Below are 115,343 nucleotides of genomic sequence, written 5' to 3' on the forward strand. Positions count from 1 at the left end.
CAGCGGCAGCGGCTCGCTGCTGGTGACCAGCTCCCGCAGCGGATGCCGGGCCAGCACCGCGTCGACCTCCGGCGTCAACGCCGCCGCCAGCCGGGACGCCGCCGGACGGCTCTCGTCGCGCAGGGCGTCCACGGCGGAGAGGAGGACGCCTCTGGGCCCGGAGTCGGGCACCCCGGCCGCCGCCCGCTCGTGCAGCCGGGCGCCCTCCTCCAGGACGACCCCGGTGTCCATGCCCGCCGGGATCTTGATCTGCGCGTGGTGCCGCCAGGTGGTGACCGGGTCGCCCCACGCCTCCACGGTGTACGTCCACAGCCCCGGCTCCCCGGCGGTGACGGTCGCCCCCCACCTGTCCGTGCCGGGCGCGAGCTCCCGCATCGGCGTGAACGGCCCCGGACGTCCCTCGGGGTCCTTCAGCACCACATCGGCGGCCACCGCGTCGTGGCCCTCACGGAACACGGTCGCCGAGATCTCGAACGTCTCACCGGTCACGGCCTTCGCCGGGCGGCGCCCCTGCCGGACCATCGGCCGGACGTCGAGGACGGGAATGCGTCCCACGGCGGTCGCGGGGGCCGGTGTCACAGGGGCGGGCGGCGGGGGGCCGGTCTCGGCCGGGCGGACCGGAGACGATCCGGCGCCGCGCTTCACGGGTGTCCGGGCGGTGCCTGGTGTCGGAGGGGATGACGAGTGGTGCTTGGCGGGCATGACCGCTCCTGTCCGCGTCAACGTGGGTGGGCGGATGACTGTGGGGAGGTGGGTCCTGCGTGATGCTGCTGAGGGGGTACCCGCAGGAGCCTTCCCACACTGTTCGGGTGGACAACCCGGCACTTTGTTAACTACTCGCGCGTATGTCGACACACAAGACCGGCCTCGTCCGCGCAGGGCGGGCCCGGCCCGTGCTGGGCCCGCTCCCACGGCCGGAGGCGCCCCCCGGCCGGGTTGCCGCCACGGTCCCGGAACCCGGAGCGCCCGATGCGGCGAACCGGCTCCGCGCCCGCTCACCTTTCCGCTCGTCGCCCCCTTGACCAGCGCGTTCGCCCTCCGTACCGGGTCCACCCGCCGGTGCTGGGCGGGTACGGCGCCGCCGCGCCCGCCGCGTGCGGGGACGCCGTCGGCGCACCCGGGGAGGTGACCCGCGCGGTGCCGCCCGCGGCGGAGGGCGGGGTGACCGGGGCCCCCGGGGCGAACGGACCGAGGGCGGAAAAGGCCGGTTTCTTGTCCTGCCGGCCGGCCGCGCCGGCCCGTCTCACGCCCGGCGGAGTGTGGTGCGGGCCGCCGGCATGCCGGAGGGGAGGCGTCCGGCGCGAGGCGAAGTGCGGACAGGAACGCCCACGGGGGGCGGAATCGGCCATGTCCGCCATGAGGTGAATCGTTTGGACGGGGGTACGGAGGTACCCGTGTCCCCCAGCCTCCCGCGCGGACCGTGTCCGCGCCGGTACTGTCGGCAACGATGCCCGGACGCACACCGCGTCTCTCACGAACGCGCCGAGGTGACTTGTGAAGGCGATCCGTCGATTCACCGTCCGACCCGTGCTCCCCGAACCCCTGCGCCCCCTGAGCGACCTGGCCCGCAATCTGCGCTGGTCCTGGCACACCGGGACCCGTGACCTGTTCCGCTCCGTCGACCCCGAACGCTGGGCCGCCGCCGGCTGCGACCCCGTACGGCTGCTCGGCAGCGTGGCGACCGAGCGGCTCGCCGAGCTGGCCGGTGACCGCGCCTTCCTGGACCGCCTCGACACGGTCGCCGCCGATCTGGACGCCTATATGACCGGCGACCGCTGGTACCAGGCACAGACCGACCGGCTGCCCGCCGCCGTCGCCTACTTCTCCCCGGAGTTCGGCATCACGGCCGCCCTGCCGCAGTATTCCGGAGGACTCGGCATCCTCGCCGGCGACCATCTCAAGGCCGCCAGCGACCTGGGCGTCCCCCTCATCGGCGTCGGCCTGCTCTACCGGCACGGCTACTTCCGCCAGTCCCTGTCCCGGGACGGCTGGCAGCAGGAGCACTACCCCGTGCTCGACCCCAACGAGCTGCCCCTGGACCAGCTCGAGGAGCCCGACGGCACCCCCGCCCAGGTCACCCTCGCCCTGCCCGGCGACCGATCGCTACGGGCGCGGATCTGGCTGGCCCAGGTGGGCAGGATCCCGCTGCTCCTGCTGGACTCCGACGTCGAGGAGAACGACCTCGGCGGACGCGGGGTGACCGACCGGCTCTACGGCGGCGGCAGTGAACACCGGCTGCTCCAGGAGATGCTGCTCGGCATAGGAGGGGTCCGGGCGGTACGTACGTACTGCGAGCTGACCGGGCACGCCGCGCCCGAGGTGTTCCACACCAACGAGGGCCACGCCGGCTTCCTCGGCCTGGAGCGCATCGCCGAACTGCGCGCGGACGGGCTGGACTTCGACGCGGCGTTGGAGGCGGTCCGCGCGGGGACCGTGTTCACCACCCACACGCCCGTCCCGGCCGGCATCGACCGCTTCGACCGCGAACTGGTCGCCCGGCACTTCGGCCCGCACGCCGAACTGCCGAACATGGAGGTCGACCGCATCCTCCGGCTCGGCACGGAGAGCTACCCCGGCGGTGAGCCCAACCTGTTCAACATGGCCGTGATGGGCCTGCGCCTGGCCCAGCGCGCCAACGGCGTCTCCCTGCTGCACGGCGACGTCAGCCGCGAGATGTTCGCCGGACTCTGGCCGGGCTTCGACCCCGAGGAGGTGCCCATCACCTCCGTGACGAACGGGGTGCACGCGCCCACCTGGGTCGCCCCCGAGGTGTTCCGGCTCGGCGCCCGGCAGATCGGCGCCCAGCGCACCGAGGAGGCGCTGAGCGTCGGCGACTCCGACCGCTGGGACTCCGTCGCGGACATCGCCGACCAGGACATCTGGGACCTGCGCCGGTCCCTGCGCGAACTGCTGGTCCTTGAGGTGCGCGAGCGGCTGCGCGCCTCCTGGCGGCAGCGCGGTGCCGGCACGGCCGAGCTGGGCTGGATCGACGGGGTGCTCGACCCGGACGTGCTGACCATCGGCTTCGCCCGGCGCGTCCCGTCGTACAAGCGGCTGACGCTGATGCTGCGCGACCGGGACCGGCTGACGGACCTGCTGCTGCACCCCGAGCGGCCGGTGCAGATCGTGGTCGCGGGCAAGGCGCACCCGGCGGACGACGGCGGCAAGCGGCTCGTCCAGGAACTGGTCCGCTTCGCCGACGACCCGCGCGTACGGCACCGGATCGTGTTCCTGCCCGACTACGGCATGGCGATGGCGCAGAAGCTCTACCCCGGCTGCGACATCTGGCTGAACAATCCGCTGCGGCCGCTGGAGGCGTGCGGAACCAGCGGGATGAAGGCCGCGCTCAACGGCTGCCTCAACCTGTCCGTGCTCGACGGCTGGTGGGACGAGTGGTTCCAGCCCGACTTCGGCTGGGCGATCCCCACGGCGGACGGGGCCGGGACCGACCCGGAACGGCGCGACGCCATAGAGGCCGCGGCGCTGTACGACCTGCTGGAGCAGCGGATCACCCCGTGCTTCTACGACCGGGGCAGGGGCGGTCTGCCGGACCGGTGGATCGAGATGGTGCGGCGGACGCTGAGCCTGCTCGGGCCGAAGGTGCTGGCCGGGCGGATGGTCCGGGAGTACGTGGAGCGGCTGTACGCGCCCGCCGCGCACGCCCATCGTGCGATGGACGCGGAGTCCGCGCGTGCGCTCGCCGGGTGGAAGGCGCGGGTGCGGGCCGCTTGGCACGGGGTGACCGTCGACCATGTCGAGACGTCCGTGACGGCGGCCACCGCGGAGCTCGGCAGCACGCTCGCGCTGCGGGTGCGGGTGGGGCTGGGGGGTCTGAAGCCGGAGGACGTCGAGGTGCAGGCGGTGTCCGGGCGGGTGGACGGGGAGGACCGGATCACCGATGCGACGGCTGTGCCGCTGAAGCCGGTGGGTACGCCGGACGCGGAGGGGCGGTGGGTGTACGAGGGGCCGCTGGCCCTGGACCGGACGGGGCCCTTCGGGTACACGGTGCGCATCCTGCCCAGCCATCGCCTGCTGGCGTCGGGTGCCGAGCTGGGGCTGGTCGCGGTGCCCTCGGAGGACGTGGTGGAGGCTGCGGGGCTGCTGATGCGGTGAGGTCTCCCCGGGCGGGCGACGGCGCGGTGCCGAGGGGCACCGCGCCGAGGTGTGGGGGCGCGGGGGGAGCGGGACGTCGGATCAACCCGCGCCGCAGCTGCCGACCGACGGCGCCGGGCTGGAGGGCCCGTTGACGGTGAAGCCGAACGATGTCGACTGTCCCGCGCTCAGGGTGCGGTTGTGGCCGGCCGGGGTCACGGTCACCACGTTCCCGCTCCTGCTGGCGGTGCCGTTCCAGAGCGAGGCGATCGTCTGGTTGCCGGCCAGCGTCACCGGCACGCTCCAGTTGGAGACGCCACCGCTGCCCGCGGTGACGGTCACCTCACCGTTGAAGCCGTTGTTCCACGCGTTGGTGGTGCGGTAGGTGGCGCTGCAGGCGCCCGGCGGCGGTGTCGTGGGGGTTCCCCCGTCGCCGCCGCCACCGAGGGTGACGTTGGAGCTGCCGGTGCTCTGGTAGCCCTCGGTGGCCATGATCATGTAGTAGTTGAAGGCCCCCATCGGCATCCCGGCCGCTTCCCAGGCGTCGAAGTGCGTGCCGGTGTTGATGGTGCCGCTGGAGCGCTTGCTGTTCCGGACGCTCCAGTACTGCTGGAAGGTCTTGGTGCCCTCCACCGACGGCGCGTTGGTCCGCGTGGACTCGTAGATCGTGTACGTGCCGCCGTCGGCGTTGACCGTGCCGCGCTGCTGGCCGGCCGACCCGGGGTTGTACGGGCCGTGGTTCTCGACGATGTAGTACTCCACCAGCGGGTTGGCGGTCCACCCGTACAGCGCCAGGTAGCCGTTGCTGCCCGGGTTGAACGTGCCGGAGTAGGTGACGTTGCGGCGGCTGCCGTTGCTCCAGCCGAGGCCGCCGACCCAGTTGTTGGTGTTGCTCCACTGGCTGCTGTACTGCCCGGCGGCTCCCAGCGTCATGGTGACGGAGCCCGGGTCGTCGGTCCAGAAGGAGTAGTAGTACCCGTTGTACGTACCGGTCGAGTTGCTGGTGAGGACCTGGTCGGCCCGTGCCGTGCCGGGCAGCAGCAGTCCGGACCCCGCCGCTGCCGCCAGTGCCCCGGCACCGCCGAGGACGAACCTTCTGCGGCTGACCGGACGTGGGCCGGAGCTGTGGGGGGATTCGCTCATGGAACTGTTCCTCCTCGTGAAGGGCACGTCAGTGACGGGGAGACACGCCGAGCACACCTCGGCGCTCACCGACGAGGCGACAGGGGACCGGTCCTACGTCTGTGACGTATGACCGGGGAGCGCCACAACGGTCTTCCGCGGCGGAGGAGTTGTCAATGGTTTCGTAATGCCTCCGAAAGTATTCGGTGCTATGGACCGTTGCCGTAGCTGGGGCGAGGCGGGTGCGTCGGACGCCGGGGGAGGGGGTGTCGAGGGGTTCGCCGATGCGAGGGTTCGAAACTTTCGAACCCTTCCCGACGTCGCCGTCCGGATGTCAGTACTCCTCGAGGCCCTGCGTGGCCAGGCGGCGCAGCACCTTGCCGCAGCGGCGGGCGTACGCGTGCTGCATCGCGCGGGTGGCCGGGCCGCCCGCGCGGGAGTACCAGCGGGCCGGCCGGCTGAACGCCTCCACCGTCAGCCACACCGTTCCGTCGCCGGTGCGGTCCACGACGAAGGACTCCTCGCCGCACTCGGGGTGCCCGGCCAGGGTGCCGTACGCCCAGCCGGCCCTGCGGTGCTCCTCCACCGTCCACACCACGCGGCAGGGCGCCTTCACGACCCCGGCGAGGATGATGGTGACGTCGACGTCCGGGGCCGCGCGGTCGGCGGCGGCCTCGACACCGACCCCCAGCTCCCGGTGCAGCTCCCAGGTGAGCAGCGCCTGAGCCGCCTGCCGGAAGACGGCCTCGCCCTCGCCGAGGCGGGTGCGGACGCGCATCGGGTGGAAGCCGGGAGGGCAGAAACCGGGTTCCCGGGTCGCGCCGACGTGGTCGTAGGTGAAGTCCGCCGAAGACATGGGACCCAAGAGTAGGGCGGCGCCCACGCCTTGGAGAAAGGCGGGGCGCCGCTCATGGCACTCGCTCCCGGTTTACGGGAAGGTGAGCTTCCAGCCGTTGATGTAGCCGGTGTCGTACCGCGCCCGGTCCTGTACGCGCAGCTGCCAGGTGCCGTTGGCGGCCTCGGAGGAGGCGTTGACCGTGAAGGTCTGGTTGATGTCGTCCGCGGAGCCGCCGGTGCGGTTGCGCAGGTTGTACACCGTGCCGTCCGGGGCCAGCAGGTCGACGACCAGGTCACCGCTGTAGGTGTGCACGATGTCGACCGAGACCTGGAGGTTGGACGGCGCGTTGCCCGTCCGTCCGGAGACGGTGATCGGGGACGTCACCGCGGAGCCGTAGTCCGGGACGGTCACGTCGGTGTCGCTCTCGAAGGACGTACCGCCACCGCCGCCGCCGTCACCGGAGCGCGAGCCGACGTTGATGCCCGCCCACGCGTCCTGCACCGCCTTGTACTCGGCGCTGTCCGTGCCGTACAGCTCACCGGTCGCCGCCAGGGTGCCGGTGCGGGCGCCCGCGTAGTTGGTGGTGGAGGTGAACTTGGTGGTCAGCGCGCGGAACCAGATCTTCTCCGCCTTGGCGCGGCCGATGCCGGTGACCGGGAGGCCGTCCGAGGTGGGCGAGTCGTAGGTGACACCGTTGATGGTCTTGGTGCCGCTGCCCTCGCTCAGCAGGTAGAAGAAGTGGTTCGCGGGGCCGGACGAGTAGTGGACGTCGATGCTGCCGATGCCCGAGTACCAGGAGTCCTTGGACGCGCCGTCCTTGCTCGGCTTGTCCATGTAGCGCAGCGGGGTGCCGTCGCCGTTGATGTCGATCTCCTCGCCGATGAGGTAGTCACCGACGTCGGAGGAGTTGTTGGCGTAGAACTCGACGGTCGAGCCGAAGATGTCGCTGGTCGCCTCGTTGAGGCCGCCGGACTCGCCGCTGTAGTTGAGGCCCGCGGTGTTCGAGGTGAGACCGTGGGTCATCTCGTGCGCGGCCACGTCGATCGAGGTGAGCGGGTTGGCGTTGCCGGAGCCGTCGCCGTAGGTCATGCAGAAGCAGCTGTCGGACCAGAAGGCGTTGACGTAGTTGTTGCCGTAGTGGACCCGGGAGTAGGCGCCCACGCCGTCGCCGCGGATGCCGCTGCGGCCGTGCACGTTCTTGTAGTAGTCCCAGGTCAGCGCGGCCCCGTAGTGGGCGTCGGCGGCGGCCGACTCCAGGTTGGACGGGCTGCCGTTGCCCCAGACGTCGTCGGAGCCGGAGAAGAGCGTGCCGGTGCCGGAGGTGCCCCGGTTGAGGTTGTACGTCTTGTGTCCGCCGCGCGCCCCGTCGGTGAGGTTGTACGACGACCCGGACTGGGTGGTGGTCAGGTCGACGGTGCCGCTGTAGACGGTGTGGCCGGTTCCGTTCTGGACGGCCTCCCACTCGTACAGCTTCTCGCCCGTGGTGGCGTCGGTGACGACGTGCAGCTCCTGTGGGGTGCCGTCGTGCTGGAGGCCGCCGACGACCGTCTCGTACGCCACGACCGGCGTGCCCTCGGCGGCCCAGATCACCTTGCGCGGGGCCCGGTCGACGTCGGCGCCCTCGGCCTTCTCGGCCTTCGCGGCGGACAGGGCCTGCTGCTCGGCCTCGGCGGCCGGCACCTTGGCGGTGGTGGTCGCGGGCTTCACCGCGGTCCGGGTGGCCTTGACGACGGAGTCGGCCGCGCCGGGCGTCCCGCCCTGGACGACCAGGTCGCCGCCGAGTACGGGCAGACCGTCGTAGGTGCGCTCGTAGCGGACGTGCACGGTGCCGTCGCGGTCCTTGAGGACGTCACGGACGACGAGCTTCTCCTTCGCACCCAGACCGAGGTCCTCGGCGGTCTCCGCCTTGGTGGCGTTCGCCTCGCGGATCAGCGCGGCCCGCTGGGCGGGGGTGAGCCTGACCGACTCGGAACCGGGCTTGGCCTCGCTCGCCGCCGCGGGTGTCCGCTCGGGGGCGGCGGTGGCGCTGCCGGACTGCACGGCCGTGGCGATCAGCGCGGCCACCCCGGCGAGGGCGACGGCGGCGGCACGGCGGTGCGTGGCGTGGGGGGTGCGTCTGTGGGACGACCTGCTTCTCAACGCGGACTCCTTCTGCGTGGCCGCGGGTCGCGCGGCCTGGGGAGAACCGGACGGCGGGTGGGCCGGCCGGGCAGAACGGAAGTGCTCTTCGCTGTGGCCGCCGCGTGCAGCGATGGGTGTCGCTGTGGGGTTGCTGCGGAGCGGCCGTGGGAAGAGTGGCAGGTGATCGCGGTTTCTGTCAGGGGCGCGTCAGGAATTTGGCCGGAAACCGTTCGTTGTCCGGGAGTTCGGGTTCGGTATACGAACAGTTGGGAGGGCTGTCGTGGCTGTGACGGATCGAGGGGGCGGGTCTTTGGATTTCGCCCCCGCCGCCCCTTCCCGTCCCGTCCCCGGGGGCTGTGCCCCCGGACCCCCCTTCGGCCCCGGACCCCCCTTCGGCCCTGGACGGGCCTCGTCCTCAAACGCCGGACGGGCTAGTTGGTGCCGGACGGGCTGGTTGTGGCGGACGGGTGGTCGCCGTGCCAGGAGTGCCACAGGGCCGCGTACGCTCCGTCGGCCGTCACCAGGGCGTCGTGCGTGCCGAGTTCGGTCAGGCGGCCGTCCTCCATGACGGCCACGCGGTCGGCGTCGTGCGCGGTGTGCAGCCGGTGCGCGACGGCGATGACCGTACGGCCCTCCAGGACGGCCGCCAGCGCGCGCTCGGTGTGCCGGGCGGTGGCCGGGTCGAGCAGGGCGGTGGCCTCGTCGAGGATCAGCGTGTGCGGATCGGCCAGCACCACCCGCGCCAGGGCCAGTTGCTGCGCCTGCGAACCGTCGGTGGCGTGGCCGCCCTCGCCCAGCTCCGTGTCCAGCCCCTCCGGCAGCTCCCGCACCCACGCCTCGGCGCCGACCACGGCCAGCGCCGCCCACAACTCACCCTCACCGGCTCCCGGTTCGGCGATGCGCAGATTGTCGCGGACCGATCCCAGGAACACATGGTGCTCCTGGGTGACCAGCACCACCTGCCGCCGCAGCCGCTCCGGGTCCAGACCCGCCACCGGCACCCCGCCCACCGTCACGCTCCCCGAGGTCGGCGCGTCCACGCCCGCGAGCAGCCGGCTCAGCGTGGTCTTGCCCGCCCCGGACGGCCCCACCACCGCGAGCCGCTCGCCCGGCGTCACCGTCAGATCGACCCCGCGCAGCACCTCGACGCCCCCGTCGTAGGCGTAGCGCACCCCGGTCACGTCGATGCGGTCACCGGCCGGATCCGGACTGTCGCCCCGCTCCGCCGCGCGCGGCGCCCGGGCCAGCCCCTCCACCCGGGCGAACGACGCCCCGCCGCTCTGCAACTGCTCGACCCGCATCAGCACCTCGTCCAGCGGCCCGCTCAACTGCAGCAGATACAGGGACGCGCTCACCACCGCCCCGAGGCTCACCGCGCCCCGTTCGTGCAGCACCCCGCCGATCAGCAGCACCCCGGCCACCGGCACGGCGTACGACACCTCGACCACCGGGAAGAACACCGTGCGCAGGAACAGCGTGTGGAACCGGGCGCGGCGGGAGGCCTCCAGCGCGTCCCGGCCGGCCCGGACCCGCCGCTCCTGAAGCCGGAACGCCTCCACCGTGCGGGCCCCCGCCGCCGTCGCCGCGACGATCTCCGCCACGTCCGAGTTGGCCGCGCCCTCGGCGAGGTAGGCGTCGCGCGCACGGCGCAGATACCAGCGCACCGCGAGCCAGATCGGTGTGAGACACAGCAGCCCGAGGGCGCCGAGCAGCGGATCCACCACCACGACCGCCGCCATCACGAACAGCGACTGCACCCCGTTGACCAGCAGGGAGGGCCCGGCGTCACGCAGGGTCGTACCGACGGCGGTCACGTCCGCCGTCCCCCGCGCGGTCAGATCACCGGTGCCCGCCCGCTCCACCACCGACGACGGCAGCCCCAGCGCCCGGTCCACGAACCGCTCCCGCACCCGCGCCAGCGTCCGCTCCCCGAAGCGGTGCCCCACGTACCGGGCCCAGCGGGACAGCAGCAACTGGGTGACCGCGCACGCCACGATGACCGGCGCCAGCCGGTCCACCACCGCCACCCCGCCCCCGTCGCGCACCTCGTCGACGATCCGCCCCAGCAGCCAGGGCCCGGCCAGCCCCGCCACGGCCGCCAGCGCGTTCAGGACCAGTACGCCGGCGAAGGCCCGCCCGTCCGCCCGCACCAGCCCCGCGGCGGCCCGGCGCACATCGGCGGGCCCGGCCAGGGGAAGTCGTTCCCCGCTCATCGGGCGACCTCCTCGGCGGCGCTCTCGCCGGCGTCCCTGGCCACCAGCGCCCGGTATCCGGGCTCGCTGCCGAGCAGTTCACGGTGGCTGCCGCTCGCCACCACCTTCCCGTCGGCCAGGAAGAGCACCCGGTCGACCCGGTCCAGCACCAGCGGCGAGGAGGTGGCCAGCAGCGTCGTACGTCCCTTCCGGGCCGCGCGCAGCCGGTCGGCGACCGTGGCCTCGGTGTGCGCGTCGAGCGCCGAGGTGGGCTCCACCGCCAGCAGCACCTCCGGGTCGGCCAGCAACGCCCGTGCCAGCCGCACCCGTTGCCGCTGACCGCCGGAGAGGCTGCGGCCCTGCGCGGACACGACCGAGTCCAGCCCCTCGGGCAGCCCCTGCACGACGTCCTCGGCGGCGGCCGAGTGCAGCGCCCGCAGCACGTCCTCGTCGGACGGATCCCCTCGCCCGGCCACCACCTCCCGCAGCGGACCGGCGAACAGATCGGCCTCCGGGTCGGCGACCAGGATCCGCTCCCGCACCCGCGCGAGCGCGACCTCGTCCAGCCGGACCCCGCCCCAGGTGGCCGCCGACGGCGTGTACCGCCCGAGCCGGTCCACCACGGCGAGCGCCTCGGCGGGGTGGACGGCGGTGAGCGCGGTCAGCCGCCCCGGCAGCACCCGCACCCCCGACTCCGGATCGTCCAGCGCGGACGGCTCGGCCGGCGGATCGGCGGTGGCGGCGTCGGCCGGCGGATCGAGGCGCAGCAGCGCCGTCACCCGCCGGGCGGCCACCACACCCCGGCTCAGCTGGTAGCCGCACTCGATGAGGAACATCACCGGCCACACCAGTACGGCCACATAGCCGTACACCGACACCAGCTCGCCCACACTGATCTGTCCCTGCGCGGCCAGCCGGGCCGCGATCCAGGTGACCCCCGCGAGGAACAGCGTCGGCAGTCCGGCGGCGAGCGCCTGCATCCAGCTCGTCACCGCCCCGACCCGGTACCCCTGCTCCCGCAGCCGCCCCGAGTCCCGGCGGAACGCGTCGGAGACCAGGTTCTTCCCGCCCAGCCCGCTCAGCACCCGCAGCCCGCCCGCCAGATCCCCGATCCGCGCGGTCAGCACGCCCTGCCGCTCCCGGTACTCCGTCTCCGTGCCCTGCAACCGCCCCGCGAGCGGCCCCACGACGAGACCGATCACCGGCACCCCCAGCAGGACCACCACCGCCAGCAGCGGCGACACCGACAGCAGCAGCCCGGCCACCACCCCGTACGCCACGACCGCGCCGATCCCCGGCCCTACGGCCGTGAGCGACTGGGCGATCATCTGCACGTCACCCACCCCGATGGTGACGACCTCCCCGGCCCCGGCCCGCCGCTCCAGCGAGGCCCCCAGCCGCACCGTCTGCCCCACGACCACCTTCACCGTGCGGAAGTTGGCGTCCATCCGCACCCGCGTCATCGTGCGGTGCCGCATGACGCTCAGCCAGGAGTTGACCCCGTTCACCACGAACAGGGCCCCGGTCCAGAGCACCAGCGCCCCCGTGTCGCCCGCCCCCAGCCCGTCGTCCACGGCCCGCGACATCGCGTACGGCGTCGCCGCCAGCAGCACCATCCAGACACTGCCGAACACCGCCCCCGCCGCACACCGCCCCGGCTGCCGCGTGACCAGCCACCACAGATACCGGGCCCCGCCCCGCCGGTCGGGCGTGCCGGGGTCCTCGTACGCGTCGATCACCGCTCGTTCTCCCCCTGTGCGCCGTCGCGGCTACGCCAGACTGTCCCGCCAGGCCCGGTGCAGGTCGGCGAACCTGCCCGTGCCGGCGATGAGTTCGGCCGGGCTGCCGTCCTCCACGATCCGTCCGTGCTCCATCACCAGCACCCGGTCGGCGATCTCCACCGTCGACAGCCGGTGGGCGATCACCACCGCCGTACGCCCCTTCAGCACCGTCGCCATCGCCCGCTGCACCGCCCGCTCGCCGGGGATGTCCAGCGAGCTGGTCGCCTCGTCGAGGATGAGGACCGCCGGGTCCGCGAGCAGCGCCCGCGCGAAGGCGACCAACTGGCGCTGACCGGCCGAGATGCGGCCGCCCCGCTTGCGTACGTCGGTGTCGTAGCCGTCGGGGAGCGCGGCGATGAAGTCGTGCGCGCCGATCTCCTTCGCCGCCTGCTCGATCTCCTGGCGGGTGGCGTCCGGCCGGCCGATCGAGATGTTCTCGGCGACCGTGCCGGAGAACAGGAACGCCTCCTGCGTCACCATCACCACCTCGCGCCGCAGAGCGCGTCCCGTGAGGTCGCGCAGGTCCACCCCGTCGAGCAGCACCCGGCCGTCGGTGGGGTCGTAGAAGCGGGCGAGCAGCTTCGCCAGCGTCGACTTGCCCGCGCCGGTCGAGCCGACGACGGCCACCGTCTGCCCGGCCGGAAGGGTGAGGCCGAAGCGGGGCAGCACCTCGCCGCCGGTGCGGTACGCGAACCGGACGTCGTCGAAGACGACCTCGCGGCCGGGGAGCCCGGAACGCCGCCCCGGCAGCTCGCGGGGGGCCGACGGCTCGGGCACGGACGGGGTCTGCGCCAGCAGGCCGGCGATCTTCTCCAGCGAGGCCGCCGCCGACTGGTAGGAGTTCAGGAACATGCCGAGCCGGTCGATCGGGTCGTAGAGGCGGCGGAGGTAGAGGACCGCCGCCGCCAGTACACCCAGTTCGAGGGAGTCGTCCGCGACCCGGTAGGCGCCCCACAGCACGATCAGCGCGACCGTGGTGTTGGCGGTGATCCGGGAGCCGACGACGTAGCGGGCCATCTCAAGGAGCGCGTCGCCGTTGGTCCGCTCGTGCCGCCGGTTCAGCACCGCGAACTCGGCGTCGTTGGCGGCCTCCCGGCGGAAGGCGCGCACCGGCCGGATGCCGTTCATCGTCTCGACGAACTTCACGATCACCGCCGCGATGGCCGTCGACCGCTTCCGGTACACCCGCCCCGCCCGCCGCCGGTACGACCGTACGAACAGGTACAGCGGCACGAAGGACGCCACCGCGACGGCACCGAGGCCGAGGTCCAGCCAGAGCAGCAGCACCGAGATGTAGACGGCGGAGAGGATCACCATCACCAGTTCCTGGAGTCCCTCCTCCAGGAGTTCACGCAGCGACTCGACGTCGGTGGTGGAGCGGGAGATCAGCCGGCCCGAGGTGTAGCGCTCGTGGAAGTCGACGCTGAGCGCCTGCGCGTGCCGGAAGATACGGCCGCGCAGATCGAGCAGCACGTCCTGGCTGACCCGGGCGGAGGCGGTGACGAACCCGTACTGGAGCGCGCCGGCCGCCACCGCGCACAGCAGGTAGCCCACCGCCACCGCGATCAGCGGCCCGTTGTCGTCGCCGCGGAACGCGGGCACGGCCCGGTCGATGGCGTACGCCACCAGCAGCGGGCCGGCCTGCACGGCGGCCTGCTGGAGCAGCAGCAACAGCGCGGTGACGGCGACCCTGCCGCGCAGGGGGGAGAGCAGGGAACGCAGCAGTACGCCGGTGGCGCCCGGGGGAGTGGGCAGCCGGTCCTGGTCGAAGGGGTCGTCGGACGGCGGGGTCCGGTCGTCGTCCTCGTCCCGGGCGGGGGCGGTGGTGGTCGCCGTCATCGCTCGTCCTCCTCCTGGTTCCCCGCGGGGGCGCCGGACATGAGGTGCGCGTACTCGGGGTTGTCGCGCAGCAGTTCGTGGTGGGTGCCGACCGCGGTGATCCGGCCGCCGGAGAGCAGGGCCACGCGGTCGGCGAGCAGGACCGTGGAGGGGCGGTGGGCCACGATGAGGGCGGTGGTGTCCGCGAGCACCCGGCGCAGGGCGGCCTCGACGGCGGCCTCGGTGTGCACGTCGAGCGCGGACAGGGGGTCGTCGAGGACCAGGAAGTCGGGGCGTCCGACGACGGCGCGGGCCAGCGCGAGGCGCTGGCGCTGGCCGCCGGAGAGGCTGAGGCCCTGTTCGCCGACCTGGGTGTCCGTGCCCCGGGGCAGCGCGTGCGCGAAGTCGGCCTGGGCGACGGCGAGGGCGCGCTCCAGGTCTTCGTCCCCGGTGCCGCCGCCCATCAGTACGTTCTCGCCGACGCTGGCCGAGAAGAGGGTGGGTTCCTCGAAGGCGACGGCGACGCGGGAGCGCAGCTCTTCCCGGGACATTTCGGTGATGTCCGTGCCGTGGAGGGTGATGCGGCCCTCGGTGACTTCGTGCAGTCGTGGGACGAGGGCGGTGAGGGTGGTCTTGCCGCTGCCGGTGGCGCCGACGAGGGCGAGGGATTCGCCGGGGCGGATGTGCAGGTCGACGCGGTCGAGCACGGGCAAGGAGTCGGCCGGGGCATCGGGGTAGCGGAAGCTGACGTTCTCGAACCGTAGGCCTTCGATGCTGCCGGTGCCGGTGTTGGTGTCGCTGCCGCTGCCGGTGCCGGTGTTGGTGTCGGCCGGGGGTTGGTTTCGCCGCTCGGCGCTACGAGGTGCCTCCCCCAGTGCCTGAACGGCCTGGGAGGTGCCCCCATCGCCCACCCGTGCCGCCCCAGCGGCACGACTGCCCGCAGCTGCGGTGGAGTCCGGCAGCGCTGCGGTGGGCTGCGGCTCGGCTGCGCCCACCCGTGCCGCCCCAGCGGCACGACTGCCCGCAGCTGGGGTGGACTCCGGCTCGGCGTCCATGACCTCGAAGTAGCGTTCCGTCGCTGTTGCCGCCTCCTGGCTCATGGCCAGGAGGAAGCCGATCGAGTCCACCGGCCAGCGCAGCGCCAACGCCGTGGACAGGAACGCCACCAGCGTTCCCGCCGACAGCGAGCCGTCCGCCACCCGCACGGCCCCCAGCACCAACGCCGCCCCGATGGCGAGTTCCGGCAGCGTCACGATGACGCCCAGGATCGTCGCCAGCAGTCGCGCCTTGCGCAGCTCCGTCCCCCGCAGCTTCCCCGCCAGCTCCCGGAACGCCCGCGCCTGGCTGCGGTGCCGCCCGAACCCCTTGATGATCCGGATGCCGAGCACGCCCTCCTCGACGACCGTCGTCAGATCACCCACCTGGTCCTGCGCCAGCCGCGCCGCGCCCGAGTACCGCTTCTCGAACACCACGCACGTGACCATCACCGGCACGGCCGGCACCAGGATGACCAGCCCCAGCGTCCAGTCCTGGATCAGCATGATGATCACACCGACCAGGATCGTCACGCCGTTGACCAGCAGGAACGTCAGCGGGAACGCCAGGAACATCCGCAGCAGCATCAGATCCGTCGTGGCCCGCGACAGCAACTGCCCCGACGGCCACCGGTCGTGGAACGCGACCGGCAGCCGCTGCAGATGCCGGTACAGACCCGCCCGCATCTCCGCCTCGACGTGCGACAGCGGACGCGCCACCAGCCACCGCCGGAACCCGAACAGCAGCGCCTCCGCCAGCCCGAGCAGCAGCAGGTACAGCGCGCCCAGCCACACTCCCGCCGGATCCCGGTCGGCGATCGGGCCGTCCACCATCCACTTCAGGACGAGCGGGATGACCAGCCCGATGCAGGAGGCGACGACCGCGACGAACGCGGCGCTGAACAGCCGCGTCCGCACGGGCCGCACATACGGCCACAGCCGCAGCAGCGTACGCACGGTGGGGCGGGATTCCGGGGGAGAAGGTGTAGTGGGCATCAGCGGCGAGCCTACGGATCGCCGCTGACACTGCCCACCGAGTTTCGGCCGGACCGTCCTCCGCCGCTGGTCCTACGACCTGCGGCTACGGCGAAGTCGTACGCACCGCGTCAGCCGATCGGCCGATACCCGTTCGTGTGTCACGGACGGTCAGGTCCGCACCCGCAGCAGCAGCACCGTCCGGCCCGGCACCGTGACCCGGGTCCCCGCGCGGTGCTCCACGCCCGGCGCCCGGTCCTGCTCCTCCCGCGCGGTGTCCACGACCACCTCGTACCGCTGGGCCCACGGCGGCCCCGGCAGCTCGAACTCCACCGGGTCGTGCCCCGCGTGCAGGACGGCCAGGAAGCTGTCGTCGAGGACCGGCGCCCCGTGCTCGTCGCGCCCCGGGATGTCCCGCCCGGAGAGGAACATGCCGAGCGTGGCGGCCGGCGCGTACCAGTCGTCCTCGGTCATCTCCGTGCCGCGCGGGGTGAACCAGGCCAGGTCGCGCAGCCCGTCCGCGGAGTGCGCGCGGCCGGAGAAGAAGGCCCGGCGGCGCAGCACCGGGTGCCGGTGGCGCAGGGCGATCAGCCGGGAGGTCAGCTCCAGCAGGGGCCGCCAGTCCGGGTCGTCCACGAGCGCCCAGTCCACCCAGCCGATCTCGTTGTCCTGGCAGTAGGCGTTGTTGTTGCCGCGCTGGGTGCGGCCCATCTCGTCACCGGCGACCAGCATCGGCACGCCCGTCGACAGCAGCAGCGTGGTCAGCAGGTTCCGCAGCTGCCGCCGCCGCAGGGCCCGTACGCCGGTGTCCTCCGTCTCTCCCTCCGCGCCGCAGTTCCAGGCGCGGTTGTCGTCCGTGCCGTCCCGGTTGCCCTCGCCGTTCGCCTCGTTGTGCTTGCGCCCGTACGACACGAGGTCGCGCAGGGTGAAACCGTCGTGCGCGGTGACGTAGTTGACCGAGGCGTACGGCCGTCGCCCGCCCCAGGCGTACAGGTCGCTGGAGCCGGACAGCCGGTAGCCCATCTCCCGTACGTCCGGCAGCGCGTGCCGCCAGAAGTCCCGTACGGCGTCGCGGTAGCGGTCGTTCCACTCCGTCCACAGGGGAGGGAACGCGCCGACCTGGTAGCCCCCGGAGCCGACGTCCCACGGCTCGGCGATCAGCTTCACCCGGCGCAGCACCGGGTCCTGCGCGATCACCGCGAGGAACGGGGAGAGCATGTCGACGTCGTGCATCGAGCGGGCCAGCGCCGCCGCCAGGTCGAAGCGGAAGCCGTCGACGCCCATCTCGGTCACCCAGTAGCGCAGGGAGTCCGTGATCAGGCGCAGCACGTGCGGCTGGACGACGTGGAGGGTGTTGCCGCAGCCCGTGTAGTCGGCGTACCGGCGGGCGTCGTGCTGGAGGCGGTAGTAGCCGCGGTTGTCGACGCCCTTCAGGGAGAGCGTGGGGCCCAGCTCGCCCGCCTCCGCCGTGTGGTTGTAGACCACGTCGAGGATCACCTCGATCCCGGCCGCGTGCAGGGCGCGCACCATCCGCTTGAACTCGCCGACCTGCTGTCCCCTCGTCCCGGAGGCCGCGTAACCGGCGTGCGGGGCGAAGTAGCCGATGGAGTTGTAGCCCCAGTAGTTGCGCAGCCCCCGGCGCAGCAGGTGGTCCTCGTGCGCGAACTGGTGCACCGGCAGCAGCTCCACGGCCGTGACGCCCAGCTTCACCAGGTGCTCGATCGCGGCGGGGTGCGCCAGCCCCGCGTACGTGCCGCGCAGCTCCTCGGGGATGCCGGGGTGCCGCCGCGTGAAGCCCTTGACGTGCAGTTCGTAGATCACCGAGTCCGCCCAGGGCGTCTTCGGCCGGCGGTCGTCCGCCCAGTCGTCGTCATCGTGGACGACGACGCCCTTGGGGACGTACGGCGCGGAGTCCCGGTCGTCGCGCACGGTGTCCGCGACATGCTGCTCCGGCCAGTCGCGGACGTGCCCGTACACCTCCGGCGGCAGCGCGCTGTAATCATTCCCTTTGGCCCCGTCCACCGCACGCGCGTACGGATCCAGGAGCAGCTTCGCCGGATTCCAGCGGGCGCCCGTCCACGGGTCCCAGCGGCCGTGCACCCGGTAGCCGTACCGCTGCCCCGGCAGCACACCCGGCACGAAGCCGTGCCAGATCTCGTGCGTCAGCTCGGTGAGCCGGGCCCTGCTCTCCCTGCCCCGCTCGTCGAACAGACACAGCTCGACCCCCTCCGCCCCGCCCGCCCACAGCGCGAAGTTGGTCCCCGCCACCCCGTCCGGGCCGACCCGGAACCGGGCGCCCAGCGGCGTCGGCCGGCCCGGCCGCACGGGCACCGTGGGCACGGGCGGCGCCGGCCGCACGCCGTTCACGACGGCGGCCGGGCGCCCGTCCCCGGTGGCCCGCTCCGCGGCCACCGCCTCCTGCTCGGCTGCGCTGGACACCTGTCAGCCTCCCGCGGCTCGTGAGGGGACGGCGGCGGACAGGGGTGTACGGCCCTTTCCATCGGCTCGGCCGCGGCTCCCCGGCGCGTCGTCCTCCCACTGTTCTGCCCAGAGCGTGCCTCGCACTCACGTTTCCCCGGGGGGCGGCATGGTCGTTTCCCGGAGGCGAGGCCCGTCGTTGGGCACCGCGTGAGGTACGTACAAGGGCGCGCACGGCGCGCGAGGGCCGTGTTGGCCACCGTAGTGACATGGGCAGGACTGCTGACCGGAGCCGCCGGCTGCACCGCGGACGGCACCGTCGGCGGGGCGTTCGGGCCCCCGGCCGCCGAGGACGTCATCCGCGTGTCGCCCGACGACGGCAGCAGGGACGTACGCCCCGACTCGGCGCTGCGGGTGCGCGTGCCGGACGGACGGCTGGAGTCGGTGGAGGTCGTCGCGGAGCAGGACGCGCGGGAGTCGCCCGTCCCCGGGCGGATCTCCGCCGACGGGCTGACCTGGAAGCCCGACGACGCGCGGCTGGCGCTGGCCGCGAAGTACACCGTCGACGCGGTGGCCGTGGACGGTGACGGCCGCCGCTCCGCCCGGCACACCACCTTCACCACCTTTGTCCCGGAGGAACGCTTCATCGGCTACGTCGCCCCGGAGGACCGCTCCACCGTCGGTACCGGGATGATCGTCTCCCTGGAGTTCAACCGGAAGATCACCCACCGCGCGGCCGTCGAACGCGCCGTCCGCGTCACCGCCCGCCCGGCCGTCGAGATCCGCCCGCACTGGTTCGGCGACTCCCGCCTCGACTTCCGCCCCGAGCGGTACTGGAAGCCCGGCACCGAGGTCACCGTCGACCTGAACCTGCGCGACGTCGAGGGAGCGCCGGGTGTCTACGGCCTCCAGCACCGCACCTTCACCTTCACCGTGGGCCGCAGTCAGGTCTCGGTGGTGGACGCCGCCGGGCACACCATGCGGGTGCGCCGGGACGGGGAACTGCTGGCCACGGTTCCGATCACGGCGGGCGCGCGGAAGACGCCCACGTACAACGGCAAAATGGTGATCACCGAGATGCTCGAGGTCACCCGCATGAACAGCCGCACGGTCGGCTTCGGCGGCGAGTACGACATCCCCGACGTCCCGCACGCCATCCGCCTGACCAGCTCAGGCACCTTCCTGCACGGCAACTACTGGGCCGACACCGACGTGTTCGGCGACTCCAACGTCAGCCACGGCTGCGTCGGACTGCGCGACGTGAAGGGCGGCGGGGCGGACACCCCGGCGGGCTGGTTCTTCGACCGCAGCCTCATCGGCGACGTCGTCGAGGTCGTCAACAGCAAGGACGAGAAGGTCGCCCCCGACAACGGCCTCGGCGGCTGGAACATGAACTGGAAGGAGTGGAAGGCGGGCGGCGCGGTGAAGTGACTCCTTCGGCGGGCCGTCGAACTTGGAACGGAACGGTGACAAACCCGTCGCCTCGAACCCCTCTGGCCTGTGGTTACTATGCCCGAGCGCGCGAGGGGCGCGCGGGGGCGCGGGTCCGGCAGGGACTGGGCCCGCCGAGGGGAGAAACAAGTGAACGTGGGGCCCATATCGGGGGCGGCGCCGGTCGGCGCCCGGGGGCGCGGCGGCCGGAAGCTGGCGGCACTGGCGCTCGGCGTGATGCTGGCGGTGACCGCCTGCGGCGGCGGAGGCTCGGAGCAGGGCTCTGGCCCGGACGACGGCAAGGGCAAGGACTCCACCGCGGCGCAGAGCAAGCAGTCCGAGGCCGTGGTCGGCATCGCGCCCGAGGACGGCGCGAAGTCCGTCGAGACCAGCGGCGCGCTGAAGGTGAACGCGAGCAACGGCAAGCTCACCGAGGTGGTCGTCAAGAACCCGGACGGCGACGAGGTCGAGGGCGAGATATCCGGCGACGGCGCCACCTGGACGCCGTCCACCCACCTGGCCGCCTCCACCGAGTACACGGTGCACGCGGTCGCCAAGGACTCCGAGGGCCGCACCGCGGCCGAGGACTCCAGCTTCACCACCCTGACGCCGAAGAACACCTTCATCGGGCACTTCACGCCCGAGGACGGTTCCGAGGTCGGCGTCGGCATGCCGTTCTCGCTCCGCTTCACCCGGGGCATCACCAACCCCGAGGACGTCGAGAAGGCCATCCGCATCACCACCGAGCCGGCCGTCGAGGTCGAGGGCCACTGGTTCGGCAACGACCGCCTCGACTTCCGCCCGGAGAAGTACTGGAAGGCCGGCACCAAGGTCACCGTCGACCTCAACCTCGACGGGGTCGAGGGCCGCGACGGCGTCTACGGCGAGCAGGCCAAGAAGGTCTCCTTCACCATCGGCCGCGAGCAGGTCTCCGTCGTCGACGCCAAGAAGCTCACGATGAAGGTCATGCGGGACGGCAAGCTCCTCAAGACCGTCCCGGTCACCACCGGCGCCCCCGGCTACGAGACCTGGAACGGCAAGATGGTCATCAGCGAGAAGCTGACGGTCACCCGGATGAACGGCGACACGGTCGGCTACGGCGGCGAGTACGACATCAAGGACGTCCCGCACGCCATGCGCCTGTCCACCTCCGGCACCTTCCTGCACGGCAACTACTGGGGCGGCGACGCCTTCGGCAACCGCAACGCCAGCCACGGCTGCGTCGGCCTGCGCGACGTCCGCGGCGGCTGGGACAAGGAGGCCCCGGCCGCCTGGTTCTTCAACCAGTCGATGATCGGTGACGTCGTGGTCGTCAAGAACTCCAACGACGCCACCATCGCCCCGGACAACGGCCTCAACGGCTGGAACATGTCCTGGGAGAAGTGGAAGGCGTAAGCACTCGGGGCACTCCGTGCCCGATCGGCGACGGCGGGGCCGCACGGCCCCGCCGTCGCCTTTTCCCGTCCGGGCGGGAAAGGGGGGAAGTGGGCGGAGTGAGTGCTCACTCATTGACGGAGTGAGCACTCACTCCGTACTCTCGTCGTCATGACGCCACCCAAGGAGAACCAGACCGCCCGCCGTCGCGCCGCCGCCATGTCACCGGAGCAGCGCCGCGAAATGATCATCCAGGCCGCGATCCCGCTGATCACCGAGTACGGCGCCGCGGTGACGACCGCGAAGATCGCCCGCGCCGCGGGCATCGGCGAGGGCACGATCTTCCGGGTCTTCGCCGACAAGGACGAGCTGCTGCAGGCCTGCGTGGCCGAGGCGCTCTCCCCCGAGCACGCGGTCCGCGAGCTCGACGCGATCGACGTGTCCCAGCCGCTGCCCGACCGGCTCGCGGAGGCGGCCGAGGCGCTGCAGGCGCACATGTCCAGGATGGGCGCCATCATGGGCTCGCTGGGGCATCGCGGCGGCAAGCACCCCGGCACGGTGCGCGGCGCGGGCCGCGAGGAGTCGACGGCCCGTATCCGCGCGGCCCTCGTGGAGCTGCTGGAGCCCGAGAAGGCCGCCCTGCGCCGGCCGCCGGAGCAGATCGCGGCCCTCTTCTTCGGGTTGCTCTTCGTCCAGCCGCGTACGGAGGACGAGCCCGACCTGACCCCGCGGGAACTGGTGGAGGTCTTCCTGCACGGGGCGCTCTCGGGAAGTGCCGGGTGAGCGCGCGGAGAAGGCGCCTGAGGGTCACGGCCCTGGCCGTCCTGGCCCCCGTCCTGGTGTGGCTGGTCACGGACCCGCTGCTGGGGCACCGGCTGCGGATCGTCGACGGCGAGCGGACGCTGGACATCGGCGCCGTGCCCGTGGCGGCCGTCGCACTGCTCGCGTCGCTCTCCGGCTGGGGACTGCTGGCCGCCCTGGAGCGGTCCGGGGTACGACGCGCCCGCGCCATCTGGACCGGGGTGGCCGGCGTCGTACTGGCCGTGTCCTTCCTGCCGTTCATCGGCGACGGCATGGACGGCGGCACCCGGGTCTCCCTCGCCCTGATGCACCTGGCGGTGGCGGCGGTGCTGGTCCCGGGGCTGGGCGGCAGGCCCCACGAGGCGGGAACCGGTGCCGCCGGAGGGTGACCACCGGCGCCGAGTACGCCGCGAACGGCACCGGATGGTGCGCGGATCCACGACCACGGCTGAAGTGTCAGGACCACGATGGGAGCGAAACTCCCGGCGACACGCCATCGGCGGGCCGTTCTGCCGGGAGATTCGCTCCCATCTGCCTGGGGATTCGCTCCCATCGGCGTCCTGCCGCCGGAATCGCCGACGGCGGCTGTCATGCCGGGCGGCTCGGCGGGCTCGGTGGCAGGCCCGGCGAGGAACCCGGCACAGAGGGCTGGACGCCGGCCACCGGGTCGCCGGCCACAAGGCGGGCAAGCCGCAGCCGGGCGGGGCGCCCAAGTCGTTCACCCTCCTGGAGAAGGCCCGCAGGCCCGCCGCGGGGGGCCGAGTGACGGTGGCCGGGGGACGCCCGCGGTACCCCCGGGTGTGAACGCCCGCTAACCTGCGGAGCATGACCGTACATCTCGAAGTCGCCGAAGGCGTCGGCACGCTGCGGCTGGAGCGGCCGCCCATGAACGCGCTGGACGTCGCCACGCAGGACCGGTTGAAGGAGCTCGCCGAGGAGGCCGCGCGGCGCGAGGACGTGCGCGCCGTGGTGATCTACGGCGGGGAGAAGGTGTTCGCGGCGGGCGCGGACATCAAGGAGATGCAGGCCATGGACCACGCGGCCATGGTGCTGCGCTCCAAGGCCCTTCAGGACTCCTTCACGGCCGTGGCCCGCATCCCCAAGCCGGTCGTGGCCGCCGTCACCGGCTACGCGCTCGGCGGCGGGTGCGAGCTGGCGCTCTGCGCCGACTACCGGATCGCCGGGGAGAACGCCAAGCTGGGCCAGCCCGAGATCCTGCTCGGCCTGATCCCGGGCGCGGGCGGCACCCAGCGGCTGTCCCGGCTGATCGGCCCCTCCAAGGCCAAGGACCTCATCTTCACGGGGCGCCAGGTGCGGGCCGACGAGGCGCTGGCACTCGGCCTGGTGGACCGGGTGGTCCCCGCCGACGAGGTCTACGCGCAGGCGCACGCGTGGGCCGCGAAGCTGGCCCAGGGGCCGGCGATCGCGCTGCGCGCGGCCAAGGAGGCGGTCGACACCGGTCTCGAGACGGACATCGACACCGGCCTCGCCGTCGAACGCAACTGGTTCGCGGGCCTGTTCGCCACCGAGGACCGCGAGCGGGGGATGCGCAGCTTCGTGGAGGAGGGGCCGGGCAAGGCGAAATTCCTGTGAGATCTCGTACGCAGCCTTGCAATTGACGCGATGTCTGATTACGGGTCCCTCGATGGGGCGGTTTGTGGGAACCTTGGGGCACCCTTAAGCCGTTCGTGTCGAGGGAGTCCGTCGATTGCCTGAGCGCGAGCCGTTTCCCCAGGTCGGGCGAGGTTTCGGGGGCTCCGAAATGCCTTCGGCGCATGCCGGCGGCCCCTTGTCGGGCGGGGGCGTACGGGGGGCGTATTCCCCCGGAACGGCCCCCGGGGGTCCCTCGGACGGCCATGATGGGGGCATGGCGGGGCTGGATGGCAGGGAACAGCCGCGGGGAGACGGACGTGCGACCGCGTCGCGCTGGTCGCCGACGGTCGAGGACGAACGCGCGCTGAAGGCGCTGGAGTTGTACGGCAACCCGACGGAAGCGGAGGTTCCGCTGCCGTCCCGTCCCGAGTCCGCCGCCACCGCCCGCCGGCTCGTCCAGGTGGTCGTCCTGCGGGAGTGGGGCCTCGGCGCCAGGACCGCCGAGGACGCCGTCCTGCTCGTCTCCGAACTGGTCGGCAACGCCGTACGGCACACCGGCGCCCGGGTCTTCGGCCTCCGCATGCGCCACCGGCGCGGCTGGATCCGGATCGAGGTCCGCGACCCGTCCCGCGGGCTGCCCTGTCTCATGCCGGTCCAGGAGATGGACATCAGCGGCCGGGGCCTCTTCCTCGTCGACAAGCTCGCCGACCGCTGGGGCGTGGACCTGCTGCCCCGCGGCAAGACCACCTGGTTCGAGATCCGCGTGACGGACCGCTGAGGGTTCCCGAGGGGCCTCATGACCTGCGTGGCTTGAGTCTCCAGCCACTGGAGGGCCCAGACTCCCGGACATGACCGACGACGGCACCGGACTTCTCACCATCGGCGAGCTCGCCCGGGCGACCGGGTTGTCCGTGCGCACCATCCGCTACTGGTCGGACGAGGGCGCCCTGCCCCCGGTGGCCCGTTCGGCGGGCGGGTACCGGCTCTACGACACCGGCTCCGTCGCCCGCCTGGAACTGGTCCGCACCCTGCGCGAGCTGGGCCTCGGCCTCACCGACGTACGCCGGGTGCTGACCGGTGAGACGACGGTCGCGCAGGTCGCGGCGGCACACGTGGCCGCGCTGGACGCGCAGATCCGGTCGCTGAAGGTGACCCGCGCGGTGCTGTCGACCGTGGCACGACGCGGCTCGACCGCAGAGGAGACGACGCTCATGAACAAGCTGGCACGGCTGTCCACCGCCGAGCGCAGGCGGATCATCGAGGACTTCATGGCGGAGGTCTTCGACGGCATCGACACCGCGGACCCCGACATCCGCACCCGCCTGCGCTTCGCCGCGGCCGACCTGCCCGACGACCCCACCCCCGAGCAGGTGGACGCCTGGGTGGAGCTGGCCGAGCTGATCCAGGACCCGGAGTTCCGGACCACCATGCGCAGGATGATCGAGTTCAACGCGGCGGACCGGGGACCGGACGTCCCCTCCGGCAGCTCCCTGTGGTTCATGAGCCGGCTGGTACGGCTCGCGGGCGGGGCGATCGGGGACGGCATCGCGACGGACTCGCCGCGGGCCGCCGGTGTCCTGCGCGAGCTGGTCGGGGACGCCGACCCGGCCGCCGTACTCGAACGCCTCGCGGCGGCGACGAACGTGCGCCTCGCCCGCTACCGCGAGCTGTCCGCGATCGTGAACGGTCTGGAACCGCCCTCCGCCTACGAGGAGGAGTTCGGGTGGGTGGTCGCCGCACTGGAGTCCCAGGTGGCCCGATAATCTGACCTGCGTCAGTAAGACGCACAGTACGAGACGAGGGGCGGACCGGTGGCGGACATCGAGGAAGCGCGCAAGCAGTTCGAGCGGATCGACACGGACGGGGACGGGTTCATCACCGCTGCCGAGTTCAAGGCCGCCCTGGCGCAGGGCGGTGACTGGAACGTCACCGAGGCGGTCGCCGAGGCCGTGATCGGATCCCGGGACCTGAACGGCGACAAGATGCTGTCCTTCGACGAGTTCTGGGTGCACCTGAACAAGTAGGCGCGGGCCGGGAGCGGGCCGGGGCTAGGCGTCCTCGGCCCACTCCTTCAGCGCCGACCTGCTGGAGAAGTCCGCGACGTTCTTGTCCAGCGGGTCGTCGGTGTACTGGTGGAAGCGCCACTTCGCCTGGATGCGGGGCTTCCCGGCGGTGACGTAGTCGGCGATCCAGAGGCCGTCGCCGTCGTAGGACGTCGTGTCGACGTTCAGCCAGAAATCCCGATTACAGTAAAGAATCACCCTGTGGTGCGGGCGTAGCTCCTTCACCTTCTTGATGAAGCGGTCCTTCTCCGCGTTGCTCGCCCGTGTTCCCCCGCCCGTCGTCTCCCAGTCGACCGCGAGGATGTCACCCCGCTTCTCCGGGGTCCGGCTCACGAAGTGCTCCGCCTGGGCCATGAGGTCGCCCGGCCAGAGGAAGTGGTAGAAACCGACGACCAGGTCGGCGTCGCGGGCCCGCTTCGTCTGGGCCGAGAGCTTGGGGTTGGTGTACGAACGGCCCTCCGTCGCCTTGACGAAGACGAAGGACAGGCCGTCGGTGTCGTACGAGGACGGCTGGTACGCACTCACGTCGATGCCGCGCAGCATGGGGCTCCCTGAGGTGCCGGTGGGGGGAGGGGAGTCGGATCATTCCTTCCCCACCGTGACAGGGGTGACCCGTCCGGCAGGCGGAAAGTCCGGTCCCGGCGGTCACTGACGCCCCTGGTGTCACTCCTGCGTCGCTTTCCCGTCATGTTCCGCTCACTTCGCACAGATGAACTAGCCGGAGAAGTGGCGTGAGTTGACGACCGATGAGAGCGCGGAGAGACGACATGGCCGAACCGGCTGAGGTGGTGACGTTACCCGCGCCGATCGACACGCTCCTCGCCGCCGCCGTCGCCCGGCGCTTCTACCTGGAGCACCGGTCGAAGGTGGAGATCGCCAAGGAGCTCGGCATCAGCCGGTTCAAGGTGGCCCGCCTCCTCGACGCGGCCGTGGCCCACGACATCGTGCGGATCGACATCACCGTCCCGGCCGAGATCGACGTCCCGCTCGGACGGGCGCTGACCGAGCGGTTCGGACTCCGGCACGGCATCGTTGTCAACCTGGGCCGCGGCGAGGGCGGTACGGCGGCGGCGGACCAGCGGCAGAGCGGACGCTGGCTCGGCACGGCGGCGGCCCGGCTGATCTCGGAGATCGCCGAGGAGGGCGACGTCCTCGGACTGGACGGCAGCCACGCGGTGGACGCGCTCAGCGAGGCGGTCACCCGGCTGCCGCTGTGCGACGTGGTCCAGCTGACCGGGGTGCACGGGCGGGACCTCGCCCATGACGCCGCGATCACCGCGGTCCGCCGTACGGCCGCGGCGGGCGGGGGCAGGGCGTTCCCGCTCCACACCCCGTTCCTGCTGCCCGACGCGGTGACGGCCGCCGTCCTGCGCAGCCAGCCCGCCACCGCCGAGACGCTGGACCGGTTCGGCCTGGTCACCAAGGCCGTCGTCGGCATCGCGGCGTGGGACGCACCGCACTCCACGGTGTACGACGCCCTGTCCGAGCGGGAGCGGGAGACGCTCCGGGAGGCGGGAGCGTGCGCCGAGGTGGCCGGCCATGTCCTGGACGCCGCGGGCCGGGTGATCCCCACCGAGCTGAACGCCCGCACGATCGCCGTCAGCGCCGACGAACTCCGTGGCGTCACCGAGCTGATCGGCGTCACGGCCGGTGGACGCGGCACCGGGGCGGCCCGCGCCGTACTGAGCTCCGGACTGCTCACCGGAGTCGTCACGGACGCCACGACCGCGCGCCGCCTCCTCTGGCACGACGACCCGGACGACCCGGCGCGGACCGCACCCGCACCGTCGTCCCGATCCACCGAATGAGGACAGCGATGAGCCAGCAGGACGAGGCGCTTCCGCCCGTTCCGGACGACATCCGCGAGGCGGGCCGCCTCGCCCCGGACCACTGGCTGGGGGTGGTCGACCCGATGTGGTCCGGGGAGGGGAAGCCCCCGGAGTGGGCGATGACCGGCCGGTGGCGGTCCGGACTCGACGGCGAGATCGTCGAGTGGGAGGACAACCCCGAGTACCGGCCGTCCCCGCGCGCGCTCGGCTGGCCCGAACCGGAGGACGAGGTGGACCGCGCCGTCCAGCTCGCGTCCACCGGATACGGGCCCGGCGAGGCGGTGCCGGCCGCGCTGGTGGGGCGCGAGGTGGCCGTGCTGACCGCGCCGGGCGGCGAGGGCCTGGTGAGTGCGGCGGCGGCGGACGGGACGCCGGTCGTGCCGGTGTTCACCTCGTCGGTGTTCCTGCACACGGCGGGGCGGTTCGCCTTCGAACTCGTCGGCGTCGACGACCTGGTGACGCGCGTCCCCGAGGGGCACGTGCTGTATCTGAACCCCTCGGCCGCGGTGAGCATGCTGCTGGACCCCGACGCCGTACGCGACGCGGTCCGAGGCGGTGCGGGGGAGCGGCCCGCCGCCACCGCCGTCGGGCGCACGGCGCCGGTGGTCACCGAGGCCGTTCACCCGGTCCGGGGGACGGACGCGTGAGCCGCTGGTCGTCCGTGATGCCGGGCCGGGGACGCAGGTCCGGTTCCGGCCGGGGCCGCGGCGGTACGGCGGGCCCGGCCGGCGGTGCGAACGGCACCGGGAACCGGGGCGCCGGTGGGCCCCCGGTCGAGGACGTCGACGGTGTGCTGCTGGTGCGCTCGGTCGAGGACGACTCGTTCCCGCTGGACGTCGTCGCCGAGGTGGCGGGCGCCGTCGGGCGGGAGGAGGACGTCGTCACGGTGATCGTGGGCTCCGCCGCCGGGGGCGGGGCGCCCGACGCCGACCACTGGGCACGGCTGGGCGCGCTCCTCGACTCCCTCCGCGCGCGGGGCACCGACCGGGTCCGGCTCGTCATGTCCGGCGCCGGTGACGACCGGCCGGACCGGCCCAGCGTCGCCCGCAGGATCGCGGACGCCTGGGAACTGGAGGTGACGGCTCCGGACGGGGCCGTCCTGATCACGCCCGGGGGCACGCTCTTCGTCCACGGCGACTCCCGCCCCGGCCGTGCCTGGTGGCGGTTCGCGCCCGGTGCGGAGCCCCGGAAGGTGGGCCGGCGGGCGCCGGCCCCCGCCTGGGAGGAGGCGCTGGACGGGGTGCCCGCGCGCACGGCCGGCGGCTGTGTCGTGGACCGTGTCCCGGCGGGCGTGGTGATCCGCCCGGCCGAGGCACCCGGGCCCGCCCCCGACGACCTGTGCTTCTCCGTGCCCGTCGACTTCGAACGGCTGACGGTGCTGGTCGGTGCCCCGCAGGCGGAGGACGTCGGCGCCGACGAGGTGGCCGCCGTGCTCGCGGGGCTGCCGGAGGCGGAGCGCGCCCGCGCCCGGCTCGCGCCCGGCGGCCGGCGCGACCTGCTGCGGCTCGGGCAGTCGGTCGCCGACCTGCTGGGCACCGAGGTGGAGGTGCTCACCGGCCTGCCGCTGCTCGACGACCACGCACCGCCCGGAACCCCTCCCCGGCCCACGCTGGTCGGGCTGGACGGGAGGCCGAGCTGGCGGCCGTTCGTGTCGTCCGTGGTCTGCGGACCGGTCGACGCCGAGGGGCGGGCTCCCGTGCCCAGGCCGGTGGAGATCCACCCGCCCGACTGGATCCTCGGCGGCGGCGAACGGGGGACGGTACGGCTGACGGACCACTGGCAGGCGACGGTGACCCGGGCCGGCCTCGCCCTGTGGGCACCGGACGGACCCCGCCCGGGGCCGCTCGGACCGGCCGTCGACCCGGAGGCGTGCGCCATCGAACTGGGCATGCCGGGACAGCCGCTGGACGACTCCCTGCTGCCCGCGCTGTCCCGCCTCGTGCGCGGCCTCGGCACCGACGTCCGCGCCCGCACCACCCTGCTGGTCCGCGGCAGACTCCTGGCGGGCGACGGCGCCCTCCGCCGCCTGGCCGCCGAACACGGCATACCCGGCATCCGCTACGTCACCGCCGCCCGGCCCGCGTGGTCCGGCACGGCGGCCGGCCGGCCGGGGACGGTAGCGGGGCCCGGCCGTGTCCCCCCGCCCGGACGGGGGGCCCACGGGCCCGGACCGGCCGCCGCGCTGCCCGCGGCCGGACCCGGTACGGGCGTCGTCGGCCCGTCGGCCGCCAGGCCCGGTCAGGTCCTGCCGACCGTCTCCCACGGTCCCGGTGCAGCCCCTGCCCCGCCTGCCGCCGGTACGGGCCGCGGGCCCGGCAGGGCTGTGCCGCCCGGTGCGCCGGGCCAGGGGGCCGACCGGGCCGTCGCCGGCCCGCGGGTCGGAGAGATCGGTGGGGCTGCGGCGCCTGGTGGGGCTGCGGTACCCGGTGGGGCGGTCCGTGGATCGGGTGCGACTCCTGCCGTCCCCGGCGCCCTGCCTGCCATCGGGGTGGGTCGTGGGCCCGGCAGGGCTGTGCCGCCCGGTGCGCCGGGCCGGGAGCCCGGCACGGGCGCCGGTGGTCCGTCGGCCACCGGGTCCGGTGAGGCGTCGTCGGCTGGTGCGTCGGGCCGGGGGCCCGGCCGGGCTGTTGCCGGCCCGCGGGCCGGCGAGGCCGGTGCGGCTGTGAGTGGTCCGCCGGCCGCTGGGACCGGTGCCGGGGTGGCCCGACCCGACGGTGTGGCCGCCACCGATCCGCAGGCTGCCGAGCCCGGGGTACCGGTGCCCCCGCCTGCCCCGTCCCCGGATGGCCCCCGGGGCGGTGGGGCCGAGGAAGTGAACGGGCCTTCGGCCGCCGGGGCCGGTGCGTCCCCGGATGTCCACGTCGATGCCGAGGCTCCCGGCCGGCTGGTCGCCGGTGCCGGGGGAGCGGCGGGGGCACCGGGAGCCCTGCGGGAGGGCGAGCACGTTCCGTCGTCGGATTCCCCTCCGGTCGGCGGTGTCGCCGGTGCCGGGGGAGAGGCGGGGACGCCGCCGGGAGTCCTCCGTGGGGGCGGGTCCACTCCGTCGCCGGGTTCCCCTCCGGTCGCCGGTGCCGGGGGAGAGGCGGGGACGCCGCCGGGGACCTCGTCGGAGGACGCCGGACCGGAGGAAGCGGAGCCCGGGGTGTCCGTGCCCGCCGCGTCCTCGGACCCCCGTCCGAAGGAGCGGCCCGCCGCGTCGCCGGAGACCGGAGCCGGCGTCGGGGGCGAGCGGAGGGCTTCCGGGCCCGGTGCCGCGCCGGACGGCGGGGCGGGTCCGGGGGCCGCGGGGCCTTTGTCCGCCTCCTCGGCCGGGGCGCGCCCCGGAGCCGACGGTGTCGTCGGCGGGGCGGGGCACGCCGGCGGTGAGCGGGGCGGTCCGGGGCCGGCCGGCGGTCGGGCCGTACGTGCCGAGGCGCCGGCGGGACCGCCGCGCCGTGCCGGGGAAGCGTCCGCGCCGCGCCGCGCCGCCCTTCCGTTCGTGCCCGGACATGTCAGCGGGCCCGCCGAGCGTGCCGCGTTCCGGGATGCCGCGGCCGGTGCCTGGGAGGGGCACGCCGCCGCCGTGTCGCGGGTGCTCACCCGGATGCCCGCCCTGCGCGGTCACGAACTGGAGACCGCGCGGACCGACCTCATCGCCGCGCACGCCTACCTCACCGCCGAGGAAGGGCCCCTGCACCACCGCGAGTTGATCCGGGACCTGCACACCGGCGAGGGGCGCCTGCTGCCCTACGCCGGGTGTCTCGCGTCCGCTCTGCGCCGGCTGCCCTCCTACCGGGGCGTGGCCCTGCGCGGCGGGGACGCCGACGGCCCCGAACCGGCGGTCGGCACGCTGCTGCACGACCCCGCCCCGGTCAGCGCCCTGGCCGGAGCCTCGGCGCTCCCCGCCGGGGCCCCCGTGCGCTACGCGGTCTGGTCCGTCACCGGACGCAAGGTACGGCAACTGATCGACCGGCCGGGCGGGCCCCCGGAGGCGTACGAGGAGATCGTCTTCGTGCCAGGGACCGGCTTCCGGGTGCTGGGGGTACGGGCCGTGCCCGCGGGCCCCTCCGTCGTACTGCTGCGCGAGCTCCCCGGGAACGCGACCGCCTACATGGACGGGTCGGAGGAACTGAGCGGGCTGGACCTCAAGGCCCTCACGCACCTCGAGGAGGCGCTGGCCAAGGGCTTCCGCCACGGCGACGACCCGCAGTGGCCGGACCGCTGTTCCGGGCCCGTGGGCCAGGACGGATAGCGAGCGGGGGCGCCGCACGACCACCCATCACCCCACAGTCCACACAGATCGAGGAGAACGATGGCAAGTCAGAAGAAACCGCCCGCTCCCGACGGGCCTGACGGGCCCGACAGCACGGGGGACCCGGGCGGCTCGTCCGTCCGCAGGGCCGTCTCCCTCGGGTCGGCGGCGGCCGACCCCGGCCCGATGCTGGCACCGGCCGCACGGCGTACGGCCGCACCGGAACCCGGCGAGGGCGGCACCGGGGGAACCGGGGAAGCGGCGGAGACGGCCCGGCCGGCCCCGGACACCGCCGAGAGCGGGGCCGCCCCCGCGCCGGCCGCCACCACCGGGGAACCGGCCGCGACGGCCACCGCGTCCGCCTCGCGGGAGCGGCCGGAAGCGGAGAGCGGGAGCGCCGCCGAGCCGGCCGCCGCAGCCGACGAGGCCGCCGGAGTGGGCGGAGTGGGCGGGGTGGGCGGAACCGCCGCCGCTGCCGCCGGTGCGGACGGGCCGCCGTCCGGGAACCCGAAGAAACCCCTGCTCGCCGCCGCCGGCATCGCGGGCGTCGTCCTCCTCGCCGTGCCGCTGCTGATCTGGGCCACGGACGACTCGCGGCAGAAGAAGGACAACGTGGCGGTGGCCGCCGGGTCCGACACCCTGCTGGAGGAGGACTCCCTGGAGGTGCCGAAGGGCGACTACGCCGCGGCGGAGCCCACACCGGAGCCGTCGACCGAGAAGCCGTCCGCCAAGCCGAGCCCCGTCGTCAAGAAGCCCGTCCCCCCGGTGACGAGTTCGGCCCCCGCCCCGGTCGGCGAGTCGCCCAAGGCGACGACGAAGAAGGCGGAGACCCGGACCGAGAAGCGCGAGGCCCCCGAGGTCCCGCCGAACACCGCCGCCTACGCCGTTCAGCGGCTGGCCGCCTCGGATCCCGGCCGGCACATCTGCTACCGGGTCCACAGGAAGGGCGCCGGCTGGACGATCCCGAGGTGCGACGGGGCCATGTCGGGCCAGGGGCTGCCGATCACTGCCATCAACATCGCGGTGGTCGGGGTCGAGAGCGTGTCCGCCAACGAGTTCGTCCAGAAGGACGGCTGGACGACCGCGTGGTCGAGCGCGGCCGACGCGACGGACCTGACGCTGGGCAGCGCGGCCTCGAACGCGCCGAACCTCAGCGGCTACGCCATCGGCGTCGAGGACGGCAACGTCTGCCACCACCACAAGCTCGGCGGGCACGACTGGGGCGCCTACATGTGCGAGTCGTCCGAGGGCTGGAGATTCGGCGGGTCGCTGGAGCCGCGGATGTGGCTGGAGTCCGTCAAGTTCAACGTCTGAGGGGCGCGACAGCGCGGCGGACGCCCGCCGGCACCGGCCGGCGGGCGTCCGTCTTCAGTGCGTCACAGCGCGGCTTCCCGCCGTGCCGGCGGCAGGTCCTCAGGCAGCAGCGTCGTGAGGTCGGCGAGACTGGGAGAGGCCAGCCCGCCCAGCCGGCGGGCCTGGCTCGTCATCATCGTCTCCAGCAGCTGCCGGGCGAGCCGCGCGTTGCCGAAGGACCGGTCGCGCGGGATGGCGTCCACATGGGCGCGCAGCGCCTCGACGGTGGCGTCGGCGCACTCGTACCCGGAGGCGGCGGCATGCCGGGACACGATGGTGACCAGCTCGTCGGTGCTGTAGTCCTCGAACGTCACGAACTTGGAGAACCGGGACGTCAGACCGGGGTTGGAGGCGAGGAAGCGCCCCATCTCCTCGGTGTATCCGGCGACGACGACCACGATCTCGTCGCGGTGGTCCTCCATCAGCTTCAGCAGGGTGTCGACGGCCTCGCGGCCGAAGTCGTTGGACGATCCCTCGGGGGTCAGGGTGTAGGCCTCGTCGATGAAGAGCACCCCGCCCAGCGCGCTGGTGAAGACGTCCTTGGTGCGCTGGGCGGTGTGGCCGACGTACTGGCCCACCAGGTCCGCCCGCGCCACCTCCACCAGGGAGTCGCGGGGGAGCACCCCCAGCGAGTGCAGGAGCCTGGCGTACAGCCGGGCGACGGTGGTCTTGCCGGTGCCGGGCGGCCCGCTGAAGACCAGGTGGTTGCTGATCCGGGGGGCGGGCAGCCCGGCGGCGATCCGCTGCCGGGCGTTGGTCAGCAGGCTCACCAGGTCGGCGACCTCCCGCTTCACGGCGGCGAGTCCCACCATGGCGGTGAGTTCGGCCATCGGGTCGGATGGGGCTTCGGCGTCCTGCGCCGTGCCGTCTCCGCCGGCGCCGACGGCCGCCGCCTCCGCGTCGCCGACGTCCTGCGGAAGCAGCAGCGTCAGGTCGTTCTCCGCCGGGTCGGTCATGGCCGCGAGCCGGAACGCCTGCCGGTCCACCATGTCCTCGAACACGCCGCGGGCCGCGCGGCCGTTGCCGAAGGTCGCGTCGCGGGTCATCTGCTCGAAGCGTACGGCGAGGGCCTCCCGGGTCAGCGGCCCGAGCTCGAACTGGTGGCGTCGGCAGAGGCTCTCGGTGATCGTCACCAGTTCCTCCACCGCGTAGTTGCCGAACTCGATGGTGCGGGTGAACCGGGAGGCGAGACCGGGGTTGGCGGTCAGGAACGACTCCATCTGCTCGGAGTAGCCGGCCGCCACCACGACCACGTCGTCGCGGTGGTCCTCCATCAGCTTCAGCAGGGTGTCGACGGCCTCGCGGCCGAAGTCGTTGGACGTTCCCTCGACGGTGAGCGTGTAGGCCTCGTCGATGAACAGCACGCCGCCCAGCGCGCTGTTGAACGCCTCGGTGGTCTTGATGGCCGTACCGCCGATGACCTGCGCGACGAGGTCGGCGCGGGCGACCTCGACCAGGTGTCCGCTCCTGAGCACGCCCAGGTCCGCGAGGATGCTGCCGTAGAGGCGGGCGACGGTGGTCTTGCCGGTGCCGGGCGGTCCCGCGAAGATCAGGTGCCGGCTCATCGACGGGACCGGCATGCCGAGCCGGCGCCGGCGCTCCGCGAGCTGGTTCAGGTTGACCAGCGTGCTCACCTGGTGCTTGACGTTCTCCAGGCCGACGAGCGACTCCAGTTCGGCCAGCGGGCCCTCGGGCTCCGGCTCCTTGCCGGGCCCGCCCGGTGCGCCGTCCTCGCCGCCCGTCCCGGCCGACTCGCCCCAGCTGTCCGGCAGTCCGTTGTCCGCGCTGGTCAGCAGCTCGACCGTGAGCCGCTCGCTCGCGCGGCTCTGGCGCAGTCCCGCGCCCCGGTTGTCGCGTACGACGCACCGGGTGACGTCGACCGGCTCGGCGCTGTCGATCCGTACGCCGTCGCCCGTGCTCCCGGTGACCTCACAGGCGTTGAGGACGGCCCGGCCGCCGCGCGACACCTGGACGCCGTGGGCCTTCGAGCCGTGCACCCGGACCCGCTCCAGGGTGATCTCCGCGCCGTCCCGCACCCCGACCCCGGCGTCGGCGCTGTCGCCGATCTCGCAGTCCCGCAGGGTGCCCCGGCCGCGTTCGCCGACGAGCAGGCCCGAGCGGGCGGCGGAGGTGAGGACGGTGTCGCTGATCTCGGGGTCCGAGTCGTCGTCGATGCTCAGCGCGCAGCCGCCGGCGGACTCGATCTCGCAGTGCTCGAGCCGGCCGCGGGCGTCGTCGGTGAACTCGACGCCGTGGCCGCCGGAACCGGTGACCTTGGCGTGGCGCAGCAGGGGGTTGGCGGCGGAGCGCACCGAGATGCCGACGCCGGCCGCGTCCAGGACCTCCAGGTGCTCGAACTCGGCCGTGGAGTCGTCCCAGAGCTGCACCGCCCCGCCGGTGTCGGCGCAGTCGCTCACCACGGTGTCCCGCAGCAGCGGGGCGCCGCCCTCGACGACCCGTACGGCGGCCTCGGTGGAGCCGTGGAACGAGCAGCCCTCCAGGGTTCCGCGCGAGCGGTCCAGGACGAGCAGCCCGCTGGTCTTGGTGCGCCGGGTGACACAGCCGCGCAGCACCGGGTCGGCCCCGCCGGAGATGACGACGCCGCTCTGCGCGATCGACTCGAAGGAGGTCTCCTCGATCTCCGGGCGGGACATGCTGGTCACCAGCAGGCCCACCGAGGTGTGGTGCACGGCGCACCGCAGCACGCGCGTCGAGCTGTGGCCCTCCAGGGCGATGGCCGGCTTGTCGGTGCCGGAGATGTCGCAGCCCTCCACGGTGCCGCGGGCCTCGCCGCTCGCCAGGATGCCGTTGGCCCGCGCGCCCCGGATGCGGCAGTCGCGGACGAGGGGTCCGGCACTCTCGCCGATCACCACCGCGGAGGTGCCGAAGTTCTCGAACACGCAGTCCTCGACGATGCTCTCGGACTCCGAGGAGTCGACGAGGCCGGCGCCGCCGGGGTTGCCGATCCGGCAGCCGCGGGCGGCCAGCGAGCCCTTGCCGCGGACCAGCAGCGCCGTCCATCCGGAGCCGGTCACGGTGCAGTCGTCGAGGGCGGCCTGGCCGGCCGGTACGTCCACGACCGCGGCCTCCTTGTCGCGGCCCCGGAGGGTCAGGGCGCTGAGCATCACGGCGTCGGCCATGAGGGTGACGGCGGTGCCGTCCCGCGGGCAGAGCTCCACGGTGCCCGGTTCGCCCTCGCCGACGATCGTCACCCGGTGCCGGATGACGAGGTTCTCGGCGTAGCGGCCGGGACGGACCCGGATCACCGCCCCGGTACGGGCCTGGGCCAGTGCCTCACCGATCGTCTGGAAGCCGTCCGACCGTTCCGGGCCGACCGTGAGTATTTGCCGTGCCACGCCTCGAACCTCCTTGTGCTGTTGCCTAGTTGGCGTTGTGCGCCGTACATCTTGTGTGCATATCATGCGGCTCATGCGGAATGTCATGAGACGTCGGGGGGCGGGCCTCGTACTGGCGGTCGCCGTGGTCCTGCCGGTCACGGGCGGGCCGGCCCTCGCCCTCCCCGCCGCGCCGTCGGCGAGCTCCGGTGCCGACGATCCGGGGGCCACGCTGCTGCCCCCGCTGCCCGTCCGGCTCGGCGAGGGCAACCCGTGCACCGGGGCCTCGGAGCAGACGGCCACCGGGGCGGCGTGGTCGCAGACGGCGCTCGGGCTGTCCCGGGCCCAGCGGATCTCCCGCGGCGGCGGGGTGACCGTCGCGGTGGTCGACAGCGGGGTCGCCACCGGTGTCCCCAGCCTGTCCGGCAGGGTGGAGTCCCTCGACGGGGCGGCGAAGGACTGCGTGGGCCACGGCACGTTCGCCGCCGGCCTGATCGCCGCCGCACCGGAGAAGGGCAGCGGCATCACCGGGGTCGCCCCGCAGGCGGAGATCCTCGCCCTGTCCGGCACCGACGACCGGGGAGTGCCCTCCGTGGAACGCGTGGCCGCCGGCATACGGACGGCGGCGGACCGCGGCGCACAGGTCATCTACGTCGGCCAGGTCCTGCGCACCGGCAGGGCCGAACTCACCGCGGCCGTCGCCTACGCCACCCGGCGCGACGCGCTGGTCGTCGCCCCGGCCGCTCCCGACGCCGTGGCCCGCGAGGAGCAGGGGCCCGACGGCGAGATGCCCGAGGGGCCGTACTGGCCGGCCGCCGCACCCGGCGCGCTCGCCGTCGTGGACTTCGGCCCCGGCGGCGTACGGCAGAAGAACGCGCCGCCCGCTTACGAGCCCGACCTGTCCGCGCCCGGCAGCGAGATGGTCAGCGTCGGTCCGGAGGGTTCCGGCCACTACATCGGGTCCGGCGCCTCGCTGGCCGCGGCGGGCGTCGCCGGCGCCGCCGCCCTCGTCCGCGCCTACCACCCCGACCTCGAGGCGGCCGAGGTCACCCGCCGCCTCCTCGGCACCGCCTACCCCTCGGACACCCCCCGCCTGGACCCGTACGCCGCCCTGTCCCTGGTCCAGGACCACACGAAGCCCTCCGTACGGACCCCCGCCCCCGCACAGATGCCACCCCCCGCCGATCCCACCCCCCACAACCGCTCCCTGACGATCGCGGCCGTGGGCCTGACCACGGTCCTCCTCCTGGCGGCCCTGGCCGCGGTCGTCCCCCGAGGCCGCACCCGTAACTGGCGCCCACCGACCGGCCGTTAGCCACGTTCCCACGACCGGTCGCGCCGCCACCCCGCGGCCCGCGGGCAGCCGCGCCGCCCCTCTGCGATCCGCGACCGGTCGCGCCGCCACCCCGCGGCCCGCGGGCAGCCGCGCCGCCCCTCTGCGATCCGCGACCGGTCGTGCCGCCACCCCGCGGTCCGCGACCGGTCGTGCCGCCACCCCGCGGTCCGCGACCGGTCGTGCCGCCACCCCGCGCTCCGCGGGTAGTCGTGCCGCCACCCCGCGCTCCGCGGGTAGTCGTGCCGCTGGGGCGGCACGGGTGGGCGCGACGGCACCCCGCCCACGCCGGGCCGCGCGACCACCCCCCGCCCCACCCCGACACGGCGCATCCCGCAAACCCCGCCTCACGACCCGCCCCCCACAAGCCCCGTCTGCACCTGCAAGGTCTTCCGCCGGGCGATCCGGACCGCCCGCCCCGGAATCAGCTCCCGCCCCTTCACGCTCCCGAACAGATATCCCTCACTGGGCGGACACGACATCAGCAACCCCGGCGTGTTCACCTCCTGCAACCGCCGCAGCAACGACTCGTTCAGCCCCCGTCCGGCCCCCGCCGAGGACCGCGCCACCACCAGGTGCAACCCCACCTCGTGCCCCAGCGCCAGATGGTCGAGGAGCGGAGCGAACGGCTGCGTCATCGGCCCGCCGCCCACCATGTCGTAGTCGTCGACCAGGATGAACAGCCGAGGCCCCTGCCACCAGTCGCACAACCGCATCCGCGACGGCGCGATGTCCTCCCCCGGCACCCGCTGCTTGACCGCCCGCGCCGCCCCGTCCACCAGGTCCCGCAGCATGTCCAGCGACACGGCGTGCCCGAGCCGGTACGCCTCGGGCACGCTCTCCACCAGCTCCCGCCGGTAGTCCACCGTCATGATCCGCGCCTCGGCCGGCGTGTACCGCTCGGTGATGCCCCGCGCGACCAGCTTCAGCAGGTTCGTCTTGCCGCTCTCCGTGTCGCCCACCACGATCAGATGCGGGTTCTCGGCGAAGTCGTGCCACACCGGAGCCAGTTCGTTCTCGTCCAGGCCGATCGCGATCCGCAGCCCGTTCTCGCCCTCCGGCTCCGGCAGCTCCTCCACCGGCAGCGTCGAAGGCAGCATCCGCACCCGTGGCGCGGTGGGCCCCGTCCAGTTCTCGCCGATCGCGGCGACCAGCCCCGCGACCCCGTCCGCGAGGTCGTCGGCGTCCTCGACCCCGTCGACGCGCGGCAGCGCCGACAGGTAGTGCAGCTTGTCCGAGGTCAGCCCCCGCCCCGCGCTGCGCGGGATCGTCGCCGCCTTCCGGGAGTCGATCTGGGAGTCCATCGGATCACCCATCCGCAGCTCCAGCCGGGTCCCGGTCTGGTCGCGCACCGACGACGACAGCTCCACCCAGCGGGCGGTGGTGACGATCAGGTGGACGCCGTAGTTGAGCCCGCGGGCGGCCAGCGCGTTGAAGGTGGGGATGTGCCGGTCGAAGTCCTGGCGCACGGTCGCCCAGCCGTCGATGACCAGGAAGACGTCCCCGTGCGGCTCGTCGGCGAACTCGCCCGCCGCGCGCCGCTTGCGGTAGGTCGCCATGGAGTCGACGCCGTGCTCCAGGAAGAACCGCTCCCGCCGGGCGAGCAGCGTGGTGACCTCCGCGATCGTACGGCCCACCCGCTCGGTGTCCACCCGCGCCGCGACCCCGCTCATATGGGGCAGCTCGTCCAGTGAGGCCAGCGTGCCGCCGCCGAAGTCGAGACAGTAGAACTGCACTTCGCGCGGGGTGTGGGTGAGGGCCAGCGCGGTGATGAGGGTCCGCAGCAGCGTGCTCTTGCCGCTCTGCGGCCCCCCGGCGATGGCCACGTGGCCCCCGGCCGCCGACAGGTCCACGGTCAGCAGGTCGCGCAACTGGTCGAAGGGCCGGTCGACCACACCCACCGGCACGGTGAGCCGCCCCCGCAGCGGCCAGTCGGCCGTGGTCAGACCGTACCGCGGGTCGGGGGAGAGCGGGGGCAGGATCTGGTCCAGGGTGGCCGGCCGGCCCAGCGGCGGCAGCCACACCTGGTGGGCGGGCGGCCCCGCCCCGCGCAGCCGGTCGAGCGCCACCGACAGCAGCGTCTCCCCGCCGCCGTCCCCCTCGCCCTCCGGTTCGGGCCCGGTCCCGTCGGGCTCGCCCGCCGGGTCCGGGTCCGCGGGGGCGCGCGGCACCACCCACTCCGCCGTCCACGGCACCACCTGACGCGCCACCTGCGCCTGTACGACGGCCCGCCGCCGCTGGTACGGCCCCGAGACGTACGCGGCCCGGAACCGGGTCAGCGCGTCGACACCGCTCTTGAGGAACCCGGCACCCGGCTGCGCGGGCAGCTCGTAGGCGTCCGGCACACCGAGCACGCCCCGGCTCTCCATCGCGGAGAACGTCCGCAGACCGATCCGGTACGACAGATGGCTCTCCAGCTGGTGCATACGGCCCTCGTCCAGCCGCTGCGAGGCCAGCAGCAGATGGACCCCGAGACTGCGCCCGAGCCGGCCGATCATCACGAACAGCTCCATGAAGTCGCGGTGCGAGGACAGCAGTTCGCTGAACTCGTCGACCACCACGAACAGGCTGGGCAGCGGCTGCAGCGGCGTCCCGGACTGCCGCGCCTTCTCGTACTCCAGCGCGGAGGTGTAGTTCCCGGCGGCGCGCAGCAGCTCCTGCCGCCGGATCAGCTCCCCGTGCAGGGCGTCCTGCATCCGGGCGACCAGCGCCACCTCGTCGGCGAGGTTGGTGATGACCGCCGAGGTGTGCGGGAGTTCGTCGAGGCCGAGGAAGGTGGCGCCGCCCTTGAAGTCGACGAGGACGAAGTTCAGCGTCTCGGAGGAGTTGGTCAGCGCCAGCCCCAGCACCAGTGTGCGCAGCAGCTCGCTCTTGCCGGAGCCGGTCGCGCCGATCAGCATGCCGTGCGGCCCCGTACCGCCCTGCGCGGACTCCTTGATGTCCAGCTCCACGGGCCTGCCCTCACCGCTCACCGCGATCGGCACCCGCAGCCGGGCACTGCCGGTCGCCTTCTCCCACAGCGTGGCCGGCTCGTGCCGGTGCAGATCGGGGATGTTCAGCAGCGAGGTCAGCTCGACGTCGTTGGCGAGCGGCTTGGAGTCGTCGCCGCCCACGCTCATCCGGTACGGCGCCAGCAGCCGGGCGAGCGCGAGGGCGCCCACCGTGCCCAGCCGGTCGGGCCGGCCGAGCACCGTCGACTGCTCCTTGCGGTCGCGGTCGGTGCGCACCAGCGCGACACCGCCCTCGTCCACCTCCAGGCGCAGCGTGGTCCGTCCGGGCTTCCACGCGAGCGCACCGGTGAGGTCGAGCACCACCGCGTTGCGGAACCCGTGCCCGTCGAAGCGGTGCCCGGCCGGCACCGTGCAGCCGTCGATCACGACGACCGTGTACGGCTCCTCACGTCCCGGAACCGCGTCGGGGTCGGCGCCCGGCCGCTCCAGGAACTCCGCGCCGAGCAGGTTCTCCAGCTCGGTGAAGGCCGAGGCGATCAGACGGGCCGGTCCGGCGCCGTCCTCGTCGTGCCGGTGCAGGCTGTGCGGCAGCCACTTCGCCCACTCCCACTCCGCACGCCGCTCGTCCGAGACGCACAGCGCGATCCACAGGTCGTCGGGGGAGTGGAACACCGCCAACTGCGCGAGCAGGGCCCGCACCTGGGCCCGTATCCGCTCCTCGTCCCCGCGGAACAGCACCTTCGACCAGGCCCGCAGATAGATCGCGATGGGCTGGTCGCGGACGGTGGAGTAGGCGCGGGTGAAGCTGCGCAGCGCGTGCGCGCTCAGCGGCTCCAGGTCCTCGACGGGCTTGGTCGACAGCGGTGTCAGCTTCATCGCCAGCCGCTGGTCGCCCACGCCCATCCGCACCTCGGCGAAGTCCTCGTCCGACGACCGGCGTTCCCACAGCCGGGTGCTGCGCACCAGCGACGACAGCGCGTCGGGCTCCGGGTGGCGCCAGGCGAGGGCGCGCTGCTGCTCGACGATGGACGTCCGCACCATGCGCCGGGTCTGCCGCAGGTACCGCAGGTAGTCGCGGCGCTCGCCCTTCATCCGCTGCTTGCGCTCGCCGTTGCGCCGCATCACCTGACCGAGCATCATGCCCGCCGACGCGATCACCATCACACCGAGCGCGATGTAGATGAATCCGCCGCTGCTCTGGCTCATCCCCGGCCGCATGAACATCAGCATCATGGAGACCGACATCAGCGCCATCGGCAGATACGTCCACACCGCGGAACTGTCCGGCACGACTTCCGGAAGCGTGGGCGGCTCCTGAAGACTCAGTTCCCCCGACGGCATTTCCGGCCCTTTACGGCGGGCCGGGCGGCGGAACAGGATCACGCTCAACGAACGTCCTCCTCAACGATTTCGGAAGGAATTCCGGGGGAACCTCGCGGGAACGTCGCGAGTTTTTCCGTAAAGAGTTCAGAGTCCCGCGCGACGGCGTCGAGAAAATGGCCGTAAGGTGCCGTGACGCCGAACTCCCGGAGTGGTGTTGCGAAAAGCCCGGCGTACGGTCAAACTCGTCGGCGCATGCCCCGTCCGACTTTTCCGTCGCGTTCGGCGACCGACCGGTGTGCTGCCCTTGCCACTTCCAGCCACCGCGTATCCCGTGGTCCGCCAGAAAGTGTGAACTCCGAACCCATGACTGAGACTCAGACGGCAAGCCTGTGCCGCGTCACCGTACGTGCTCCGGCCAGGACCGTCGACCTGGCCGTGCCCTCCGACGTCCCTGTCGCCGACCTGCTGCCCACAGTGATCGGCTACGGAGGGGACGACCTGGAGGAAACCGGTCTGGAGCACGGAGGTTGGGTGCTCCAACGGCTCGGCGGTCCACCGCTCGACCCCGAGAGTACCTTGGACTCCCTCGGTCTGCGGGACGGAGAGGAGCTTTATCTGCGGCCGCGCACCGAGGCGCTGCCCGAGGTGCACATCGACGACCTGGTCGACGGCATCGCCGACGGCATGGGCCGCAGACCGCACGGCTGGAGCCCGGAGGCCGGGCGGCGCCTGCTGCGCGGACTGGCCGCGGCCACCCTCGCGCTGGGCATCGTGCTGCTGGCCGTGCCCGGCACGGCGGGCTGGATACGGGCGGTCGCCGCCTCGGCCGCCGGACTGCTGCTGATCGCCGGGGCGGGCTCCGCCTCCCGTGCCGTCGGGGACGCCGGAGCCGGCTCGGTGCTCGGCCTCATGGCGGCCCCCTACTTCGCCCTGGCGGGCTGGCTGCTGCCCGGCGGCGACCTGGGCGGCGCCGACGGCGAGGCCGTCCTCGGCGCACGGCTGCTGGCGGCGTCCGCGGCCGGCGGCGCGGGCACGATCCTCGCCCTGGCGGCGGTCGGCGTCTACCCGGCGCTGTTCATCGGCGCGGCCTGTGTCGCCGCGGCGGGCGCGCTCGGCGCCGCCCTGATCACCCTGGACCTGGCGCCGCAGCAGGCGGCCGGTGTGGTGGCCGTCGTGGTGGTGCTCTTCGGCGGGTTCGTCCCGTCGCTGTCGTTCCGGCTGGCCGGCATGCGGATGCCGCCCCTGCCGACCAACGTCCAGCAGTTGCAGCAGGGCATCGACCCGTACTCCTCCTCGGACGTCGACGCGCGCTCCGCGCTGGCGGACGGCTGGATGACCGCCCTCTACGGCGCCATCGGCCTGGTGTGCCTGCCCTGCCTGGCGGCGCTCATGGCCGCGCCGGGCCTCGCCGAGATCCTCACCGTCGTGGCCTTCTCCCTGCTCCTGCTGCTGCACAGCCGGGGACTGGGCAACGTCTGGCAGCGGCTGGCGCTGACCTGCGCCGGGGCCTGGGGCGTGGTCCTGCTGCTGTCCGTGTCCGCGCGCTCCCTCGCCCCGGCGGACCGGCTGACCCTGACGGCGGGGCTGATGGGGCTGGCCGCCGCGATCATCATCGCCTCGTGGACGGTGCCCGGACGGCGGCTCGTCCCGTACTGGGGGCGCGCGGCCGAGCTGCTGCACTCACTCGCCGCCCTCAGCATCCTGCCGCTGACGCTCTGGTCGATGGGCGTCTACGGCTGGCTCCGCGGCATCAACGGCTGACCCGGGAGACACGGCGACATGCACAGCAAGCGCGACCAAGTACAGGCGCATCTCTTCATCATGGGGCGGCTGGCCTCGGCCATGCTGCGCGCCGAGCCGGACTCCCCGGAGAGCCCGCTGGGCCGGACCAACCGCGGCGCCGCGATCGGCGTGATCATCGCCGTGCTGGTGTGCGCCGGCGCCTTCGTCTTCGGACTCATCAGGCCCGGCGGCAACGACTCGTGGCGCTCGGGGGAGAACCTGGTCGTCGACAAGGACACCGGCGCCCGTTACCTGTACCTGGACGGGCGGCTGCGCCCGGTGCGCAACTACGCGTCGGCCCGGCTGGTCACCGGCGGCGAGGTCGGCGTCACGACGGTGGGCACGTCCTCGCTGGCCGGCACCCCGCACGGAACGCCCATCGGCATCCCCGACGGGCCCGAGGCGCTGCCGGGCACGGGCGACCTGGACCGCACCCCGTGGCTGGTGTGTTCCGACGTCCTGCCGCGGACGACGGGCGTCGTCACGACGACCACGACACTCGCCCTCGGCACCGACGCCCCGCAGGACGTGCCCGGCGGCCGGCGACTGGGCGAGAACGAGGGCCTGCTGGTCACCGGCCCGGACGACACCACGTACCTGCTGTGGCAGGGCAGCCGGCTGCGCCTGGACGGGCGGGCGAAGGCGGCCGAGGCCCTCGGGTACGGCGACGTCACCCCGCGTCCCGTCTCCGCGGCGTTCCTCGACGCCTTCCCGCTGGGCCCCGACCTGGCCCCCGCCGACGTACCCGGCCGGGGCGAGAAGGGCCCCGAACTGGGCGGGCGGAGCACCAGGATCGGGCAGCTCTTCAAGGTCGACGTCCCCGGCTCCGCCACCCGCTACCACCTGCTCACGCGGGAGGGCCTCGTCCCCCTCACCGACACCGGCGCCACCCTCCTGCTGGGCGACCCGCGGACGCGTGAGAAGGCGTACGGCGGTGAGGCCGCGGCCGTGGTGACGCTCGGCGCGGACACCCTGGCCGGGCATCTCGCCCCCGACGCGCGGAGCTCGGGGACGGAGCGGCTGCCCGCGAAGCCGCCGCAGGCGGTCACCGTCGCCACCGGCTCCGTGTCCTGCGCGGAGGTCGACTCCGCGGACTCCGGTGTGCGGGTGGGCACTTCGGTGCTGCCCGGGAGCGCCCTGCCCCCGGCGGTGCAGGCGCCGGCGCCCGAGGTCGAACCGGGCTGCCTGAAGGTCGACTCCATCGCCGTACGAGCCGGAAAGGGCGCGCTGGTCAGAGCGTTGAGCGCGAGCGGCAGCGCACTGGGCGACACGACGTACCTGGTGACGGACGAGGGCGTGAAGTACCGGCTGCTGTCCCAGGAGGCGGTGAAGGCGCTGGGCTACGAGGGCGTCGAGGCGCGGACCATGCCGTCCCCGATGCTGGCCATGCTGCCCAGCGGCCCGGACCTGACCCCCGAGGCGGCGGCCGTGGGCGAGGCCCGGGTGACGCTGCGGTGCCCGCGGACATAGGGGGTGAGGGCCCCCGCCGGGAAGCGGCAGGCAGGGAAATTCTCGGCGTCCCGCGGTCACCTCACGTTCAGCCGGGCGCTCGGCGCCACCCCGACGAGCGGCGCGGATGCCCGATCTGTCCGGCCGGATCCATCGCTCCGCTCACTTGAGCGGCGCGAATTCCTGGACATTGCTCAATTGAGCTTTCGGGTAAGGGACTTCGCGGTTCCGCGGGCAATTGCCAAACAAGTTGCAGCCTGCATAGCATCTGGCCACCCCATGACCCCGGCGAGTCATTCGTGATCGCGGGGGCGCCCTGTCTGCCCACAGGGCGAAGCGGGGGCCGCAGACCGGTGAGTTTCGCCGAAAAGGGAGTTCTCTCATGGCCATGCAGCAGTCCGAGGAACGCGCGACCCGCAATGGGATCATGGCGCTGGAACAGGCTTTCACCGGTGTTCAGCGCTGCCAGCAGGACGTGCAGTCCACGTCGCACACGCTCGCCTCGAATTACGGGGGCGCGGACGGTGGAAAGTACAAGAAGTTGCTGGAGCAGTGGGACGAGCACGTCGACACGATCCTGATCAACCTGGACCGGATGGTCGACGAGCTCAACGGCACCCTCACGGAGCACGGGCTGGTGCAGGGATCCACCAGCGACGCGATCGACGCGGAGTACTCGCGCTCCACGCAGGTGTTCGACGAGCTCAACGGCACCAACACGTCGTCGAACTGACCCGGCGCACCCAGCAGACCCCAAGCCCTTCAACTCTCGTCGTTCCCCCGGTGAATCGAGGACTCCGATGGACTTCTCCGACGGCTACATCTACGTCGACTACAACCACGCCGAAGGCGCGGCGGACGACATGATCAGCCAGTCCCAATCGATCATGAGCATTCTGGCCAACCTGGAGATGGAACTGGCCGAACTCCGCAACAGCTGGATCGGTGACGACCGGGACGTCTACAGCGAGGTCCAGGCGAAGTGGGACAACGCTGTCGAGAACATCAAGACCCTGCTCGCCAACCACTCCGGTCTGCTCACCGAGATCTCCGGCAACTACCGCTACACGGAGCAGAACCTCTCGCAGCGGTGGGGCGACATCAGGATCGGCAGCCGCTGACGCCGGCCGGTGACGGAAGGGTGATCGCATGGCCGTCACGGTCCTCGACAGCACGTTCCTGAAGAACTTCATCAACAACCAGATCGACGGCTTCCGGACGACCCTGGAGAACATCCTCAAGGACAGTCCGACCGCCGGGCCGGCGATCACGTTCATCGCGGACAGCATCTCGACCACGACGATCGACTCCGCGAAGCCGCTCGTCATCGGCCTCATGGCCGGCGAGAACAGCGCGGTCGGCGGGGGCGCCCTGAACAAGGTCGTCCAGCAGGGCGCGGACGAGGTCGTGCGCATCCTGGAGGACCAGACGGTCCTCTTCGAGGACCTCGAACAGGCGTTGTGGGACACCATCGACGAACTGGCCAAGAGCCAGGGCAAGAATCTCGAGAACATCACCGCGGACGAGTTCATGGACATCTTCGAGGATGTCGACAGTGATCTCGACAATCCGGGCGGCAACCAACAGGAAGAGTAGCGGAGTTCGGCGATGGCCAACCCCGAGGACAACAACAACGACAACTGGAAGAAAGCAGTTGACCTGCTCACCGGCTACATCCTGCCGGAGCGGAAGACGTTGTTCGACACTCTCAAGGGCAATGACGACATCCCGTTGATCCATGTCCGGGTGGAGGACGAGGGCGGTCCGGACTATTCATCGGGTTTCCTGTCCTCGGGCGGCTGGAAGACGCACAACACCGACTACACCATCCCGTACTACAAGCCGGCCGGCGACGACACGGCCGTCTCCGCGGGCAGCTACCTCTACCAGTACCGCGTGTACATCACCTTCCTCGCGTCGGGTCAGGCCTGGCCGCCGGGCGGGGACGACGTGATCCCGGGTTACACGAAGACCAGCGACAAACTGAAGGACAAGGGCGGCACGAACAGCGACGGCGAGAAGCTCGACTGGGACACCAACCCCCTGGTCCAGTACCTCTACGGCTCCAAGGCCGCCCTCTCGCAGCTCACCATGTGGCCCTACTCCACCCACGGGTTCGAGAACCGCGGCATCCCGGTGAACGACGCCGACTACGTCGATCTGCGCACCTTCACGAAGACGGCCCAGGCGTTCGACCGGGTTGTCAAGTTCTTCGAGGACAGTGCGGTCACCGTCGGCAAGTGGGACACCGAGAACATCGGAGAGGGCAGCGACTCCTGGGACGGCACGTCGGCCGCCATCTTCAAGGAGCTCATCCACAAACTGGCCCGGAACTACGAGGGGTACGCCGACCAGATCAACGGCAAGGGCGGCGGGGACGCCGTGGTCACCATCGACGACGTGACGGTGACGTCCGAGCCGGCCCGCGCCCTGGCCGAGGCCCAGCGCGTCGTCCTCACCCAGGCGCAGAACCTCTACAACGCCTGGGAGGCGTGGAAGGCCGAGAGCAATCCGCAGCGCTGGCTCTACGACATGCTGCAGGACGCCCGGCTGAAGCTCTTCGACACCCAGTTCGACAAGACGGACATCGACACGGTGTCCAGTGGCTCCGGGCCGTACACCTCCTGGCACAACTACGTGGTGTCGACCGACGGCTTCCGGAACGAGATCGTCATCGGGGAGAAGTCGTACGGCAAGCCGAGCGACATGACCACCTGGAAGGCGATCGCCGACGAGGCGGTGCGCCGGTGGGAGCAGTCCGTGCAGGACTGGCTCGGCACGAAGGGCGCCGAGGCCATCGTGGCGATCAACAAGGCGTTCAAGGCGGCCGAGAAGGCGTTCGACACCAGCATCACCGACAGGGACGACCGCCCCCTCTCCGAGATCTCCGCCAAGGAAGAGGCCGACGCCGAGAAGAAGAAGGCGGAGGCCGAAGCGGCGGCCGCCAAGGCCGAAGCCGAGAAGGAGAAGGCCGAGGCGAAGGCGGAGGCCGAGAAGGAGAAGGCGGAGGCGAAGGCCGAGCGGGACCGCGAGAAGGCCGAGGCGGAGAAGGAGAAGGCCGAGGCGAAGGCGGAGGCCGAGAAGGAGAAGGCCGAGGCCAAGGCCGAGCGGGACCGCGAGAAGGCCGAAGCCGAGAAGGAGAAGGCCGAGGCCAAGGCGGAGGCCGAGCGGGAGAAGGCGGAGGCGAAGGCCGAGCAGGAGCGGGAGAAGGCGGAGGCCAAGGCCGAGCAGGAGGCCGCCAAGGCGGAGGCCGAGCGGGAGAAGGCGGAGGCGAAGGCCGAGCAGGAGCGGGAGAAGGCCGAGGCCAAGGCCGAGCAGGAGGCCGCCAAGGCGGAGGCCGAGAAGGAGAAGGCCGAGGCCAAGGCCGAGCAGGAGCGGGAGAAGGCGGAAGCCAAGGCCGAGCAGGAAGCCGCCAAGGCGGAGGCCCGGCAACAGCAGGCGTTCGTCCTCGCGCAGAACCAGAAGGCTCAGGACGAGGCGAAGAAGGAACGGGAACGGGCCGCGGCCCAGGCCGAAGCCGACCGCGCCGAGGCGAAGGCCGAGCAGGAGGCCGCCAAGGAGGAGGCCGCCAAGGAGAAGGCGGAGGCGAAGGCCGAGCAGGAGCGGGAGAAGGCGGAAGCCAAGGCCGAGCAGGAGGCCGCCAAGGCGGAGGCCGAGCGGGAGAAGGCGGAGGCGAAGGCCGAGCAGGAGCGGGAGAAGGCGGAAGCCAAGGCCGAGCAGGAGGCCGCGAAGGCGGAGGCCGAGCAGGAGAAGGCGGAGGCGAAGGCCGAGCAGGAGGCCGCCAAGGCGGAGGCCGAGCAGGAGAAGGCGGAAGCCAAGGCCGAGCAGGAAGCCGCCAAGGCCGAGGCGAAGGCCGAGCAGGAGGCCGCCAAGGCCGAGGCCGACGCCGAGCGGGAAGCCGCCAAGCAGGAACAGGCCGACGCGCAGGCCAGGGCGGAGGCCCAGCAGGAGGAGGCCCGCCGCGAGGCCCTGCAGGAGAGGCAGCAGGCCAGGCTGGACGCCGAGAACGCCAAGGCCGACGCGCAGGCCGACTACGAGCGGGAGAAGGCCGAGGCCCGCGCCGAGCGCGAAGCCGCCCTCCAGGAGGCCGACCGCCAGGAGGCGGCGGCACGCCAGGAGTACGAGCAGGAGAAGGCCGAGGCCCAGGAGCAGCGGGACCAGGCACGCCAGGACGCCGAACAGGAACGCGCCGAGGCACGCCAGGAGTACGAGCGTCAGATCGCCGCCGGCGCCGACGAGAACGAGGCCCGCGAGGAGTACGACCGGCGGATCGCGGAGATCGACGCCGCCGAACAGGAGGCCGTCGACCGGGCGGACGCCGCCGAGGCCGACGCCAAGAGGGAGTACGACGAGGCGAAGGCCGACGCCCAGGCGGAACGCGAAGAGGCGCGCACCGAGGCCGAGCAGGCGCGCAAGGACGCCAAGGCCGAGTACGACCAGCGCATGGCCGACATCCAGGCCGAGTACGACCGGATCACCGCCGACGACAAGGACATCGACGAGCTGATCCGGCAGCGCATCGCCGACCTGCCCGAGCCCCCCGACCTCTCCGCCTACAACGGGGGCGGCTCCACGGGCTCGGCCGGCTCCGCGTACTCCTCCGTGTTCGACGACAACCTCTACAACCAGGACGACCTCGCCTCGGCGCTCGGGCGTCCGCAGGGCAGCGACGCCCTGGCGGGCGCCTCCGCCGGCGGCACCGGCACGGGATCGGGCTCGCCGGGGATGTACCCGCCGATGATGCGCGGCGCCGGCGGCGAGGCCGGCGGCAGCAGCGGCGAGCGCACCAGGACCGTCATCGAGCCCACGGTCGGCCGCTCCGGCCGGACGACCGCCGCGCAGACCGTCGACGACGAGGAGCACCGCGTCGTCCCCAGGTCCACGCAGACCAGCAGCAGCACGCCCTTCATGCCGCCCATGGGAGGCATGGGCGGGGCGGGGGAGAGGCCGCAGACGGAGAGCGGGGACAGGGAACGGACCACGTGGCTGGCCGAGGACGAGGACGTCTGGGGCACCGACGAGGGCGGCGCGCCGCAGGCCCTGGGGCGCTGAGGGGAAGGGGAGGACCGGGATGAGTCAGCCGATGGAGGACCGAGTGGCCCAGGCGATGGCCCACCTCAAGGCGGCGGAGGCGGCCGCGGCCTCGGCACGGGCCGAACTGGACGCGGCGTCGGCCACCGCGCGTTCGGCGGACCGGTCGGTGCGGGTCTCCGTCGGTGCGAAGGGCGAGCTGACCAGCCTGGAGTTCCTCGACGGCAAGTACCGGACCATGGCCGCCGCCCAGCTCTCCGCGGCGGTGCTGGAGGCCGCGAACACGGCGCGGGCCGAGATGGCCCGCCGGGTCGTCGACCTGCTCGACCCGATCACCAGGATGACCGCGCGCGGCGCCGCCCCGGAGCGGATGGGCGTCGACTGGGAGGCCGTCTTCGGCTCGCTGATCGCCGAGACCTCCGTGGCGAAGGGCCCCACGGCGATGAGCAGGCTCCGCGACGAGATCGTCGAGGACGACGAGGACGACAAGGGACGGCAGGGAGGCGCGTAACCATGTCCGGCAACTACTCCGCCGACATCCAGGCGATTCTGCAGGGTTCCAGGCACCTCGCCGACGCCGTCCGCTACGGCGACGAGATGCTGCCCCGGTTCGAGACCGGCTGCGCGCAGTACTCGGGCTGGTGGGGCGAGGAGGGCGGCGACGACGACTTCGCCAACGCGGTCGGCGAGCAGGTCCGGCGCGAGCAGCAGCAGGTGGCGGACACGGTCCTGGCCATCACCGGCGGGTTCCTGGCGCTGGTCGACGCGGTCGCCGCGGAGGCCGACCACGTGCAGCGTCCGCAGACCCAGGCGGTGGAGGACATCGAGGCGCACGGCTCGGAGAGCGAGAACAGGCGCTGAATGGCCATCATGTTCCCGCCGGCCCTGCGGGAGTTCATCGAGGTCTGGGTGGGCGCGAACGTCGCCACCGGCAACGAGGACCGGGGCTTCGACAGCCGTAACCCCTACAAGCGGCTGGCCGACGACGTCAGGGACCTCTCCGACGCGATGAAGGGAGCGATCTCCACCGCCGGGAACTCGCTCCCGCCGCGGATCGCCGACGAGTTCGTCGCCGCGATGAAGCTCTTCGTCGACGACAACGGCCAGAACCACCTGCAGAAGTTCTCCGACGAACTCCGGGACCTGGGCGCCCGGCAGGTGGACCGCTCCATCAAGCTGTCCGAGGCGAAGTACCAGATCCTCATCGAGTTCGTCCTGATGAACATCGAGCTGGCCCTGCTCGCCGCGCTGGCGGTCATCACCGGCGGTACGTCGCTCACCGAGATCGCCATCCAGAAGGCGCGCACCGCGCTCACCATCCTGCTGCTCCTCCAGCGGCTGGGACGGGCCATCCCCACGCCGCTGTCGGTGCTGCTGGAGGCGATCCAGGAGGCGTTCGTCTCCTTCGCCTCGCAGCTGATCTCCATGACCGCACCGGACGACCCGGAACGCCGGCGGAACAAGTTCGACTGGACGGACATCGGCCAGTCGGCGGTCGCCGGCGCGTTCGCGGGACTCTTCGGGGGCATCTTCGGTGAGGTCGGCGGACATTTCATCAACAAGTACTTCAGGAACAACAACGTCTGGAAGGAAACCTTCGAGCTCCCGTTCACCTTCGTCAACGAGGGGCAGGCGGAAACCTTCGCCGAGGCCTTCACCGGCCTCATCTTCCTGGGCACGTTCACGCTCAACCCCGGCACGTTCCTCAGCGCGGGCCTCAGCGGCCTCGTCTTCGAAGCGGCCTCCACGGGCGCGGAGTACGGCGGGAAATGGCTGAACAACAAGTTCTTCCAGAACCTCGACTTCGGCCCCGACGACATCAACGACCTGCCGGGCGGCGGCAACCGGTACGGGAACGGAAGCACCGGCCGGTACGAGTACGAGAACCGGTACGACACCACGTACGACGACGGAAGCACGTACCAGGACCTCTACGACGACACCTACGGCGCCCCGTACACGAACAGCAGCACGTACCGGAACACCTACGACGACACGTACGGCGACGACTCCGGCTCCTACGCCGGGGACACCGGCGACAGCGCGTCGGTCTTCAGCGACGCCAGCGACACCAGTGACACCGCGTCGGTCTTCAGCGACGCCAGTGACAGCGCGTCGGTCTTCAGCGACGCCAGCGACACCAGTGACACCGCGTCGGTCTTCAGCGACGCCAGCGACGCCAGCGACGCCAGTGACACCGCGTCGGTCTTCAGCGACGCCAGCGACGTCTCGTCCGTCTCGTCCGTCTCCTCCCTCCCGGACTACGACACGGTCTACGGCACCGACACCGACGCGTACGGCCTTCCGGGTACGACGGGCACGACGGGCGCGGTCAAGCCGTCGTACCACACCCCGTCGTCGAACGCGTACGACGACGTCTACCGGGACTCCCTGGTGGACGACACCGACACCGACACCGTCTTCTCCACCCTCAACCCGTCGGTGACCGGGACCCCGGGGACCGACTGGACCGCCGACACGGACAACACCCCGCCGGTCGACAGGCCCGCCACCGTCGGCTCCTCCGTCCCGGAACCGCTCCCGACCCGGACCGGCGGCAGCGACCTCGCACCGGACGAGACCGAACGACAGCGGTCGACGGACGACGGCACGACCCGGTTCACCTCCGACGGGCAACAGCAACAGCGACAGCCGCAGCCGAACGCACAGGCGCCCCTCGCGACCCCCACCACGCCCACCCCGTCGACCACCACGCCCACCCCGTCGACCACCACGCCCACCCCGTCGACCACCACGCCCCCGGGCCACGCCTCGCCGAACGCCACCCCGCAGCCACGGTCCCAGACCGCCGCACCCGGCGACCCGGCGGTCACCGCCGAGCCGTCGCCCTCGGACACGGTCGTCCCGGACGACGTCCGCACCCCCTCGCCCGAGCCGTCCGAGCAGTCCGGCCCGTCCTCCGCGGTGCCGAAGGCCGAGACCCGGACCGCGTCCGACGTCCCGCAGCCCTACCGGCCCGTACGGACCGAGTCCGAGGAACTGCCGGCCACCGCCGGCCCGGCGGAGCCCACCCCGGTCGTCTCCCGCGAGGTGCCGCACACCCAGCCCGTCACCGTCGACGAGACACCGCTCAGCTCCCGGACGCCGGACGGGATCCCGACCGGGGAGTCCTCCGCACCCGGCTCCCCGGACTCGGTCGACATGATCATGGACTGGGAGGACGACCAGGACACGTCGGAGCCCGAGTCGGACTCCGCGCCGGACCCGGCGACCGAGGCGCTGTACGACCGGCTGCTGACGGACGTGTTCGGCCCCGCCATCGCGGCGAACCCCGTCCACCCCGCCCTCCGCGACGCCCTGACGCACCTCGACCAGCTCCGGCAGGCCGATCCCGCACTGCGGAACGCCCCGCTCGACCTGGACGGCCTGACCCGCAGGGTGCTGCTCCTGGACACCGCCCATCCGGTGACCGACGCGCAGCGCAGCGAGCTGTTCCGGGTCGCGATGGACCCGGCGGTGGAGTCGGCGGACAGCCTGGCCGCCCTGGCCGCCTTCCACCTGGAACTCCGCGGCGTACTGTCCCCCAGCCACGGCCTGGCCGACGCCGGCGGCGTGTGGGGCCGCAACTGGACGAACGCCACGATCCCCGACCTCGACCTCACCGAGGTGGGGAAGGTGGTCCGGCAGCCCGACGGCACCCTGGGCCGCGGCGATGTGGAGCCCGCGCCCTGGCACCGTCCCGGTGAGCCGAAGCCGTACGTCGTCATGGCGGAGGGCGACCACCGGCGGATCGTCGTACGCGGCCACGACGGTGCCCCGCGCCAGGTGCCCCTCGACGTGTTCGCCGAGCTGCTGGCCCGCGATCCCCGGCTCGCCGGGCTGCCCCCGGGCACCCCCGTGGTGCTGCTGGTCCCCGGCGCCGGTGCCCGCGGTCTGGAGCTGCCGCGCCAGGCGGCGGACCGGATCGGCCGGGACGTCTGGTCGGCCAACGGCACCGTGAAGGTCTCCCCGCAGCAGGACCCGTCGCAGCCGCTCGTCGTCTCCCTGCTGTTCGGGGACGGGCTGCCGCGCGCCGACTGGATCCGCAGCACCCCCGGCCAGGTGCTCGACCCGGCGGAGCGCGAGAACGCGCCGGAGTGGGAGCGCGAGATGCTGTCGCACAGCGTCGTCGGCGACGGGGGCACGACCATCGGCAGAGGCGTGTTCGAGGACTCCGAGGCCCCGCGCCGGATCGCGGTGCTGAAGCTCGCGACGGAGTCGTCGGAGCTGTGGCACTACGACCCGGTCACCAAGGAGGCGGTCAAGGACGACGAGCCGGTCCCGTTCGCCGGCAAGCCGGTGTACGTCTTCAGCGGCCACGCCCGGCCGGGCGCGACCCGGGTGCCGACCACGACGGACCCGAGGCACCACACCCGCGGGCGGGAGACCGGCGGGATGCTCAGGCGGCGTCCGAGCCTGGCCCGGCTCCCCAAGGACCACGCCGTGCTGATGGAGGCGTGCTCCAGCGCCGGGCCGCCGGGTGTGGTCCGCACCCGCAGGGGCATCGACGACACCTTCGTCCCCGACCCGCTGGCGGTCGTCAGCGAGAGCCAGCACGTCGCCAACGAGACCGGCCGCACGGCGTACGGCGGCACCCACATGGTCAGCTTCGCGACGCTGCCGGACGGGAAGTTCGTCCACCGCCTCTACACGGACTCGCGGGGGCGGCGCGGCAAGTGGGTGGAGCACCGGCCGGAACCCACCGGTGACCTGCTCGACGACCGCGCCCGCGCGGCGGGCCTGCACACGGACCCCGGGCGGCCGGCCTCGGAGGCCACCCGCGAGCGGACGCTGCGGCTGGTCCGCGCGCTGCGGCTGGCCTTCGGCGCGGCGATCGAGGACGACAGCCGGTACGGCGATCTCCTCGCCGGGATCGGCGCGCTGGAGACCATGCGGGCGGCCGATCCGGCGCTGGGTGACCTCGGCCCGTTCAGCATGGACCTGTTCGAGCGCGCGGCCCACGCCCGCCGGCCGGGCGGCACCGGCCCCGACGCCTACCGGGACCTGCTCACCGACGCCGCCGACGCCGTACGCCGCGAGCCGGACACCGTGCTGTCCGACTTCGTCACCCTGCCCCACGTCACCGCCGCCGCACAGCGTCTTGGCGGTCTGACGGACCAGGACCTGGACACCGAGGCCGCCCGCGTCCTGCGACTGGACGACGGCCCGGCGGCCGTCGGGGAGCCCGAGCGGGCCCGGCTGTTCTGGGCGACGGTCAAGGCCCTGGAGTGGGAGAGCAGGACCCCCGACCCGGCCGCCCTCACCGGCAGGGTCCTGCACCTGGGACAGCCGGACCCGTCCCGGCGCCCCGACCTGCTCCACCTGGTCGCCCAGGCGGCGGCCGTCGGCGTCGACATCGACAACCTGACCGAACTGGGCGCGTTCCACCTGGAGACGCTCGGCGCCCTCTCGTCCGCCACCCAGCTCCGCGACGCGGGCGGCGCGCCGGTCGGCCGCCACTGGGCGCAGGCTCCGCCGAACGCGACCATGGTGACCGACCGTGTCGTCGTCGCCGCTCCGAAGCCGGGCGGCGGCTACCAGCCCGTCGGCCAGGAGCGACCGCCGTGGAACGTGCCGGGCGGCCCCTCGGCCTACACGGTGTGGGCCGGAGGAGGCAGGGACCACCTGCTCATGCACCTTCCCGGAGGCTTCCGCGGCCGGGTGCCGTACGAGGAGGTCGCCGAGCTGCTGGCACGGGACCCGGTGCTGAACACCCGCCCGACGGACGGCACGGACATCGTCCTGGCGGTCTCGAAGGCGGCCCCGCCCACCGGACCGGGCACCGCCCCGGGCACCGACCCGCGCGCCGTCGTCAGCGCTGGGACCGGCCGCGCCGTATGGGCCTCGCAGGGCGGTGCGGGTCTGGCCGCCACCGGACCGTCCCGGCCGTACGTTCCCACCCTGCTCCCCGGCACACCGGGCCGCCCGGCCGCCGCCGACTGGGCGGCCGTCCGGCCCGGCGACCTCACCGCGCCCGGCACCGGCGACACCGGAGTGGACGACGTCACCTTCGCGGACCGCGACGGGACCGATGCCCCGCCCGAGCCGCCCGCCGCCCTGGCCGGCCTTCTCGATCCCGGACCGGCCGGGGGTCTCGACACGCCGTTGCCGAGCCTGGACGGCCTGCTGGACGGCCACGGGACCGATGTCCCGCCCGCCGCTCTGGCCGGCCTTCTCGATCCCGGACCGGCCGGGGGTCTCGACACGCCGCTGCCGAGCCTGGACGGCCTGCTGGACGGCTTCGACACTCCGTTGTCGGACCACCAGGACGACGGCGCGGACGGGGACCGGGGGGCGGAACCGACCCCGGAGGAGATCCGGCACCGGGAACTGCTGGCGGACGTCTACGGCCCCGACATCATGTCGAGCCCCCTGTACCCGGATATCCGCGACGGGCTCGCACGCCTCGACCGGCTCCGCCGGACCGACCCCCTGCTGGACTTCGGCCCGCTCGACCTGGACGCCGTGGCCCGCCGGGTGCTGCTCCTGGACCCCGCCGATCCGGTGAGTAACGTGCAGCGCGCCCGGCTGCTGGGGCTGGCCTCGACACAGGAGGCACGGGCGGCGGGCGGTCTGGCAGCCCTCGCCGCGCTCCACCTCCTGCGCCAGGGCGTGCTGTCGCCCACCCACGCCCTGACCACCGGCCTCGACGGGCGCCCCCGCGGTCGCGACTGGACCCGGGGCAAGGACGCGCTCGACGACCTGGACCTCACCCGTACGGGAAGGACCGGACCCCGGGCCGACGGCACCCTCTCACGCGACGAGGTGGGGTCCGCGCCCTGGCACCGTCCCGGCGGCCCGGAACCGTACATCGTGCGGGCGGACGGCGACCGCGACCAGGTCGTCGTACGCGGCCACGACGGCGCCCCGCGCGAGGTGCCCCTCGACGTGTTCGCCGAACTCCTCGCTCTGGACGCCGAACTGAGCGGACTCCCGGCGGACGTGCCGGTGCTGCTGCTCGTCTCCGACGCCGGCGGGGGCGGCCTGGAGCTGCCGCGACGGGCGGCGGACCGGACCGGCAGGGACGTCTGGGCGGCCAACGGGGTCGTGGACGTCGCCGAAGGCCCGGACGGAAGCGCCTCCCACCCGTACGTCGTGCCCCTGCGAAGTGCCCGGGGCAGCGACCGCACCGACTGGATCCGCAACTCTCCCGGCCTGCTGCCCGACCCCGCGGAGTCCGCCCGCGCCCCCTTCTGGGAACAGGACCTGCAGTCCCACACCATCGTCACCGATCAGGGGCCGATCGGCAGGGCCGTGTTCGAGGACGGCGACCGCGCACGGCTGCTGCCGGGGATCCGGCACTCGGCGACGGCGACCGAGCTCTACCACGTCAACCGGCAGGACGGGACCTGGGTCAAGGACGACGAGCCGGTCCCGTTCGCCGGCAAGCCGGTGTACGTCTTCGCCGGGCACGGCTCGCCCGGCGAGACGGCGCTGCCGACCCGGTCGAACCCCCGCCACCGGAAGCGGGAGCGGGCGACGGGCGGCATGCTCAGGCGCCGTCCGAGCGTGGCGCGGCTCCCCAAGGACCACGCCATCGTGATGCAGGAGTGCTTCGCCGCGACACCGCCGGGCATCACCCGCAGGCGCAAGCTGGTCACGGACACGTTCGTCTCCGACCCGCTGGCCGACGTCAGCCAGAGCCAGCACGTGGCCAACGAGACCGGCCGCACCGTCTACGGCGCCACCCAGGAAGTCGGCTTCAAGTTCGAGAAGGACGGCCGGGTCGCCCACTACATCCTCACGGATTCCCGGGGCCGGCGCGGCCGGTGGGTGGAGCACCGGCCGGAACCCGACGACGCCGCGCTCGACGACCGCGCCCGCGCCGCGGGCCTGCACACCGACCCGGTGGGACCGGCGTCGGAGGAGGTCCGCGAGCGGACGCTGCGGCTGGTGCGCGCACTGCGGCAGACGTTCGGGGTGGCGATCGAGGACGACAGCCGCTACAGCGAACTCCTCGCGGGCATCGGCGCGCTGGAGTCCCTGCGCGCCGCCGACCCGGTGCTGCGCGACGCCGTACCGTTCGGTCTGGACCTGTTCGAGCGCGCGGCCCGCGAGATCCGCACGACGGAACACGGCGACCCGGACGGCGACCTGGGGCCCGACGCCTACGAGGATCTGCTGGCCAGAGCCGCCGACGCCGTGCGCCGGGACCCCGGCGCCGTGCTCACCGACCTGGTGACCCTGCCGCACGTGATCACCGTGGCCGAAGGGCTGGACGGCCTCACGGACGAGGAAGTGAACGAAGAGGCGGCCCGATTCCTGGGGTTGGACCCGGACCAGGTGGTCATCGGGGCGCCCGAGCGGGCCCGGTTCCTCTGGGCGACCGTGAAGACCCTGGAGTGGGAGAGCAGGACCCCCGACCCGGCCGCCCTCACCGGCAGGGTGTTGCACCTGGACCGGCCCGACCCGGACCGGCTGTCCGACCTCCTGGACCTGGTGGCGCGCGCGGCGGCCGTCGGCATCGACGTGGACGACCCGGTCGCGCTGGGCGCGTTCCACCTGGAGACCCTGGGCGCCCTCGCGCCGGACACCCTGCTGCTCGACGACTCGGGCGCCCCGGCCGGCCGGAGCTGGGCGCCGGGCCCACCGGGTGCGGCGGTGGACGTCAAGTCCGCCCTCGTCATGGCGGCGACACCGGACGGCGGCCACCGCCCGCTGCGCCGGGCCAGGATGCCGTGGACCACCGACCCCGCCAAACCCGCCCCGTTCCTGGTGCGGGGCGAGGCCGGGCCGGACCACCTCACCATGGAGCTGCCCGGCGGATTCCGGGCCGCGGTCCCCTACGAGGAGATCGCCGAACTGCTCGCGGTGGACCCGGTGCTGAACGACTTCCCGCGCGCGGCCGACATCGTCCTCGCCTCCACGGCCCCGACCCGGACGGACCCGCAGGTCACCGACCGGCGAGCCCTCGTCGGCGCCGGGACCGCCCGCGCTGTGTGGACCTCACCGGGACCCGTGGGCCTGCTCGCACAGAGCGACCCGTCGCTGCCGCACGTCCTCTCCCTGCTGCCCACAGCGGACGGCCGGCGTCAGCAGGCCGGCGACTGGTCGGCCGTCCGGCCGGCCTCCGCATCCCCGACGGACACCCGCCTGTCACCCACCACGGCCTCGGCCGGGAAGGAAACCGTCACTCCTCCCGGCCCGCCTCCGCCCCTGGAGCCGGACCCGGCGGCGGCCCTCGTCACGCCGGCCACCGAGCCGGACCCGCCGTCTCCCGACGCCCCGCGCCTCGACCCCGCCATGGCGCCCCCGCCGAGGCGCCGCACCCCGGCCCGGTTCCAGGACGGCCGGCGGATGCCCGCGTACGTCGACGACCTCCAGTCGCTGCTGCCGTCCACCCTGACCGCCGCCGAGGTCGAACAACTCCTGGCCAATCCGGGCACGTTCGGTCAGAGCACGGTCGTCCTGCGCGGCCTGGAAGACGCCCTGGACACCATCGACCGCGAACTGGGGCGCAGGCCGGACGCCCGGCCCGCGGACGGCGCACAGCTGCTGGACGACGTCCGGCGGACGCTCCGGGACAAGCCGAAGACGCTGGCGGACGGCGAGGGACGCCCGTTCCCGTACGTCACCGCGGACGGGAAGGCGCGCGTCCTGTGGGTCAGAGCGCGTCACCACGGCAACTGGGCCCCGTTCGACGACGGCATCGGCGACTCGACGAAGATCGACAGCATGCACCGGGCGGCCGCGACCTTCGGGCTGACCAAGAACATGCAGGCCAACTCCCAGTACGGCCTCGGCGGTCCGATCGGCCCGGCGGGCACCGCGGCGTTCGGCGGCTTCGGCCGTCTCGCCCTGCGGTTCGGCTTCATCAACAAGGTCGGCTACACGCTGACCGACCAGCGCATGAACCAGATGGAGACCCGGACGCTGGACAAGTCGCGGGCGTTCCTGGACGACCTCCACTACGAGTTCCGCGTCACCGATCCCGCCGGACGGGTCGTCACCGGCGTCGACCCCGAGCCCGGCACCGCCCCCGATCCCGGGACCGACTCGGCCGTGCCCGCCCGGTTCTCCTTCGGCGTCCGCAAGGGCCTCCTGGTCCGCCTGCCCGACAGCGTGACGAAGATTCCGAAGCCGGGCCGGATCCCCCGGTCGATCACCCTGGACCGCGACTCCCAGTACCGCTTCGTCCGTATCGAGGGGTTCGGCCCCGTCGCGGCGATCCGCGACTGGGCGGCCCGGCAGATCGGAGCCCTCCCCGGCAGCTCCGCCTACACCGAGCTGGACGTCTTCTTCTCCGGCGACAGCTTCCAGCGGCACGGCGGCACGATGGCGCGCGGCCGCATCACCACCCCGCCGCTGTTCGCCGACGACAAGAAGAAGTCACCGCTGGGCGTCTTCGTCGTGGAGGAGATGATCCCGCAGACGGCGATCCTCGTCGGCGAGACCGACCAGGCCGAGATGCGGGACATCAACACCTCGACGGTCCGCAGCGAACGGAGCCGGGCCGACGGCAGGAGCCTGCTGCTGCAGGCCGTCGCCGGACCCGCCTTCAACTTCTTCGACCCCGGCACGGCCCCCTTCGACCTGCGGCTCCAGTTCGGGCCGACCGCCCAGTACTCGTACGCGAAGACCTGGTCGGTCGGACTCGGCGCGGCCGGCACCCTCAAGTCGGCCGGACAGGTGAAGGGCCCCAGGACCGCGCTCTACCTGGTCGTGAAGTCGGTGCGGGTGCGGCGGGCCGGTGACAACGCGCCGCCGACGCGCTTCCTCACCTGGAGCCTGGACCGGATGACCAGCTCCGAGGCGCGGCGGCTGGCCGGATGGGACGACGGGACCACACTCGCCCTGCGCAACGGCGCCGCACCGCCGTTCGTACCGGCCTATCTGACCGTGGACCGTCCGCGCACCCTGGGCATGCACCGGGTGAAGGAGTTCACCTTCGACGACGGCCTGCGCACCCGGGTCACCCCGGACGCGGCGGACGGCGTCGGCCGCACCCTGCTGGACGCGTTCGCCGACGGCGTGGTCGACGCCGTCTCGAACCTGAACCAGGACCTGGTGGTGCCCCTCGACCAGCTGCTGCCGCCGAACCTGCCGAAGGGCTGGCGCACCCGCTTCAACGACCTGCTCAAGCGCAAGCCCGACCAGGTGCTCCGGGCGGCCCGGAGCCTGCCCGTGCCGCCCCGGTGGACCGATCCCGTCAAGTACCGGATCGCGCTCCAGAACACCCTGCAGATCCTCGGTGTGCTGTCCCAGCAGAGCGTCACCGCGAACCTGGAGGCGCTCACCACGGTCGGCCTGCCGGTCAGGCTCAGGGACCCCGACTCCGTCGGGACGACCTACTACACCCTCCTCGTGCAGGGGACGCTGACCGGGCGCCGCTACGAGGGCAAGGACGTCGACGAGGGAATGCGCTTCAGCGCCCAGGGCGTCGACCGGATCGACGGCCAGACGAGCGTGAAACGAGGCGTGGACCTGGGCTTCGAGGGCACGTTCTCGGGCCGCGACAACGACCGTGACGAGGCGGGCCTGCCCCGGAACACGCTCGGGCTGACCCTGGGCGCACGCCAGGGCTGGCAGTGGGAGTCGGAGACCGGCTTCGGCTCGACGGTCACCAACGAGCCGATGTCGGTGACCAACAAGCCCACCCACCTGTACCGCTACGACCTCGCCCTCACCGCGAGCCTGAGCGGCTACTGGCGGCCCCGCGGCCTGATCCGCGGTCTCGGCCTCGGGCTGCCGGGACTGCTGGTGCTGGACGAACCGGTCAACGTGCTCTTCGGCCGGACACCGCGGGGCCACCTGCGGGGCGGCGGCCCGATGACCGGACAGGTGCTCATCGGTGTCCCCGTACAGCACGCGCCCGACGCGGACCCGCACGCGGACGGGGCGCTCAACCCGTACCTGTCCGACGAGCCCGCACCCACGTCCATGACCACCGGGCGGGCCCTCGCCCTGGCGAAGGGCGACCTCGTCCTGCCCGCCGGCCACGGCGCGCAACAGCCCGCCGGACGGCTCGCCGACCGCGGGACACCGCAGTTCAAGGAGTTCCGGCAGCACCCGTTCGTCATCGTGAACGTGGTGCTGTCGCCCACGCTGACCGCGGAGGTGGACCGGGTCCTGCGGACGGCGTCGGGCAGCGCCTGGCAGCTGGTGAAGGAGGGCGCCCCCACCCGGGACGCCATCGTCCGCACCTTCACCCCCCAGCACCTGACGTCGAGCTTCGACCAGAGTTCGGGGCCGCTGGGCCTGGTGGGCAGCGGCCTGCTGGGCAAGGGGCCGTACGGCGAGCTGTGGGGAACCTTCCGGTACACCACGACGGTCGGGAACCTGCGCGCCCTCACCCCGCCGATGTCCATGGACACCGAGATGACGCTCGGTGGCACCCGCCAGGCGGCCGGCAAGACCAGCAACAGCACCGGCTTCGTCTTCGGCGGCCAGCTGGTCTACTCCGTCGCCCAGAATCCGGGGCACGGACTCATGGGCGCGTACGGAATCGTCGCCAACCCCATCTCGAGGACCGGCACGTACAGTCTCAGCGTCGTACGCACCGTCGTCGCGGACATGAACCGCAAGGGCTTCACCCACCAGGTGCTCGTGGCCGGCGATGTGCAGCACTGGTTCGCGCTGTTCGCCAGCCGGCTGGGCACCGGCCGCATCGGAACGGCCGCGGCGGGCAGCGCCCTCGTGCCGGGTTCCCTCGCCGGAGCCGCGGGGACCGCACTGACCAGCCCGGGCGGTCTGCTGGGGCATCTGCCGGAGAAGAGCGCCCACCGGATGGGGCTGATCGACGACGGCATGGGCGACGTCCCCCGCTACACGAGCCAGCTCTGGACGCCGCAGCCCTGGATGCGCGGCGCCGCCTTCGGCACGTACGCGGTGAACGCGCTGGACCCCACGGACGTACTGCTCGCGTTCGACAAGCGGATCGGGAAGCTGGGACTCGACGACGAGAGCCGGGAGCGGATCCGGCAGCTGGTGACGGCCCGTGCCACCCGGGCGCTCAAGGGCGAGATGACGACCACCGGTCCGTCGACCCTGGTCAAAGCCGGCGGCTGGGGCTGGGACAGCATCCGGATCGGCAGCCGGCGGGTGCGGGCACGCGTCGAACTGATCCCCGGGACGCCCGTGTTCGACGGACTCGACCACAGCGCCGAACTGGAGGAGAACCGGCGGGCGATCGAGACCGCCCAGCAGAACTCCGAGTTCTCGGCCGGCGCGGACCTGGGCTTCCTGACCAGCCAGATGGTGCACACCGGCAACACCCAGGTCCCGGCCGCCGGCCCCACGTACACCGAGGGCGGCTCCAACCGGAAGACGGTCGCGTCGAGCCACACGGTCACCACCGTCACCATCTACCGGGCGGCGTCCACCGAACCGCACGCGGAGGTCGTCACCCCGTACCGCATGCGCATCACCCTGGAGGCCGACGACACCCCCAACACCGGCGCGCCGGCCGACCCGGACCTGGAGGAGGCGGAGTCCACGGCCCTCGACCGCTTCCGGGGCCGGCTGAGCATCGTCGAGGAGGACGACGTCGGCGAGCTGCGCGAACACGTGCCGCTCAGCCTGATGGAGCCGGCGCCGTCATCGACGGGGACGGACGGGACCGGCACCTCCGGGGCCGGCCGGCGGCTGCCCGCGCCCGACCCGGCGGCCGACCCCGCCCTCGCCGGCCCGCCCCGCCCGGTGCCGCTCTCCGGGGTGGAGGAGAAGCTGACGGTCCGGGACGGGGACGGCGTCACGCGCCGGTTCACCTTCCCCGAGAACGGCATGCACCCGCGCGGGATCATCGGCATCGAGAACATCCGCATGGCCGGCGACCTCCTCCTCACGAAGGCGTACGACGTCGGCTTCTCCCTCCGGGCCCTGGAGGCCGAGGAGGGGCCCGACGACGACGCCCTCACCGACCTCCTGCGCAGAACCAGGGAGACCGGGCTGACCCGCCTGGGCACCGGCTCGGCGCAGGCGCTGGAGGACGGCACCAGTTCCACGGCGGTCACGGCGTTCTTCCCGCGCACCACCGAACCGGACGGCTACCAGGTGGCGGGGCTGACCGAGAAGTCCCTCGTGGGCACCGACACCGGACAGCTGTCACTGCGCTCGGCCCCCGACTTCAGCCGCGCGCTGCTGCTGACGGTCGCCGACGGCAAGAAACTGGAGGTGCTCAGACGGTACGGGGACAACGCCGGCACGTCGTCGTCCGTCGAGCACAGCCAGTCCTCGAGCCTCGGCGGCGCCTTCCTGTACGACTCCCCCAACAACGCGGGCCTCAACCAGATCGGCGCCTTCGGCCCCGGCCCCAACGACCTCGACGGTGACGTCATGCCGGTCGGGGACGACCACCTGACCTCCCGCAACCTCAAACCCAAGACGGGCCGGTCCTTCCTGTTCGCCGTCCCGGCCACCTGGATCGGCGTCGGCGACGTGCACCGCAGCATCGTGGACTCCAGGCTCGCCAACCGGATCCGGGGCGGGACCTTCGCCAAGGCCCGGTCGGGTCCGCAGGCGATGGAGTCCGAGGCGTACGTCGTCACCTGGATCCGGGAGGACGTCGCCCGCGAACTGCGGATCATCACCGACACGAACTTCCCCGAGCGCGTCTCGAAGGCGTGGGACGCGGTCGAGAGCGCGAGCAAGGCGTGGGTCGACGCGGACAAGGCCTACTGGAAGAAGCGGCGCGCCTCCGGCGGGCTGCGCGCGGACCTCGACGCCGCACAGGCCTCCCTCGACAAGGCCGCCGGGACCGCCCGCGCGGCGGCACGCCCGGTCGACCTCGCCCGGACGGGCGTCGAGGACGCGGACAGGGCCCTGACACAGGCCGAGGCCGACGCACGCCGGGACCACGGCATCGCGGACGCGAACGTGGCCGCCGCGCGGGCCGAGGTCGACGCGTTCACCGCCGACGAGTACGCCCAGCCCGAGCACGACGGCTGGGCGGAGTTCCTGCGGGACGAGCAGGACGCCGCTCTGGCCCGCCTGGCCGACGCGCAGGAGGCCGCCCGGAAACTGCGGAAGGCGGCCGATCTGCGGCTGGAGACCGCGCGCACCGAGAAGGCGTTGGCCGACGGGCGGCTCGACGCGGCCCTGCTGTCCGCGAAAGCGCCCGGCCGGGCCCTCGACGAGGCCACCGCCCGCCGGGACACGGCACGCGACGCCTTCGACACCCGGCGCGCCGAGCTGGACGCGCTCAAGGACACGGCGGAGAAGGCCGCGGCGGAGTACCACCGGGTGCGGGCCGGGACGGACCAGCTCACCCGCTGGCACCGGCTCGCGGCCACCGAGGAGGGCCGGAAGGAACTGGACGGCCTCGCCGAGCCGCCCGCGGTGACCTACCAGGCCCCGCCCAAGAAGCCCGTGGCCAAGCCCCCGGCCCCGCCCCGCTACACCAGGACCGGTGAGGCACCGGACACCGTCCTCACGTCTCCCGGGAAAGAGACGTACACGCTCCACGACGTACCGGAGGACGGCGACGCCTTCTTCCGCGCGCTCGCCGAGGGCCTCGAACGCGCCGCTCCGGGGCTGCTGGCCGCGCAGGGCATCGACCTCACCGACCCGCGGGCGATGTCCGAGATGCGCCGGAGGATGGCCTCCTGGCTCACCGACCACGCCGACGAGGACCTGCTGGCCGTCGTCGCCCCCGACCACACCGACACCTTCAGCGCGGAGGAGCTCGCCGCGGCGGGCCTGGACCTCGGAACGGACACTCCCGCACGCCGTGAGTTCGACGGCCTCGGCGGTCTGATCCCGCACGTCGCCGAGCTGTCCCCCGAGGTACGGGCCGAACTGGCGATCACCCAGCTCCTCCGCCGGGGCGACGCCCCGTCCGAGGCCGGCTGGAACCACGCCGCGTCCGACCTGCTCCCGCTGCTCGCCGCACGCACCTTCGGCGTGCGCGTCACGGTGGTCGGGAGCGACGGCGGCTTCCAGGACTTCGCCCCGGAGGACCCGACGGGCACCGGCAACCTCCGGAAACTCGTCGGCCCGTCCCCCCACTCCGGCGCACACGTGGTCCTGAGCCTCGACAACCGCCACTACCAACTGGCCCTGCCGACCAACCCGGTCCCGAAGCCGGACCCGAAGCCCCCGGCTCCGAAGCCGGAGCCGAAACCGAAACCGGAGCCGAAACCGGACCCGAAACTGAAGCCGGAGCCGGAGCCGGAGCCGGAGCCGGAGCCGGAGCCGGAGCCGAAACCGGACCCGTCTCAAAAGGACGGCAAGAAGGGCTCCGAGTCGGAGAGCGACAGCGGTCGGGCGAGAGGCCGTCGGGTGCCGGTGCCCGGTACGGGGGAGTGCCTTCTGTACTCCTTCATGGCCGGCGACCCCGTGCACATCCGCAGCCGTCTGGGCGGCCTCGCCGCCACCGACCGTGCCGCGTACGACCTGCTCGGGGACCCCGACGCCGTACGCGCCGAACTGCGTCACCGGACCGCGGACCGCGCCAGGACCGGCAAGGCCCCGACCGGCCCCTCACAGGCCGCGCTCCGGGCCATGCGGTCCTACCTGGAGGACTACGTGGCCCGCAGCGCGGGTCGGCTGCATCCGCAGATCGTCGGCCAGTTCCGGCAGACGGTCGCCGACGCGTTCGCCGCACGGGTCCAGGGCATGGACCGGGCCGAGAGGCTCGCCCTCCTCGCCCACCACGGCGTCCGGCGCGTCCCCGTCCCCGAGGCCCTCGACCCCGCCGAACTGCTGAAGCGGTACGTCGACGCCCGCATGGCGTCGCTCCCCGCCGACCCGGGCATCTCCCCGCAGGACGCCCGGGCCGTACTGGAGGCGGAGGCCGAGGACCTGAGCCCGCGCCGGATGTTCGAGCACCTCGATCAGCACGACCTGCTGCCGACACCCGACGAGCTCGACGACCGCGCACTGGGCCGCCTGCTCGGCACCGCCTACACGCAGAGCACCGCGCCGCTGGACGACACGGAACTGTCCGGGCTCCTGGACGCCGTCGTCAACTGGGAGCAGCGCTGGGGGACGCCGGAGGGGGAGACCTTCCTGCCCCTCGCCGCGCACGCGTTCGACCTGCGGGTCGACGTGGTGCGGTCGCTCCCGTCGGGTCCCCGACGGGTCAGCGGTGCCGGACCCGACAACGCCACACGGCAGACGGAGGTCTACTACAACGGCGTCAACCACTACGACGGCAGCGACGCCGAAGCCCGCGACCGGTTCGGCGACCCGGTCCTCCCGAAGCGGATCAAGGACGAGGAACGCGACCAGGACGGCGACGTACGGCTCAACCCCCTGTGGGTGCCGTTGGACGAGGTCGACCCGGACCTGCTGATCACCGGCAACCGGGACGCCGTGTGGCTGTACACGGTCACCGATGACGGGCGGGTGGTCCTCGGCACGGAGGACCTGAGCGGGATCATCACGCCGGAGCAGTTCGACGCGCTGCTGGCGGGGATGCGGGAGAAGGACCCCGACCTGACGGCGGAGGCGCTGCGCAAGACGCTCGACGGGCTGGGCCACACCGGTATCGCCGCCGGTTTCGTCGACGGCGGCGGGGAGACGGCCGGCCGGACGCTGCCGGGTCGCAGCCGGGTGTCCGGCGAGTTCCGCTGGAGCGAGAAGCTGCGTTCCTGGGTGGTGAACGACAAGTCGGGCCGCTACATGAGCGAGTCGGTCCGCCCGGGTCTGGACGCGGCGGAGGCCGCCGACTGGCTGACCAACGTGGCGGCCCTGTTCAGCGACCGGCTGGGCGTCGTCGTCCGGACCGACCAGGTGAAGACTGCCGCGACCGTCCCCGCACAGCTCCCGGCCCCGCCGAAGGAACCCGCACAGCTCCCGGCCCCGCCGAAGGAACCCGCACAGCTCCCGGCCCCGCCGAAGGAACCCGCACAGCTCCCGGCCCCGCCGAAGGAACCCGCACAGCCCCCGGCCCCGCCGAAGGAACCCGCACAGCCCCCGGCCCCGCCGAAGGAACCCGCACAGCCCTCGCCGCCCGCACCTCCGCCTCCGTCGTCGGCGCCCACCGCCACTCCGGCCGCCCGCGCTGTTCCGGCCCCCTCGGAAACACCGGGCACGCCGTCCGGTGACGGCACCGGCAAGCTGGACGTCGCGCGCCGGTTCGGCGCCGTGCTGCACGGCCTCGGCCATCCGGTGGTGCTGGCCGGAGCCGCCCGCGGCCGGGTGCAGTTCGGCCAGCAACGGCCGCTGGGCACCGTGGAGTTCCAGCTGCCCGCGGCCACCCTGCCCGCCGTCGACGGGATACGCGCGGCGCTGGAGCGGGAGCTGCCCGGAGCGTCGGTGCGGGTCCTGCCCGGCACGGGTGGCGGCCGGGTCTTCGGCCTGTCGGTGAACGGCGTCGACATCACGGTCACGGCGGTGGACCGGCCGGCCTCCGGCACGGTCACGGCCGACGGTTTCACCGTGCCGGCCCCTGCGGACTCCCTGGCCGACGCGGCCCTCGCCCTGGCCACCGGCACCGACCCGCAGCTGCGCGGCCGCGACCTCCTCGACCTGCTGTGGGCACTGCACCGCACCCCCGCCGACGGCCCCCGCACGGTCACGCCGGTCCTCGCGCGCGAGGACGCCTACCGTGCCGCGCGGCCGGCCGGCGCCGCCCCCTCCCTCGCCGTACGGCTCAGCGAACTGCTCGACTCCGCCGCCCGGAACCCCGACGCCCTCACCCGCCACGAGGAGACCTGGAGCGCCCTCGGCGTCACCGACGCCGACCTGCCCGCGCTGCGCGCCGAGCTGACCGCGCTCGCCGACGGGCTGCGGGTCCGTCCGGAGGTGACCGCGGACCCGGTCCGGGCGCTCGCCGCGCGGCTGCCCGGCCTGTCCGCCGCCGACCGTGACGCGGCGCTGGCGTCGCTGCCGCCCGCGCACCTCGAACGGCTGGCCGCCGACCCCGTGCTCGTGGACGCCCTGAGCGCCGGGCTCACCTCGACCGGGTCCACCTCGACCGGGTCCACCCCGGCCGGGTCCACCTCGGCCGGGTCCACCTCGGCCGGGTCCACCCCGGCCGGGTCCACCCCGGCCGGGCTCACCCCGGCCGAGTTCGCCTCGGTCGCGGCGCGCCTCATGACCCAGGTGCCCGACGGGGTCGAGCAGCCCGTCTCCGCCGGTGACCGGGCCCGTGCCCAGATCGCCCGGATGCTGCAGGACCCCGACGTCGCGGCCCGGTTGCTCAAGGGCGGCTCACGGGTCCTGGTGGTGCCCAAGGGCGAGGCCCTGACCTCCCTGGACGCCTTCCGCTTCCTGCGGGGCGCCGTCACCGGCGACGGCCGCCCCTGGGACGACGTCCGCGGTGTCGGCACACGCACCGCGGCCGTCACCGAGGAGAACCTGCTCGGCGAACGCACCACCGTCGGCACCGGCAAGACCGCCTATCCCGACGGCTACTCGACCACCCTGCACGAATTCGCCCACACCATCCACCTGCACGGTCTGGGCCCCGTCGACCGGCAGCGCATCACCAACACCTTCCGCACCACCACCCGGGCCGGCGAGGCGGGCAACTGGCCCGACGGCCCCCTCCACGGCTACGACGCCGACGGCCGCCGCAGCGCCCCCAACTACAGCAGCCGCGACGAGCTGGAGTTCTTCGCCCAGCTCACCAACGTCTACCTCATGGCCAACGGCGGCAACGACCCCTACACCGGGCTGCCCCGCAACAACGCCGGCCCGGAGTGGGTGCGCACCCGCCAGCCCGCCCTGTACCCCCTGCTGCGCCGGCTGTACGGCGAGGGCCCCCGGCCGGAGCCCCGCCACCCGCGCAGCGTCGAACCGGTCCGCCCCCGCGGGGTGCGTCCCGCGGACGTCAACCCCGTCGAGGCCACCGACACCGAGAACGAGGCGCTGGCCCGCGCCCGTGCGCTGTGGGACGTCGCCGAGGGCGGCCCGGGTGACGGCGGCGACGCCTACACGGCCGTCCGCGCCCTGTGGGACGGCACCACCGGCGCGCACACGCCGCAGCCGCACACGCCCGCACCGCTGCCGCACCCCACCCCGGAGCCGGCGGCGCGGTCCGCCGCCGCACCGCCGCCCACCGACAGCGCGGTCCAGCGACGCCTCCAGGAACTGTGGGCACTCGTCGACGCCACCTTCGGCTCCCAGCCGCTCTCCCAGGACCTGCGCAACGGACTGTTCAACTCGCTGCGCGTGATCGAAGCGGCGCGCGCCGGGCACCCCCGTTTCGGCGCCGGCCTCGACCTGGCGGGCATCACCCGGACGCTGTTGCACCTGGCGCCGGACGCGCCGGTGGACGCGGCCCTGCACTACGACGCCCTCACCCTCGCGAGCAGCGCCCACCGCCGGGGCCGTGCCGGCAGCCTGGACGCCATCGCCGCCTACGGGCTGACCCGGCAGGGTTACCCGCAGCAGACCGCGCTCAGCGGGGACGACGGCGCGCCGTACGGCAGGAACTGGACCGGACGTCCCGGCATCCGCCTGCACATGGACGTGGTCGCCGATGCCCAGGGCGTCCGCCCCTCTCCCTGGGGACCCGCCGCCTACGCGGTGGTGGCCGAACGGAACGCCGAGGGAATGCTGCTGGCGGACGGCAGACCGGTGTCGGACGAGGAGTTCGCCGAACTGGTGCTGCACGACCCGGGGCGGCGGCCGGACGTGCCCGTGGTGGTCCTGATCGCGGAGGAGGACGGCCGCAACGAGGCCCTCGCACGGGTGATCGCCGGCCGCACCGGCACCCGCGCCTGGTTCACCTACGGCGACCTGCGCCTCGAAACGGCTCCGACCGGCCGCCGGGTGCCGTTCCTGACCGCGCCGACCCCCGGGAGCGATCCGGCCGGCACCTGGGTCCCCGCCGACCCGGACCTGGTCCCGGAGGACCCGGAGGCCACCGTCAGGGCCTCGGACGGCACCCTCTTCCCCGACTCCGACATCCACTCGTACCCGCTGGTCACGGTCGACGGGCAGGCACTGACCGGGCGGGCGTTCCTCGACGCGCACGACATGGCGCTGCGGGAGGAGGCCCTGCGGGTGGTGTCCGCCATCCAGCACTACGTCAACGTCATGGACGGGCTGCCCGGTGTGTACGCCGGGCGGCAGAGCGGCCTGCTGCCCCTGCCGCGGGGCCTGGCCGGCTCCTACATCGCCGTCGGCCACGGCGACAGCGGACGCACCACCCTGCCCCGCCGCAGCACCGGCGCCAACCAGGCGGTCCACCCCCGGCAGTTGGGCCGGGTGCTGGCGCGACGCAGGAGCATGCGGGCCCTGCCTCCCGAGACGCCGGTGTGGCTGCTGCTCTGCGAACTGTCCATGACGCGCGCCGACCAGGACCTGCTCGCCCATCCCTCCTCCGCCCAGTACGTCGCCAACGAGACCCGCCGCACCGTCTTCACCGTGGACCGGCAGATCTCGCCGAGCGAGGCCGAGGGCGGCCTGCCGCCGCACCTGGTCGTGTACGACGACCCCGACAACCCCGTGGGCCACGTCGAGGAGTTCCGTCCCGAGCCCCGGACCGCCGCCCTCGACGCGCTCGCCGACCTGGGCGGACTCCCCGACGACCTGCCGGGACGCGCCGACCGTGCCCTGCACTGGGTGCGGGCCCTGCGCCAGACCCACGGCGTGCACATCGACTCCGACCCGGACCGCGAGGCGGAGTTCCACGAGCTGATCGAGGGCTTCGGCGCCCTCGAGAGGCTGCGGATCCAGGCGGCCGGCAACGCCACCCCGGGCCTGCTCACCTGGGGCGGGCTCCGGCACACCGTCGGCCGGTACGCCGCCCGGCAGGGCTGGGACCAGTCGCTGACCGCCGGCTCCCTGACCCACCTGCTGCACGCCGCACGCGCCGGCCGGCTGTCGCCCTCCGACGCCGTGGGACCCACCGCCGCCGCCGCGCCGCCGGTCTCCACCGTCACCCTGGCCCCGGCGGACGGGGCGGCGCGGCAGGCGGGCCCGGGAGCGCTGCCGGACACCGGCCCCGACCTCGACGACGAGGCCGGGAGCGTGGCGGTGCCGGACGACGGCGGACCCGCCCCGGCGCCTCCTCCGTCCCCGTCCCGGTCCCGGGTCGCCTTCGAGCACCGCCACCGGGACGTCACCGACCCGGACCAGCGCCGGCGACTCGCCGACCTGGCCGAGCGGATCGTGGTGTCCGGCCTGCGGGACCTCAGGGCCGGTCTCCGGCTGCCCACGATCACGGTCACCGGTTACAGCAACGGCCCCCGCTTCGCCCTGTCCGGTGACGCCGTCGAGCACGCCGGGACGGTCGGCCGGCAGCGGGCGGACGCCGTGCGCGACCTCCTCCTCGACGAGATCCGGCGCCGGCTGGAGCTCAATGAGCAGGCCGTGCGCGACGTCGCGGAGACACGCGGCGGCACGGTCCGGGCCGAGGACTTCACGGTCACCACGGAGAGCGGCGGCCGGGACATCGGCGCCGTCGGACCGGTCGACGGCGCCACCGGGCGGGCGGCACGGCGACAGGCGGTCGTCACGGTCGAGCGCTCCCCCCTGTCGGAGGCCGTCGACCGGCTGGCGGAACTGAGCCCGGAGGACTTCGGCCCGGCGGACTACTTCACCGGCCCGGACCGGCTCGCCGGGAACCTCCTGCACCTCGACGACAACCCCGGGGACGACCCCGACTCGGACGACGACTCGGACGACGACTCGGACGACGACTCGGACAGCGACTCGGACGGCGGGTCCACGGACTCCACTCCCGCACCGGTGCGCTTCGACGTCGACGACCTGTCGAACCGCGTACGCAGGCTGTACGAGCTGACGCACGAGGCGATGGCCGCCGGGCGGGCGACCGGCCTGACGGCGCTGACCGCCTACCACCTGGGCAGGCAGGGCCTGCTGTCCGACGCCACGCGCATGACCGCACCGGACGGCACCCCGCTGGGCCGGAACTGGACGGGCCGGCCCGCCCAGGACCTGGACACCTCCTCGTACGACGTGGTGGACGGCGACGACCGGGACCCCCGGCCGGCACCGTGGGCACGCCGGCCCGGTGCTCCCCTCCCGTACGTGATCGGGACGAAGGACGGCGACCACACCAAGGTCGGGCTGGTCCTGCCGGACGGCAGCAGGCGGTGGCGGCTGTCGCCCGAGGAGTTCACCGAACTGCTGGCGCTGGACGAGGAGCTGGCGGGCCGCGAGGACACCGCCGAGGTGGTGCTCGTCTCGCCGAACGCCGGCGCCATGGGACTGGACCTGCCCCGCAGGGCCGCGGCCCGGGTGCGCAGGACGCTGTGGTCGCACAGCGGCGAGGTCGCCCTGAAGCCGCACCCCGGCACCGGCCGGCACCGCATCGAGGTGACCGACGACCGGGCCCTCGGCGGCGAGTCGACGGACGACCCTGTGGACGACCCCGTCGATGACCCCGTGGACGACCTCGTGGACGAGCCCATGGGCGAGCCGCTGGGCGAGTGGATCGCCAGCGGCCCCGACGACCTCGGGCCGGACGTGGGACGGCCGGACCCCGGGGAAGGCGTCCTGCACACGATCGACGGGAAGACCCTCCGGGACACGGACGTCAAGTCGGTCACCCTCACCGACGAGGGCCGGCCCGTCGGCCGCGTGGTGGTCAACGACGCCGACCTGCTCCAGCGCGAGCCGTGGCTCCAGGATCTGGTCCGGTCGACGGAGTGGTCCGTCTACGACCCGGTCACCGGTGAGCCGATCGGCGACCCCCGGCCGGTGCCGTGGCAGGGCCGCGAACCCTACTTCTTCGTGGTCCACGGCGTTCCGGGACAGACCCTCATGGTCGAGCGGATGTTCCAGAACAACGTCCCGGTCCGGGGTTCGGAGACCGGCGGTTACCTCAGGCGGCGCCCGAGCGTGTCCCGGCTGGACCGGGACACGCCCATCGTGTTCCTGTCCTGCTGGGGGAGCGGACCGGAAGGACACACCGAGGCCGCCCTGAAGCGGAGCAGCCCGTTCGTCCCCGACCCGCTCGCCGTCCCGTCGGCGGCCCAGGACGTCTCCAACGTGACACGGCGCGAGGTCTACGCCCCCGACCGGCGGCACTTGAGCCGCTACACGAGGGGGAAGAAGGGGAAGCTGTACGACCACGGGATCGGCACCACACCGGCGAACGACCCGGTGGACATGAGGAAGCTGCGCCCCGAACCGCTCCCCGGCGAACTCGACGCCCTGGCCGAGCGGGCCGGCCTGGGGGCGGTCCCGGACCTCACCCCGGCGACGGCCCGGGACACGGCGCTGCGACTGGTCCGCGCCCTGCGGGCCACGTTCGGCGTCGACGTGGAGAACGACAAGGACGACCCGGCCGGTACGTACGACCGGCTGCTGCGCGGCATCGGCACCCTGGAGGTCATGCGCCGCGGGGACGGGAACCTGCGGGAGTACGGCGAGCTGACGCTCGATCTGCTCGACCGGGTCACCCGCGCGCACCACGGCCTGACGACCACCCCCGGCACCCGGCCCGCGCCGCCGGACCCCGAGGACGTACGGACGATGCTGGAGGCCGCGTCGGCGCGTCTGGCCACGGACCCCCGGTCCGCACTGCCCGACTTCGCCCCCCTGCCCTCCGTGGACCGGGCCCGCGAACTGATCGCACGGCACGACCCGGACCGGTGGGTCCGCCAGGTACTGGGACTGCGCCCGTCGGCGCACGTCACCGCGGTCCACCGGCAGCACGCGCTGTGGGCCACGGTCAAGGCCGTGGAGAGCGTGGAGAACCATCCCGATCCCGACGCCTTGACGACGAAGGCGCTCCACCTGACCACCGGCGAGAATCCGCAGGACGAGGCCCTGCGGGCGGACCTGCTCCGGCTGGCGGCCACGGCGGCGGCCCTCGGCCGCGACGCCTACGACCCCACGGCGCTCGCCGCGTACGACCTCGAACGCAACGGCGCACTGGACGACCGCACCCTCATCACCTCAGTGAACGGCGCGAGCGCCGGCCGCGGTTGGACGGGGAAGCCCGCCCCGAGCCGCATGTGGGTGGACCGCTATGTGATCTCACCCGACGGCGGCCTGAACAACAGCCGCGGGGCCCTGGCGCCCTGGTACCGGAAGGGCGCCGGGAAGAACGCCCATCCCGGCGGGTACGTACTGGACCTGAGCGGCACCACTCCGGGACAGGCCGACATGCCCTGGCCGGACGGCACCACCCGCCCGGTGCCCTACGACGAGATCGCCGAGCTGCTCTCCCACGACCCCGTCCTGGCGCGGCTCGACCAGGACGTCACGGTCGTCCCCGTCGGGGTGGGGGCGGGCGATACCGCCCTGGCCGAGGCGATCGCCGCCCGGACGGGGGCCGCCCGGACGGTGTGGCTGCCGACACGGCCCCTCCGGCTCCTCGACCGGCGGCCGGCGGTGAACGAGAGCCTCCTCGTGCTGACCTCGCCCCAGGACGACGCGGGAGCACACTGGTCGGAGACCCGTCCGCCCGCGCCCACAACCCAGCCCCCCGGCCCGGCCTCCGACGTCATCACGGCCGGCGACGACACCCCGCTCCAGGCGCCCCCCTCCGAGGAGGCCCGACGCCAGGGCCCGGCCTCCGACGTCATCACGGCCGGCGACGACACCCCGCTCCAGGCGCCCCCCTCCGAGGAGGCCCGGCGCCGGTGGATCGCCGGTCAGGTGAGCGCGGACGACCTGCCGGGCGACCCGCCGGGGTTCACCGGCGCCGAGACCGTCACCCTGGCCGAACTGAGGGACGCGGGCATCGGGATCACCCCCGGAATGGACGTCGAGGCGCAGCTCGGCGGAGGCGTGCGGGGCGGCGGACTGGCACCGCTCGACCAGGTGCGGCTGCTGCTGGCCCGCCCCGGCCCGTGGCCGGACGCCCTCGACGCCGTCGTGGCCACGGTGTCGCGCCGGATCTGGCACTCGGCCTTCACCGACTTCGGGAGCGCGTTCCCGGACGCGGACGCCGCCCGGGCGTGGGACACGGCCCTCGGCCTGCTCCTGCCGGGCGATGCGGACTCCGTGCGCGCGGACTGGCGGTACGCGGGGGAGGCGTACCGCGACGCGGTGCGCCGGCTCGCCGTCCTCCTGGCGGCGGAAGGGACGGACCCCCGGACGGTCGAGCGCCTCGCCGCCCGGCTCCGGGAGGTTCTCGGACTGCCGCCCCTCGGGACGGTGAACACGAGTGAAAGCGAAAACGGGTGAACGGGATGAGTGAGCGGAGTGGGGCAGTGATGCCCACACCCCCCGAGGACATCGTCGAGGCCGCACGGCTCGCGCCGGAGCACTGGATCAGCATGATCGACCCCGGCTGGGACGGCGAGGGCGTGCCGCCCGACCGGGTCGTGGTCGGCCGCTGGCGCACGGGAGCGACCGGCGAGATCGAGGAGTGGGAGGACAACGAGGCGTACCGCCCCTCCCCGGAAGCGCTCGGCTGGCCCGAGCCCACCGACGACGTCGACGCGGCCCTCCAGCTCGCCGTCACCGGTTACGGCCCGCCCGAGGACGCCCTGCGCGCACTGGCCGCCGCCGAGGTGGCGGTGCTGACCCTGCCGGACGGCACACCGGTGACCGCCTCCGTCGAGGACGGCAGACTCGTCGTCCCGGTCTTCACCGCCTCACCCCACCTCAACAGTGTGGGCGGCTTCGCCTTCGAGCACGTCACCGTCCCGGCCCTCCTGGACCGCCTCCCACCCGGCCACGCGCTCTACGTCAACCCGGCCGGCCCCGCGGGTACGGTGCTGGAGTCCGACCAGCTCGCGGAGACGATCGCGGATGGAACACGACCGGCCGACACACCTGGTCCCCTGACTAACATCACCGGGTGACGGCCCACAGGGCTCGGGTACTTCCACGAAGGAGCGTGTCCGTGCAGCGCACCGGTCTGTACTACCCGTACGTCCACTTCCGTGATCCGGCGTGGATCAAAGCCGCCGCGCTGTACTTACCAGAGATGGCCCGTGTGGTGCCCGAGGGCTTCCGCGTCTCGGACCCGGACCACGTCCGTGTCCTGCGGGACGAGCTCGGCTTCGTCCGGGACATCGACCCCGCCGGGGCCGTCGAGGCGGCGTCACGGCAGCTGCTGCGACTCGTGGACGAGCGCGGTGAGGAGGTGCGGAGCCGCTTCGGTGTCCACGGTGCCGGCACACCGGACGCCGTGGACGTGGTGAACGCCGAACCCTCGCCGCCCGGCACACCGGCACCCGGGGACGACCAGGCGCGCTTCCTCTCGACCGTGGGCCGGCCGTTGGCGGGCCTGTACCCGGAGGAGATGTCGCCGGAGCTGAGGGACGCCCTGTTCGGTACCGGACTGGCGGTGCGGCGGACGCGCAACGCGGTCAGCCATGGCGCGCACCACGCGTGGGTGGGGATGGACCCGGCGCTCGCCTGGGTCTACAAGTGCGCGCTGACCGCCGAACTCGCGGCCCGCACCGCCTTCCTCCCCGTCACCGACCAGGAGGCCGCCCACACGGCCGTCGACCCCTGGGACGCCGAGCGGATGGCGGCGGTCCTCCTGGGCGGTGCCCCGGCTCCGGCCGGAACCGGCGACCTGGCAGGGCGGGTCGGGGTGCTGTCGGTGCGGTGCGTGCTCCCCGCACGGCTCGCCGAGGTGCCCGCCGAGAAGATCGTGGAACTCCGCAGGAAGTACGAACCGGAGTTCTTCGCCTACCTGGACGCCATCGCCCGGACGGCGGCGGACCTGCGCGAGGAACTGGCCGGCATCCGCAGTCCGCAGGCACTGGACCTGTACGTGCGGCAGGCGGTGCACAAGGACTTCGAAGTCGAACTGGTGAAGCTGCGCGAGGCCATGAACGGCGTCGGCCTCCAGACGATCACCACCTCCGTCAGCACCACGTTCGACACCCCCACCTCGGCGGCCCTGGCGAGCGGACTGATCGGCACGGTCGGCGGCACCGTGGCGGGCAGCGCGGCGGGCATCGTGGCCGGCGTCGGCGCGACAGCCGTGGGCATCCTCGGCGGAGCCCGGAGACAGCGCGACGCGGCACTCGCCGCGTCCCCGGTCAGCTTCCTCCTGCGCGTCGAACGCGGGCTGAAACCCACCACCGCGGTGCGCCGGATCGGACGCGCCCTGCGACGGAGCGCCGGCGCGAGCGTGTGACGGGCAGGGAACCGTGTCCGAAGGCCGCTGTCGACTCCTCCGTTTCGAGGCATGACGAACGAGCCGGACGCCGCCGGCTTCTCCTACGGCGAGTGCGAGACGCGTCGGTCTGCCAACGCGACAGGCGGCAGCAGGAGACCGTCGGCCAGGAAGCCCGGCCCGATCATGGCGATGCGGTCCAGGCCGGGCAGTTCCTCACGGCGGTCCGGCGACAGCGCGGCGAAGCCTGCCGCGGCCGGTAGCGCCGGGCCGGTGCCGCCCCTCCGGTGAGCATCTGCGGTCGGCGAGCCGATCAGTGGTACCAAGCCCGCGAGCGCGACAACCAGAGAGATGACGGTGCGGCGGGGGTGATCCGCCGCGTCGTCAGTCCCGGCAGGTGGGCGACCGGGCAGCCCATGTCCCTCGCGACGGCCGGCGGCAGGAGCCCGATGAAGGCCGACTGGTCGACCACGGCCGGCACCGTTCCGTATCAGCGGTCCGTCGATGCCTTCGGATCCGGTGACACCACCCCTCCGGATCATCGGCGGCAGGAGGGGGAACCACGCCGGATCCGCAGGCCGGAGGCCCCGTTGCGGAGTCACGGAAAAGGTAACGGAGGGCTCATGACCCCTCACTCTGTCGAAAAGGGTGAACATCTGGCGGGCAAATGTAACTCGCGCACTCAAATGAGCGGAGCGTGAACACTGGGGACTGAAATGCTCCCGCTTTTCGGAGCGACACACGCCTCCCAGCAGTGTGGTGAGGGATCACGTCCTGCAACGTGGTGCAGGCGGTCAAGGCATTCGTGTTCCGGTACGAAGGCCGCGGCGGCCTCCTCGGCCCAGTCACCCAGTGGCGGTGTGGTGGCCCCGAAGACATCGACTCACCGATCACCGATCTCGGATTCCGGCCACTGGAGCCCGCCGAGGGCATGGACCTCACCGACACCGCTCGGTTCCAGCGCTGGGGGCTCGACGACCCCGACCCGCACGAGAACGACGGGGCGGGAAACTCATCCCGCCCCTGAGCGAGGCACTCGACGCACAGGGGAGACGCGCCCGGACGCAGCGACGCGCCGCACCCATGGCGTGGAGGAGCTACGGCTGGTCTCCGAGGGTCTCGACGAACCGGCTCCAGGCGTCCGCCGGGAACACGAGAGCGGAGCCGCGGGGGTCCTTGGAGTCACGGACGGGGACGAAACCGGGAAGGCCGTCGGCGACTTCGACGCAGTCGGCACCGTCGCTGTTGCTGTAGCTGCTCTTGCGCCAAGCGACGGAGCTCAGATCAGGCTTCCTGCTGGGCTTCATGTCTGTAGGTCCTCGCTGCTTGTTCGACCAGGGCCAGGGACGCGTCCGGGGGCAATGCGACGGCCCTGAGCCGATCGTACGACCTTTGGTACCCCTTCACGGAGGCCGGATAGTCGACAATCTGCCCGTCGTGATTCCCTTCCGTCCACACCACTGGTGGCGCATCTGCGAAAGTCATGATCTTCACCATGCCGTAGATGAGGGGATGCCAGGCCGTGGTGTCCGGCACGATTTGCAGAACGTTCTGTGTGGACCGCATTACGTCGAGAATGTGCTCCAACTGCTCGGCCATCTCCGCAGGTTGCAGTGACGTCTTCCTGATGACCGACTCCCGCATGATTCCCCAGTAGGCCGGTCGGTCCGGGCGGTTCCACAGTTCCGCGCGCGCAATCCGCGCACGGACACGCTCCTCGACCGTCGTGGGCGGAAGGTGCGGTGCCTCGTACCGCAGCAGCCCTCTGAAGTACCCCTCGGTCTGGAGCAGGCCAGGGATGACGCTTGGTGCCCACTCCTCCAGAGTCTCCGCCTGTTTCTCGAGCTCGGGCACATCGGCGAAGTACAGCGGGTGACCGACCCTCCGCGCCCTGGCTGCGTCTTCGCACCGCCGCTGGAAGAACCCGTCCGTACCCAGCCGTTCGTCCACGTACTGGGCGAGATCCACCGGCATCCGCCGCTCGCCCCGCTCGATCTGGCTCAGGAACGAGAGCCCTCGGAAACTCCCTTTCGCCAACTGCTCCAGCGTCAGCCCCGCCTGCTCCCGCTTGTAGCGCAACTCGGCGCCGTAGAAGCAGGGGACGCTCGTCGACGCGTCGGGGTCCTTGCGTGCGGGCACGACCCACCACCTCCGTTTGCCGGTTGCCGTGCGCAACGTGAACGTCTTTCACGGTACGCCGAGTGACGTCACTCTGTGAGCGATCCATCACGGAAAGCACAAGCCGCAGAAAGGCGCCCGGCATGCACCCTCACGACGACACGGAAACCTGCGTCGAACACCTCCGCGCCGCGCTGGAGGCGAACGGCATCACGCTCCCCTCCCTCACCGTGGACCTGCCGACCTTCGCAGGCGCGTACACCGCACCGCCGCTCATCGCGCTCGGCAACTGCAACGCGGCCACCGCCCGCGCCCTGACCGCCGCCCTGCGCAAGGCGGCCGGCGCGTGACCACCGAACGTCCCCTCGTCCTCGACCTGCTCGCCCTCCCCAAAGCCGTCCCGGAGGCCCGCCGCGCCGTACGCGACCACCTGGGCGAGCCCTGCCCCGAACTGCAGCTCTGCGTCAGCGAGCTGCTCGCCAATGTGATCCGCCACCTCGGAGAAGGAACACCGGTGACCCTCCGCCTCACCCGCGCGCCGAACGGCGACAGGCGCCTGGAGGTCACCGACCCGGACCCGCATGCCTGGCTGGTCCTGCGCCACCCGGCCACGGACGACGAGACGGGCCGGGGCCTCCTCCTGCTCGACGCCGTGACGGCGCGCTGGGGTGTGACACAGAACGCGCGGGGCAAGACCGTGTGGTGCGAGCTGTCCGACGGTTTCGGCAGTCACCGTCGACCGAACGGGCACCTCTAGCCAAGAGGAGTGCCGTTGTGGACAGCCGAGGCGGGAGGCCGGCCCCGCCTCGGCGGCGACCGCGTGCGAATGTGCCGGCCGGGGCCCGGCCCCTCAGCACTCGATGATGTTCACCGCGAGCCCGCCCCGGGCCGTCTCCTTGTACTTGACCGACATGTCCGCGCCGGTGTCCTTCATCGTCTTGATGACCTTGTCCAGGGACACCTTGTGCGAGCCGTCGCCGCGCATCGCCATCCGGGCCGCCGTGACCGCCTTCACCGCGGCCATGCCGTTGCGCTCGATGCACGGGATCTGCACCAGGCCGCCGACGGGGTCGCAGGTCAGGCCGAGGTTGTGCTCCATGCCGATCTCTGCGGCGTTCTCCACCTGCTCGGGGGAGCCGCCCAGCACCTCCGCCAGCGCGCCCGCCGCCATCGAGCAGGCGGAGCCGACCTCGCCCTGGCAGCCGACCTCGGCGCCGGAGATGGAGGCGTTCTCCTTGAAGAGCATGCCGATCGCGCCGGCCGCCAGCAGGAAGCGGACCACGCCCTCCTCGTCGGCGCCGGGCACGAAGTTCATGTAGTAGTGCAGGACGGCGGGGATGATCCCGGCCGCGCCGTTCGTCGGCGCGGTGACGACCCGGCCGCCGGCCGCGTTCTCCTCGTTCACGGCCATGGCGTACAGGGTGATCCACTCCATGGCGAGGGCCTGCGGGTCGCCCTCGGAGCGGAGCTTGCGCGCGGTGTTCGCGGCGCGGCGGCGCACCTTCAGGCCGCCCGGCAGGATGCCCTCGCGGGACATGCCCCGGTCCACGCACGCCCGCATCACGCGCCATATCTCCAGCAGCCCCTCGCGGATCTCCTCCTCGCTCCGCCAGGCCCGCTCGTTCTCCAGCATCAGGGCGGAGATGGACAGGCCGGTCTCCCTGGTGAGGCGCAGCAGCTCGTCGCCCGTGCGGAAGGGGTACTTCAGGACCGTGTCGTCCAGCACGATGCGGTCCGCGCCGACCGCGTCCTCGTCCACGACGAAACCGCCGCCGACCGAGTAGTACGTCTTCGTCAGCAGCTCCGTACCGGCGGCGTCGTACGCCCACAGCGTCATGCCGTTGGCGTGGTACGGGAGCGCCTTGCGGCGGTGCAGCACCATGTCGTCGTCGAAGGAGAACGCGATCTCGTGCTCGCCGAGCAGCCGGATCCGGCCACCGTCCTTGATCTTCTCCACCCGCTCGTCGGCCGACTCCACGTCCACCGTGCGCGGCGAGTCGCCCTCCAGGCCCAGCAGCACCGCCTTGGGCGTGCCGTGGCCGTGTCCGGTGGCGCCGAGGGAGCCGTACAGCTCCGCCCGGACCGAGGCGACGGAGCCCAGCAGGTCCTCGTTGCGCAGCCGCCGGGCGAACATCCGGGCCGCCCGCATCGGGCCGACCGTGTGCGAGCTGGACGGGCCGATGCCGATCGAGAAGAGATCGAAGACCGAGATGGCCACGGAAGGACTCCTAAGGGTTCGGCGGACGACGCTGTCCACCGGGAAAGGGTGGTTCAGAAGAGAGGGATCGTTTACGCGGCGGTGCATGGTGCGGGGCACCGCGCCCACCGACCCAGTGTGCGCGATGCCCCTGATGTCCGTACGTATGAAAGCGTACGAAATTACTTCAGACCGGGGTACAACGGGTGCTTCGCGGCGAGTGCCGTCACCCGGGCCCGGAGCGCCTCCACCTCGAAGGACGGCTTCAGCGCCTCGGCGATCACGTCCGCGACCTCGGCGAAGTCCTCGGCGGTGAAGCCGCGGGTGGCCAGGGCGGGCGTACCGATGCGCAGACCCGAGGTGACCATCGGCGGGCGCGGGTCGTTCGGGATCGCGTTGCGGTTGACCGTGATGCCGACCTCGTGGAGGCGGTCCTCGGCCTGCCGGCCGTCCAGCTCCGAGTTCCGCAGGTCGACCAGGACCAGGTGCACGTCCGTGCCGCCGGACAGCACGTCCACGCCCACGGCCTTCACGTCGTCCTCGACCAGGCGCTCGGCCAGGATGCGGGCGCCCTCCAGGGTACGGCGCTGGCGCTCCTTGAAGTCCTCGGTGGCGCACACCTTGAAGGCGACCGCCTTGGCGGCGATCACATGCTCCAGCGGACCGCCCTGCTGACCGGGGAAGACCGCGGAGTTGATCTTCTTGGCCAGCTCGGCCGTGGAGAGGATCACACCGCCGCGCGGGCCGCCGAGGGTCTTGTGGGTGGTCGTCGTCACGACGTGGGCGTGCGGCACCGGGTTCGGGTGCAGACCCGCGGCGACCAGGCCGGCGAAGTGCGCCATGTCGACCATGAGGTACGCGCCGACCTCGTCCGCGATCCGGCGGAACGCGGCGAAGTCGAGCTGACGCGGGTACGCCGACCAGCCGGCCACGATCAGCTTCGGCTTGCTCTCCTTGGCGAGGCGCTCGACCTCGGCCATGTCGACCCGGCCGTCGTCGCCGACGTGGTACGCGACCACGTCGTAGAGCTTGCCGGAAAAGTTGATCTTCATGCCGTGGGTCAGGTGCCCGCCGTGCGCGAGGTTCAGACCCATGATCGTGTCACCGGGCTTGAGCAGCGCGAACATCGCGGCGGCGTTGGCCTGCGCGCCCGAGTGCGGCTGCACGTTGGCGTGCTCGGCGCCGAAGAGCTCCTTGACCCGGTCGATGGCGATCTGCTCGATCACGTCGACGTGCTCACAGCCGCCGTAGTAGCGGCGGCCGGGGTAGCCCTCGGCGTACTTGTTGGTGAGGACCGAGCCCTGGGCCTCCATGACCGCGACCGGGGCGAAGTTCTCCGAGGCGATCATCTCGAGGGTGGACTGCTGGCGGTGCAGCTCGGCGTCGACCGCGGCGGCGACGGCCGGGTCGAGCTCGTGCAGGGGCGTGTTCAGAAGCGACATGCGGTTACGGCTCCTCAGCCCTTGATGAAGGCGTCGTACTCGGCGGCGGTCAGCAGGTCGGCCGGCTCGTCGGTGACGCGCACCTTGAACAGCCAGCCGCCCTCGAAGGGAGCCGAGTTCACCAGCGACGGGTCGTTCACCACGTCCTCGTTGACCTCGGTGATCTCGCCGGTGACCGGGGAGTACAGGTCGCTGACCGACTTGGTCGACTCCAGCTCGCCGCAGGTCTCGCCCGCGGTCACGCCGTCACCGACCTCGGGGAGCTGGACGAAGACCACGTCGCCGAGCGCGTTGGCCGCGTGCTCCGTGATGCCGACCGTCGACACGCCGTCCTCGGCGGCCGACAGCCACTCGTGCTCCTTGCTGTAACGCAGCTGCTGGGGGTTGCTCATGGCCTGGATTCTCCTGTACGCGGGGGACTGCCGATGAATGGGGGGACTGCGGTGCGGCGCCGGTGAGCAGGCACGACGTGCTCACCTCACGCGCGGGAAGTCGTCTGTGACGGTGTCACTTCTGCCGCTTGTAGAACGGCAGCGCCACGACCTCGTACGGCTCGTGGCTGCCGCGGATGTCCACGCCGACACCCTCGGTGCCGGGCGCCGCGTGCGCCGCGTCGACGTACGCCATCGCGATCGGCTTGCCCAGCGTGGGGGAGGGGGCGCCGGAGGTGACCTCGCCGATCACCTCGCCGCCGGCCACGACCGCGTACCCGGCGCGCGGGACCCGGCGGCCCTCGGCGACCAGGCCGACCAGGACGCGCGGCGGCTCGGCGGCGGCGCGCTCCGCGGCCTCGGCGAGCGCCGTACGGCCCACGAAGTCGCCCTCCTTCTCGAACTTCACCACCCGGCCCAGACCGGCGTCGAAGGGCGTGAGGGAGGTGCTCAGCTCATTGCCGTACAGCGGCATGCCGGCCTCCAGGCGGAGCGTGTCCCGGCAGGACAGCCCGCAGGGGACCAGTCCGGCGCCCTCGCCGGCCTTGGTGAGCGCCTGCCACAGCTCCACCGCGTGCTCGGGCCTCACGAACAGCTCGAAGCCGTCCTCGCCGGTGTAGCCGGTGCGGGCGATGAGCGCGGGCACACCGGCGACGGTGCCGGGCAGACCGGCGTAGTACTTCAGGCCGTCCAGGTCGGCGTCGGTGAGCGAGGCGAGGATGCCGGGGGACTCGGGGCCCTGCACGGCCAGCAGCGCGTAGGCGTCGCGGTCGTCGCGGACCTCGGCGTCGAAGCCGGCCGAGCGCTCGACGAGCGCGTCGAGCACCGTCCGGGCGTTGGAGGCGTTGGCGACCACCATGTACTCGGTGTCGCCGAGCCGGTAGACGATCAGGTCGTCCAGGATGCCGCCGTCCTCACGGCAGATCATGGTGTAGCGGGCGCGGCCCGGCTTCACGCCGCCGATGTTGCCGACCAGCGCGAAGTCCAGCAGTTCGGCGGCCCCCGGGCCGGTGACGGTGATCTCACCCATGTGGGAGAGGTCGAAGAGGCCGGCCCTGGTGCGGACGGCGTTGTGCTCGTCGCGCTCGGAGCCGTAGCGCAGGGGCATGTCCCAGCCGGCGAAGTCGGTCATCGTCGCGCCGAGCGAACGGTGCAGGGCGTCGAGCGCGGTCCGGCGGGGTTCGGTACTGCTCATCGGTCGGTCTCCCAAAGGCATGACGGGCGGCGAGGGCGTTTCCTCCCCATCTGTCATCGGAACCTGAGAGGTTCGCCATGACCGCCCACGCAGGGGGCGTCCTGGCTTGCACCTTGGGTGGAGCCACCGGAGCACTGCTGGATGCCCTTCGACGGCCCGCTTTTCAGATGTGCCTCGCCCGCGCGGTAACGGGGCCTGAGAGATTCAAGGGAGGGACTTGCTCCTTCGGCGCCCCGGCGGCAAACAGTGCCGGGGACTCTCCCGCGCGGATTCAAACGGCCGGTATGCAGTTGGCGCGCACATCATTGCACGCATTGCGGGGGCGCGGCAGGGGGACCCTTCCCAGGGGGTGCACAGGGTGTGCGGGCGCCGTCACAGGGGGCTGTGACACGCCTGTTTCAGGAAACGGACGGAAACGACAGACACCCGGCATTACCTTCTCTTTACACTCGGCGGGGATCGGTACTCGTACCCGGCCCCAGGGGAGGACGATCACGGTGAACAGGACCACGGCGTGCGCCACCACCACAGGCGTCGCGCTGCCCCAGCAGTCGGCCGCCCAGGCCCGGGGGGCCCGTGGCGCGCTGCCGGCGCCCGTCGTCCGCGATCTGCGCGCGCGGGCCGGCCGCAGCCCGCGCGCCCTGCTCTTCGGACCCCGGGACCTCGTCGTGGTCACCGGGCTGCCCGGCAGCGGCAAGTCCACGCTGATGCGGCGCACGGTGCGCGGCACCCGCGTCGACTCCCAGGACACCCGGGACCGCTGGGACGGCCGGGTGCCGCGCCTCCTGCCGTACGCGGTCTACCGCCCGCTGGTCCGCCTCGCCCACTACGCCGGGCTGCGCCGCGTGCTGCGGGCCGGCGGGCCGGTCGTCGTGCACGACTGCGGTACACAGGCCTGGGTGCGCCGCTGGCTGGCCCGCGAGGCCCGCCGACGGGGCGCGAGCCTGCATCTGCTGCTGCTCGACGTCACCCCGCACCAGGCCCTGGCCGGCCAGCGCGAACGCGGGCGCGGGGTCTCCCGGTACGCGTTCCTGCGCCACCGCGCGGCGAGCGAGCGGCTGCTGCGCGCGGTGGAGCGGGGCACCCTGCCGGCGGGCGCGGGTTCGGCGGTCCTGATCGACCGGGACGCGGCGGACGCGCTGCGCCGGGTCGGCTTCACGGGCTGACCGGCTCCACGGGCCGGCGGGTAGCCTTTCCAGCCACAGCAGTGGTTCCAGGCAGCAGGCGGTAGGCAGATGGACTTCCCGGCGGACTTCCCGGCACAGACGCACCCCCACCCGCACGGCGGATGGCCCGGCAACGAACTGGAGGAGGTGCTCTCCGCCTCCCTCGGCGTCCCCTCGGCGGGCGGCAGGATCGTCGAGGCGCTGGGCCGCAGCTTCGTCTGGGTCCCGCTGCCGAACGGCGGCGGCCCGGACAGCGGCCCGCTGGACCTGCCCACCATGGAGATCGACGGCCAGGTCCACGTCCCCGTCTTCAGCTCCGAGGAGCAGTTCCGCCAGGTCGTCGGCGCCCACATGTCGTACACCGTCGCGCCCGCCGTGGAGTTCGCCCGCGGCCTGCCGCCGCAGGCCGGCATCGCGGTGAACCCCGGCGGCGTGGTCGGCATCCCGCTGCCGCCGCCGGCCGTCGCCGAGCTGTGCCGGGCCGGACGCACCCCGCTGGACGGCCCGGCGGCCGGCGGCCGGGTCCGGCTGTTCGAGCCCGACTGGCAGGAAGACCCGCTGGACTTCCTCGCCGCCGCCTCGGCGGAGTTCGACGCCCTCGGCGTGGTGACCACCGCCCGCCGCTGCCTCGCCGCGATCGAGACGGCCGCCCCGGTCCTCTTCATCGGCGTGGAACTCTCCCGATGGGAGGGCGACGCCCGCACCCTCCCCCTGGACGCCCTGGGCCGGGCCCTAGGCCGGACCCCCGCCCCCTGGCCGGTCAACCTCATCGTCCTGGACATCGCCCAGGACCCGGTCGGCGACTGGCTCCGCACCAGGGTCAACCCCTTCTACCAGCGCCAGCAGTAGGGGAGCGGGCCCCACTTTCTGCGAACGCCCGCAGCGACCCCCCGAAGGGGCGCGGGGAACTGCGCGACAAGCCACGACAAACCCGCACTCGCCGGACGACGCGCAGCCCCGAGCCCTTCCGCGCTCGCCGCACAGCAGCCTGCCGCACGACGTCGGCTTAAGCTAGGTCCATCCGCTGGCGAGGTACGGAGGGGCGATACAAGTGAGCGCTGGCACCGCGGCGACCGGACAGGTCGAGCACATGCTGCGCCAGGTGACGCCCGGGCGTTACGACGCGTACGAGGCGTTGCTGCGCGCCCTCGCGACCCCCGCCTCCGGCCGGGTCTGGATGCTGCTCTGGCACGGCCAGGCCGGCTCCCCGGACGCCCAGTACGGGAACATGGAGGTCGACGGCCTCGGCTACGCGCCCTGCGTCACCTCCGCCCAGGAGCTGTCCGCCAGCGGCTGGAACCGGTCGTACGAGGTGGTCGACGGCCTCGAAGTGGCCCGCGCGCTCTACCCCGACCACTACGGGCTCTGGCTCAATCCGCACGCTCCCGGGGGTGGCGTCGGCATCCCCTGGCCGGATCTGCGCCGGATCGCCGGCGGCCTGGACCGTCAGCCCGCCGGACCGCTGCGGCTGTCCGAACCGGCCATCGAGATCCCTCAGTTCTACGCGCTCCTCGCGCAGAACGCCCACCGCACCCCGGCCGTCCGCGCCCTGCGCCGCGCCTGGGTGCAGCCCGCGCTGGGCGCCCCGTACCTCGCCATCGGCCTGGACGTGTACGACACCTCCCCGCCCGCCGTGGACGCCGTACGCGCGATGATGCGGCAGTCCCTCGGCGCGGTCCCGGACGGGCTGCCCGTGTCGACCGTCGCGATGTCCGACGAGCACGACCCGGTCGCGATGTGGCTGCGCGCCAACTCCCGCCCGTTCTACGACCGCGAGGCCCACGGCGCCGTGCCGTCCCCCGCCGCGGCCTACGGCTACCCGCCCGCGCACCGGGGCTGACCGGCCCGGATGCGCTCCGTGTTGACGGAGCGTAACTGTTCACCCAGTGGACAGGCAGGCGATCTGGAATGGACGCTTCCGTCGAATCCGCCACGTAGCGTCGGTTTCCCGCCACATTTTCGGCCATGTGCACTCAGCGACAACTCGTTGACCGCCTGTCACCTGCGGTTTCACCCGTTCTTCACGCTGCCGGACGCCATCTGAGCGTTCGTCAGAAAGGTGTTCCCGTGTCCGGCGGGTTAAATCTTGACGGGGGGATGCCTGAACCGCCCCATATGTCAACTGTTCAGATCTCAGGTAGGTATCACCGCTATCCGGACTGTTCCTGACCGACTGTGAACGTCTGTAGTGTTCGGCCGGTCAAGATGCATCCACATAGCGGACCCGGAGTGGCCCCAGTATGCGCATATTCAAGTCCCGAACCGCTCGGGCGATCACGGCCGCGGTGGCGGTCGGTCTGATCGCCACGGGCTGCTCCAGCGAACGGGACGCTGACAACGAGAGCGGCGGCGGCAAGAAGGACACCTTCGTGTTCGCCGGTGCAGGTGACCCGGGTTCCCTGGACCCTGCCCTCGCGAGCGACGGTGAAACCTTCCGCGTGACGCGCCAGGCGTTCGAGGCCCTGCTCGAGCACGAGTCCGGCGGCACCAAGCTGGTCGGCGGCCTCGCCGAGACCTGGTCGAGCAACGACGAGGGCACCGTCTGGACCTTCAACCTCCGCAAGGGCGTGAAGTTCCACGACGGCGAGGCGTTCAACGCCGCGGCCGTCTGTGCCAACTACGACCACTGGTTCAACTGGACGGGCACCTACCAGTCCAGCGCGGTCTCCTACTACTGGCAGACCATCATGGGCGGCTTCGCGAAGAACGAGGACAAGGAGACGCCCGAGGCGAACTACAAGTCCTGCACCGCGAAGGACGAGAACACCGCCGTCATCGAGGTCAAGAAGCCCTCCGCCAACCTCCCCGGCGGCTTCTCCCTCCAGGCCCTGGCGATCCACTCGCCGAAGGCCCTCAAGGAGTACGCGAAGGAGGAGGCGACCGCCAAGGGCGACGCCATCACCTACCCCAAGTACAGCCAGGAGGCCGGCACGGTCGCCGGTACCGGCCCGTACAAGATCACGAAGTGGAACAAGGGCAACAAGGAAGTCACCCTTGAGCGCTTCGACGACTACTGGGGCGACAAGGCCAAGATCAAGAACCTGGTCTTCCGCACCATCGACACCGAGGAGGGCCGCCGCCAGGCGCTCCAGGCCGGTGACATCGACGGCTACGACCTCGTCGCCCCGGCCGACGTCAAGACCCTCGAGGACGAGGGCTACGTCGTCCCGACCCGTGGCGTCTTCAACCTCTTCTACGTGGGCATGAGCCAGGGGGCCAACAAGGCCCTCAAGAAGAAGGAGGTCCGCCAGGCGATCGCGCAGGCGATCGACAAGGAGAACCTGGTCAAGACCCAGCTGCCCGAGGGCGGCAAGGTCGCCGACCAGTTCATGCCGGACACCATCGCGGGCTACTCCAAGAACGTCAAGAAGTACCCGTACGACACCGCCGCGGCCAAGGGACTCCTCAAGAAGGCCGGTGAGGAGAAGCTCAAGGTCGAGTTCTGCTACCCGACCGAGGTCACCCGCCCGTACATGCCTGCCCCGCAGGACCTGTTCGAGCTGATGAAGGCCGACCTGGAGAAGGCCGGCATCACCGTCACGCCGAAGGCCATGAAGTGGGCCCCGGACTACATCGACGCCACCGAGGCGGGCTCCTGCGACCTGCACATGCTCGGCTGGACCGGTGACTTCAACGACGGCTTCAACTTCATCGGCACCTGGTTCGCCGGGTACGACAAGCAGTGGGGCTTCAAGGACAAGAAGGTCTTCGACGCCGTGAACGCCGGCTCGAAGCTGGGCAAGGCCGAGGAGCGCACCGCCGCGTACGAGAAGGCCAACGAGGCCATCATGGAGTACCTCCCCGGTGTCCCGATCTCGTCCTCCCCGCCGGCCATCGCCTTCGCCAAGAACGTGAACCCGCCGAACGTCTCCCCGCTGACGCAGGAAGTCTTCTCCGAGACGTCCTTCAAGTAGGCGAACAGCGGTAGGAAACCAAAACGGGGGGTCCGCCCGGTCGTCGCAACTCGGCGGCCGGGCGGGTCCATTCATGTAAGACATCACGCAAGAAAGGGGCAAGCGGGGTGCTGCGTCTCGTCGTACGAAGACTGCTCCAGCTCATACCCACGCTGCTCGGCCTGTCGGTTCTGCTCTTCCTGTGGCTCGACCGTCTGCCCGGTGGACCCGCCTCAGCGATCCTGGGGGAGAAGGCCACCGAGGCCGAAGTGGCGCGCATCAACCGCGCGCTCGGGCTGGACCAGCCCGTTTACGTCCAGTACTGGCGCTTCCTGAAGCGCATCGCCGAACTCGACCTGGGCACCTCCACCCAGACCGGTCAGCCGGTGTGGGACGAGTTCGTCCTGCGCTTCCCCGCGACCGTGGAGCTGTCCCTCCTCGCGATCCTGATCGCGGTCGTCGTCGGTGTCCCCCTCGGCTACTTCGCGGCCCGCAACCGCGGTGGCTGGCTCGACGTCAGCGCGGTCTCCGGATCGCTGATCGGCATCTGCATCCCGGTCTTCTTCCTGGCCCTGCTCCTCAAGCAGGTCTTCGCCGTCCAGCTCGGGATCTTCCCCAGCTACGGACGCCAGGACACCGGCATCAACGCCACCGACGTGACGGGCTTCGCCGTCCTGGACGGCGTCCTCACCGGGGAGTTCGACGCCTCCTGGGACGCGATCATGCACCTGATCCTGCCCTCCGTCGCCCTGGCCTCCATCCCGCTCGCGGTCATCGTGCGCATGACCCGCGCCAGCGTCCTCGAGGTGCAGGACGAGGACTACGTCCGCACCGCCGAGGCCAAGGGCCTCAAGCGGAGCGTCGTCCGCAGCCGGCACGTGCTGCGCAACGCGATGCTCCCCGTGGTGACCGCGGTCGGCCTGCTCACCGGCTCCCTGCTGTCCGGCGCGGTCCTGACCGAGTCCGTGTTCTCCTTCGGCGGCATCGGCTCCTTCATCCGGACCGCGATCGACGGCCGCGACTACCCCGTGCTCGTCGGGTTCATCATGTTCATCGCGCTGATATACGTCCTGATCAACCTGTTGGTGGACCTCGCGTACAGCCTCATCGACCCGAGAGTGCGGGTGCACTGACATGAGTGTCGCCACCAAGACCGACAAGATCCAGCGGCTCGCGGAACTGGCCGCGACCAAGGAGACCAGCACCGGCGCCAGCCTGTGGCGGGAGGCGTTCCGACGCCTCAAGCGCAGCAAGATGGCGATCATCGGCGCGGTCGTCATCGCCCTGTTCGTCGTCCTCGCGATCATCGGGCCCTACATCGCCCCGTTCTCCCCGACCGCCCAGACCTGGCGCGGCGAGGTCTTCCCCAACCGCGGCGAGTTCGTCGGCGCGCGCGGCGAGAACTGGTTCGGACTCGACCACCTCGGCCGGGACATGTTCTCCCGCATGCTGGTCGGCGCCCGCCAGACGCTGCTCGTCGGTGTCGTCGCCACGATGATCGGTCTGATCATCGGCTTCGTGATCGGCGGCCTCGCCGGCGCCTTCGCCACCCTCGGCGGTGAGACCGGCAAGCGCGTCGACTCCGTCATCATGCGGTTCATCGACATCATGCTGGCGATGCCCTCGCTGCTGCTGGCCGTGTCCATCGCCGCGGTCATGGGGCAGTCGCTGACCACCGTGATGATCGCCGTGGGTGTCGTCCAGATCCCGGTGTTCGCCCGGCTGCTGCGCGGCTCCATGCTGGCCCAGGGCAGCTCGGACTACGTGCTCGCCGCCCAGTCCCTGGGTGTGCGCAAGCGGCGCATCGTCCTCTCGCAGATCATCCCCAACTCGCTCAGCCCGGTGATCGTGCAGGCCACGCTCTCCCTGGCCACCGCGATCATCGAAGCCGCCGCCCTGTCCTACCTGGGCCTCGGAAACCCCGACCCGGCCATCCCCGAGTGGGGCGTCATGCTCACCCAGGCGCAGCGGTTCTTCGACAACGCGCCGATGATGGCGGTCTACCCCGCCGTCGGCATCATCATCACCGCCCTCGGCTTCACCCTCCTCGGCGAGGCCATGCGGGAAGCCCTCGACCCGAAGCTGAGGGGCTGAACCACCATGTCTCTGCTCAATGTCGACGAACTGACCATCACCTTCGGCGGCCGTGGCCGCAAGGAGTCCCGGGCGGTCGACGGCGTCTCCTTCGAGGTCGACCAGGGCCAGGTCGTGGGCCTGGTCGGCGAGTCCGGCTGCGGAAAGTCCGTCACCTCCCTGGCCCTGATGGGTCTGCTGCCCCACAAGGGCGTCACCATCGGCGGCCGTGCCGAGTTCGACGGCGTGGACCTGTTCACGATGAGTCCTTCCGCCCGCCGCGACCTGCGCGGCAGCGAAATGGCGATGATCTTCCAGGACCCGCTGTCCTCGCTCAACCCGGTCGTGCCGATCGGCGTGCAGGTCACCGAGATCCTGGAGCGCCACCGCGGGATGAAGGGCGAGGCCGCCCGCAAGGAGGCCGCCCACCTGCTGGACCGGGTCGGCATCCCCGACCCGACCCGGCGGCTCAAGGAGTACCCGCACCAGCTCTCCGGCGGTATGCGCCAGCGCGCGCTGATCGCCATGGCGGTGGCCTGCGCCCCCCGCATGCTCATCGCCGACGAGCCGACCACGGCCCTCGACGTGACGATCCAGGCGCAGATCCTGGAGCTGCTCAAGGAACTGGTGGACCAGGAGGGCACCGCCCTGCTGATGATCACCCACGACCTCGGCGTGGTCGCCGGCCTCTGCGACCAGGTCAACGTGCTCTACGCGGGCAAGACCGTGGAGTCCGCCGGGCGCCGCGAGCTGTTCGGCCACCCGACCCACCCCTACGCGCACGGACTGCTGGGTTCCATCCCGCGGCTGGACGCTCCCCGGGGTGAACCCCTCACCCCCATCCGCGGCTCCATCAACGACCGCATCGCCTGGGCCGACGGCTGCGCCTTCGCGCCCCGCTGCGACCGGTACGAGATGGGCTGCCTGACCGGCACCCCGCAGCTCACCGAGCCGCGTGCGGCCGGCCACCAGGTGCGGTGCGTCAACCCCGTACTCGACGACGCGAAGGCCGAGGAGGTCACCGCATGAGCCTGCTCGAACTGGACGGCGTCAAGGTCCACTTCCCCATCAAGAAGGGCATCTTCGTCGACCGCACGGTCGGTCACGTCTACGCCGTGGACGGGGTGTCCCTGAAGGTCGAGGCCGGCGAGACCTACGGTCTGGTCGGCGAGTCCGGCTGCGGCAAGACCACCCTCGGGCGGTCCGTGCTGCGGCTGGTGGACATCACCGAGGGCTCCGTCGTCCTCGACGGCACCGACCTGGCGAAGCTGCCCGGCGAGGAGATGCGCCGCTTCCGGCGCCGGCTCCAGATGGTCTTCCAGGACCCGCTGGGCTCGCTCAACCCCCGGCAGAACATCGAGTCGATCCTGTCCGAGGGCATGGTCGCCCACGGCATCGGCAAGGACCAGGAGGAGCGCCGGGAGAAGATCAAGTCGATCCTGGACAAGGTCGGCCTGCCCTCCAACGCGCTCTCCCGCTACCCGCACGAGTTCTCCGGCGGCCAGCGCCAGCGCATCGGCATCGCCCGCGCCCTCGTCCTCGAACCCGACGTGATCATCTGCGACGAGCCGGTCTCCGCGCTCGACGTGTCGGTCCAGGCCCAGGTCATCAACCTGCTGGACGAGCTCCAGGAGGAACTCGGCCTGACCTACGTGGTGATCGCCCACGACCTCGCGGTGGTCCGGCACATCTCCGACACGATCGGCGTGATGTACCTGGGCTCGCTGGTCGAGGAGGCACCGAGCGACGCGCTGTACGCCGAGCCGAAGCACCCGTACACCAAGGCCCTGATGTCGGCCGTGCCGGTGCCGGACCCGGAGGTGGAGGACAGGCGCGAGCGCATCCTGCTCACCGGCGACCTGCCCTCCCCGGCCAACCCGCCCAGCGGCTGCCGCTTCCACACGCGCTGCCCGTGGGCCCAGGCCGAGCGCTGCGCGACGGAGCGGCCGGAGCTGCGGGACCTCGGCGGCGGCCACCGGGTGGCGTGCCACTTCGCCGAGGAGATCGCGGCCGGAACGCTGGAGCGGACCACGGGCGAGGTCGTGTCGGCGACCCGCGAGGGCGTGGACGACAACCCGACGACCGAGGACCCCGGCACCCCGGCGGTACCGGAACAGCCCGGCCCGCCGAAGCAGGAAACCGCACCGGAGCAGGGGAACACGCCTGAGCCGACGGAGAAGGCGGAGAGCGCCGACAAGGCCGACGAGGCCGCCGAGGCTGAGAAGGCCGTGACCGCCGACGAGGCCGAGGGCACGAAGAAGGCTGCCGAAGCCGACGCCACTGCGAGCGCCGACGACGCCGAGAGCGCTGAGAAGGCCGAGACCACTGAGGCCGCCGAGACCACCGAGGCCGATGAGGCTGACGAGGCCGCTGGCGCCGACAAGGTCGCGATCGCCGACGAGGCCGAGAAGGCCGAGAGCGCGGAGAAGGCTGCGGAGGCCGACGGGGCTGCGAGCGCCGACGACGCCGAGAGCGCTGAGAAGGCCGAGACCACTGAGGCCGCCGAGACCACCGAGGCCGATGAGGCTGACGAGGTCGCGGGCGCCGACGACGCCGAGGCCGCCGACAAGGCCGCGACTGCCGTCAAGGCGGAGAAGGCCGAAAGCGCCGACAAGGCCGAAAGCGCTGAGAAGGCCGAGACCGCCGGGGCCGCCGAGACCACCGAGGCCGAGGCGAAGGCGGAGAGCGCGGAAGAGGCCGGGAAGGCCAAGACCGCCGGGAAGGCCAAGACCGCCGGCAAGGCCGGCGCCGCCGAGAAGGCCGTATGACCGGCTGACGGCTGCGACTGGCCGCAGCCGTCGGCCGGGTCTTCGCCCGCGTCCGGGGTACCGCCCGACGGGATCCCGGACAGCAAGTTCACACCACCCCTCGCCTTGCTTTGCAAGGCGAGGGGTTCTTGCTGGGTGAGAATATAAGGGTGCTCCAGCAACTGTTCAGTCCGTCCGTCCTGCATACGCTCGACCTGATCGGCATCTTCGTCTTCGCGATCTCCGGCGCCCTGCTGGCCGTCCGCAAGAACTTCGACGTCTTCGGCATCGCCGTACTCGCCGAGGTCACCGCGCTCGGCGGCGGACTCTTCCGCGACCTGGTCATCGGCGCCGTACCGCCCGCCGCCTTCACGGACCTGGGGTACTTCGTCACCCCGCTGCTCGCCACGGTCCTGGTGTTCTTCCTCCACCCGCACGTGGAACGCATCCAGACCGGCGTCAACGTCTTCGACGCGGCCGGCCTCGGCCTGTTCTGCGTCGTCGGCACGACCAAGGCGTACGACTACGGCCTCGGCCTGACCGCCTCCGCCTGTCTGGGACTGGCCACCGCGGTCGGCGGCGGTGTGCTGCGCGACGTGCTCGCCAACGAGGTGCCGTCGCTGCTGCGCTGGGACCGCGACCTGTACGCCGTCCCGGCCGTCGTCGGCGCCGCCCTGACCGCGCTGTGCATCCGCTACGACGTGCTGAACGCGGGGACCAGCGGCGTCGCCGTGGTCACGGCCTTCGTGCTGCGCATCCTCGCGATGCGCTACCACTGGCGGGCCCCTCGCGCATGGCACCGCCGCTCGACGGTCCGGGAGGAGTAGCCCGCCGAGGCGGACGAACAAAGCTACCGCTTAGTATTATCTTCTTGTACTGTTCAGCCATGCCAGAAGCAGCCTCCGCCCAGCCCGTCAGGGCCACCATCGGCGCCAGTGAGTTCGACCGCGACACCGCACTCATCCCGCGCGCGCCCGGCGTCTACGACATCGACCTCTCCGCCGGCTGGACGATCATCAACGCCGTCAACGGCGGCTATCTGCTGGCGGTCCTGGGCCGCGCGCTCGCGGACGCCCTGCCGCACGCCGACCCGTTCACCATCTCCGCGCACTACCTGACCGCCTCCCAGCCGGGCCCGGCGGTCGTCCGCACCGAGACCGTGCGCACCGGACGGACCCTGTCGACCGGCCAGGCCTCCCTCTTCCAGCTCGACGAGCGGGGCGACGAGGTGGAGCGCATCCGTGTCCTCGCCTCCTACGGCGATCTGGACTCCCTCCCCGACGACGTCCGTACGACGGCCGAGCCGCCCGCGATACCGCCGATGGAGCAGTGCTTCGGCCCGGAGGACGGCCCCACCCCGGTCGACGGCAGCTCCGCCATCACCGAGCGCCTGATGCTCAGGCTCGACCCCTCGACCCTGGGATGGGCGCTCGGGCAGCCCTCCGGCAAGGGGGAGATGCGGGCCTGGTTCGGTCTCGCCGACGGCCGGGACCCCGACCCGTTCGCACTGCTCCTCGCGGTGGACGCCCTGCCGCCGACCGCCTTCGAACTGGGCCTGTCCGGCTGGGTCCCCACGGTGGAGCTGACCGTCCACGTCCGCTGCCGCCCGGCCCCGGGCCCCCTGCGCGTCTCGATCACCACCCGCAACCTCGCCGGCGGCTTCCTGGAGGAGGACGCCGAGGTCTGGGACAGCGAGGACCGCCTGGTGGCCCAGTCCCGTCAACTGGCCCGGGCCCGCCTTTAAGTCCGTCCGGCGAAAATCAGCCCCTCCGGCGTTTGAGGAGCGGGGGTCCGGGGGCAGCGCCCCCGGGTACGGGAAGGGTAGGGGCGGCGGGGGCGAAAAACCCAAACCCCCCCCCCCCCCCCCCCCCCGCCCCCCCCGGGGCCCCCCCCCCCCCCGGGACCACCCCCCCCGCCCCCCCCCCCCCGGGGGCCCCGCCCCCCCCCCCCCCCCGCGCCCCCCCCCCCCCGGCCCCCCCCCCGCCCCCCCCCCCCCCCCCCCCCCCCCCCCCCCCCCCCCCCCCCCCCCCCCCCGGTACGGGAAGGGTAGGGGCGGCGGGGGCGAAAAACCCTCACCCACCCCCACCCACCCCGCCGTCCAGCCAGTGCGCACGCCCGATCCCGATCAACCGCATCCGACGCACCGCCATCCGGAACACCCGTTCCCGCTCCCGCGCCCCCGCCCCACTCCCCGGCGCCTCCAGAAACAGCGAGGCAGTCCCCAGCATCTGATCCACGTACAGCTGAGCCAGCATCACCAGATCCTCCTCCCCCCACCCCGCGGACACCGGATCCTCCGCCAGCGCCTCCCCCACCTCCACGGCGAACAGCGCCAGCTGATCCCGTATCGCCGCCCGCACCACCTGCACCCCGCCGTGCCGCTCCCGGGCGATGAACCGCACATGCGCCGGATGCGCGTCGACATGCCCCGCGATCAACTCGACGGCCCGCGCGATGCGTTCCTCGCCGTCCCCGGTCGTGGACACGATCGTCCGGATCATCGGGTGCAGACTGCCCAGCGCCTCCTCGACCAGCGCCACCCCCAGATCCTCGATGGACCGGAAGTGCCGGTAGAAGGCGGTCGGCGCCACCCCCACCGCACGGGTGACCTCACGCAGCCCCAGACTGCTCAGACTCTGCTCCTCCAGCAGTTCCAGCGCCGCGTCGAGCAGCGCCCGCCGTGTCTTCTGCTTCTGGGCCTGCCGGACGCCGAGGGTGTGACTCATGCCATGCAGTCAACAACTGTTCTCCGTCGTTGGAAAGCCATGGCCCGCGTTAGCCTGGGAACTCAGTGAACAACTGTAACCACAACCGTTCACCGAATCTGGGGGATCCACCCATGCTGTTCCTCGTCGCCACGCTCCTCCTGCTGGGCGTCGTCCTGGGCACCGTCGTCCACGCCCCGCTCTCCTTCTCCCTCGCCGCCGGTGCCGTCATCGTCGTGTGGCTCGGCGTCTTCGCCCTGCGCGAGCGCCACGGCCGCGGACACCGCGGCTCGGCGCACTGATCCGCACCAGGCCGTTCGAACCCCGTCCCTCCGACCGTGGGAGCCGATCACCATGTACCTGACCGCACCGGCCGCCCGACGCACCGGCTTCCGTGACGCCGACGGCATGGCCGTCGCGTCCTTCGTCCTGGGCCTGCTGGGCCTGCTCGTCCTCAACGTCGTCCTCGGCCCGACCGCCATCGTGCTGGCGGCCGTGGCGCTGTGGCGGGGCACGACCCGGCGCGGCCGCGCCTTCCTGGGGCTCGGACTCGGCGTCGCCGACCTCCTCGTCCTCGCCGCGTTCGTCCAGGCGGACAACACGATCTCCTGGAGCTTCTGAGCGGGCGGCGCATCCCGGCCAACCGCGATCCGTGGCCGCTGCACGGGGCCCCGTAGAATCGGCCCCACCATGGCTTACCTCGACCACGCCGCGACCACCCCGATGCTTCCCGAGGCGGTCGAGGCGCTCACCGCGCACCTGGGCGTCACCGGCAACGCCTCCTCCCTCCACGCGGCCGGCCGCCGCGCCCGTCGCACCGTCGAGGAGGCCCGCGAGACCCTCGCCGAGGCCCTCGGCGCCCGGCCCAGCGAGATCGTGTTCACCTCCGGTGGAACCGAGGCCGACAACCTCGCCGTGAAGGGGCTCTACTGGTCCCGCCGCGCCGCGGACCCGGCCCGCACCCGGGTCCTCGCCAGCCCCGTCGAGCACCATGCCGTCCTCGACGCCGTCCACTGGCTCGGCGAGCACGAGGGCGCCACCGTCGAGTACCTGCCGGTCGACCCCCACGGCCGGGTCCACCCGGACACCCTGCGCGAGGCCATCGCCCGCAACCCCGACGACGTCGCCCTCGCCACCGTCATGTGGGCCAACAACGAGATCGGTACGATCCTGCCGGTCCGCGAACTCGCCGAGACCGCCGCCGAGTTCGGCGTGCCGCTGCACTCCGACGCGGTCCAGGCATTCGGCCAGGTCCCGGTGGACTTCGCCGCGTCGGGGCTCGCCGCGATGACCGTGTCCGGCCACAAGATCGGCGGCCCGTACGGCATCGGCGCGCTGCTCCTGGGCCGCGAGCACACCCCCGTGCCCGTCCTGCACGGCGGCGGCCAGGAGCGCCACGTCCGCTCCGGCACCCTCGACGTCCCCGCCGTCGCCTCCTTCGCGACCGCCGGGCGGCTCGCCGCCGAGCAGCAGGAGTGGTTCGCCCGCGAGATCGGAAGGCTCCGTGACGACCTGGTCGCCGCGGTCCGCGAGGCCGTCCCGGACGCCGTCCTCGGCGGTGACCCCGCCCCCGGGGGACGTCTTCCGGCCAATGCGCACTTCACCTTCCCCGGCTGCGAGGGCGACTCACTGCTGCTCCTCCTGGACGCGCAGGGCATCGAGTGCTCCACCGGATCCGCCTGCACCGCCGGTGTGGCCCAGCCCAGCCATGTCCTCCTGGCCACCGGAACCGATCCCGACCTGGCCCGTGGAACCCTGCGCTTCTCCCTCGGTCACACCTCTACGGAGGCCGACGTGGAGGCGCTGGCCAAGGCGATCGGGCCGGCGGTGGAACGGGCTCGGGCGGCGGGGCTGACCTAGCCCGCTAGCCCGCCGTGGCCGACGGAGAGCTTGAGGGGCCGGTGTCCGTCTGCGCCGTGCGGGCCCGCCGCACCAGCTTCATGTAGCGGTCCCAGTCCCAGTGCGGGCCCGGGTCGGTGTGGTCCGTGCCGGGGACCTCGATGTGGCCGATGACGTGGTCGCGGTCGACCGGGATGTCGTAGCGGGCGCATATTCGGGCCGTGAGGCGGGCCGACGCCTCGTACATCTCGTCCGTGAGGTCCTCGGGGCGGTCCACGAAGCCCTCGTGCTCGATGCCGACGCTGCGCTCGTTGTAGTCGCGGTTGCCCGCGTGGTACGCCACGTCCAGCTCGCGGATCATCTGGGTGATACGGCCGTCCTGGCCGACGATGTAGTGCGTGGACGCCTTGTGCCCCGGATCCTGGAACGCCCGCACCGCGCTGTCGAAGCTGCCCTGGGTGACATGGACGATCACCATGTCGACGCCGAAGTCGTCCGGCCGGTCCGCGCGGCGCCAGTTGGCGTCCGAGGCCGCCACCCAGCGGGCGCCCGCGTAGTCCACCACGCCCTGCTCGCGCGGCTTCTCGACGCCCGGCATACGCCACCACAGCCGCGCCAGCTCGTCCCGCGCCAGCGCCGCGGTGCCCGCCGCTGCCGCCACCCCGCCCACGATCAGGGCCCGCCGCCCGATGCGCCGGTCCCCGTCCTCGGATGCCTTCTGTGCCCCCATGTGATCGTGAACGGATACCCGGCGGCCGTGGTTCCCGTCCCCCCGTACCCTGGAGGGGTTATGACTGAGACCTCGCAGCGCTCCCGCCCCCTCCGCGTCCTGGCCGCCATGTCCGGCGGAGTCGACTCCGCCGTCGCCGCCGCCCGCGCGGCCGAGGCGGGCCACGACGTGACCGGCGTCCACCTCGCGCTCTCCGCGAACCCGCAGTCGTTCCGTACCGGCGCGCGGGGCTGCTGCACCATCGAGGACTCGCGCGACGCCCGCCGCGCCGCCGACGTCATCGGCATCCCGTTCTACGTGTGGGACCTCGCCGACCGCTTCCGCGAGGACGTCGTCGAGGACTTCGTCGCCGAGTACGAGGCCGGCCGCACCCCCAACCCGTGCCTGCGCTGCAACGAGAAGATCAAGTTCGCCGCCCTGCTGGACAAGGCGCTGGCGCTCGGCTTCGACGCGGTCTGCACCGGCCACTACGCCCAGGTGATCCCGCGCGAGGACGGTACCCGCGAACTGCACCGCGCCTCCGACATGGCCAAGGACCAGAGCTACGTCCTCGGCGTGCTCGACGACCGCCAGCTCGCCCACGCGATGTTTCCCCTCGGTGACACGGTCACCACCAAGGAGGAGATCCGCGCGGAGGCCGAGCGCAGGGGGCTCGCGGTGGCCAAGAAGCCCGACTCGCACGACATCTGCTTCATCGCCGACGGCGACACCCAGGGCTTCCTCGCGAACCGCCTCGGCAAGGCCGAGGGCGACATCGTCGACGAGTCCGGCACCAGGATCGGCAGCCACGAGGGCGCGTACGGCTTCACCATCGGCCAGCGCAAGGGCCTGCGGATCGGCACCCCCGCCCCCGACGGCAAGCCCCGCTACGTCCTCGACATCTCCCCGGTGACCAACACGGTCACCGTCGGCCCCGCGGCGGCCCTCGACGTCACCGCCCTCACCGCGATCAAGCCCCGCTGGTGCGGCGCCGCCCCGTCCGGCCCCGGCACCTACACGGCGCAGCTGCGCGCCCACGGCGGCGAGACCGAGGTGACGGCGGAACTCGTCGACGGGGAACTCCGGGTGAGCTTCACCGAACCCGTCCGCGGCGTCGCCCCCGGCCAGGCGATCGTCCTGTACGACGGCACCCGCGTGGTCGGCTCGGCGACGATCGCGTCGACGGTGCGGGCGACGGCCGGCGCGGCCTGAAGGCGCTCCTTCGGGCCCGGCGGGGCGCTCACCGCGTGAAGAAGTCCGCCAGCACCGGGGCCAGGACGTCCGGTTCGACCATGTGGGTCTGGCCCTCCAGGGTGCGGTACGTGCCCCGGGGGACGGAATCGGCGATCGCCCGCGCGGCCTCACGCATCCACGCCGGGCTCGCGTCGCCCGCGATCGACAGCACCGGCACCCGGATCGACGCCAGCAGCTCGCGCGGGACGCTCCCGTCGCCCATCACGGCGTCGTCGTACGCGAGGCTCGGCGCGATCGACTCCATCCCGGCCCACATCGGTGACTGCCGCGCGCCCCGGATGACGTCCTCGCCGAGGCCGGTCAGCCGCAGGAACAGCTCCACCGCGTCCCCGCGCCGTCCCTCGGCGAGCGCCGCCGTCAGCCGCTCGGTGTACCGCGCCCGCTCCCCGAGGTCCTCCTCGGACATCGCGTACGGCGTCTCGTAGACGGCGACGTGGTGCACCGGAAGTCCGCTCGCCGCCGCCCTGAGCGCCAGCGCGCCGCCCGAGGAGACGCCGTACAGCGCGGCCTCGCCGCCCACCGCCCCGATCACCGCCGCCAGGTCCTCGATCTCGCGCTCCACCGCGTACGGTGCCGTGTCCCCGCTGCCGCCCCGGCCCCGGCGGTCGTACACGACCACCCTGAACCGCTCCGACAGGGGAGCCGCCAGCGGCGCCGCCGTGGCGCCCGTCGACATCGCGCCGCTGACGAGAACGATCGTGGCACCCCGCCCGGCGCTCTCGTACGCCAGTGAGGTGCCGTCACGCGAAGAGATGTTCTTGTCCATGTCACGCCAGACTGCCGCACGGGGCGGCATTCATCGGTGAGGCGGGCGGCGCGTTCGCCCATCACAACCCGTTTACCTGATCAGCCGACTTCGACCTCGTGGAAGCAGAGGTGGTCCTTGATCCGCGCGACGTCCGGCTTCGGCTCCGGGTACGCCCAGACCAGGTCCGCCGCGTCCGGCAGCGACCAGTAGGAGGCGGTGCCTTTGAAGGGGCAGCGCGTGTGCGTCTCCGACGGCGTCAGCAGGTCGAGCCGTACGTCCGCCGGCGGGATGTAGTACCGGTCCGGACAGCCCGTCTCCTTCAGCAGCAGTGCCCCGTCGCTCTCCGCCAGCACCTGCCCGCCGCGCACCACGCGCACGTGCCGGTCACTGGCCTCGATGGTGATGCGGTGGCCTGTGGTCACGATCGTCCCTCCTCGGGTGGCCGACTCCGCGAGTACAGCGCACGCCGATGCGGACTTCTTCCCGGGAAGGATCCGCGGGAGAGCCCGTACTGTGGGGCCGTGAACATCTGTGTCTTTCTCTCCGCCGCCGACCTCGACGAACGCTACACACGCCCCGCGCGGGAGTTCGGGCGGTTGCTCGGCAAGGGCGGGCACACCCTGGTGTGGGGCGGTTCGGACACCGGTCTGATGAAGGTCGTCGCCGACGGGGTGCACGAGGCGGGCGGCCGGCTCTGCGGAGTCTCGGTGGAGTTCCTCGCGGCGAAGGCGCGCGACGGCGTCGACGAGATGGTGATCGCGCGTGACCTCGCCGAGCGCAAGCGGCTGCTGCTGGAGAAGGCCGACGCGGTGGTCGTCATGGTCGGCGGCACCGGCACCCTCGACGAGGCGACCGAGATCCTGGAACTGAAGAAGCACGGGCACACCGAGAAGCCGGTGGTGCTGCTCAACACCGCGGGCTTCTACGACGGCCTCAAGGAGCAGTTCCGCCGCATGGAGGACGAGGGCTTCCTGCCCCGCCCGCTCACCGACCTGGTGTTCTTCGCCGAGGAGCCGGTGGGCGCGCTGGCGTACCTGGAGGAGAGCCTGGGCGTGGAGTGACCGCGCGATGATGCGAGCATGGCGGGCATGGCTACACATGTGATCACCGGAGCGGGCTCCGGCATCGGCGCGGCCGTCGCCCGCCGCCTGCACGCGCGCGGGGACGAACTCGTCCTGCACGCGCGCGACGCGGGCCGGGCGAAGGAACTGGCAGCCGGGTTCCCCGGCGCCCGCACCCTCGTCGGCGACCTGGCGGACCCGGACAAGCTCTCCTGGGCCTTCTCCCACCAGTCGCTCCCGGACCGGGTGGACTCCCTCCTGCACATCGCCGGCGTGGTCGACCTCGGCCCGGTCGGCGAGCTGACCCCGAAGACCTGGCGCCACCAGCTCAACGTCAACCTGATCGCCCCCGCCGAGCTGACCCGCCACTTCCTGCCCCAGCTCCGCGCGAGCCGGGGCCACGTGATCTTCGTCAACTCCGGCGCCGGTCTGAGCGCCCACGCCGACTGGTCCGCCTACGCCGCCTCCAAGCACGGCCTGAAGGCCCTCGCCGACTCCCTGCGCCACGAGGAGCACGGCAACGGGGTGCGCGTCACCTCGGTCTACCCCGGCCGCACGGCCAGCCCCATGCAGGCCAAGGTCCACCAGCAGGAGGGCAAGGAGTACGACCCCGCGCGGTGGATCGACCCCGAGTCGGTCGCCACGACGATCGTGACGGCCCTGGACCTCCCGGCCGACGCGGAGATCAACGACCTGACGGTCCGACCGGGACGGTGATTTTCAGCCCCTCCGGCGTTTGAGGAGCGGGGGTCCGGGGGCAGCGCCCCCGGGATGGGACGGGTAGGGGCGGCGGGGGCGAAAAACCTCCGTACGCTCTACGGGTGAGCGAAAACAGCCAGTTCAGCTTCGGCCCCGTCACCGGCATCGGCTCCATGCCGGGCGGGGACGCCCGAGAGGCCGCCAGAACGGTCACCGGCAGCTTCGAGACCTTCCCCCACCTCCCCGAACTCCCCGCCCGCGGCCCCGGCGCGGACATGATCGGCCGCACCGCGGGCCTGCTCGTGGAGCTCTACGCCCGCGTCGAACCCAGCGGCTGGCGCCTCGGCGACCACCCGGGCCGCGACACCAGGCGCGCCCGCTCCTGGCTCGGTGAGGACCTCGACGCGCTGGAGGAGTTCACCCAGGACTACCAGGGCCCCCTGAAGGTCCAGGCGGTCGGCCCGTGGACGCTCGCCGCCGCCCTGGAGCTGCGCAACGGCGAGGCCGTCCTCTCCGACCCCGGCGCCTGCCGCGACCTCGCCGCCTCCCTCGCCGAGGGACTGCGCCTCCACCTCGCCGAGGTGCGGCAGCGCGTGCCCGGCGCGCGGCTCGTCCTGCAGCTCGACGAACCCTCCCTCACCGCCGTACTGCGCGGACAGGTGCGGAGCGCCAGCGGCTACCGCACCCACCGCGCGGTGGACCGGCAGATCGTCGAGGCCACGCTGCGGGACGTCGTCGGGGTTCACGACGGCGGGCCCGTCGTGGTCCACTCGTGCGCACCGGACGTCCCGTTCGCCCTGCTGCGCCGGGCGGGCGCGGCGGGGGTCTCCTTCGACTTCTCCCTCCTCACCGAGCGTGACGACGAGGTGATCGGGGAAGCGGTGGAGAGCGGGACCCGGCTGTTCGCCGGTGTCGTCCCGGGGACGGACGGACCGTTGTCGGACCCGGGCGGTAGCGTCATGGGTGTCAGGACGCTCTGGCGCAGGCTGGGGCTGCGGCCGGGACTTCTCCCGGAGGCGGTCACGCTCACTCCGGCGTGCGGACTCGCGGGGGCTTCCCCGGAGTACGCGCGCAGGGCCCTCGCCCAGTGCGTCCGGGCGGCGAGATCCCTCGCGGACAACCCAGAGTAACGGGAGGACATACGGTGGCCGGCGACAAGCAAGCGGAGACGACGAGCGTGCCCGCCGGGGCACGGGAGAAGCACGCCAAGCTCGCTGAGCAGATCGAGGAGCACCGCTTCCGGTACTACGTGAACGACGCCCCCGTCATCAGCGACGCCGACTTCGACCGGCTGCTGCGGGAGTTGGAGGCGCTGGAGGAGGAGCATCCGGAGCTGCGCACCCCGGACTCGCCGACCCAGAAGGTCGCCGGGGCGTACGAGACGGAGTTCACCTCCGTGCGGCACGTCTCGCGCATGCTCTCCCTCGACAACACGTTCAACGACGACGACCTCGCCGCGTGGGCGGAGCGCATCCACAAGGAGCTGGGCGAGCAGAAGTTCCACTTCCTGTGCGAGCTGAAGGTCGACGGCCTCGCCGTCAACCTCACCTACGAGCGGGGGCGGCTGGTCCGCGCGGCGACCCGCGGCGACGGCCGTACGGGTGAGGACATCACGCCCAACGTCCGCACCATCGCCGAGATCCCGGACCGGCTGAAGGGCGACAAGGTGCCCGACCTGGTGGAGGTCCGCGGGGAGGTCTACTTCCCGATGGAGAAGTTCCAGGGGCTCAACGCCCGCCTGGTCGAGGCCGGCGACAAGCCCTTCGCCAACCCGCGCAACGCGGCGGCCGGTTCGCTGCGCCAGAAGGACCCCCGGGTCACCGCCTCCCGTCCGCTGCACATGGTGGTGCACGGCATCGGCGTCCTGGAGGGCTACAAGGGCATGACCCGCCTCTCCCAGGGCTACGACCTGCTGAAGAGCTGGGGCCTGCCCACCTCCGAGCACAACAGGGTGGTCGACGACCTCGCCGGCGTACGGGAGTTCATCGCGTACTACGGCGAGAACCGGCACTCCGTGGCGCACGAGATCGACGGGGTCGTCGTCAAGCTCGACGAGATCTCCCTGCAGGGCCGCCTCGGCACCACCTCGCGCGCGCCGCGCTGGGCCATCGCGTACAAGTACGCGCCCGAGGAGGTCAACACCAGGCTGGTCGACATCCGCGTGGGGGTGGGCCGTACGGGCAGGGTCACGCCGTACGCCCAGGTCGAACCGGTCCACGTGGCGGGCTCCGAGGTGGAGTTCGCCACGCTCCACAACCAGGACGTGGTCAAGGCCAAGGGCGTCCTCATCGGTGACACGGTGGTGCTGCGCAAGGCCGGTGACGTGATCCCGGAGATCCTCGGTCCGGTCGCCGACCTGCGGGACGGCAGCGAGCGGGAGTTCGTGATGCCGGCCGAGTGCCCCGAGTGCGGTACGCCGCTGAAGGCGATGAAGGAGGGCGATGTCGACCTGCGCTGTCCCAACGCCCGTACGTGTCCGGCACAGTTGCGGGAGCGGCTGTTCTACCTGGCCGGGCGCAGGGCGCTGGACATCGAGCACTTCGGCTATGTCGCCGCGGCGGCGCTGACCAGGCCGCTGGAGCCCGCGGAGCCGCCGCTGCGGGACGAGGGCGACCTGTTCGGCCTCACCGTCGAGCAGTTGCTGCCCATCAAGGCGTACGTCCTCGACCAGGACAGCGGGCTGCCCAAGCGGGACCCGAAGACCGGTGAGGAGAAGGTCGCCACCGTCTTCGCCAACCAGGAGGGCGAGCCGAGGAAGAACGCGGTCGCGATGCTGGCGAACATCGCGGCGGCCAAGGAGCGTCCGCTGGCGCGCGTGCTGACCGGTCTGTCGATCCGTCATGTCGGTCCGGTCGCGGCGGAGGCGCTGGCCCGTGAGTTCCGCTCCGTCGACCGCATCGAGCAGGCCACCGAGGAGGAGCTGGCGGGCACCGAGGGAGTCGGGCCGACCATCGCCGCCTCGCTCAAGCAGTGGTTCGCCGAGGACTGGCACCGGGAGATCATCCGTAAGTGGAAAGCGGCCGGTGTCCGTATGGAGGACGAGGGGGCGGGGGAGGACGAGGGGCCGCGTCCGCTGGAAGGGCTCACCGTCGTGGTGACCGGAACCCTGGAGAACTTCACCCGGGACGGCGCGAAGGAGGCGCTGCAGAGCCAGGGGGCGAAGGTGACCGGATCCGTCTCCAAGAAGACGTCGTTCGTCGTCGTGGGCGACAATCCCGGGACGAAGTACGACAAGGCGATGCAGCTCAAGGTGCCGGTTCTGGACGAGGACGGCTTCACCGTCCTCCTCGGGCAAGGCCCGAAGGCCGCGGCGGACGTCGCTCTTTCGGCCGAGGAGTAGCGGTTGAAGGTCGCCCGATCGGTGCATATCAGATGCATACGGGTGGCTGGGGCGCATTCGGGCAACCGTCGGCGACCGGTGCCCGTACAGGCCTTCCGCGGCCTACTGTTGAGATGTGCGCCTGCCGTGCCCAGCTGCGGTCGGAGCAACCCCGTACTCGTGAGGGGTCCGGGGTAAGGGCTTTCCACCGCGGAGCCGCTGAGAGTCGTCGGGCATCGGGCCGCGTGGCGTGGGCACCGCCGGCTGGGAGAGGGACGGGAATGGAACCGACCGAGAGCGCCGCCCCGGGCTCACGGCCGCGCCTGCGCCGCATGGCGGTCGCATGGCTGCGCGGCCGTGAGGACGGGCGGCCCGCGGGGCGGCCGGGCGCGAAGGGGCGCACCGGGACGCGTACCGCGGACGCGCGCGGTGTCGGGCGGCCGGTCGCCGGGCACGGTCCCGGGCTGTCCGAGGCGGACGCGGAACGGCACCCGTCCTGGCCCGCGTTGCCCACGGCGGTCGTCGCCGCGGCCGGGTTCGTGCTGGGCGCCGGCTTCCTGCGGGCGTTCACCGGAGGGCACGCGCTCTTCCCGTCCGGCACGGTCGGCTGGTCGCTGGCGGTGCTGAACGGAATCATCGTCGGCCATCTGGTGATGCTGGGCCGTTCCCGGTGGTGGGGCGGTACGGGTTCCGGCGCCGCCCTCACCCTCGCGGTGCTGCTGCTCTACGGCTGGGTCCCGGCCGGGATGGTCAGCCTCACCGTCGTCGTGCTGGTCGGCATGGCCCGGCGGGGCCACTGGCGGCAGGGCGTGCTGCACGGTGCGGTGGACCTGCTCGGCATCGGCGCCGGTGCGCTGGTGCTGGCCGCGTTCGGCTGCGTGCCGTCCGTCGAGTCGCCGTCGACCCCGGACACCTGGACGCTGTACACCGCCCCGGGGGTGGTGCTGGTCGCCGCGGTCTATCTCGCGGTCACCCGCGGTCTGCTGTGGTACCTGCACACCCCCCGCGCGGGGCTGCCCACCGTGGCCCGTACCGCGCTGGTCCGGCAGGGCCTTGTCGCTGTCGCCCTGCTCGGTATAGCGCCGCTGGTGTGTGTGGTCGCCGATGCCGAACCGGTGCTGCTGCCCCTGTTCTCCATCCCGCTGATCGCCCTCGACTCCACGCTGTGGATAGCCCGCGCGCGGGCCGAGGAGCAGCTGCGCGATCCGCTGACCGGACTGCCGAACCGGCAGTGGCTGCTGGAACGCATCTGGACCGCGCTGGACGACGCGGAGCGGATCGGTGCCCGTGCCGCGCTCATGCTGATCGACCTGGACCGGTTCCGGTCGGTCAACGACACCCTCGGGCATCTCGCCGGTGACCGGCTGCTGCTGCAGATAGCCGACCGGCTCGCACTCGCCCTGCCGCGCGGGGCGGAGGCCGCGCGGCTCGGCGGTGACGAGTTCGCCGTCTTACTGCCCGTCGCCGACTCCACGACGGCCGCCACCCGCGTCGCCCGCTCCCTCGTCGCCGCCCTCAGCTCCCCGCTCGACCTCGACGGGCTCACCCTCGTCCTGGAGGCGAGTGCGGGGGTCGCCGTCTTTCCCGACCACGCCGACGACGCGGAGGGGCTGTTGCGGCGGGCGGACGTGGCGATGTACCAGGCCAAGCGGGACCGTACGGGGGTCGAGGCGTACGAGTCCAAGCGGGACTCCAACACCCCTGACCGGCTGGGGCTGCTGGGGGATCTGCGGCGGGCGCTGGACGCCCGGGAGGTCGAGCTCCACTACCAGCCGAAGGTGCGCTTCGACGGGCAGGTCGCGGGGCTCGAGGCGCTGGTGCGGTGGGTGCATCCGGAGCGGGGGAAGGTACCGCCGGACGAGTTCATAGCGATCGCCGAGTCGTCCGGGCTGATGCCGCACCTCACCGAGTACGTGCTGGAGACCGCGCTGGGGCAGGTCGCGCGGTGGCGGGCCCAGGGGTTGTTCGTGCCGGTCGCCGTGAACGTGTCCCCGCGCGATGTCCACACGGCCGGTTTCGCGGGCTCCGTGGCGGCGCGGCTGGCTCGGCACGGGGTGCCGGCGGGGGCGCTGCAGCTGGAGATCACCGAGCATGTGCTGCTGGAGGATCCGCAGCGTGCGGCCGACACGTTGAACGCGTTGACCGGGCACGGGGTGAAGATGTCGCTGGACGACTTCGGTACGGGGTACTCGTCGTTGGTGCATCTGCGGCGGCTGCCGGTGAGTGAGCTGAAGATCGACCGGTCGTTCGTGGCCCGGCTGGCCGTGGACACGGAGGACGCGGAGATCGTGCGCTGCACGGTCGACCTGGCGCATTCGCTGGGGCTGCTCGTCGTCGCGGAGGGGGTGGAGGACGACGAGACGTGGGAGCGGCTGCGTGATCTCCGCTGCGACGCGGTGCAGGGCTGGCTGGTCGCCGCGGCGATGCCGCCGGACGAGACCACGGCCTGGCTCCTCGCCCGCGGCTCCCGCGGCTGGCAACGCCCGGCCGCGGCGCTCCCGGCCGCGACGACCACGGCCGACGAATAGTCACTGCTGGTGCGGGCGGGATGCCTGCGGCGCAGTGTGTCGGTCCGGTGGGGGCCTGGGTGGCGCCCACTGTCCGGTGGGTGGGTCGGGGCCGGGCCGCGCGGTCCCACCCCGTACCGACGCGAGGCACCCGCGAAACCACCCCCGCTCAGCGACGACGCGAAGCGTCCCCCGCCCTTCCGTCGCAGGCGGAGAAACGCCGCACGGCGTCCGGACAGGGCGGGCACCCGGAAAGGGTTTCACGGGCACGGCCCGCCGCCCCATAGGATTGGGGACTGGCGTCACATTCCCGCCTGCCCCGCGACGCCTGGCACGCACGCTCGCCGCGTTGCCGAACCGCCCACGTGGCTCCGCCACGAGGGCGCTCCGGCGCCTTGCGATCGCACGCACCAGACGCCGCGGGACCCGCCCTGCGGGCGGACGACGGGAATGCGACGCCGGCCCCCAGCCCCGAACCACACACACTCACCCCAGAGGATCGCTGCATGCCTGGCATTACGCGCGAGGAGGTCGCCCACCTCGCCCGGCTGGCGCGTCTGGAGCTGAAGCCCGAAGAGCTCGAACACTTCGCGGGCCAGCTGGACGACATCATCGGCGCGGTCGCCCGCGTCAGCGAGGTCGCCGACCAAGACGTACCGCCGACCTCGCACCCGCTCCCGCTGACGAACGTCATGCGCGCGGACGAGGTCCGTCCCTCGCTCACCCCCGAGCAGGCGCTCTCCGGCGCCCCGGCCCAGGAGCAGCAGCGTTTCAAGGTGCCGCAGATCCTGGGGGAGGAGTAACCCGCCATGAGCGATCACATCATCAGGCTCACCGCCGCCGAGACCGCCGAGAAGATCGCCTCCGGTGAGCTCACGGCCGTAGAGGTCACCGAGGCGCACCTGGCCCGGATCGAGGCCGTCGACGAGAAGGTGCACGCCTTCCTGCACGTCGACCGTGAGGGTGCCCTGGCGCAGGCGCGCGCCGTGGACGAGAAGCGGGCCAAGGGGGAGAAGCTCGGTCCGCTGGCCGGCGTTCCCCTCGCCCTCAAGGACATCTTCACCACCGAGGGCATCCCGACCACCGTCGGTTCCAAGATCCTCGAGGGCTGGATCCCGCCGTACGACGCGACGCTCACCAAGCGGCTGAAGGCCGCCGACGTCGTCATCCTCGGCAAGACCAACATGGACGAGTTCGCCATGGGGTCCAGCACCGAGAACAGCGCCTACGGGCCGACCGGCAATCCGTGGGACCTGACCAGGATCCCCGGGGGGTCGGGCGGTGGTTCGTCCGCCGCGCTCGCCTCCTTCCAGGCACCGCTCGCCATCGGTACCGACACCGGCGGTTCCATCCGCCAGCCGGCCGCCGTCACCGGCACCGTCGGTGTGAAGCCGACGTACGGCTCCGTCTCCCGGTACGGCATGGTCGCCTTCTCCAGCTCCCTGGACCAGGGCGGGCCCTGCGCCCGTACGGTCCTGGACGCGGCCCTGCTGCACGAGGTGATCGCCGGGCACGACCCGATGGACTCCACCTCCGTCGACGCCCCGGTCCCGCCGGTCGTCGAGGCCGCCCGCAACGGCAGCGTCGCCGGCATGCGCGTCGGCGTCGTCAGGCAGTTCCGCGGCGAGGGCTACCAGGCCGGTGTCGTCCAGCGGTTCGACGAGGCCGTCGAGATGATGAAGGGGCTCGGTGCCGAGATCGTCGAGCTGGACTGTCCGTCCTTCGACCTCGCGCTGTCGGCCTACTACCTGATCGCGCCCTCCGAGTGCTCCTCCAACCTCGCCCGCTTCGACGGCCTGCGCTACGGCCTGCGGACCGGCGACGACGGCTCGCACTCCGCCGAGGAGGTCACCTCGCTGACCCGTGAGGCCGGCTTCGGCCCCGAGGTCAAGCGCCGCGTCATGCTCGGCACGTACGCCCTGTCGAGCGGCTACTACGACGCGTACTACGGCAGCGCCCAGAAGGTCCGCACCCTCATCAAGCAGGAGTTCGAGCGGGCCTTCGAGCAGGTCGACGTGATCGTCTCCCCGACGACCCCGACCACCGCCTTCCCGATCGGCGAGCGCGCCGACGACCCGATGGCGATGTACCTGGCCGACCTGTGCACCATCCCCACCAACCTGGCGGGCAACGCGGCCATGTCGCTGCCCTGCGGCCTCGCCCCCGAGGACAACCTGCCGGTGGGTCTGCAGATCATCGCCCCCGCCATGAAGGACGACCGGCTCTACAAGGTCGGCGCCGCCGTCGAGGCGGCCTTCGTGGAAAAGTGGGGCCACCCGCTGATCGAGGAGGCACCGTCGCTGTGAGCGCACTGTCCAAGGCCAAGGGATTCAAGAAGTCCAAGTCCGGTCTGTACGTCTCCATGGCCACCTCGGCGTTCGGCGCCGTCGGTGTGTACAAGCAGATCAAGAAGGCGCGCGGCGAGAACGACACGCTGCGGCTGCTCGACGCGGTCGTCACCGGCGCCGCCGTCATCACCAACCTCGCCATCCTCTACCGCGAGGTGAAGCGCCTCGGCGACGACGACGTCCTGCTGGGCTGAGAGGGAAGTTTCACCGTGACCACCACGACTGACCTGGTGTCGTACGAGGACGCACTCGCGTCGTACGACCCCGTCATGGGCCTCGAGGTCCATGTCGAACTCGGCACCCGGACCAAGATGTTCTGCGGCTGCTCGACGGCGCTGGGCGCCGACCCGAACACCCAGACCTGCCCCGTCTGCCTCGGCATGCCCGGCGCGCTCCCGGTCGTCAACGCGACCGGCGTCGAGTCGGCGATCAAGATCGGTCTCGCGCTGAACTGCGAGATCGCCGAGTGGTGCCGCTTCGCCCGGAAGAACTACTTCTATCCGGACATGCCGAAGAACTTCCAGACCTCCCAGTACGACGAGCCGATCGCCTTCGACGGCTACCTCGACGTGCAGCTGGAGGACGGCGAGACCTTCCGCGTCCAGATCGAGCGCGCCCACATGGAGGAGGACACCGGCAAGTCCACGCACGTGGGCGGTGCCACCGGCCGTATCCACGGCGCGTCCCACTCCCTGCTGGACTACAACCGCGCCGGCATCCCGCTGATCGAGATCGTCACCAAGCCGATCGAGGGAGCGGGCGAGCGTGCCCCCGAGGTCGCGCGGGCCTACGTCCGTGAGCTGCGCGAGCTCATCCGGGCGCTCGGCGTGTCCGAGGCCCGGATGGAGATGGGCCAGATGCGCTGCGACGTGAACCTGTCGCTGCGCCCGCACGGCCGGGAGAAGTTCGGCACCCGCAGCGAGACGAAGAACGTCAACTCGCTGCGGTCCGTCGAGCGCGCCGCCCGCTTCGAGATCCAGCGGCACGCCGCCGTGCTCGGCGGCGGCGGCACGATCATCCAGGAGACCCGCCACTTCCACGAGGACACGGGGTCCACGACCTCCGGCCGCGTGAAGGAGGAGGCCGAGGACTACCGGTACTTCCCGGAGCCCGACCTGGTGCCCGTGGCGCCCTCGCGCGAGTGGGTCGAGGAGATCCGTTCCGCCCTGCCCGAGCTGCCGCTGGTGCGCCGCAACCGGCTCCGCGAGGAGTGGGGGATCTCCGGCACCGACATGCAGGCCATCCTCAACGCCGGTGCGCTGGACCCGATCGTCGCCACGATCGACGCCGGTGCCGACGCGGCCTCCGCCCGCAAGTGGTGGATGGGTGAGCTGGCCCGCAGCGCCAACGAGTCCGGGAAGTCGCTCGACGAGCTGGCGATCACCCCGGAGCAGGTGGCCCGGGTCGCCGAGCTGGTCGTGAAGGGCGATCTGAACGACAAGCTGGCCCGTCAGGTCATCGAGGGCGTCCTCGCCGGTGAGGGCACCCCGGACGAGGTGGTCGACAAGCGCGGTCTGAAGGTCGTCTCCGACGAGGGCGCCCTGGGCACCGCCGTCGACGAGGCCATCGCCGGCAACCCGGGTATCGCGGACAAGATCCGCGGTGGCAAGGTGGCCGCGGCCGGTGCCCTGGTCGGCGCGGTCATGAAGGCCACGCGCGGGCAGGCCGACGCGGCCCGCGTGAAGGAGCTGATCCTGCAGAAGCTGGGTGTCGGCGAGGGCTGAGCGCCGAAGAACGGGAGAGGGGACGCACCGGGTCCGGTGCGTCCCCTCCCTCATGCGGTCACGCCGTCACGCGGTCAGGCGCGGCGGCCCACCACACGGGCGAAGCCCAGCGTGCGGCCCTGGTCCACGCGGAGCATCTCCGCGCACTCCCGGCTCATCCGCACGTGGAACTCCTCCGTGCTCTCCTCGTGGACGACGTCGCACCAGAGCAGCCACTCCCGCCAGCCGTCCTCCAGCCAGTCGGCCGTCTCGACCTCCACCGCCCCGCTGCGGGTCCAGTGGCGGCGCCACCAGGCGGGGCTGTGGAAGCACCAGAACGCGGGGTCCCAGAAGGGCTTCAGGTGCTCCGGCGGTTCGGTGCCCTCGATCTCCTCGGGCGTCGACGGGACGACGACCCCGATCCGCCCGCCGGGCTTCAGCAGCCGGGTCAGCGTCGGCAGGTACAGGTCGTCGGTGCCGAAGTACTGGTACGCGTCGACGGAGACGATCGCGTCGAAGCTCTCCTCCCCGAAGGGCAGGTCGTGCGCCTCGGCGAGGACCGGGAACACCCGGTCGGCCACGCCCGCCTCCGCGATGCGGCGCGCGTTGTCGTCCGGCTTGATCCACAGGTCGGCCGCGGTGACCTGGACGTCGTACTCCCTGGCCAGGAAGACCGACGTCATGGCGCGTCCGCAGCCCAGGTCGAGCACGCGTGCGCCGGGGCGCAGGGTGTCGAGGCCGAGGGCAGGGGCGAGCCACTCCAGCAGCCACAGCGCGTGCGGGCCCATCTGGTTGTCGACGGCCCAGCGGGCGTCGTAGGCGCTGCTGCGGGGGTAGCGGGGCAGGGCGATGCGGCTAGCGAGGTCGTCGCGCGGGGTGTTCGGTGTGATGTCCGACATCGGTGAACGGGCTCCTTGGGGCCGTGAAGAGGGAAAGGGTCGCGTCGGAGCTCGGGCGGACAATCATCAAAGCACCTGCTTCGGCCGGCGGCGGACTGCCGCGGAACGTCGGAAGGGCGGACGGTAGC

Annotated in this window: 73 protein-coding genes, 1 pseudogene and 1 riboswitch; of the genes and pseudogenes, 51 read left to right on the forward strand and 23 right to left on the reverse strand. The window is 72.6% G+C overall.

What is annotated here, in order from left to right:
- Positions 1–702 (reverse strand): maltotransferase domain-containing protein (locus ACIA6T_RS12115; protein WP_399446429.1); only part of this gene is annotated, 702 nt, incomplete at its 3' end.
- 792 nt (positions 703–1,494) lie between these two features.
- Between ACIA6T_RS12115 and ACIA6T_RS12120 the strand changes: the two genes are divergently transcribed.
- Positions 1,495–4,113, forward strand: a complete 2,619-nt coding sequence (locus tag ACIA6T_RS12120) for a glycosyltransferase family 1 protein (protein ID WP_399446430.1) — start codon at positions 1,495–1,497, stop codon at positions 4,111–4,113.
- An 81-nt stretch (positions 4,114–4,194) separates the two neighbouring features.
- Here ACIA6T_RS12120 and ACIA6T_RS12125 read toward each other — a convergent pair whose 3' ends face one another.
- From ACIA6T_RS12125 to glgX, 8 genes are all read right to left on the reverse strand, one after another.
- Positions 4,195–5,235, reverse strand: a complete 1,041-nt coding sequence (locus ACIA6T_RS12125) for a glycoside hydrolase family 11 protein (protein WP_399446431.1) — start codon at positions 5,233–5,235, stop codon at positions 4,195–4,197.
- Positions 5,236–5,548: 313 nt separating this feature from the next.
- A complete protein-coding gene (locus tag ACIA6T_RS12130) occupies positions 5,549–6,070 on the reverse strand; it encodes a DUF1990 family protein (RefSeq protein WP_399446432.1) in 522 nt (173 codons plus the stop codon).
- Positions 6,071–6,142: 72 nt separating this feature from the next.
- Positions 6,143–8,191 (reverse strand): M4 family metallopeptidase, encoded by a 2,049-nt coding sequence (locus ACIA6T_RS12135; protein ID WP_399446433.1) that lies wholly within the window; start codon positions 8,189–8,191, stop codon positions 6,143–6,145.
- Between the two features lie 413 nt (positions 8,192–8,604).
- Positions 8,605–10,386 carry an ABC transporter ATP-binding protein gene (locus tag ACIA6T_RS12140; protein ID WP_399446434.1) on the reverse strand — a complete coding sequence of 594 codons (1,782 nt, stop codon included), beginning with the start codon at positions 10,384–10,386 and terminating at the stop codon, positions 8,605–8,607.
- Positions 10,383–12,104, reverse strand: coding sequence for an ABC transporter ATP-binding protein (locus ACIA6T_RS12145; RefSeq protein WP_399446435.1), 1,722 nt, complete (start codon positions 12,102–12,104; stop codon positions 10,383–10,385). The genes ACIA6T_RS12140 and ACIA6T_RS12145 overlap by 4 nt, the downstream gene beginning before the upstream one ends.
- A gap of 30 nt (positions 12,105–12,134) precedes the next feature.
- Complete coding sequence (locus ACIA6T_RS12150; protein WP_399446436.1) at positions 12,135–13,985, reverse strand: ABC transporter ATP-binding protein; 1,851 nt, start codon at positions 13,983–13,985, stop codon at positions 12,135–12,137.
- The gene (locus ACIA6T_RS12155; RefSeq protein ID WP_399446437.1) at positions 13,982–15,994 is read right to left on the reverse strand and encodes an ABC transporter ATP-binding protein; all 2,013 of its coding nucleotides are present in this window, start codon (positions 15,992–15,994) and stop codon (positions 13,982–13,984) included. Before ACIA6T_RS12155 ends, ACIA6T_RS12150 begins: the two co-directional genes overlap by 4 nt.
- 150 nt (positions 15,995–16,144) lie before the next feature.
- The gene (glgX, locus tag ACIA6T_RS12160; RefSeq protein ID WP_399446438.1) at positions 16,145–18,412 is read right to left on the reverse strand and encodes a glycogen debranching protein GlgX; all 2,268 of its coding nucleotides are present in this window, start codon (positions 18,410–18,412) and stop codon (positions 16,145–16,147) included.
- A 189-nt stretch (positions 18,413–18,601) separates the two neighbouring features.
- Between glgX and ACIA6T_RS12165 the strand changes: the two genes are divergently transcribed.
- The 8 genes from ACIA6T_RS12165 to ACIA6T_RS12200 all read left to right on the forward strand — a co-directional run bounded on the left by ACIA6T_RS12165 (position 18,602) and on the right by ACIA6T_RS12200 (position 25,614).
- Positions 18,602–19,822 (forward strand): Ig-like domain-containing protein, encoded by a 1,221-nt coding sequence (locus tag ACIA6T_RS12165; RefSeq protein WP_399446439.1) that lies wholly within the window; start codon positions 18,602–18,604, stop codon positions 19,820–19,822.
- 150 nt (positions 19,823–19,972) lie between these two features.
- On the forward strand, positions 19,973–21,217 hold the full coding sequence (locus ACIA6T_RS12170; RefSeq protein ID WP_399446440.1) for an Ig-like domain-containing protein: 1,245 nt from the start codon (positions 19,973–19,975) through the stop codon (positions 21,215–21,217).
- Positions 21,218–21,367: 150 nt separating this feature from the next.
- A complete protein-coding gene (locus ACIA6T_RS12175) occupies positions 21,368–21,979 on the forward strand; it encodes a TetR/AcrR family transcriptional regulator (RefSeq protein ID WP_399446442.1) in 612 nt (203 codons plus the stop codon).
- Positions 21,976–22,386: a DUF6069 family protein gene (locus tag ACIA6T_RS12180; RefSeq protein ID WP_399446443.1), complete on the forward strand. Its 411-nt coding sequence runs from the start codon at positions 21,976–21,978 to the stop codon at positions 22,384–22,386. The genes ACIA6T_RS12175 and ACIA6T_RS12180 overlap by 4 nt, the downstream gene beginning before the upstream one ends.
- Before the next feature lie 436 nt (positions 22,387–22,822).
- Positions 22,823–23,590, forward strand: coding sequence for an enoyl-CoA hydratase/isomerase family protein (locus tag ACIA6T_RS12185; protein WP_385050208.1), 768 nt, complete (start codon positions 22,823–22,825; stop codon positions 23,588–23,590).
- Positions 23,591–23,759: 169 nt separating this feature from the next.
- On the forward strand, positions 23,760–24,368 hold the full coding sequence (locus ACIA6T_RS12190) for an ATP-binding protein (RefSeq protein WP_399446444.1): 609 nt from the start codon (positions 23,760–23,762) through the stop codon (positions 24,366–24,368).
- Between the two features lie 70 nt (positions 24,369–24,438).
- Positions 24,439–25,353 carry a MerR family transcriptional regulator gene (locus tag ACIA6T_RS12195; protein WP_399446446.1) on the forward strand — a complete coding sequence of 305 codons (915 nt, stop codon included), beginning with the start codon at positions 24,439–24,441 and terminating at the stop codon, positions 25,351–25,353.
- Positions 25,354–25,401: 48 nt separating this feature from the next.
- Positions 25,402–25,614, forward strand: coding sequence for an EF-hand domain-containing protein (locus ACIA6T_RS12200; protein ID WP_399446447.1), 213 nt, complete (start codon positions 25,402–25,404; stop codon positions 25,612–25,614).
- A 24-nt stretch (positions 25,615–25,638) separates the two neighbouring features.
- On the opposite strand, the gene ACIA6T_RS12205 is transcribed toward ACIA6T_RS12200, so the two are convergent.
- Positions 25,639–26,196: a glycoside hydrolase family 25 protein gene (locus ACIA6T_RS12205; RefSeq protein WP_399446448.1), complete on the reverse strand. Its 558-nt coding sequence runs from the start codon at positions 26,194–26,196 to the stop codon at positions 25,639–25,641.
- A 224-nt stretch (positions 26,197–26,420) separates the two neighbouring features.
- On the opposite strand from ACIA6T_RS12205, the gene ACIA6T_RS12210 reads away from it, so the two are divergent.
- Genes ACIA6T_RS12210 through ACIA6T_RS12225 form a run of 4 tightly spaced genes read left to right on the forward strand, consistent with a single transcriptional unit; the run spans position 26,421 to position 33,027 of the window.
- Complete coding sequence (locus tag ACIA6T_RS12210) at positions 26,421–27,461, forward strand: sugar-binding transcriptional regulator (protein ID WP_399446449.1); 1,041 nt, start codon at positions 26,421–26,423, stop codon at positions 27,459–27,461.
- 8 nt (positions 27,462–27,469) lie between these two features.
- Positions 27,470–28,129: a type VII secretion system-associated protein gene (locus ACIA6T_RS12215; RefSeq protein WP_399446450.1), complete on the forward strand. Its 660-nt coding sequence runs from the start codon at positions 27,470–27,472 to the stop codon at positions 28,127–28,129.
- On the forward strand, positions 28,126–31,713 hold the full coding sequence (locus tag ACIA6T_RS12220; protein ID WP_399446451.1) for a hypothetical protein: 3,588 nt from the start codon (positions 28,126–28,128) through the stop codon (positions 31,711–31,713). The genes ACIA6T_RS12215 and ACIA6T_RS12220 overlap by 4 nt, the downstream gene beginning before the upstream one ends.
- 60 nt (positions 31,714–31,773) lie before the next feature.
- The gene (locus ACIA6T_RS12225) at positions 31,774–33,027 is read left to right on the forward strand and encodes a hypothetical protein (RefSeq protein WP_399446452.1); all 1,254 of its coding nucleotides are present in this window, start codon (positions 31,774–31,776) and stop codon (positions 33,025–33,027) included.
- Positions 33,028–33,089: 62 nt separating this feature from the next.
- Here ACIA6T_RS12225 and ACIA6T_RS12230 read toward each other — a convergent pair whose 3' ends face one another.
- The gene (locus tag ACIA6T_RS12230; protein ID WP_399446453.1) at positions 33,090–36,422 is read right to left on the reverse strand and encodes a right-handed parallel beta-helix repeat-containing protein; all 3,333 of its coding nucleotides are present in this window, start codon (positions 36,420–36,422) and stop codon (positions 33,090–33,092) included.
- A 73-nt stretch (positions 36,423–36,495) separates the two neighbouring features.
- Between ACIA6T_RS12230 and ACIA6T_RS12235 the strand changes: the two genes are divergently transcribed.
- Positions 36,496–37,716 (forward strand): S8 family serine peptidase, encoded by a 1,221-nt coding sequence (locus tag ACIA6T_RS12235; protein WP_399446454.1) that lies wholly within the window; start codon positions 36,496–36,498, stop codon positions 37,714–37,716.
- A 365-nt stretch (positions 37,717–38,081) separates the two neighbouring features.
- Here the strand turns inward: ACIA6T_RS12235 and eccCa are convergent, their stop codons facing one another.
- Complete coding sequence (gene eccCa / locus ACIA6T_RS12240; protein WP_399446656.1) at positions 38,082–42,026, reverse strand: type VII secretion protein EccCa; 3,945 nt, start codon at positions 42,024–42,026, stop codon at positions 38,082–38,084.
- Positions 42,027–42,371: 345 nt separating this feature from the next.
- Here eccCa and eccD point away from each other — a divergent pair, with 345 nt between their 5' ends.
- From eccD to ACIA6T_RS12300, 12 genes are all read left to right on the forward strand, one after another.
- Positions 42,372–43,769, forward strand: a complete 1,398-nt coding sequence (eccD, locus tag ACIA6T_RS12245) for a type VII secretion integral membrane protein EccD (protein WP_399446455.1) — start codon at positions 42,372–42,374, stop codon at positions 43,767–43,769.
- An 18-nt stretch (positions 43,770–43,787) separates the two neighbouring features.
- Positions 43,788–45,260 carry a type VII secretion protein EccB gene (gene eccB, locus ACIA6T_RS12250; RefSeq protein WP_399446457.1) on the forward strand — a complete coding sequence of 491 codons (1,473 nt, stop codon included), beginning with the start codon at positions 43,788–43,790 and terminating at the stop codon, positions 45,258–45,260.
- Between the two features lie 361 nt (positions 45,261–45,621).
- Positions 45,622–45,972: a hypothetical protein gene (locus ACIA6T_RS12255; protein WP_073936358.1), complete on the forward strand. Its 351-nt coding sequence runs from the start codon at positions 45,622–45,624 to the stop codon at positions 45,970–45,972.
- Positions 45,973–46,039: 67 nt separating this feature from the next.
- A complete protein-coding gene (locus tag ACIA6T_RS12260) occupies positions 46,040–46,360 on the forward strand; it encodes a WXG100 family type VII secretion target (protein ID WP_399446458.1) in 321 nt (106 codons plus the stop codon).
- Between the two features lie 28 nt (positions 46,361–46,388).
- Positions 46,389–46,835 (forward strand): type VII secretion system-associated protein, encoded by a 447-nt coding sequence (locus ACIA6T_RS12265; RefSeq protein WP_399446459.1) that lies wholly within the window; start codon positions 46,389–46,391, stop codon positions 46,833–46,835.
- Positions 46,836–46,847: 12 nt separating this feature from the next.
- Positions 46,848–50,291, forward strand: a complete 3,444-nt coding sequence (locus ACIA6T_RS12270) for an AAWKG family protein (RefSeq protein WP_399446460.1) — start codon at positions 46,848–46,850, stop codon at positions 50,289–50,291.
- A 19-nt stretch (positions 50,292–50,310) separates the two neighbouring features.
- Positions 50,311–50,781 carry a YbaB/EbfC family nucleoid-associated protein gene (locus ACIA6T_RS12275; RefSeq protein WP_399446461.1) on the forward strand — a complete coding sequence of 157 codons (471 nt, stop codon included), beginning with the start codon at positions 50,311–50,313 and terminating at the stop codon, positions 50,779–50,781.
- Positions 50,782–50,783: 2 nt separating this feature from the next.
- A complete protein-coding gene (locus ACIA6T_RS12280; protein ID WP_399446462.1) occupies positions 50,784–51,131 on the forward strand; it encodes a hypothetical protein in 348 nt (115 codons plus the stop codon).
- On the forward strand, positions 51,132–76,268 hold the full coding sequence (locus ACIA6T_RS12285) for a lonely Cys domain-containing protein (RefSeq protein ID WP_399446463.1): 25,137 nt from the start codon (positions 51,132–51,134) through the stop codon (positions 76,266–76,268).
- Between the two features lie 29 nt (positions 76,269–76,297).
- Entirely contained in the window at positions 76,298–76,891 is a 594-nt protein-coding gene (locus ACIA6T_RS12290; protein ID WP_399446464.1) for a type VII secretion system-associated protein, read from the forward strand.
- A gap of 41 nt (positions 76,892–76,932) precedes the next feature.
- The gene (locus ACIA6T_RS12295; protein ID WP_399446465.1) at positions 76,933–78,183 is read left to right on the forward strand and encodes a DUF6236 family protein; all 1,251 of its coding nucleotides are present in this window, start codon (positions 76,933–76,935) and stop codon (positions 78,181–78,183) included.
- Between the two features lie 760 nt (positions 78,184–78,943).
- Entirely contained in the window at positions 78,944–79,189 is a 246-nt protein-coding gene (locus tag ACIA6T_RS12300) for a hypothetical protein (RefSeq protein ID WP_399446466.1), read from the forward strand.
- A 70-nt stretch (positions 79,190–79,259) separates the two neighbouring features.
- Here ACIA6T_RS12300 and ACIA6T_RS12305 read toward each other — a convergent pair whose 3' ends face one another.
- Together ACIA6T_RS12305 and ACIA6T_RS12310 are read right to left on the reverse strand one after the other, a co-directional pair.
- A complete protein-coding gene (locus ACIA6T_RS12305) occupies positions 79,260–79,469 on the reverse strand; it encodes a DUF397 domain-containing protein (RefSeq protein ID WP_399446467.1) in 210 nt (69 codons plus the stop codon).
- Complete coding sequence (locus ACIA6T_RS12310) at positions 79,447–80,301, reverse strand: helix-turn-helix domain-containing protein (protein WP_399446468.1); 855 nt, start codon at positions 80,299–80,301, stop codon at positions 79,447–79,449. Before ACIA6T_RS12310 ends, ACIA6T_RS12305 begins: the two co-directional genes overlap by 23 nt.
- 122 nt (positions 80,302–80,423) lie before the next feature.
- Here ACIA6T_RS12310 and ACIA6T_RS12315 point away from each other — a divergent pair, with 122 nt between their 5' ends.
- A complete protein-coding gene (locus ACIA6T_RS12315; RefSeq protein WP_399446469.1) occupies positions 80,424–80,630 on the forward strand; it encodes a hypothetical protein in 207 nt (68 codons plus the stop codon).
- Positions 80,627–81,037: an ATP-binding protein gene (locus tag ACIA6T_RS12320; protein WP_399446470.1), complete on the forward strand. Its 411-nt coding sequence runs from the start codon at positions 80,627–80,629 to the stop codon at positions 81,035–81,037. The genes ACIA6T_RS12315 and ACIA6T_RS12320 overlap by 4 nt, the downstream gene beginning before the upstream one ends.
- A 93-nt stretch (positions 81,038–81,130) precedes the next feature.
- On the opposite strand, the gene ACIA6T_RS12325 is transcribed toward ACIA6T_RS12320, so the two are convergent.
- The 4 genes from ACIA6T_RS12325 to gcvT form a co-directional block, all read right to left on the reverse strand.
- Positions 81,131–82,498, reverse strand: coding sequence for an L-serine ammonia-lyase (locus ACIA6T_RS12325; protein ID WP_399446471.1), 1,368 nt, complete (start codon positions 82,496–82,498; stop codon positions 81,131–81,133).
- 161 nt (positions 82,499–82,659) lie between these two features.
- Positions 82,660–83,919 (reverse strand): serine hydroxymethyltransferase, encoded by a 1,260-nt coding sequence (gene glyA, locus ACIA6T_RS12330; protein WP_399446472.1) that lies wholly within the window; start codon positions 83,917–83,919, stop codon positions 82,660–82,662.
- A 14-nt stretch (positions 83,920–83,933) separates the two neighbouring features.
- On the reverse strand, positions 83,934–84,311 hold the full coding sequence (gene gcvH, locus ACIA6T_RS12335) for a glycine cleavage system protein GcvH (protein ID WP_385052563.1): 378 nt from the start codon (positions 84,309–84,311) through the stop codon (positions 83,934–83,936).
- A 115-nt stretch (positions 84,312–84,426) separates the two neighbouring features.
- On the reverse strand, positions 84,427–85,545 hold the full coding sequence (gene gcvT, locus ACIA6T_RS12340) for a glycine cleavage system aminomethyltransferase GcvT (protein ID WP_399446473.1): 1,119 nt from the start codon (positions 85,543–85,545) through the stop codon (positions 84,427–84,429).
- 173 nt (positions 85,546–85,718) lie between these two features.
- Positions 85,719–85,819, reverse strand: a riboswitch (glycine riboswitch).
- Between the two features lie 223 nt (positions 85,820–86,042).
- On the opposite strand from gcvT, the gene ACIA6T_RS12345 reads away from it, so the two are divergent.
- The 10 genes and pseudogenes from ACIA6T_RS12345 (at position 86,043) to ACIA6T_RS12390 (ending at position 97,168) form a co-directional block, all read left to right on the forward strand.
- Positions 86,043–86,711: an AAA family ATPase gene (locus ACIA6T_RS12345; RefSeq protein ID WP_399446474.1), complete on the forward strand. Its 669-nt coding sequence runs from the start codon at positions 86,043–86,045 to the stop codon at positions 86,709–86,711.
- A gap of 69 nt (positions 86,712–86,780) precedes the next feature.
- The gene (locus ACIA6T_RS12350; protein ID WP_399446475.1) at positions 86,781–87,560 is read left to right on the forward strand and encodes an enhanced serine sensitivity protein SseB; all 780 of its coding nucleotides are present in this window, start codon (positions 86,781–86,783) and stop codon (positions 87,558–87,560) included.
- Between the two features lie 241 nt (positions 87,561–87,801).
- The gene (locus ACIA6T_RS12355) at positions 87,802–88,551 is read left to right on the forward strand and encodes an enhanced serine sensitivity protein SseB C-terminal domain-containing protein (RefSeq protein ID WP_399446657.1); all 750 of its coding nucleotides are present in this window, start codon (positions 87,802–87,804) and stop codon (positions 88,549–88,551) included.
- A 400-nt stretch (positions 88,552–88,951) separates the two neighbouring features.
- The gene (locus ACIA6T_RS12360; RefSeq protein ID WP_399446476.1) at positions 88,952–90,625 is read left to right on the forward strand and encodes an ABC transporter substrate-binding protein; all 1,674 of its coding nucleotides are present in this window, start codon (positions 88,952–88,954) and stop codon (positions 90,623–90,625) included.
- Between the two features lie 107 nt (positions 90,626–90,732).
- A complete protein-coding gene (locus ACIA6T_RS12365) occupies positions 90,733–91,737 on the forward strand; it encodes an ABC transporter permease (RefSeq protein WP_399446477.1) in 1,005 nt (334 codons plus the stop codon).
- A 1-nt stretch (position 91,738) separates the two neighbouring features.
- Positions 91,739–92,698 (forward strand): ABC transporter permease, encoded by a 960-nt coding sequence (locus ACIA6T_RS12370; RefSeq protein ID WP_399446478.1) that lies wholly within the window; start codon positions 91,739–91,741, stop codon positions 92,696–92,698.
- A 6-nt stretch (positions 92,699–92,704) separates the two neighbouring features.
- Entirely contained in the window at positions 92,705–93,706 is a 1,002-nt protein-coding gene (locus ACIA6T_RS12375; RefSeq protein WP_399446479.1) for an ABC transporter ATP-binding protein, read from the forward strand.
- Positions 93,703–94,753: pseudogene (locus tag ACIA6T_RS12380) on the forward strand (ABC transporter ATP-binding protein); the annotation flags it as partial. The gene ACIA6T_RS12375 and the pseudogene ACIA6T_RS12380, both read left to right, overlap by 4 nt.
- Before the next feature lie 841 nt (positions 94,754–95,594).
- Positions 95,595–96,251, forward strand: coding sequence for a trimeric intracellular cation channel family protein (locus tag ACIA6T_RS12385; RefSeq protein WP_399446480.1), 657 nt, complete (start codon positions 95,595–95,597; stop codon positions 96,249–96,251).
- A gap of 59 nt (positions 96,252–96,310) precedes the next feature.
- Positions 96,311–97,168: a thioesterase family protein gene (locus ACIA6T_RS12390; RefSeq protein WP_399446481.1), complete on the forward strand. Its 858-nt coding sequence runs from the start codon at positions 96,311–96,313 to the stop codon at positions 97,166–97,168.
- Between the two features lie 328 nt (positions 97,169–97,496).
- On the opposite strand, the gene ACIA6T_RS12395 is transcribed toward ACIA6T_RS12390, so the two are convergent.
- Positions 97,497–98,150 carry a TetR family transcriptional regulator gene (locus ACIA6T_RS12395; RefSeq protein WP_399446482.1) on the reverse strand — a complete coding sequence of 218 codons (654 nt, stop codon included), beginning with the start codon at positions 98,148–98,150 and terminating at the stop codon, positions 97,497–97,499.
- A gap of 113 nt (positions 98,151–98,263) precedes the next feature.
- Here ACIA6T_RS12395 and ACIA6T_RS12400 point away from each other — a divergent pair, with 113 nt between their 5' ends.
- The 3 genes from ACIA6T_RS12400 to ACIA6T_RS12410 all read left to right on the forward strand — a co-directional run bounded on the left by ACIA6T_RS12400 (position 98,264) and on the right by ACIA6T_RS12410 (position 99,989).
- The gene (locus tag ACIA6T_RS12400; RefSeq protein ID WP_399446483.1) at positions 98,264–98,431 is read left to right on the forward strand and encodes a hypothetical protein; all 168 of its coding nucleotides are present in this window, start codon (positions 98,264–98,266) and stop codon (positions 98,429–98,431) included.
- 52 nt (positions 98,432–98,483) lie between these two features.
- The gene (locus ACIA6T_RS12405) at positions 98,484–98,750 is read left to right on the forward strand and encodes a DUF4190 domain-containing protein (RefSeq protein ID WP_399446484.1); all 267 of its coding nucleotides are present in this window, start codon (positions 98,484–98,486) and stop codon (positions 98,748–98,750) included.
- 69 nt (positions 98,751–98,819) lie between these two features.
- On the forward strand, positions 98,820–99,989 hold the full coding sequence (locus ACIA6T_RS12410; protein ID WP_399446485.1) for a cysteine desulfurase family protein: 1,170 nt from the start codon (positions 98,820–98,822) through the stop codon (positions 99,987–99,989).
- A 4-nt stretch (positions 99,990–99,993) separates the two neighbouring features.
- On the opposite strand, the gene ACIA6T_RS12415 is transcribed toward ACIA6T_RS12410, so the two are convergent.
- Positions 99,994–100,698, reverse strand: a complete 705-nt coding sequence (locus ACIA6T_RS12415; protein WP_399446486.1) for an N-acetylmuramoyl-L-alanine amidase — start codon at positions 100,696–100,698, stop codon at positions 99,994–99,996.
- A 60-nt stretch (positions 100,699–100,758) separates the two neighbouring features.
- On the opposite strand from ACIA6T_RS12415, the gene mnmA reads away from it, so the two are divergent.
- The gene (gene mnmA, locus ACIA6T_RS12420) at positions 100,759–101,889 is read left to right on the forward strand and encodes a tRNA 2-thiouridine(34) synthase MnmA (protein WP_399446487.1); all 1,131 of its coding nucleotides are present in this window, start codon (positions 100,759–100,761) and stop codon (positions 101,887–101,889) included.
- A 28-nt stretch (positions 101,890–101,917) separates the two neighbouring features.
- Here the strand turns inward: mnmA and ACIA6T_RS12425 are convergent, their stop codons facing one another.
- Positions 101,918–102,697: an alpha/beta fold hydrolase gene (locus tag ACIA6T_RS12425; protein WP_399446488.1), complete on the reverse strand. Its 780-nt coding sequence runs from the start codon at positions 102,695–102,697 to the stop codon at positions 101,918–101,920.
- Between the two features lie 80 nt (positions 102,698–102,777).
- Positions 102,778–103,101, reverse strand: a complete 324-nt coding sequence (locus ACIA6T_RS12430) for a DUF427 domain-containing protein (RefSeq protein ID WP_399446489.1) — start codon at positions 103,099–103,101, stop codon at positions 102,778–102,780.
- 99 nt (positions 103,102–103,200) lie between these two features.
- On the opposite strand from ACIA6T_RS12430, the gene ACIA6T_RS12435 reads away from it, so the two are divergent.
- From ACIA6T_RS12435 to gatB, 9 genes are all read left to right on the forward strand, one after another.
- Positions 103,201–103,740, forward strand: coding sequence for a TIGR00730 family Rossman fold protein (locus ACIA6T_RS12435; RefSeq protein ID WP_399446490.1), 540 nt, complete (start codon positions 103,201–103,203; stop codon positions 103,738–103,740).
- An 18-nt stretch (positions 103,741–103,758) separates the two neighbouring features.
- Complete coding sequence (locus ACIA6T_RS12440) at positions 103,759–104,457, forward strand: SDR family oxidoreductase (RefSeq protein WP_399446491.1); 699 nt, start codon at positions 103,759–103,761, stop codon at positions 104,455–104,457.
- A 104-nt stretch (positions 104,458–104,561) separates the two neighbouring features.
- Complete coding sequence (locus ACIA6T_RS12445; RefSeq protein ID WP_399446492.1) at positions 104,562–105,569, forward strand: methionine synthase; 1,008 nt, start codon at positions 104,562–104,564, stop codon at positions 105,567–105,569.
- A gap of 14 nt (positions 105,570–105,583) precedes the next feature.
- Positions 105,584–107,779 carry an NAD-dependent DNA ligase LigA gene (gene ligA, locus ACIA6T_RS12450; RefSeq protein WP_399446493.1) on the forward strand — a complete coding sequence of 732 codons (2,196 nt, stop codon included), beginning with the start codon at positions 105,584–105,586 and terminating at the stop codon, positions 107,777–107,779.
- 260 nt (positions 107,780–108,039) lie between these two features.
- A complete protein-coding gene (locus ACIA6T_RS12455) occupies positions 108,040–110,286 on the forward strand; it encodes a putative bifunctional diguanylate cyclase/phosphodiesterase (RefSeq protein ID WP_399446494.1) in 2,247 nt (748 codons plus the stop codon).
- A gap of 485 nt (positions 110,287–110,771) precedes the next feature.
- Complete coding sequence (gene gatC, locus ACIA6T_RS12460; protein WP_070023066.1) at positions 110,772–111,068, forward strand: Asp-tRNA(Asn)/Glu-tRNA(Gln) amidotransferase subunit GatC; 297 nt, start codon at positions 110,772–110,774, stop codon at positions 111,066–111,068.
- Between the two features lie 6 nt (positions 111,069–111,074).
- The gene (gene gatA / locus ACIA6T_RS12465; protein ID WP_399446495.1) at positions 111,075–112,571 is read left to right on the forward strand and encodes an Asp-tRNA(Asn)/Glu-tRNA(Gln) amidotransferase subunit GatA; all 1,497 of its coding nucleotides are present in this window, start codon (positions 111,075–111,077) and stop codon (positions 112,569–112,571) included.
- Positions 112,568–112,807, forward strand: a complete 240-nt coding sequence (locus tag ACIA6T_RS12470) for a hypothetical protein (protein WP_030216519.1) — start codon at positions 112,568–112,570, stop codon at positions 112,805–112,807. The genes gatA and ACIA6T_RS12470 overlap by 4 nt, the downstream gene beginning before the upstream one ends.
- A 15-nt stretch (positions 112,808–112,822) precedes the next feature.
- Positions 112,823–114,337 (forward strand): Asp-tRNA(Asn)/Glu-tRNA(Gln) amidotransferase subunit GatB, encoded by a 1,515-nt coding sequence (gene gatB, locus ACIA6T_RS12475; protein WP_399446496.1) that lies wholly within the window; start codon positions 112,823–112,825, stop codon positions 114,335–114,337.
- Between the two features lie 74 nt (positions 114,338–114,411).
- On the opposite strand, the gene ACIA6T_RS12480 is transcribed toward gatB, so the two are convergent.
- The gene (locus tag ACIA6T_RS12480; protein WP_399446497.1) at positions 114,412–115,215 is read right to left on the reverse strand and encodes a methyltransferase domain-containing protein; all 804 of its coding nucleotides are present in this window, start codon (positions 115,213–115,215) and stop codon (positions 114,412–114,414) included.
- Between the last annotated feature and the right edge of the window lie 128 nt (positions 115,216–115,343).

Origin of the sequence: Streptomyces sp. NPDC051740, assembly GCF_044453165.1 — a bacterium.
Lineage (GTDB): Bacteria > Actinomycetota > Actinomycetes > Streptomycetales > Streptomycetaceae > Streptomyces > Streptomyces atrovirens.

Bases quoted from the DNA above. Each gene is read 5' to 3' on its own strand.
- ACIA6T_RS12370 (WP_399446478.1), top strand. From the start codon at position 91,739: ATGAGTGTCGCCACCAAGACCGACAAGATCCAGCGGCTCGCGGAACTG.
- ACIA6T_RS12390 (WP_399446481.1), top strand. From the start codon at position 96,311: ATGCCAGAAGCAGCCTCCGCCCAGCCCGTCAGGGCCACCATCGGCGCC.
- ACIA6T_RS12255 (WP_073936358.1), top strand. From the start codon at position 45,622: ATGGCCATGCAGCAGTCCGAGGAACGCGCGACCCGCAATGGGATCATG.
- ACIA6T_RS12140 (WP_399446434.1), bottom strand. From the start codon at position 10,386: ATGAGCGGGGAACGACTTCCCCTGGCCGGGCCCGCCGATGTGCGCCGG.
- ACIA6T_RS12410 (WP_399446485.1), top strand. From the start codon at position 98,820: ATGGCTTACCTCGACCACGCCGCGACCACCCCGATGCTTCCCGAGGCG.
- ACIA6T_RS12290 (WP_399446464.1), top strand. From the start codon at position 76,298: ATGCCCACACCCCCCGAGGACATCGTCGAGGCCGCACGGCTCGCGCCG.
- ACIA6T_RS12215 (WP_399446450.1), top strand. From the start codon at position 27,470: ATGAGCCAGCAGGACGAGGCGCTTCCGCCCGTTCCGGACGACATCCGC.
- ACIA6T_RS12270 (WP_399446460.1), top strand. From the start codon at position 46,848: ATGGCCAACCCCGAGGACAACAACAACGACAACTGGAAGAAAGCAGTT.
- ACIA6T_RS12280 (WP_399446462.1), top strand. From the start codon at position 50,784: ATGTCCGGCAACTACTCCGCCGACATCCAGGCGATTCTGCAGGGTTCC.
- ACIA6T_RS12185 (WP_385050208.1), top strand. From the start codon at position 22,823: ATGACCGTACATCTCGAAGTCGCCGAAGGCGTCGGCACGCTGCGGCTG.
- ACIA6T_RS12305 (WP_399446467.1), bottom strand. From the start codon at position 79,469: ATGAAGCCCAGCAGGAAGCCTGATCTGAGCTCCGTCGCTTGGCGCAAG.
- ACIA6T_RS12415 (WP_399446486.1), bottom strand. From the start codon at position 100,698: ATGGGGGCACAGAAGGCATCCGAGGACGGGGACCGGCGCATCGGGCGG.
- ACIA6T_RS12395 (WP_399446482.1), bottom strand. From the start codon at position 98,150: ATGAGTCACACCCTCGGCGTCCGGCAGGCCCAGAAGCAGAAGACACGG.
- ACIA6T_RS12235 (WP_399446454.1), top strand. From the start codon at position 36,496: ATGCGGAATGTCATGAGACGTCGGGGGGCGGGCCTCGTACTGGCGGTC.
- gcvH (WP_385052563.1), bottom strand. From the start codon at position 84,311: ATGAGCAACCCCCAGCAGCTGCGTTACAGCAAGGAGCACGAGTGGCTG.
- ACIA6T_RS12360 (WP_399446476.1), top strand. From the start codon at position 88,952: ATGCGCATATTCAAGTCCCGAACCGCTCGGGCGATCACGGCCGCGGTG.
- ACIA6T_RS12315 (WP_399446469.1), top strand. From the start codon at position 80,424: ATGCACCCTCACGACGACACGGAAACCTGCGTCGAACACCTCCGCGCC.
- ACIA6T_RS12205 (WP_399446448.1), bottom strand. From the start codon at position 26,196: ATGCTGCGCGGCATCGACGTGAGTGCGTACCAGCCGTCCTCGTACGAC.
- ACIA6T_RS12480 (WP_399446497.1), bottom strand. From the start codon at position 115,215: ATGTCGGACATCACACCGAACACCCCGCGCGACGACCTCGCTAGCCGC.
- gcvT (WP_399446473.1), bottom strand. From the start codon at position 85,545: ATGAGCAGTACCGAACCCCGCCGGACCGCGCTCGACGCCCTGCACCGT.
- ACIA6T_RS12425 (WP_399446488.1), bottom strand. From the start codon at position 102,697: ATGGACAAGAACATCTCTTCGCGTGACGGCACCTCACTGGCGTACGAG.
- ACIA6T_RS12275 (WP_399446461.1), top strand. From the start codon at position 50,311: ATGAGTCAGCCGATGGAGGACCGAGTGGCCCAGGCGATGGCCCACCTC.
- ACIA6T_RS12175 (WP_399446442.1), top strand. From the start codon at position 21,368: ATGACGCCACCCAAGGAGAACCAGACCGCCCGCCGTCGCGCCGCCGCC.
- ACIA6T_RS12265 (WP_399446459.1), top strand. From the start codon at position 46,389: ATGGCCGTCACGGTCCTCGACAGCACGTTCCTGAAGAACTTCATCAAC.
- gatA (WP_399446495.1), top strand. From the start codon at position 111,075: ATGAGCGATCACATCATCAGGCTCACCGCCGCCGAGACCGCCGAGAAG.
- ACIA6T_RS12285 (WP_399446463.1), top strand. From the start codon at position 51,132: ATGGCCATCATGTTCCCGCCGGCCCTGCGGGAGTTCATCGAGGTCTGG.
- ACIA6T_RS12455 (WP_399446494.1), top strand. From the start codon at position 108,040: ATGGAACCGACCGAGAGCGCCGCCCCGGGCTCACGGCCGCGCCTGCGC.
- eccB (WP_399446457.1), top strand. From the start codon at position 43,788: ATGCACAGCAAGCGCGACCAAGTACAGGCGCATCTCTTCATCATGGGG.
- ACIA6T_RS12440 (WP_399446491.1), top strand. From the start codon at position 103,759: ATGGCGGGCATGGCTACACATGTGATCACCGGAGCGGGCTCCGGCATC.
- eccCa (WP_399446656.1), bottom strand. From the start codon at position 42,026: ATGCCGTCGGGGGAACTGAGTCTTCAGGAGCCGCCCACGCTTCCGGAA.
- ACIA6T_RS12195 (WP_399446446.1), top strand. From the start codon at position 24,439: ATGACCGACGACGGCACCGGACTTCTCACCATCGGCGAGCTCGCCCGG.
- ACIA6T_RS12225 (WP_399446452.1), top strand. From the start codon at position 31,774: ATGGCAAGTCAGAAGAAACCGCCCGCTCCCGACGGGCCTGACGGGCCC.
- gatC (WP_070023066.1), top strand. From the start codon at position 110,772: ATGCCTGGCATTACGCGCGAGGAGGTCGCCCACCTCGCCCGGCTGGCG.
- ACIA6T_RS12400 (WP_399446483.1), top strand. From the start codon at position 98,264: ATGCTGTTCCTCGTCGCCACGCTCCTCCTGCTGGGCGTCGTCCTGGGC.
- ACIA6T_RS12210 (WP_399446449.1), top strand. From the start codon at position 26,421: ATGGCCGAACCGGCTGAGGTGGTGACGTTACCCGCGCCGATCGACACG.
- ACIA6T_RS12355 (WP_399446657.1), top strand. From the start codon at position 87,802: ATGCTGCGCCAGGTGACGCCCGGGCGTTACGACGCGTACGAGGCGTTG.
- mnmA (WP_399446487.1), top strand. From the start codon at position 100,759: ATGACTGAGACCTCGCAGCGCTCCCGCCCCCTCCGCGTCCTGGCCGCC.
- ACIA6T_RS12260 (WP_399446458.1), top strand. From the start codon at position 46,040: ATGGACTTCTCCGACGGCTACATCTACGTCGACTACAACCACGCCGAA.
- ACIA6T_RS12150 (WP_399446436.1), bottom strand. From the start codon at position 13,985: ATGACGGCGACCACCACCGCCCCCGCCCGGGACGAGGACGACGACCGG.
- ACIA6T_RS12155 (WP_399446437.1), bottom strand. From the start codon at position 15,994: ATGCCCACTACACCTTCTCCCCCGGAATCCCGCCCCACCGTGCGTACG.
- ACIA6T_RS12405 (WP_399446484.1), top strand. From the start codon at position 98,484: ATGTACCTGACCGCACCGGCCGCCCGACGCACCGGCTTCCGTGACGCC.
- ACIA6T_RS12350 (WP_399446475.1), top strand. From the start codon at position 86,781: ATGGACTTCCCGGCGGACTTCCCGGCACAGACGCACCCCCACCCGCAC.
- eccD (WP_399446455.1), top strand. From the start codon at position 42,372: ATGACTGAGACTCAGACGGCAAGCCTGTGCCGCGTCACCGTACGTGCT.
- ACIA6T_RS12375 (WP_399446479.1), top strand. From the start codon at position 92,705: ATGTCTCTGCTCAATGTCGACGAACTGACCATCACCTTCGGCGGCCGT.
- glyA (WP_399446472.1), bottom strand. From the start codon at position 83,919: ATGTCGCTTCTGAACACGCCCCTGCACGAGCTCGACCCGGCCGTCGCC.
- ACIA6T_RS12130 (WP_399446432.1), bottom strand. From the start codon at position 6,070: ATGTCTTCGGCGGACTTCACCTACGACCACGTCGGCGCGACCCGGGAA.
- ACIA6T_RS12190 (WP_399446444.1), top strand. From the start codon at position 23,760: ATGCCTTCGGCGCATGCCGGCGGCCCCTTGTCGGGCGGGGGCGTACGG.
- ACIA6T_RS12125 (WP_399446431.1), bottom strand. From the start codon at position 5,235: ATGAGCGAATCCCCCCACAGCTCCGGCCCACGTCCGGTCAGCCGCAGA.